This is a genomic window from Shewanella sp. SP1S1-7, from assembly GCF_031932105.1.
Taxonomy (GTDB): Bacteria; Pseudomonadota; Gammaproteobacteria; order Enterobacterales; family Shewanellaceae; genus Shewanella; species Shewanella baltica.
The window spans coordinates 1-115,343 of sequence record NZ_JAUOEU010000003.1 but is presented as its reverse complement, the minus strand read 5'-3'; the positions used below and the strand labels follow the sequence as shown (position 1 = coordinate 115,343).

100 protein-coding genes, 1 other RNA gene, 1 pseudogene and 2 riboswitches (1 of these 104 running past the window's edge) are annotated in these 115,343 nt (G+C 45.4%); of the genes and pseudogenes, 45 read left to right on the top strand and 57 right to left on the bottom strand.

The features are described 5' to 3' along the window. A protein-coding gene (locus Q4Q49_RS03810) for a glutathione S-transferase family protein (protein ID WP_311890976.1) crosses the window boundary here: on the bottom strand, window positions 1-322 show its 5' portion. The gene continues 311 nt to the left of window position 1, outside the view; 322 of the gene's 633 nt are visible here — the first part of the coding sequence; its start codon is at window positions 320-322; the stop codon falls past the left edge of the window. 159 nt (window positions 323-481) lie between these two features. Then, a complete protein-coding gene (locus Q4Q49_RS03805) occupies window positions 482-3,040 on the bottom strand; it encodes a TonB-dependent receptor (protein ID WP_311899689.1) in 2,559 nt (852 codons plus the stop codon). A 243-nt stretch (window positions 3,041-3,283) separates the two neighbouring features. Here Q4Q49_RS03805 and Q4Q49_RS03800 point away from each other — a divergent pair, with 243 nt between their 5' ends. From Q4Q49_RS03800 to Q4Q49_RS03785, 4 genes are all read left to right on the top strand, one after another. Beyond that, window positions 3,284-3,823: a PH domain-containing protein gene (locus tag Q4Q49_RS03800; RefSeq protein ID WP_311899688.1), complete on the top strand. Its 540-nt coding sequence runs from the start codon at window positions 3,284-3,286 to the stop codon at window positions 3,821-3,823. A 151-nt stretch (window positions 3,824-3,974) separates the two neighbouring features. Continuing rightward, the gene (locus tag Q4Q49_RS03795) at window positions 3,975-5,249 is read left to right on the top strand and encodes a divalent metal cation transporter (RefSeq protein WP_311998675.1); all 1,275 of its coding nucleotides are present in this window, start codon (window positions 3,975-3,977) and stop codon (window positions 5,247-5,249) included. Between the two features lie 152 nt (window positions 5,250-5,401). Continuing rightward, the gene (locus Q4Q49_RS03790) at window positions 5,402-5,866 is read left to right on the top strand and encodes a DUF1456 family protein (protein WP_006080239.1); all 465 of its coding nucleotides are present in this window, start codon (window positions 5,402-5,404) and stop codon (window positions 5,864-5,866) included. Window positions 5,867-6,141: 275 nt separating this feature from the next. After that, a complete protein-coding gene (locus tag Q4Q49_RS03785) occupies window positions 6,142-7,830 on the top strand; it encodes an NAD-dependent malic enzyme (protein ID WP_011845811.1) in 1,689 nt (562 codons plus the stop codon). A 128-nt stretch (window positions 7,831-7,958) separates the two neighbouring features. Here Q4Q49_RS03785 and Q4Q49_RS03780 read toward each other — a convergent pair whose 3' ends face one another. After that, a complete protein-coding gene (locus Q4Q49_RS03780) occupies window positions 7,959-8,393 on the bottom strand; it encodes a DUF3069 domain-containing protein (RefSeq protein WP_006084096.1) in 435 nt (144 codons plus the stop codon). 36 nt (window positions 8,394-8,429) lie between these two features. Next, entirely contained in the window at window positions 8,430-8,954 is a 525-nt protein-coding gene (locus Q4Q49_RS03775; protein ID WP_006080236.1) for a phosphatase PAP2 family protein, read from the bottom strand. A gap of 156 nt (window positions 8,955-9,110) precedes the next feature. Between Q4Q49_RS03775 and Q4Q49_RS03770 the strand changes: the two genes are divergently transcribed. After that, entirely contained in the window at window positions 9,111-11,033 is a 1,923-nt protein-coding gene (locus tag Q4Q49_RS03770; protein ID WP_311998674.1) for a diguanylate cyclase, read from the top strand. Here the strand turns inward: Q4Q49_RS03770 and Q4Q49_RS03765 are convergent. Next, window positions 11,030-11,827: a transporter substrate-binding domain-containing protein gene (locus tag Q4Q49_RS03765; RefSeq protein WP_311998673.1), complete on the bottom strand. Its 798-nt coding sequence runs from the start codon at window positions 11,825-11,827 to the stop codon at window positions 11,030-11,032. The genes Q4Q49_RS03770 and Q4Q49_RS03765 overlap by 4 nt on opposite strands. A 176-nt stretch (window positions 11,828-12,003) precedes the next feature. Here Q4Q49_RS03765 and queG point away from each other — a divergent pair, with 176 nt between their 5' ends. Then, a complete protein-coding gene (gene queG / locus Q4Q49_RS03760; RefSeq protein ID WP_311998672.1) occupies window positions 12,004-13,206 on the top strand; it encodes a tRNA epoxyqueuosine(34) reductase QueG in 1,203 nt (400 codons plus the stop codon). 225 nt (window positions 13,207-13,431) lie between these two features. On the opposite strand, the gene metE is transcribed toward queG, so the two are convergent. After that, entirely contained in the window at window positions 13,432-15,699 is a 2,268-nt protein-coding gene (gene metE, locus Q4Q49_RS03755; protein WP_311998671.1) for a 5-methyltetrahydropteroyltriglutamate--homocysteine S-methyltransferase, read from the bottom strand. Between the two features lie 200 nt (window positions 15,700-15,899). On the opposite strand from metE, the gene Q4Q49_RS03750 reads away from it, so the two are divergent. Next, the gene (locus tag Q4Q49_RS03750) at window positions 15,900-16,805 is read left to right on the top strand and encodes a LysR family transcriptional regulator (RefSeq protein WP_106651596.1); all 906 of its coding nucleotides are present in this window, start codon (window positions 15,900-15,902) and stop codon (window positions 16,803-16,805) included. A 94-nt stretch (window positions 16,806-16,899) separates the two neighbouring features. Here Q4Q49_RS03750 and Q4Q49_RS03745 read toward each other — a convergent pair whose 3' ends face one another. Continuing rightward, the gene (locus Q4Q49_RS03745; protein WP_063883536.1) at window positions 16,900-17,628 is read right to left on the bottom strand and encodes an HDOD domain-containing protein; all 729 of its coding nucleotides are present in this window, start codon (window positions 17,626-17,628) and stop codon (window positions 16,900-16,902) included. Window positions 17,629-18,306: 678 nt separating this feature from the next. Here Q4Q49_RS03745 and Q4Q49_RS03740 point away from each other — a divergent pair. Then, complete coding sequence (locus Q4Q49_RS03740) at window positions 18,307-19,521, top strand: hypothetical protein (protein WP_311998670.1); 1,215 nt, start codon at window positions 18,307-18,309, stop codon at window positions 19,519-19,521. A gap of 59 nt (window positions 19,522-19,580) precedes the next feature. On the opposite strand, the gene Q4Q49_RS03735 is transcribed toward Q4Q49_RS03740, so the two are convergent. From Q4Q49_RS03735 to Q4Q49_RS03725, 3 genes are all read right to left on the bottom strand, one after another. After that, complete coding sequence (locus Q4Q49_RS03735; protein WP_311998669.1) at window positions 19,581-21,542, bottom strand: TonB-dependent receptor; 1,962 nt, start codon at window positions 21,540-21,542, stop codon at window positions 19,581-19,583. Between the two features lie 108 nt (window positions 21,543-21,650). Next, a riboswitch (cobalamin riboswitch) is annotated at window positions 21,651-21,884 on the bottom strand. 136 nt (window positions 21,885-22,020) lie between these two features. Then, window positions 22,021-22,689 (bottom strand): hypothetical protein, encoded by a 669-nt coding sequence (locus Q4Q49_RS03730; RefSeq protein ID WP_311998668.1) that lies wholly within the window; start codon window positions 22,687-22,689, stop codon window positions 22,021-22,023. 204 nt (window positions 22,690-22,893) lie between these two features. Further along, window positions 22,894-24,336 carry a hypothetical protein gene (locus tag Q4Q49_RS03725; RefSeq protein ID WP_311998667.1) on the bottom strand — a complete coding sequence of 481 codons (1,443 nt, stop codon included), beginning with the start codon at window positions 24,334-24,336 and terminating at the stop codon, window positions 22,894-22,896. Window positions 24,337-24,570: 234 nt separating this feature from the next. On the opposite strand from Q4Q49_RS03725, the gene rihA reads away from it, so the two are divergent. The 3 genes from rihA to azu all read left to right on the top strand — a co-directional run bounded on the left by rihA (window position 24,571) and on the right by azu (window position 27,261). Next, complete coding sequence (gene rihA / locus Q4Q49_RS03720; RefSeq protein WP_226058184.1) at window positions 24,571-25,527, top strand: pyrimidine-specific ribonucleoside hydrolase RihA; 957 nt, start codon at window positions 24,571-24,573, stop codon at window positions 25,525-25,527. A 19-nt stretch (window positions 25,528-25,546) separates the two neighbouring features. Next, complete coding sequence (gene rbsK, locus Q4Q49_RS03715; protein ID WP_311890202.1) at window positions 25,547-26,458, top strand: ribokinase; 912 nt, start codon at window positions 25,547-25,549, stop codon at window positions 26,456-26,458. A gap of 326 nt (window positions 26,459-26,784) precedes the next feature. Beyond that, on the top strand, window positions 26,785-27,261 hold the full coding sequence (gene azu / locus Q4Q49_RS03710) for an azurin (RefSeq protein WP_106651603.1): 477 nt from the start codon (window positions 26,785-26,787) through the stop codon (window positions 27,259-27,261). 99 nt (window positions 27,262-27,360) lie between these two features. Here azu and Q4Q49_RS03705 read toward each other — a convergent pair whose 3' ends face one another. Next, complete coding sequence (locus Q4Q49_RS03705) at window positions 27,361-28,545, bottom strand: DUF3103 domain-containing protein (RefSeq protein ID WP_311998666.1); 1,185 nt, start codon at window positions 28,543-28,545, stop codon at window positions 27,361-27,363. A 380-nt stretch (window positions 28,546-28,925) separates the two neighbouring features. Further along, complete coding sequence (locus Q4Q49_RS03700; protein WP_105250177.1) at window positions 28,926-29,228, bottom strand: DUF3622 domain-containing protein; 303 nt, start codon at window positions 29,226-29,228, stop codon at window positions 28,926-28,928. A gap of 370 nt (window positions 29,229-29,598) precedes the next feature. On the opposite strand from Q4Q49_RS03700, the gene Q4Q49_RS03695 reads away from it, so the two are divergent. Further along, on the top strand, window positions 29,599-30,876 hold the full coding sequence (locus Q4Q49_RS03695) for a glycerophosphodiester phosphodiesterase family protein (RefSeq protein ID WP_311998665.1): 1,278 nt from the start codon (window positions 29,599-29,601) through the stop codon (window positions 30,874-30,876). A gap of 91 nt (window positions 30,877-30,967) precedes the next feature. On the opposite strand, the gene Q4Q49_RS03690 is transcribed toward Q4Q49_RS03695, so the two are convergent. Beyond that, window positions 30,968-31,534, bottom strand: coding sequence for a phosphoribosyltransferase (locus Q4Q49_RS03690; protein ID WP_006080219.1), 567 nt, complete (start codon window positions 31,532-31,534; stop codon window positions 30,968-30,970). Window positions 31,535-31,819: 285 nt separating this feature from the next. Next, window positions 31,820-33,586, bottom strand: coding sequence for an alkaline phosphatase D family protein (locus Q4Q49_RS03685; RefSeq protein ID WP_311998664.1), 1,767 nt, complete (start codon window positions 33,584-33,586; stop codon window positions 31,820-31,822). A 255-nt stretch (window positions 33,587-33,841) separates the two neighbouring features. On the opposite strand from Q4Q49_RS03685, the gene Q4Q49_RS03680 reads away from it, so the two are divergent. Beyond that, window positions 33,842-34,267 carry an HPP family protein gene (locus Q4Q49_RS03680; RefSeq protein ID WP_259214872.1) on the top strand — a complete coding sequence of 142 codons (426 nt, stop codon included), beginning with the start codon at window positions 33,842-33,844 and terminating at the stop codon, window positions 34,265-34,267. Between the two features lie 59 nt (window positions 34,268-34,326). Here Q4Q49_RS03680 and Q4Q49_RS03675 read toward each other — a convergent pair whose 3' ends face one another. Then, window positions 34,327-35,688: an MATE family efflux transporter gene (locus Q4Q49_RS03675; protein ID WP_311998729.1), complete on the bottom strand. Its 1,362-nt coding sequence runs from the start codon at window positions 35,686-35,688 to the stop codon at window positions 34,327-34,329. A 533-nt stretch (window positions 35,689-36,221) separates the two neighbouring features. Here Q4Q49_RS03675 and Q4Q49_RS03670 point away from each other — a divergent pair. Beyond that, window positions 36,222-37,139 carry an alpha/beta hydrolase gene (locus Q4Q49_RS03670; protein ID WP_311989856.1) on the top strand — a complete coding sequence of 306 codons (918 nt, stop codon included), beginning with the start codon at window positions 36,222-36,224 and terminating at the stop codon, window positions 37,137-37,139. A gap of 83 nt (window positions 37,140-37,222) precedes the next feature. On the opposite strand, the gene lgt is transcribed toward Q4Q49_RS03670, so the two are convergent. The 5 genes from lgt to Q4Q49_RS03645 all read right to left on the bottom strand — a co-directional run bounded on the left by lgt (window position 37,223) and on the right by Q4Q49_RS03645 (window position 44,099). Then, window positions 37,223-38,002, bottom strand: coding sequence for a prolipoprotein diacylglyceryl transferase (gene lgt, locus Q4Q49_RS03665; protein WP_006080213.1), 780 nt, complete (start codon window positions 38,000-38,002; stop codon window positions 37,223-37,225). 212 nt (window positions 38,003-38,214) lie between these two features. Next, window positions 38,215-38,661: a hypothetical protein gene (locus Q4Q49_RS03660; RefSeq protein WP_006084117.1), complete on the bottom strand. Its 447-nt coding sequence runs from the start codon at window positions 38,659-38,661 to the stop codon at window positions 38,215-38,217. 211 nt (window positions 38,662-38,872) lie between these two features. Beyond that, entirely contained in the window at window positions 38,873-42,520 is a 3,648-nt protein-coding gene (locus Q4Q49_RS03655) for an Ig-like domain-containing protein (protein WP_311998663.1), read from the bottom strand. Then, the gene (locus Q4Q49_RS03650) at window positions 42,517-43,236 is read right to left on the bottom strand and encodes a hypothetical protein (RefSeq protein WP_311998662.1); all 720 of its coding nucleotides are present in this window, start codon (window positions 43,234-43,236) and stop codon (window positions 42,517-42,519) included. The genes Q4Q49_RS03655 and Q4Q49_RS03650 overlap by 4 nt, the downstream gene beginning before the upstream one ends. Before the next feature lie 392 nt (window positions 43,237-43,628). Then, window positions 43,629-44,099 (bottom strand): cupin domain-containing protein, encoded by a 471-nt coding sequence (locus Q4Q49_RS03645; RefSeq protein WP_311998661.1) that lies wholly within the window; start codon window positions 44,097-44,099, stop codon window positions 43,629-43,631. Window positions 44,100-44,477: 378 nt separating this feature from the next. Here Q4Q49_RS03645 and Q4Q49_RS03640 point away from each other — a divergent pair, with 378 nt between their 5' ends. Beyond that, the gene (locus Q4Q49_RS03640) at window positions 44,478-45,386 is read left to right on the top strand and encodes a sensor domain-containing diguanylate cyclase (protein ID WP_006080211.1); all 909 of its coding nucleotides are present in this window, start codon (window positions 44,478-44,480) and stop codon (window positions 45,384-45,386) included. Window positions 45,387-45,565: 179 nt separating this feature from the next. Here the strand turns inward: Q4Q49_RS03640 and Q4Q49_RS03635 are convergent, their stop codons facing one another. Continuing rightward, window positions 45,566-47,755, bottom strand: coding sequence for an OsmC domain/YcaO domain-containing protein (locus Q4Q49_RS03635; protein WP_311998660.1), 2,190 nt, complete (start codon window positions 47,753-47,755; stop codon window positions 45,566-45,568). 259 nt (window positions 47,756-48,014) lie between these two features. Then, window positions 48,015-48,245 carry a hypothetical protein gene (locus Q4Q49_RS03630; protein ID WP_259577923.1) on the bottom strand — a complete coding sequence of 77 codons (231 nt, stop codon included), beginning with the start codon at window positions 48,243-48,245 and terminating at the stop codon, window positions 48,015-48,017. Between the two features lie 502 nt (window positions 48,246-48,747). On the opposite strand from Q4Q49_RS03630, the gene Q4Q49_RS03625 reads away from it, so the two are divergent. From Q4Q49_RS03625 to Q4Q49_RS03610, 4 genes are all read left to right on the top strand, one after another. Next, window positions 48,748-49,440: a hypothetical protein gene (locus Q4Q49_RS03625; RefSeq protein WP_310801792.1), complete on the top strand. Its 693-nt coding sequence runs from the start codon at window positions 48,748-48,750 to the stop codon at window positions 49,438-49,440. Between the two features lie 47 nt (window positions 49,441-49,487). Further along, window positions 49,488-50,432, top strand: a complete 945-nt coding sequence (locus Q4Q49_RS03620; RefSeq protein ID WP_311998659.1) for a hypothetical protein — start codon at window positions 49,488-49,490, stop codon at window positions 50,430-50,432. 270 nt (window positions 50,433-50,702) lie between these two features. Beyond that, window positions 50,703-51,182, top strand: a complete 480-nt coding sequence (locus Q4Q49_RS03615; RefSeq protein ID WP_311998658.1) for a hypothetical protein — start codon at window positions 50,703-50,705, stop codon at window positions 51,180-51,182. Between the two features lie 540 nt (window positions 51,183-51,722). Continuing rightward, window positions 51,723-51,902: a DUF6435 family protein gene (locus Q4Q49_RS03610; protein WP_226058193.1), complete on the top strand. Its 180-nt coding sequence runs from the start codon at window positions 51,723-51,725 to the stop codon at window positions 51,900-51,902. Between the two features lie 31 nt (window positions 51,903-51,933). Here the strand turns inward: Q4Q49_RS03610 and Q4Q49_RS03605 are convergent, their stop codons facing one another. Together Q4Q49_RS03605 and Q4Q49_RS03600 are read right to left on the bottom strand one after the other, a co-directional pair. Then, window positions 51,934-52,350, bottom strand: a complete 417-nt coding sequence (locus Q4Q49_RS03605; RefSeq protein ID WP_311998657.1) for a ribosome recycling factor family protein — start codon at window positions 52,348-52,350, stop codon at window positions 51,934-51,936. 164 nt (window positions 52,351-52,514) lie between these two features. Next, window positions 52,515-53,402: a LysR family transcriptional regulator gene (locus Q4Q49_RS03600; protein ID WP_311998656.1), complete on the bottom strand. Its 888-nt coding sequence runs from the start codon at window positions 53,400-53,402 to the stop codon at window positions 52,515-52,517. Between the two features lie 99 nt (window positions 53,403-53,501). Between Q4Q49_RS03600 and Q4Q49_RS03595 the strand changes: the two genes are divergently transcribed. Together Q4Q49_RS03595 and Q4Q49_RS03590 are read left to right on the top strand one after the other, a co-directional pair. Continuing rightward, complete coding sequence (locus Q4Q49_RS03595) at window positions 53,502-54,128, top strand: short chain dehydrogenase (protein WP_311998655.1); 627 nt, start codon at window positions 53,502-53,504, stop codon at window positions 54,126-54,128. 153 nt (window positions 54,129-54,281) lie between these two features. Beyond that, window positions 54,282-54,527, top strand: a complete 246-nt coding sequence (locus Q4Q49_RS03590) for a DUF3297 family protein (protein ID WP_006080205.1) — start codon at window positions 54,282-54,284, stop codon at window positions 54,525-54,527. 92 nt (window positions 54,528-54,619) lie between these two features. Here Q4Q49_RS03590 and thrS read toward each other — a convergent pair whose 3' ends face one another. Further along, window positions 54,620-55,858, bottom strand: coding sequence for a threonine--tRNA ligase (thrS, locus tag Q4Q49_RS03585; protein WP_311998728.1), 1,239 nt, complete (start codon window positions 55,856-55,858; stop codon window positions 54,620-54,622). Between the two features lie 237 nt (window positions 55,859-56,095). On the opposite strand from thrS, the pseudogene Q4Q49_RS03580 reads away from it, so the two are divergent. Continuing rightward, window positions 56,096-56,164, top strand: a pseudogene (locus Q4Q49_RS03580) (DUF3297 domain-containing protein); the annotation flags it as partial. A gap of 57 nt (window positions 56,165-56,221) precedes the next feature. On the opposite strand, the gene Q4Q49_RS03575 reads toward Q4Q49_RS03580, so the two are convergent. Then, window positions 56,222-57,037 (bottom strand): ABC transporter substrate-binding protein, encoded by an 816-nt coding sequence (locus tag Q4Q49_RS03575; protein WP_311890187.1) that lies wholly within the window; start codon window positions 57,035-57,037, stop codon window positions 56,222-56,224. Window positions 57,038-57,389: 352 nt separating this feature from the next. Here Q4Q49_RS03575 and Q4Q49_RS03570 point away from each other — a divergent pair, with 352 nt between their 5' ends. The 4 genes from Q4Q49_RS03570 to Q4Q49_RS03555 all read left to right on the top strand — a co-directional run bounded on the left by Q4Q49_RS03570 (window position 57,390) and on the right by Q4Q49_RS03555 (window position 60,760). Continuing rightward, entirely contained in the window at window positions 57,390-58,304 is a 915-nt protein-coding gene (locus tag Q4Q49_RS03570) for a nuclease-related domain-containing protein (RefSeq protein WP_311890186.1), read from the top strand. A gap of 75 nt (window positions 58,305-58,379) precedes the next feature. Continuing rightward, the gene (locus tag Q4Q49_RS03565; RefSeq protein ID WP_311890185.1) at window positions 58,380-59,450 is read left to right on the top strand and encodes a DUF6765 family protein; all 1,071 of its coding nucleotides are present in this window, start codon (window positions 58,380-58,382) and stop codon (window positions 59,448-59,450) included. A 35-nt stretch (window positions 59,451-59,485) separates the two neighbouring features. After that, complete coding sequence (locus tag Q4Q49_RS03560; RefSeq protein ID WP_311890184.1) at window positions 59,486-60,424, top strand: hypothetical protein; 939 nt, start codon at window positions 59,486-59,488, stop codon at window positions 60,422-60,424. A gap of 3 nt (window positions 60,425-60,427) precedes the next feature. Beyond that, complete coding sequence (locus Q4Q49_RS03555; protein WP_311890183.1) at window positions 60,428-60,760, top strand: hypothetical protein; 333 nt, start codon at window positions 60,428-60,430, stop codon at window positions 60,758-60,760. Window positions 60,761-61,181: 421 nt separating this feature from the next. Here the strand turns inward: Q4Q49_RS03555 and Q4Q49_RS03550 are convergent, their stop codons facing one another. Further along, window positions 61,182-61,847: a hypothetical protein gene (locus Q4Q49_RS03550; protein ID WP_311890182.1), complete on the bottom strand. Its 666-nt coding sequence runs from the start codon at window positions 61,845-61,847 to the stop codon at window positions 61,182-61,184. 738 nt (window positions 61,848-62,585) lie between these two features. On the opposite strand from Q4Q49_RS03550, the gene Q4Q49_RS03545 reads away from it, so the two are divergent. Next, the gene (locus Q4Q49_RS03545) at window positions 62,586-62,903 is read left to right on the top strand and encodes a hypothetical protein (RefSeq protein ID WP_311998654.1); all 318 of its coding nucleotides are present in this window, start codon (window positions 62,586-62,588) and stop codon (window positions 62,901-62,903) included. 258 nt (window positions 62,904-63,161) lie between these two features. Here the strand turns inward: Q4Q49_RS03545 and gcvP are convergent, their stop codons facing one another. The 6 genes from gcvP to Q4Q49_RS03515 all read right to left on the bottom strand — a co-directional run bounded on the left by gcvP (window position 63,162) and on the right by Q4Q49_RS03515 (window position 71,199). Next, window positions 63,162-66,050, bottom strand: a complete 2,889-nt coding sequence (gene gcvP, locus Q4Q49_RS03540; protein WP_311998653.1) for an aminomethyl-transferring glycine dehydrogenase — start codon at window positions 66,048-66,050, stop codon at window positions 63,162-63,164. A gap of 122 nt (window positions 66,051-66,172) precedes the next feature. Beyond that, window positions 66,173-66,562, bottom strand: coding sequence for a glycine cleavage system protein GcvH (gene gcvH / locus Q4Q49_RS03535; RefSeq protein ID WP_006080188.1), 390 nt, complete (start codon window positions 66,560-66,562; stop codon window positions 66,173-66,175). Between the two features lie 25 nt (window positions 66,563-66,587). Continuing rightward, window positions 66,588-67,682, bottom strand: a complete 1,095-nt coding sequence (gcvT, locus tag Q4Q49_RS03530; RefSeq protein ID WP_012090200.1) for a glycine cleavage system aminomethyltransferase GcvT — start codon at window positions 67,680-67,682, stop codon at window positions 66,588-66,590. A gap of 254 nt (window positions 67,683-67,936) precedes the next feature. After that, window positions 67,937-69,160 carry an FAD-dependent monooxygenase gene (locus tag Q4Q49_RS03525; protein WP_311998652.1) on the bottom strand — a complete coding sequence of 408 codons (1,224 nt, stop codon included), beginning with the start codon at window positions 69,158-69,160 and terminating at the stop codon, window positions 67,937-67,939. Window positions 69,161-69,204: 44 nt separating this feature from the next. Further along, a complete protein-coding gene (ubiH, locus tag Q4Q49_RS03520) occupies window positions 69,205-70,431 on the bottom strand; it encodes a 2-octaprenyl-6-methoxyphenyl hydroxylase (protein ID WP_311998651.1) in 1,227 nt (408 codons plus the stop codon). 192 nt (window positions 70,432-70,623) lie between these two features. Further along, entirely contained in the window at window positions 70,624-71,199 is a 576-nt protein-coding gene (locus Q4Q49_RS03515; protein ID WP_006080183.1) for a UPF0149 family protein, read from the bottom strand. 235 nt (window positions 71,200-71,434) lie between these two features. Between Q4Q49_RS03515 and Q4Q49_RS03510 the strand changes: the two genes are divergently transcribed. The 3 genes from Q4Q49_RS03510 (at window position 71,435) to Q4Q49_RS03500 (ending at window position 72,751) form a co-directional block, all read left to right on the top strand. Further along, a complete protein-coding gene (locus tag Q4Q49_RS03510) occupies window positions 71,435-71,737 on the top strand; it encodes a cell division protein ZapA (protein WP_006080182.1) in 303 nt (100 codons plus the stop codon). Window positions 71,738-71,854: 117 nt separating this feature from the next. After that, window positions 71,855-72,035, top strand: a non-coding RNA gene (gene ssrS / locus Q4Q49_RS03505) — 6S RNA. 8 nt (window positions 72,036-72,043) lie between these two features. Further along, window positions 72,044-72,751 (top strand): 5-formyltetrahydrofolate cyclo-ligase, encoded by a 708-nt coding sequence (locus tag Q4Q49_RS03500; protein ID WP_311998650.1) that lies wholly within the window; start codon window positions 72,044-72,046, stop codon window positions 72,749-72,751. Window positions 72,752-72,781: 30 nt separating this feature from the next. Here the strand turns inward: Q4Q49_RS03500 and folM are convergent, their stop codons facing one another. Continuing rightward, entirely contained in the window at window positions 72,782-73,528 is a 747-nt protein-coding gene (gene folM, locus Q4Q49_RS03495; RefSeq protein ID WP_311998649.1) for a dihydromonapterin reductase, read from the bottom strand. A 271-nt stretch (window positions 73,529-73,799) separates the two neighbouring features. On the opposite strand from folM, the gene Q4Q49_RS03490 reads away from it, so the two are divergent. Then, on the top strand, window positions 73,800-74,198 hold the full coding sequence (locus Q4Q49_RS03490) for a DUF393 domain-containing protein (RefSeq protein WP_311998648.1): 399 nt from the start codon (window positions 73,800-73,802) through the stop codon (window positions 74,196-74,198). Between the two features lie 103 nt (window positions 74,199-74,301). Here Q4Q49_RS03490 and mdh read toward each other — a convergent pair whose 3' ends face one another. Then, window positions 74,302-75,237, bottom strand: a complete 936-nt coding sequence (gene mdh / locus Q4Q49_RS03485; protein ID WP_011845758.1) for a malate dehydrogenase — start codon at window positions 75,235-75,237, stop codon at window positions 74,302-74,304. Between the two features lie 294 nt (window positions 75,238-75,531). On the opposite strand from mdh, the gene argR reads away from it, so the two are divergent. Continuing rightward, window positions 75,532-76,002, top strand: a complete 471-nt coding sequence (argR, locus tag Q4Q49_RS03480; protein ID WP_006080175.1) for a transcriptional regulator ArgR — start codon at window positions 75,532-75,534, stop codon at window positions 76,000-76,002. 140 nt (window positions 76,003-76,142) lie between these two features. Here the strand turns inward: argR and Q4Q49_RS03475 are convergent, their stop codons facing one another. Then, window positions 76,143-76,775 carry an NAD(P)-dependent oxidoreductase gene (locus Q4Q49_RS03475; protein WP_259577904.1) on the bottom strand — a complete coding sequence of 211 codons (633 nt, stop codon included), beginning with the start codon at window positions 76,773-76,775 and terminating at the stop codon, window positions 76,143-76,145. Between the two features lie 106 nt (window positions 76,776-76,881). Between Q4Q49_RS03475 and Q4Q49_RS03470 the strand changes: the two genes are divergently transcribed. Further along, complete coding sequence (locus tag Q4Q49_RS03470) at window positions 76,882-77,784, top strand: LysR family transcriptional regulator (RefSeq protein WP_006080171.1); 903 nt, start codon at window positions 76,882-76,884, stop codon at window positions 77,782-77,784. A gap of 72 nt (window positions 77,785-77,856) precedes the next feature. Here the strand turns inward: Q4Q49_RS03470 and Q4Q49_RS03465 are convergent, their stop codons facing one another. The 5 genes from Q4Q49_RS03465 to Q4Q49_RS03445 form a co-directional block, all read right to left on the bottom strand. After that, a complete protein-coding gene (locus Q4Q49_RS03465; protein WP_106651633.1) occupies window positions 77,857-78,792 on the bottom strand; it encodes a Dyp-type peroxidase in 936 nt (311 codons plus the stop codon). A 243-nt stretch (window positions 78,793-79,035) separates the two neighbouring features. Next, on the bottom strand, window positions 79,036-80,760 hold the full coding sequence (gene ggt, locus Q4Q49_RS03460; protein ID WP_311998647.1) for a gamma-glutamyltransferase: 1,725 nt from the start codon (window positions 80,758-80,760) through the stop codon (window positions 79,036-79,038). A 177-nt stretch (window positions 80,761-80,937) separates the two neighbouring features. Next, window positions 80,938-81,987: an ABC transporter ATP-binding protein gene (locus tag Q4Q49_RS03455; protein WP_311998646.1), complete on the bottom strand. Its 1,050-nt coding sequence runs from the start codon at window positions 81,985-81,987 to the stop codon at window positions 80,938-80,940. Beyond that, window positions 81,987-83,618, bottom strand: coding sequence for an iron ABC transporter permease (locus tag Q4Q49_RS03450; protein WP_311998645.1), 1,632 nt, complete (start codon window positions 83,616-83,618; stop codon window positions 81,987-81,989). Before Q4Q49_RS03450 ends, Q4Q49_RS03455 begins: the two co-directional genes overlap by 1 nt. A gap of 84 nt (window positions 83,619-83,702) precedes the next feature. Continuing rightward, a complete protein-coding gene (locus Q4Q49_RS03445; RefSeq protein WP_106651637.1) occupies window positions 83,703-84,710 on the bottom strand; it encodes a Fe(3+) ABC transporter substrate-binding protein in 1,008 nt (335 codons plus the stop codon). Between the two features lie 219 nt (window positions 84,711-84,929). Here Q4Q49_RS03445 and Q4Q49_RS03440 point away from each other — a divergent pair, with 219 nt between their 5' ends. Continuing rightward, on the top strand, window positions 84,930-85,352 hold the full coding sequence (locus Q4Q49_RS03440) for a hypothetical protein (RefSeq protein ID WP_311989835.1): 423 nt from the start codon (window positions 84,930-84,932) through the stop codon (window positions 85,350-85,352). Between the two features lie 14 nt (window positions 85,353-85,366). Here the strand turns inward: Q4Q49_RS03440 and Q4Q49_RS03435 are convergent, their stop codons facing one another. From Q4Q49_RS03435 to Q4Q49_RS03425, 3 genes are all read right to left on the bottom strand, one after another. Then, entirely contained in the window at window positions 85,367-85,963 is a 597-nt protein-coding gene (locus tag Q4Q49_RS03435) for a glutathione S-transferase N-terminal domain-containing protein (RefSeq protein ID WP_107949212.1), read from the bottom strand. A gap of 81 nt (window positions 85,964-86,044) precedes the next feature. Continuing rightward, entirely contained in the window at window positions 86,045-86,794 is a 750-nt protein-coding gene (locus tag Q4Q49_RS03430; protein ID WP_311998644.1) for a ferredoxin--NADP reductase, read from the bottom strand. A gap of 113 nt (window positions 86,795-86,907) precedes the next feature. Continuing rightward, complete coding sequence (locus Q4Q49_RS03425; protein WP_311998643.1) at window positions 86,908-87,534, bottom strand: DUF5610 domain-containing protein; 627 nt, start codon at window positions 87,532-87,534, stop codon at window positions 86,908-86,910. A gap of 225 nt (window positions 87,535-87,759) precedes the next feature. On the opposite strand from Q4Q49_RS03425, the gene Q4Q49_RS03420 reads away from it, so the two are divergent. The 3 genes from Q4Q49_RS03420 (at window position 87,760) to Q4Q49_RS03410 (ending at window position 90,240) form a co-directional block, all read left to right on the top strand. Then, window positions 87,760-88,377 carry a histidine phosphatase family protein gene (locus Q4Q49_RS03420; RefSeq protein WP_311998642.1) on the top strand — a complete coding sequence of 206 codons (618 nt, stop codon included), beginning with the start codon at window positions 87,760-87,762 and terminating at the stop codon, window positions 88,375-88,377. A gap of 11 nt (window positions 88,378-88,388) precedes the next feature. Further along, window positions 88,389-89,879, top strand: coding sequence for an FMN-binding glutamate synthase family protein (locus Q4Q49_RS03415; RefSeq protein WP_311998641.1), 1,491 nt, complete (start codon window positions 88,389-88,391; stop codon window positions 89,877-89,879). A 151-nt stretch (window positions 89,880-90,030) separates the two neighbouring features. Next, window positions 90,031-90,240, top strand: a complete 210-nt coding sequence (locus Q4Q49_RS03410; RefSeq protein ID WP_006084154.1) for a hypothetical protein — start codon at window positions 90,031-90,033, stop codon at window positions 90,238-90,240. 138 nt (window positions 90,241-90,378) lie between these two features. Here Q4Q49_RS03410 and Q4Q49_RS03405 read toward each other — a convergent pair whose 3' ends face one another. Further along, window positions 90,379-90,639 (bottom strand): hypothetical protein, encoded by a 261-nt coding sequence (locus Q4Q49_RS03405; protein WP_106651643.1) that lies wholly within the window; start codon window positions 90,637-90,639, stop codon window positions 90,379-90,381. Window positions 90,640-90,716: 77 nt separating this feature from the next. Further along, entirely contained in the window at window positions 90,717-92,516 is a 1,800-nt protein-coding gene (locus Q4Q49_RS03400) for an ABC transporter ATP-binding protein/permease (protein WP_311998640.1), read from the bottom strand. 483 nt (window positions 92,517-92,999) lie between these two features. Here Q4Q49_RS03400 and Q4Q49_RS03395 point away from each other — a divergent pair, with 483 nt between their 5' ends. Further along, window positions 93,000-93,176, top strand: a complete 177-nt coding sequence (locus tag Q4Q49_RS03395; RefSeq protein WP_006080150.1) for a hypothetical protein — start codon at window positions 93,000-93,002, stop codon at window positions 93,174-93,176. A 103-nt stretch (window positions 93,177-93,279) separates the two neighbouring features. Here Q4Q49_RS03395 and aroG read toward each other — a convergent pair whose 3' ends face one another. The 5 genes from aroG to Q4Q49_RS03370 form a co-directional block, all read right to left on the bottom strand. Further along, window positions 93,280-94,335: a 3-deoxy-7-phosphoheptulonate synthase AroG gene (aroG, locus tag Q4Q49_RS03390; protein ID WP_311998639.1), complete on the bottom strand. Its 1,056-nt coding sequence runs from the start codon at window positions 94,333-94,335 to the stop codon at window positions 93,280-93,282. Between the two features lie 373 nt (window positions 94,336-94,708). Continuing rightward, window positions 94,709-95,902, bottom strand: coding sequence for a hypothetical protein (locus Q4Q49_RS03385; RefSeq protein ID WP_311998638.1), 1,194 nt, complete (start codon window positions 95,900-95,902; stop codon window positions 94,709-94,711). Window positions 95,903-96,029: 127 nt separating this feature from the next. Further along, complete coding sequence (locus Q4Q49_RS03380) at window positions 96,030-96,368, bottom strand: hypothetical protein (protein ID WP_311998637.1); 339 nt, start codon at window positions 96,366-96,368, stop codon at window positions 96,030-96,032. 214 nt (window positions 96,369-96,582) lie between these two features. Next, entirely contained in the window at window positions 96,583-97,833 is a 1,251-nt protein-coding gene (locus Q4Q49_RS03375; protein WP_012197658.1) for an ammonium transporter, read from the bottom strand. Between the two features lie 10 nt (window positions 97,834-97,843). After that, window positions 97,844-98,182 carry a P-II family nitrogen regulator gene (locus tag Q4Q49_RS03370; protein ID WP_028761800.1) on the bottom strand — a complete coding sequence of 113 codons (339 nt, stop codon included), beginning with the start codon at window positions 98,180-98,182 and terminating at the stop codon, window positions 97,844-97,846. A 343-nt stretch (window positions 98,183-98,525) separates the two neighbouring features. Between Q4Q49_RS03370 and Q4Q49_RS03365 the strand changes: the two genes are divergently transcribed. After that, window positions 98,526-99,068, top strand: a complete 543-nt coding sequence (locus Q4Q49_RS03365) for a hydrolase (RefSeq protein ID WP_311998636.1) — start codon at window positions 98,526-98,528, stop codon at window positions 99,066-99,068. Between the two features lie 148 nt (window positions 99,069-99,216). Here the strand turns inward: Q4Q49_RS03365 and nrfA are convergent, their stop codons facing one another. Then, complete coding sequence (gene nrfA, locus Q4Q49_RS03360) at window positions 99,217-100,620, bottom strand: ammonia-forming nitrite reductase cytochrome c552 subunit (RefSeq protein ID WP_311998635.1); 1,404 nt, start codon at window positions 100,618-100,620, stop codon at window positions 99,217-99,219. 225 nt (window positions 100,621-100,845) lie between these two features. On the opposite strand from nrfA, the gene narQ reads away from it, so the two are divergent. Beyond that, window positions 100,846-102,678, top strand: a complete 1,833-nt coding sequence (gene narQ, locus Q4Q49_RS03355) for a nitrate/nitrite two-component system sensor histidine kinase NarQ (protein WP_311998634.1) — start codon at window positions 100,846-100,848, stop codon at window positions 102,676-102,678. Next, the gene (locus tag Q4Q49_RS03350; RefSeq protein ID WP_006084162.1) at window positions 102,671-103,300 is read left to right on the top strand and encodes a response regulator; all 630 of its coding nucleotides are present in this window, start codon (window positions 102,671-102,673) and stop codon (window positions 103,298-103,300) included. Before narQ ends, Q4Q49_RS03350 begins: the two co-directional genes overlap by 8 nt. A 90-nt stretch (window positions 103,301-103,390) precedes the next feature. On the opposite strand, the gene Q4Q49_RS03345 is transcribed toward Q4Q49_RS03350, so the two are convergent. Continuing rightward, window positions 103,391-103,765: a YacL family protein gene (locus Q4Q49_RS03345; RefSeq protein ID WP_006084163.1), complete on the bottom strand. Its 375-nt coding sequence runs from the start codon at window positions 103,763-103,765 to the stop codon at window positions 103,391-103,393. Between the two features lie 299 nt (window positions 103,766-104,064). Here Q4Q49_RS03345 and Q4Q49_RS03340 point away from each other — a divergent pair, with 299 nt between their 5' ends. Continuing rightward, window positions 104,065-105,030: a zinc transporter ZntB gene (locus tag Q4Q49_RS03340; RefSeq protein WP_012588585.1), complete on the top strand. Its 966-nt coding sequence runs from the start codon at window positions 104,065-104,067 to the stop codon at window positions 105,028-105,030. Window positions 105,031-105,132: 102 nt separating this feature from the next. Here the strand turns inward: Q4Q49_RS03340 and Q4Q49_RS03335 are convergent, their stop codons facing one another. The 3 genes from Q4Q49_RS03335 to Q4Q49_RS03325 form a co-directional block, all read right to left on the bottom strand. Beyond that, on the bottom strand, window positions 105,133-106,254 hold the full coding sequence (locus tag Q4Q49_RS03335) for a M14 family metallopeptidase (protein WP_311998633.1): 1,122 nt from the start codon (window positions 106,252-106,254) through the stop codon (window positions 105,133-105,135). Between the two features lies 1 nt (window position 106,255). Then, window positions 106,256-107,611: a lysine-sensitive aspartokinase 3 gene (lysC, locus tag Q4Q49_RS03330; protein ID WP_311998632.1), complete on the bottom strand. Its 1,356-nt coding sequence runs from the start codon at window positions 107,609-107,611 to the stop codon at window positions 106,256-106,258. A gap of 150 nt (window positions 107,612-107,761) precedes the next feature. Further along, window positions 107,762-107,936, bottom strand: a riboswitch (Lysine riboswitch). A 101-nt stretch (window positions 107,937-108,037) separates the two neighbouring features. Continuing rightward, a complete protein-coding gene (locus Q4Q49_RS03325) occupies window positions 108,038-108,472 on the bottom strand; it encodes a DUF3293 domain-containing protein (RefSeq protein WP_012090229.1) in 435 nt (144 codons plus the stop codon). Window positions 108,473-109,060: 588 nt separating this feature from the next. Here Q4Q49_RS03325 and arcA point away from each other — a divergent pair. Next, window positions 109,061-109,777: a two-component system response regulator ArcA gene (gene arcA, locus Q4Q49_RS03320; RefSeq protein WP_006080127.1), complete on the top strand. Its 717-nt coding sequence runs from the start codon at window positions 109,061-109,063 to the stop codon at window positions 109,775-109,777. A 98-nt stretch (window positions 109,778-109,875) separates the two neighbouring features. Here the strand turns inward: arcA and Q4Q49_RS03315 are convergent, their stop codons facing one another. Further along, complete coding sequence (locus Q4Q49_RS03315; RefSeq protein WP_311998631.1) at window positions 109,876-112,191, bottom strand: S9 family peptidase; 2,316 nt, start codon at window positions 112,189-112,191, stop codon at window positions 109,876-109,878. A gap of 266 nt (window positions 112,192-112,457) precedes the next feature. Here Q4Q49_RS03315 and Q4Q49_RS03310 point away from each other — a divergent pair, with 266 nt between their 5' ends. Together Q4Q49_RS03310 and Q4Q49_RS03305 are read left to right on the top strand one after the other, a co-directional pair. After that, window positions 112,458-113,465: a class 1 fructose-bisphosphatase gene (locus tag Q4Q49_RS03310; RefSeq protein ID WP_311998630.1), complete on the top strand. Its 1,008-nt coding sequence runs from the start codon at window positions 112,458-112,460 to the stop codon at window positions 113,463-113,465. A 662-nt stretch (window positions 113,466-114,127) separates the two neighbouring features. After that, window positions 114,128-115,117, top strand: a complete 990-nt coding sequence (locus Q4Q49_RS03305; RefSeq protein WP_311998629.1) for an NERD domain-containing protein — start codon at window positions 114,128-114,130, stop codon at window positions 115,115-115,117. The last annotated feature ends 226 nt before the right edge of the window (window positions 115,118-115,343 follow it).

Here is a 115,343-nt window from a genome sequence, read left to right as displayed (position 1 = left end):
GCGGCTGCTCAAGCTCAGTAATGATGAAGCTCACCCATTGATGGTGCAAACCCGATGCGTTACTCCCCGCGGCTGGCAACAACTGACCCTCGCCATACTTTTCTGCTAGATAAAGGCAAATCGCCGCTGATTCAGATAACACTAACTCAGCATCCGTTAGCACAGGCACTTTACCGCAGGGGTTTATCGCTAAAAATGCCGCGCTGCGATGCGCACCCTTAGTCATATCCACAAAGGAAAAATCCCAATCAACGCCCAACTCTTCCAACACCCAAGCAACTCGTAATGCGCGACTGCGCGGTGTGCCATATAAAGTGATCATTGCAACGTCCTTTTAGTCCGGTTAATTCGTGTCCTAACGAAGATACACTGAGTTTGAGTTAGTGCAAATCTGCCCATAAAAAACGGCGCTTAATGCGCCGTTTCGATTTCACTACACTTTGATATAAAGTACTTAGCTATAAAGCACGTAGGCTTAATATTAGAAGTTCATAGTGAGTTTAGTGTAGATGTAGCGACCCATAGGGTTATGTACTGAGGTCACGTAACCGTAGAGGTCGGTATCGCTATCACCGATAGCAAATGATGGCTCTTCGTCAAATACGTTGTTCACGCCTAGTGTCAGCTTGAACATCTCATTGAAGCGATAAGTACCTGACATGTCGACTAATATTTGAGCATCAATTGTACGAGTTTTGTCAAAATCCTCAAATTCACCGATATAACTCAAGTTTATATTGGCGGCAAAGTTATCCATAGTCCAGTTGGTTGTCGCTAACCAACGGTTCTTCGGATACTTATACTCTCCGGTATAATCGACCACTTGATGAGTATCATCTTTTTCAAAGTTATGCAGATAACTCCATTCAAGACCGAACTTAAGGTCGCCATAACTATCGAGTTCGAGGCCATAATGGGTCGATACATCCATACCCTGAACTTCTTGCGAACCTAAGTTAACAAAGCTTGAATGGAGCACATCAATAGTACCGAATGTTTGACCGGGTTGGGGGGCTAAGCGCACACACACTGTACTGTTCTGATCGTTACAATGAGCATCATAAATATCCTGCAGTAACAACTTATCGATTTTATTATCTTGAGTGATGCTGTAGATATCGAAACCAATATCGAACTTCTGGCTTGGTGCCCAGATCATGCCGACGTTCCAAGTCTCAGACTCTTCCGCTTTTAGATTAGGATTACCTGCAAATTCAGTAGTAAAATCTGATTTAACACAATCAAGGCCATCCGCATCACAACGATACTTATCTTTTAAAAAACTACTCTCATCTGATGGGCCTAAACCAATTTGTGCCAATGAAGGCGCACGGAACCCTGTTGACCATGAAGCACGCGCCGTTATCTCATCACTAATACCCCATTGGAAAGCAATCTTAGGATTAGTGGTTGAACCAAAATCACTGTAATGATCATATCGACCCGCAAGTTGCAGCTCGAAGTTATCCGTTACTGGGATAGAAAATTCAGTATACGCCGCCCATTGATCGCGATCGCCCTTCGCAGACACAGCTTCGGTACCAAAAATCAATCCACGTTGAAATTGCTCATCAGGCTCGTCGCTAATAGCTTCTTCACGGTATTCAACTCCAGCCGCCATCATGATATCGCGATCAGCAAGGGTAAATGCTTGACCTGAGATATTCGCGGCATAGGCGGTCATTGTGGACAGACCTTGGCGCACTAGACTGGTGGTAATATCATCAATGACATCTTGGGAGTTCATGGTGCCACCGAAAGGATTGTAGCGACCTGCATCGATTTCACGTTGCAAGTAATCGGTTCTGACCCAACCTTGGCTGCGATCACCCGTTTGAGTGGACTCACTGCGACCTTTTTGCACCGAAGCTTCCCAATCCCAATCTTTAACTACGCCACGCAAACCTGCGACTAAACGTAAAGTATCGGATTCAATATCCCAACGACGCGCACCCGCATCAACGGTGCGGAAACGACCGATTTCAATATCTTTCCCCCACGGGTTATTTGGATGACTACCTGGTACAGTTAAGCCTGCTTTCTCATCAAGTGGCGTCGGCGCACCGCCCGCTTCCGATGTGTTGTGCTGGGCAGCTAACTCTAGGAAGGCGGTTAAATCATCATTAAAGTGATATTCGAATTGACCAATAGCCCCCACACGTTCAGCGGCAGGCACAACAAGGTTATACGGTCCATAATCAAAGACACAAACTTCACCGTCTATATTGCGATCTGCAGGGCAAGCTGGGTCAACTGTCTGCACCCCATCAACATAAAAATACCCCGGAAAACCTCGGGAAGAACGCAAATCCTGGCCACCATAAGGTGTCTGATCTGCAGTTCCAAAACGGCCTAAATCCGTTGCAGCTAAAGTATCATTTTTAAAATAGTCGAGAATGATAGAGGCACTGCCCTTATCTGATTTCATCCCCCAAACCATGTTCGCCGTAGTTTCATTGTAACCCGTACCTGAAGCATCACCGTAGCCTAGGTTGACTTCAATGCCCTCAATGTCTTTCTTCAGGACAATGTTGACCACACCCGCTATCGCATCAGAGCCATAAATAGCCGATGCACCGTCCTTGAGTATGTCGATACGTTCGATCGCTGAAACAGGGATATTATTGATATCAACAAAAGAATTAGTAATACCTTCAGCAAAAGCACTCGCAGCAACCCGGCGGCCATTAATTAACACTAAGGTCGCATCAGGACCTAAGCCACGCAAACTGATAGACGCGCCACCGTTAGCGGTTGAATCTTGGCTATTACCACGGGTAGAAAATGCACCAGCACCGTTCGCAGGCATACGTTCGAGCAATTGCTGTAGGTTATCGAACCCCATATTAGCAATGTCGTCTTTGCTGATCGATTGGATCGGGGAAGGGCCTTCGATATCAGTACGTTTAATACGAGAACCCGTTACTTCAATACGTTCAACTTTTTCTGCGCCTTTATCGGCAGCATGGGCTACTGTTGGCGCAAATGCTAAAGCAATCGCGATGGCACAAGCACTGGGTAGAATCTGAGGTCTGTTCATACATATCCCTTGTTTTATCTATTTTATTAAAATTATATTAACCATTAGAAAACCATAAATTAACAGTACACAAGGTAATGAGTTACAAACCAAAGTCAATGGGATCATAATGAAAGTTAAACTTTTGTTACATGTTGCGACAATATGCTTTCCTTCTGCGGGAATCAAAAAGGTCTAGGCACTAGAAAATTCAACTAACGAGACAAATCGTGATGCTTGAATATCAGAATTTAAGGAAGAAACATGGAAGACAAGATCATTCATCAACCAGAGTTTGAGTCCAATCTAGGTTTGTATTGGTTGCTTTCAGGGGCCGCCTATTTCAGCCTCAGCATAGTCGGCATTCCCTTGTTATTGCTTTGGTTTCCAATCGGGCTGTGGGGAACTCGCCGCTATATTCGCAATATGAGTGCCGAGCTCACCAGTAATAAGTTGATTGTGCGCCGCGGAATATTAACTCGTACCGAAAACTCTGTACCTTTGGACAAAATTACCGATATGGCATTAATCCAAGGCCCAATTATGCGCCTATTTGGTCTGCATAAACTCACGGTAGAAACCGCAGGGCAATCGGGCGCAGGCGCCTTGATAAGCTTAGTCGGCATAGTTGATGCGCCTCAATTTAGAACCCGCGTATTAGAACAAAAAGAGCGTCTTACTCAGCGCCCACATCCAGCGAGTCCATCTGTACAACCTGATGATGCGTTATTACAAAACGTAGTCGAGATGGCAGCAAGCCTAAAACGAATTGAAGCCTTGCTCAGCCAAAAATTAAATAGATAAATTGAACAAAACGACTTTCAGTTCAATCACTTTCCCTTTAATGTTGAGCCACTCACTTAGCGTTAGCACAGCTTTAGCATGAGCGCAGCCTTAACATAAGGGCTTGTTCGATTTCCCAGATTAATTTTCAACAGGTACTTTTAATAACGACATGACAGAATCCTCGACAACCTCTTCTTCATCCTCTTGGATAACACACCTGACGCTTGGCATTAAAGCTATGGGGCCCGGTGTGCTTATGGCCGCAGCGGCGATTGGCGCATCGCATTTAGTCGCCTCGACTCGAGCGGGCGCCGAATTTGGCTGGCAATTGGCTTGGGTCATTTTAGGGGTGAATTTACTTAAGTATCCCTTCTTTGCCGCTGGTGCACACTACACCGCCGCCACAGGGGAGAGTTTACTGCACGGTTACCTCAAACAGGGCCGAGGTTATTTGCTGCTATTTACTGGACTGAATGTGATCGCCGCCGTCGCTAGCACTGCGGGTGTTTGCATGCTCACCGCCGCTATGTTGACCCAATTTATTCCGCTTCCCATCGATTGGTTAGCCCTATTGGTATTGCTAAGTTCTTTGGCTTTGCTGATCTTAGGCCATTATCAACTACTTGATAGACTCACTAAGATCATCATGTTCGCCTTAACGCTAACGACCTTAATTGCCGTGGCCTTAGCTTGGGATCACGCTCAACCATTAGCGAGCAATTTTGTTTCTCCCTCACCTTGGCAATGGGCCCATGTGGGATTCCTAGTCGCCATGATGGGCTGGATGCCAGCACCGATTGAAGTCAGCGCTTGGAATTCCCTCTGGTTGCTCGAAAAACAAAAAAGCCAGACGGTCACGAAAGCGCAGGCACTGCTCGACTTTAACTTAGGCTACATCATCACTGCGATCCTCGCGATCGTGTTTCTGTCCTTGGGCGCCTTAGTGATGCACGGCAGTGGTGAGCACTTTTCCGATTCCGGCGCGCAATTTGCTAATCAATTGATCAACCTTTACAGCCAAGTGATGGGCGGTGAAAGTCGTTATCTTATAGGTGTTGTGGCTTTTCTCTGTATTTTTAGCACCACAGTAACCGTTATCGATGGCTACAGCCGCACCTTAGATATGGGCTGGCAATTACTCACCTCAAAGGCCAGTTCAGACAAACGCCTCACTGGGATCATGCTCGCCATCAGTACCTTTGGCTTATTGCTGATCCTCTTCTTTAAAGGCGCACTGTTGCCGCTACTTGAGTTTGTGATGATTTTGGCCTTTATGACCACAGTCATTTTTGCTTGGTTAAACTACCGCTTAATGACCAGCAAACAGCTCCCCGAAGCCGATAGATATGGCAGTAAGATGAAGCTACTCTCTTGGTTTGGCCTGAGTTATCTGCTGATTTTCGCGGCGCTGTTTATCTATTGGTACAACGTCATTAAAAGCTAATTGCCAGAATGGTATCAATGCTATTTATGTCAGAGTCATAAATAGCATTCGCTACGCAGCGTTAAATTCCGGCTAAATTCTGCTTTTGAGGCGGTTTGGGTATATAATACCGCCTCTTAAACCAGACAGCGCAGCCGCGCCAAGAGATGACCATGATTAATAATGATATTTTGCGCCGTTTGCGCTTCGTGTTTGATTTCAACAATGCCAAAATGATTAAAATTTTTGCCAAAGCTGGAAGAGAAGTGCCAACAGAAGAGATCATTGCTCTGCTGCACAAAGAAGAGGAAGAAGGTTACAAAGCCTGTAATGACACCACTTTATGTCAGTTCCTAGACGGCCTTATCATCGAAAAGCGTGGCCTACGTGAAGGTGCAGAAATCCCAGCGCCAGTATCGCGTTTAAACAATAACTTAATCTTCAAAAAGCTCAGAGTGGCACTCGAAATGCGTGAAGAAGACATAGTTGCAGCCTTAGCTCTAGCCGAAGTTCAAATGTCAAAATCAGAACTGAGCGCGCTGTTCCGCAATCCGGATCATAAGAATTTTAAAGAGTGTGGCGATCAAATCCTGCGTAACTTTATTCGCGGCTTATCACTTAAGTATCGTGGTGAATAACGCAACACATCAGTTTTTCATATCAAACGCAGCTTAGGCTGCGTTTTTTTATATCCAATTTAAGCTATACCTAAAGTTGCTTAGGCATAAACAACAGCATAACAATTCCATCTGAAGTACCTCATAAATCCTGTTTAAAACAGCTGACTTTTTTACTGCTGCAAAAAAAACCACAAATACCTCGTTCCACGGACAACAAAGATCACATTTCATGATAACCTTACGTGACTTACAGCACGTATTGACCACTTAAACAATAACTCAAAAGGTTACCCATGGACGATAATAAACGCCCCCTCTATCTTCCGTTTGCAGGACCTGCCATTCTTGAAGCCCCACTGATTAACAAGGGCAGTGCATTTTCTGAAGAAGAGCGTATTTTCTTTAACCTCGAAGGCTTAGTTCCATATGCCATTGAAACAATTGAGGAGCAGGCTTCCCGCGCCTACGATCAATTTAGAAGTTTCAACAACGACTTAGACAAGCATATTTACCTACGTAATATCCAAGACACTAACGAGACCTTATTTTATCGTTTAGTGCAAAATAATATCAGCGAGATGATGCCCATCATCTATACGCCGACGGTAGGTTTAGCTTGTGAACGTTTCTCGAAAAACTACCGCCGCAACCGTGGTTTGTTTATCTCCTATCCGAACAAAGATAGGATCGATGACATTCTCAATAACTCGACTCGCCAAAAAGTTAAAATCATCGTTGTTACCGACGGTGAACGTATTTTAGGTCTTGGCGATCAAGGTATTGGCGGCATGGGGATACCTATTGGTAAGCTGTCACTCTACACTAGCTGTGGTGGCATCAGTCCGGCTTATACTCTGCCTATTACATTAGACGTAGGCACAGATAATCCGCAGTTATTAGAAGATCCTATGTATATGGGCTGGCGCCATCCGCGCATCGGTGGCGAAGAATACGCCGAGTTTATCGAAGCCTTTATGCAAGCTGTACATGTACGTTGGCCAGACACTTTGATCCAATTCGAAGACTTCGCCCAAAAGAACGCCATGCCGATCTTAGAGCGTTATAAAGATCGCTATTGCTGCTTTAATGATGATATTCAAGGTACCGCTGCCGTTGCTGTCGGTTCATTGCTGGCCGCTTGTAAAGCTGCAGGTACTGAATTAAATCAACAACGTATTGCCTTCCTTGGTGCGGGTAGCGCGGGTTGCGGTATCGCCGAAGCTATCGTGGCGCAAATGGTGTCCGAAGGGATCAGCGACGAGCAAGCTCGCACGCAAGTATGTATGGTTGACCGTTGGGGCTTATTGCTAGACAACATGCCTAACCTGTTGCCATTCCAGCAAAAATTGGCGCAGAAATGCACCAATATCCAAAACTGGAGTAATTTCAGCGACAATATTTCGCTATTGGATGTGGTTAACAACACTAAGCCGACCGTGCTGATTGGCGTGTCTGGCGTACCGGGTCTATTCACCGAAGAAATTATTCGCGCTATGCACAGCCATTGTGCCCGCCCGATTATTTTCCCACTGTCTAACCCAACCAGCCGTGTTGAAGCGACACCAAAGGACATTTTGCATTGGACTTCAGGTCAAGCATTAGTCGCCACGGGTAGCCCGTTCGAGCCCGTTGTGGTCGATGGTGAAACCTATGAGATTGCCCAGTGTAACAACAGCTTTATCTTCCCAGGTATTGGCTTAGGTGTTTTAGCCTCAGGTGCCCGACACGTTTCCGATGCCATGTTAATGGCATCAAGCCGCGCACTCGCGGAATGCTCACCACTGGCGATCGACGGTAGCGGCCCATTATTACCGAAACTTGAAGATATCCACGCTGTCAGTAAACACATCGCTTTCGCTGTGGGTAAAGTTGCAGTTGAACAAGGGTTAACGCTACCAATGAGCGATGAAATCTTACAACAGTCAATTGAAGGCAATTTCTGGAGTCCAGAATATCGCCGCTACAAACGCACTTCGTTCTAAGCATAGCGTTGCCGCGACTTGAGTCGTGGCAAAGCAGCTTTAGCTAAGCGTTTGTGCCAACAAAAAGCCCGTCACTGCAAAGTGACGGGCTTTTTGATTTTCAGACTCAGCGCTTATTTCAATAAAAACTAAGGCGCCATCACCTGTTTAAAGCTATTGAGCATAGAGCGATCGGTACGTGCCTTTTTCAATTTACGTAGACTTTCTTTGAGCGACTCATCGGCTAAACGGGTAAAGATACCGTTATATTCTTGCTCTTGGATCTCACCATCGGTATCGGCCTGCTCAGAAATCTCTTGGGCAACACGGCTCAACTGCAACCAAGCATTCGCAATATAAAAACCATGGAATGCAGCTTGTTCCATGAGATTACGCGCGCTAGCTGGCAAGGATGCCCAAGCTTGGCTAAATTTGCCCTCTCTGTCTTCCAACAGTTCGGCGCACAGGCTTTGATATGCGGCTAATAATCCGTCAGGTAGTTTTGCCATTGGCAGCACTTTATTCGCGACATTGTAAGAAATCTGCTCGGCAGTTTCACGGTAAACAGCTGATAATTCACTCATAAAAAATCTCGATTAACATTCATTCAAAAAATAAACTTAAAACTGACCACTCACATATAAACCATAAACGCCGTTACCCGCTATCGGTGTGACAGTAATTCCTTCATAGGGCTGAGTAAAATACCAACCCGCTAGTGCGCCAATTGCAGCACCCGCTAACACGTCTTCTAGGTAATGTTGATCGCTCGCCACTCGGGTATAGCCAACATACGATGCCGCGACATAGGCGGGTAAACCATACTGCCAGCCATAACGTTGCTGAATAAACGTCGCCGCCATAAAGCTGTCAGAGGTATGACCCGATGGGAACGAATCATCGCCACTACCGTCGGGTCTGTCTTTACTCACGCCATATTTTAGGCCTTCAACGATTAATCGACTCGATACTGCCGCCTGAATTAACTGCCAACTACCGTCGTAACCGTCTTCATAAAATAACGTCGCGCCCATTGCCGTTGCGGGGAGCAATAAGTGCAATACATCGCCCGAGGTTTCTAAATCTGAGCCCGCCCAGCTAGTGCCGCTCATCATGAGTAGGGCAGCACAAAGTAATTTTTTCAAGGGTGATTCCTTCCTTAGGATGATTTCCAAGGCGAAGTTTATACCTTGATAGCTAGCCGAATGCAAAATTGCAATACATCTATATTCAAAATGAACAAACAAGTTATGCTAAGCTCACTATTAGCTATTGATTTTAATGTGAACAGGAAACCTTTTTTGCTACGTCCATTCCGATACTTATCATTTACCTTGTTGCTGCTCTTACTGCTGCTCAGCCTCGCTATGGCAGAAGAAAAGACTCAGGTTGATAAAATATTTGAAAGACTTGAAAGCGGTGAGCCCATGACCCGCGAAGCAATTGACAGCGATCTTGCGTTATTGAGCAAACTGATTGCAACCGACGATGTACTCCGCAATGAAAAGCTACAGCTACTAAAATGCTGGGATCAAAGTGCCGAAACGGATACAGACATAGCACAGGCAGTTAAGAATACGAGTCAAACACTCACCCTTATTCCACCAACGGCTTCCGCGCATTTCATCACCGACCTCATGCTTTGTCATTCTTGGTTTTTGCAGTTAAATGGTGATGTAGATAGCGCAATGGAAGGCTATAACCTCAGCGTTAAGCGTGCCTATGAGCATGAGGATCTTAAACTGATCGCCGACTCACGCAGCCTTCGCGGCGCCCTGTATTCCTACATTGGTGATTTTTCTGCGGCATTAGACGATCTGATAACTGCACAAGATCTCTACGAGTCACTGAATTTAACCGGCTGGGCTAACATCAATCTTGCCGATATGGCCACCAGCTTTAGACGTTATGGCGATCCCCAAAGTGCAATCCGTTACTACAATAAACTCAAAGCACTCTATTTAAAGAACAATAACCAAGAGCAGGCAATGTATGTCACCTCAGAAATAGGTCTGGCTTTAGATGAACTGGGTGAACATCAACAAGCTATTGATCACTTCTTGCTAAGCTACCAATACTTTAAGGAACATCAGCTAGAAAAAGTGGCCGCCACCATGGCGACGGACATTGCCTTTAGCTTAATCAAACTCCATCGTCTTAATGAAGCGGAAAAATATTTAACTGAAGCCGCTGCTGTGATTAGCGAAAAAGATTATGCCGCTTATAGCTTTATGAAACTCTTTACGGCCAATATCAAGTTTCAACAAGCACGTTATAAAGAAGCGCTTACCGAACTCGAACAAGGGGAAAAAGCCTTTCGAACTCTGCAAAATGATCGGGGACTCACCCAACTATTACAGCTGAAAAGTGATGTCTATGCGGCGATGAATAATTTACCTGCGGCCTATGGCGCACTGCAGGAATTTGTCGCCCTCACCAAAAAAGTCGATGACAACTCCTTCTCTCATCAAACCACAGAATTAAAAATGAAGTTTGATACCACTAGGATTGAATCTGAAAATCAGCGCTTGATTGAAAACCAAAACCTTAAAGAACAAGAACTTGCGCTACTCGAAAAAAACAAATCATTACAACACATTATTTTATTATTGACGGGCTTTATCCTGACAATAGTATCGATATTTGCGTATAAACAAGTACAGAGAAATCGCCAACTGCAGGTCATCGCCCTCACAGATTACCTCACCAAGCTCCCTAATCGTCGGCATATTTATGCCCAAGCCGCGCAGTATTTTCAGCAAGCCTTAAAACAACAAAGCCCTTTTTCGGTGATTATCTTTGATGCGGACCACTTCAAGAAAATTAACGATAACTTCGGCCATGAACTGGGCGATCGCGCCTTACTGACGATCGCAAGCGCAGGTAAAGCCCTAACGGGTAATAAAGATCTTATTGGCCGTATCGGTGGTGAAGAGTTTTTAATTCTCTTACCCAACACAGATGCTGAACGTGCTTGTGAACTTGCCCATCAGTTGCAAGCTCATATTAGCCGCCTAGGCGCAGAGGATTTACCCACTGAACTCAAATTGACCGTTAGTGCAGGTGTCGCAACCTTAGCGCCACAAACAAATATTGAAAATACCTATCAAGACAAAGACTTTGCCAGCCTACTGAAACGTGCCGACGATGCCCTTTATGAGGCTAAAAATGCGGGAAGAAATTGTGTTAAAGCCGCCAAAAATGAGGCTGCGAGAGAGAGTTAAACACTTTTATGCCAAAACACTTGATGCTGTAAGGGCGGTGGCAGAGCACCAAACCATGTCTGATATAAACGACTAAATTCCCCTGAGTCTTTCATTTTCTCAAGCTCTGTTTGCCAACTCGTGACCGTGACCGCTGAGGTCCCTTTAGAAAAAGCTAAGTACAGATTAATCTCAGATACGACATACACTTGGCGTATATCGGCCTCACTTGCGCCAACCTCTTCTAATATCTGCTTAACCGCAAGATCCGCTTGGCACCATAAACGAATTCGAGAAAACAGTAACTGCTTTGCCGATTGCTGTGGAAAACTCGCCACCAGTAAATTATCCACGCCGGCTTGTTGTAACAACTGTGCTCCAGCGGATTCTCGATAAACCCCGACAATATCTTTAGATTGCAGTTCAGCAAGTTGCTCGAGCACTATGGGATCTGCCGCCCTCGCATACAAAGCAATTTTGCTGGTTGCAATCGGGCCAATGAAATCGAAATGATCTTCACGCTCGTCATTAATAGACGTCGCAAAAAGTAAGACATTCGCCGAAGTATTGGCAATCGAATACGCCCGTGCCCAAGGTAACACCTCGATTTTCTCGCTCTGTCCCAGCCTCGATTGCAGGGTATTCACTAAGTCCACAGCAAAACCATGGGGAACGCCATCTTGCTCGTAACTCATGGGAGGCCAAGCTTCGGTCACCAATTTCAACTTATCAGGCGCAGCAAAAACAAGATTAGGCATTAGGCCTAACAGACTCATCGCAAGAAAAAATGCCCTAGGAGAAAACGCACTCAGCATACTGATACCAAAAGCGAAACATTAAACCTAATCATAGACTCAATCTCAGCTGCAAATAAACATATTGCCTAAAGAAAATCGCGCCTCATTCATGCTCACTGAGTAAACTCGTCCGTAACAAGTGAAAACTTGCTATCATATTGCCACCTAGCCAAGAGCCTCACTGCAATGAATCCATGTCGACTTTAGCCAATCAAATCCCCAACCAATCCTATGCCAGCACTCTGTCGCGGCTTGCACTACAAATAAAAACGTGGGGAAAAGCACTCGGATTTGCACAAGTTGGCATTTGCGATACAGATTTAACGGCCGAAGAAGCCAAACTCCAAGCATGGCTAGACAAAGGGTTTCATGGCGAAATGGCGTATATGGCAACCCACGGGATGATGCGCGCTCGCCCGCAAGAATTGCATCCGGGCACAGTGCGGGTAATATCCGTACGGATGGATTATTTACCACCCGAAGCTGGCTTTGCCACAAATCTCACCGATCCCAACTTAGGTTATATTTCCCGTTATGCGGGAGGTCGCGACTACCACAAGTTGATCCGCGCTCGGCTTAAAAAACTGGGGGATCAAATCAGTGCAGAGCTAGTGTCTCTCGGTTTCGATGCCGCTGACTTTCGCCCCTTTGTTGACTCAGCACCCGTACTCGAGCGCCCATTAGCCGAAAAAGCCGGTATCGGCTGGACAGGGAAACACTCACTCATACTCAACCATGAGGCGGGTAGTTGGTTCTTTTTAGGTGAGCTGTTGATCAATTTGCCTCTGCCTGTGGATATTCCCATTCAAGAAGGCTGTAACACTTGTGTCGCCTGCATCACCTCCTGCCCAACAGGGGCAATCGTAGAACCCTATGTGGTTGATGGTAGACGCTGTATTTCCTATCTCACCATAGAGCTGCAAGGCGCCATTCCTGAAGAATTTAGGCCACTTATGGGCAACCGCATCTATGGCTGCGATGATTGTCAGCTCGTGTGTCCCATCAATCGCCAAGCGCCGCTCACCGCCGAAACCGACTTCCATATTCGCCCGCAGTTAAAACAGCCCGATCTTCTCAGCCTTTTTGCTTGGAGCGAGGCAGAGTTTCTTAAACAAACTGAAGGCAGCGCCATTCGCCGCATTGGCCATAAACGCTGGTTACGTAATATCGCAGTCGCACTGGGTAACGCCCCCGCAAGCCCAAGTATTATTGCCGCACTTAACGCCCGCAATAACAGTGACGATATCGATGAGATAGTGCGTGAACATATCGAGTGGGCGCTCAATGCGCAACAATCGCGCCTTGCCGATATCGCAGCAATTGAACAACAAAAAGCACGCCGCAAGACTGAACGCATGGTGCGTATTATCAAAAAAGGCTTACCACGAGATGCTTAACATCTAACAATGTTATCAATAGCTTACTACTGATTAATTAGCCTAAACTAAGAATCGTTATTCGCTCCGTACGTCTATTGAACCTTGATATTAAACATGGCCAATAGACAGTGGCGTTTCCCTTATTCGCAGCGAATAAAAGACACCGGAGGCATAAACATCCGGTGTCTTTTTACTGAGTAAGCTCAATAAGTTCAGTTAAAAACTCTCACTCGAGCAGTGATATTAGCCAAGACGACGCAGTACGCGGGTTGCATCAACCATGTTTTTCAATGCAGGTTCGACTTCATCCCAAGTTCGGGTTTTTAGGCCACAATCTGGGTTGACCCATAATTGACGCACGGGGACTTTCTGCGCGGCTTTCTCGATTAACTGCACCATGGCCTCCACACTTGGGATGTTTGGTGAGTGGATGTCATACACACCGGGGCCGATTTCATTTGGATATTCAAAATCTTCAAAGGCGTTGAGTAACTCCATCCGCGAACGCGACGTCTCGATTGTGATCACATCTGCATCCATGGCTGCAATCGCGGCAATCGTGTCGTTAAACTCGCTGTAACACATGTGAGTGTGGATTTGAGTCTCATCAGTCACGCCAGCAGCGCTGAGTTTAAAGGCATTCACCGCCCAATCTAAATAGGTTTGCCACTCACTTTGCTTCAATGGCAGACCTTCACGGAAGGCGGGCTCATCGATTTGAATAATGCCAATCCCCGCATTTTGTAAATCGACCACTTCATCACGAATCGCCAGCGCCAGTTGTGTTGCAATCGCATCGCGGCTGATATCTTCACGGGCGAATGACCAATGCAGAATTGTCACAGGCCCCGTCAACATGCCTTTTACGGGCTTGTCGGTAAGACTCTGGGCAAACTCAGCCCACTCGACTGTCATAGCTTTTGGACGACTCACATCGCCGTAAATCAAGGGTGGCTTAACACAACGTGAGCCATAACTTTGTACCCAGCCATTTTTACTAAAACCAACGCCAGCTAACTGCTCGCCAAAGTATTCCACCATGTCGTTACGTTCGGCTTCACCGTGCACGAGTACGTCGATACCCAGTTTTAGTTGGCGTTCGATAGTATCGCGGGTCACTTGCTGTAACTGCTCAGTATACTGAGCATCACTTATCTCGCCCTTACGCCAGCGGCTGCGTAATCCTCGAATAGCGGGTGTTTGCGGGAACGAACCTATGGTCGTAGTGGGTAACAGGGGTAAACGGTATTTTTGCTGCTGCACGCTTTGGCGTACGCTGAAATCACTGACACGCTCGTAATCCGCAGTGGTTAATGCCGCAACACGCTCAATCACTTGCTTATCCGCAGCCTGTGCTTTGGCTTGACGACGAGCGATACAAAAAGCACTGATTTTTTGTGCTTCATCCGAATTAGGCGCCAACAATAATTGGCGAATTTTGCTCAATTCCAACAGTTTCTGCTTAGCAAAGGCTAACTGCTTACGCAGCACAGGTAATAGTTTGACTTCAACATCTAAATCGACTGGGCTGTGCAGCAATGAACATGATGTGCCAATCCACAGACGATCGCCTAAATCACGCGCCACTGCGCCAATACGCTCAGCAATCAAATCGATTTCTGCCGCCCACACGTTACGGCCATTAACTACGCCCACCGACAAAATTTGCTCACTGCGCAACGCATTTGCAAACACAGCCAGTTGTTCTGGGGCTGTGACTAAATCCAAGTGCAAACCAGCCACTGGCAAGGCAGATACTAGGGCTTGATGATGCACAATACCGCCATAATAACTCGCCAAAAGAACCTTGACGTTTACAGTGCTTAGCGCTTGATAAGTCTCTGCTATCGCTGCTTGCCACTGCGTGTCTAACTCTAATGCCAACACAGGCTCATCTAACTGTACCCATTCCACACCTTGGGCGACGAAACGCGCCAAGATGTCAGCATAAGCAGTTAATAAATTAGGCAATAAACTTAACTTATTGAACTCTTGACCCACTGTTTTAGCAAGGTGCAAGTAACTAACAGGGCCGAGTAGCACAGGTTTTGCTTTATAGCCTAGCGCTTGCGCTTCGCTGACTTCATCAAAAAACTGCTCGTAAGCAATCGAAAACTCTTGGTTTTGCGTCAGCTCTGGCACCAAATAATGATAATTAGTATTGAAATATTTGGTCATTTCAGAGGCTGGCGCATCTTGCCCTGTCGGCGCTCTGCCGCGGGCAACACGGAATAAGGTATCGAGATCGATAGCGCCTTCGCCGCGGTGTCGATCAGGGATGGCATTCAAGGTCGCACTCAGGGTTAATACTTGATCGTAAAAGGCAAAATCCCCCACGGGCACTTGCTCGACGCCCGCTGCGGTTTGCCACTGCCAATGGGTACGGCGCAGTTCACTCGCTACTTCACATAATTCGGCTTGAGTACTCTCACCACGCCAGTATTTTTCTAAGGCAAATTTCAATTCACGTCGACGCCCGATACGGGGAAACCCAAGACTATTTAATTGCATACCCTATCTTCCTTTATTTGAGATAAGCCAAATTCGGCACTTGCACCCACCAGATTGTGTTCTCTTGGCACTTTTCAGTATTTCCGCCTTGATAAATAACAATGGGCGTCTGGACGTCTAGAAGTTTATTGTGTTAGTCTCTATTCCAGCAACCGAATTGATTTCAAGCACAACATGAGCGAATTTCACCTGGAGTGAACATGATCGAACTAAGACATCTGCGAACCTTAATGGCCCTGAAGGAAAGTGGCAGTTTGGCGGGCGCAGCCAAAAAACGTTTTGTCACTCAATCCGCACTCTCCCACCAAATTAAGGAGTTGGAGCAAAGGATTAACTCGCCTATTTTTGTGCGTAAAAGCAAACCGCTGTCATTCACCCAAGAAGGTGCGCGTCTGCTTCATCTCGCGGAAGAAATTTTGCCTAAGGTGCTAGAAACCGAGACAGATCTTAAGAATGGCCTGGAAACCGAAACCAATCAGTTACGTGTCGGCATTGAGTGTCACAGCTGTTTTCGCTGGTTAATGCCTGTGATGGAGCAATTTAGACAAGAACATCCCCAAGCCGAGTTAGACTTGTCGAGCCGTCACTTGTTTGACTCGCTCAATGCCCTAGAAATGGGCGAACTGGATATAGTGCTGACCTCAGATCCTGTGCCTGGGCATTCACTCGCTTATCAGCATTTGTTTGATTTTGAAGTAAAGTTAGTGGTTGCTAAAGATCATCCGCTAGCGAAAGAGCCCTATGTCACCCCTAAGCAATTAGCGCGTTTACCGATAATTAGCTATCCCGTACCGCTGACGCGTTTAGACATTTATCGCCACTTTTTAGAACCTGCGGGCATAGAAGCGGGTGAGCAAAAAACCTGTGATTTGACCATGATGTTATTGCAACGCATCGCCTGCAAAGATGGTATCGCTGCCCTGCCGAACTGGTCGATAAATGAAGGTCACGGCTTAAGCCTTACTACGGTAAAGCTAGGACAGGAAGGCTTAAAACGGCCTCTATTTGGCGCCTATCGCCGCCATAGTGGTAACTCAACATTGATCCAAAATTGGTTACAACTGGTGGCGAGTGAAGGTTTATCTCGCCAGCAGAAGACTAATTAATGCGGGTGAAATCTAATAAAAAAGCCTGCGAATGCAGGCTTTTTTTATTGAATTAAATGGTTATTTTATTCGTTCAAACCGTCGCATCTAAATATTACAGCGGATTCATCAATAGACCACGCATAGACAATACGCGGCGCAGGATTAAACCAGGGGAATTCGAATTACGGGTCTGACGCAAATTATGGGCAATCATAAACTCTTGACGCAAGTCCTGATCGAGATCTAACGCTTCGAATGATTCTATCGTCAATGTCTGCTGTTGATTATCAATCAATGACTTAATCACACTTAAAGGGAATGATTGTTCGGCATTAGCATTTAAATACGCAAAGGCCGTGAGCGCGATAATTTGGCCGAACACACTGAACAGGGCCAAGGTTTGCACTTCGTCAGCATCAACCTCGACGCCTTCCATATCCGCTAAACTGTCCACCGCATCCGTTGCAATATCTTCAGTCAACTTCCAATAACCTTGGACTAACTTTTTATAGGGCTGCGGCAGCTCATCGAGACGCTCTTGCAGATAAAACGTAAAGGCATAGCGATAGATATTCACTTGACCTAAGCGGACTAAAGCTTCTTTCAAGGAGCGCGTCTTAGGATTAATCACCCCTGATGCCTGTGCGGAATTGCTGCGCATTAGCATGTGCGCCGCCAATGCGGGGTCACTCGAGATGATGTCGATCACGTTACGAATGTCGCCTTCAGCAAGGATCGCTTTTTTGAGTGGAATTAAAATCCCTCGGCGGCCAATCACTTGCTCTTCATTCGCTATAATAGCTCTAACTTGAGTAAAAACCTGTTGCTCAAGATCAGTCATAAGACACTTTGCACCTGTTTATTAACAATAAGATGATTCGGTTACTCTTCACATCATACCCAAAATTTAAAGAATTTCAGTACTAAGTCGCACAATAGCCTAACGAAAAGAATAAAAAATGACTACCTTATATGTAACATCAAATGGTGAAGCAAATAAGGTGCTGGAGGTGGAGATATAATCCCATGTTTTAAAACAATTTTAACATTTCCATTCTTCAAGTCGTCACGAGCCAGTCCGTCTAATGATTTATCTCTATTTCTACAACGAGGGTAAGCGACATCCATTCGCATTTCATTGCAATATGCCTCTCACTTACAATGACCAATTCAACATCAGTGTTGAAGCATAGCATTCCCGCTACATAGTCGACTTTTAGCTCATTACTACTCATCACTCTAGTGCCACAGTTTTCAGCAACAATTGTTCTGTAATGAGCATCATTTAGTATCATGGTCATGAGAATCTTGCCAATATAAGATGACTCAATAAAAGGATACAATTGAGCCTCAAACTGATATCAAAGTGGAAATGTCTTTATTTGGAATTGGCAAACAAACAATCCATTTGAAAAGAAAAATCAACTTAAGTATCATGGCTCAAACGTAGAGTTTTTTGCTCAAAGCACTGAAATAGTAAGCTGTTTTGACTGTTTCAGATAAAATATCGGAGAGAAACGTGAGATACAGTAAATTTACCATTGCTTTGTTGTGCTTGTGTGCAAGTAACTCGTACGCCTTAGAGTTGATAACTGCAACTGAAAACCAATCAGTAAACCAAATCGAACAAAAGTTTGATATTGATAACTTGTTAATATCTATTAATGACCGCTTATCTAATCATAAGAAAAGTGAATATGATTATGAATCACTATTAACAAACATCAAAAACGAGAAAGAGCATTATAACAAGGCAATATTGGCATTACCCAATGCCATTTTAACAGAAAGTGACCCGAGTAATTACTTCAAAGAAATCGAAACCTTAGTAAAGAACATTGATTCACTTGAAAAGAAATCGGTCGAAGACGAAGTTAAAAACAAAGAAAACTATCAAGATATATTAAAACAGTACGAAATTGTTAATAGTCAACGAACTCAAAGAAGCGCACAACTTTTTGCATTAAAAAAAGAAATTGTTAATCGTATTATTGCTGAGTTATCTAGTTCTGATAGTGTTAAGTCAGTTGACCTAGAAAGCTCTATGACTTGTTCTAAATTTCAATCTATAAATGATTGTTTAAAAGATACCGAAAAATATACAGTTAAGAACACGATTAATTCAGATCCATTCCTTAGTGATAAAAGTGTGCTGCTATCATACAAGGTTATTGATGCAAGTATGAATATGAATGGTGAACTGCATTATAGAGTTAATATGACGTTTAAACCGTCATATAACAACAAAATAGAATCATTACTCAATGAAAAACTGGGCCTTAAGTCCACTGTGATTACCCTTACGAGTAACGTTGATGCAGACTGGTATGTCGATGGTGCTAAGGTTGGTACAGGTAAGAAAATTTACCCCGAAGTGACCTTAGGTAAGCATGGCATTGTCGCATCATACAAAACCATGAAAAAATCAACCATTGAAACAGTAGAAACCAATGCTATTTTTAACTATAAATTTGGCAAGATAGAAGACAAACCCGCTACTGACAATGAAGAGATTAAAAGTATAGCGAATAAGTCAGCTGCAGAGGAGACCAAGTCTAAACAGACTAAGCCTAAATTAACTATGTATGCAAAAAAAGAAGACAACACATCGAAAGAAGTTAATAATAAAAATGAGATGTCTGCCGATAATAATGATAAAAATAGCTATGAATATTATCTTGGTATTAAACCGCTAAATAAAGAAGAACAAGATAAACAATTTAAGAATAGATAATAGCAAAAGCAGCCTTTATATTCATTTAAAGGCTGCAAAATAGCTTATGTAGTCAGATATTAAAAACGATAACCAAGGGTTAAACGAATATCACGGCCTCGACCAGAGTAATAACTATCACCCCAAAGGCCACCGTAATAACCTGCACTGACATAATCTTTATCGAATAGGTTATCGATACGCAGACTGGCAAGCCAAGCATCACGATTGTAGTTCAAGGCTAAATTACCAAGCACGTAACTAGATAACTTATCGCCTTCGTTACCGTTATTGCCTTCAATAAAACGATCACCCGTGTAGATAGCTTCGGCAAACACCTGGAAATGCTCAGCAAAATCCATGCTGACATAACCGCGCCCTGTGTGTTTTGCCACCCAAGACAGCTCTTTGCCATCATTGATACCGTCAGTAAATTCAGCATCGATATAGTTATACTCTAGCCCGAGCTGCAGCGCTTTAGTCACTTGCCAATCCCAATCGGCACTGGCGCCATAACGACGAGAAGCGTCAGCATTGACGTTCGCACCTTGGAAATCTCCTTTTGGAGGTGTCTCTGCGCTAGGATCGAACACGATTTCATCCTCTAAATCGAGGCGATACAGGTTCACTCGCAGGGTTTGGCTGGCAAGCGTCCAATCCCAACCCGCCTCATAGGAGCGGCCCGTCTGTGGCTTTAAGCCAAACACATCTTTAGGGGTATAAGCTTGCTCATCCACTTTCGCAAAACGGAAGTTTTCATCGCCACGTAGATAGAATCTGTGCTCCGTACTAGGACGGTAGTTTAGGCCAAACTCAAATGCTGTCGCATCTTCATCTAAATCGATACCATTAGGATAAACTTTGCGATCGACTAACTCGTCGGTCACCCGCGCATATCGCCCCCCCACAACATAACTTAGGGTATGACTTAATGGCACAGTGGCTTGTAAGTAAGCACTTTGTGTTTGCTGCACATTACTGCGCGCCATAGTGTCAAAATCAGCCTTACCACGGCTAATGTCTAAACCTGTGACTAGGTTTAGCTCACCTTGACGGGTACTGTAGTTCGCTAACGCTTTAGGACTAAACATCAACAGTGAGCGCGTGTTATGGCTGTTCGCCCCCCAATTAAAAGAAGACACTAAGGTATCGCTATAATCTAAATCCGCTGCTAAAGCCCAATTTTGATTAAGCTGATGCTGGTAACCCGTGCGCGCTGCAGTGGTCATCTCATGGACATATTCGCTGCTCTTGAAAGATTGGCGTGGGTCTTTATTGAACTGTTCTTCTGTCAATGAGCCAGGATTTTCACGGTCATCGTCGTAATAGCTGGTTTCAATAAAGAACGAATCTGTGGCCGTTTTATATTGAATGCGACCTAAAATCGACCCTGTTTCATTGGCATTATGCTTGCGGTAGTTGTCACCTTGGTTATAGCTACCAGTGAAAAAGTAACGCCAATCCTTGTTGATCGCGCCAGACACATCACCGCGACCTTCATAGGTATCAAAGCTGCCGCCGGATAACTGCACGCTACCACCAGTATTTTCAGGGGATTTAGTGACAATATTGATCACGCCGCCTACCGCTTGGTCGCCATAAAGCACACCCGCACTACCCGATAAAATTTCGATGCGCTCGACTTGGTTAAGCGGAATGGCATTAAGACTAGGAGCAGCGATATCGATATTATTGAGGCGACGACCATCAAGTAAAATCAGCGTGTTATTAACGGCAGTGCTGGCGCTAAAGCCACGCATCGCAAAACTAGTACCGATGTTATTATCCGAAATTTGAATACCGCTTTGACCGCGTAAAACCTCAGTCACGCTAGTGGCACCGCTCATTTCAATCGCCGCAGCGTCAATCACATTCACATTCGCGGCAATATTTAACGGGGTATTGTCAGAGCGGCCGATCACGACAAGATGCTCGTCGACTTTCGCTGTGCTGGTATCGTCTGCCGCCATAGCGGGCGCGATAACGGAAAAACTGCAAAGGCTACCGATCAGCAGCGCGATTTTTGTTGGATTTGTTCCCATTTTACCTTTAACTCCTGCAAGGAAAACGGGGCATTAGCGCCACGATACTGTTCATTCAGTAAAAGATACTGACAGTGACTATCGCATTTTGAGATCTGCCCACCGAAATCTCAAAAACACCTTTAGGGCCGGTCTCCGGACTTAGGCTATGTTAATCCGTAAAAATAGAATTAACGCGAGACTGACCTTTAACATTCTGACTATCGGGTTCTGTCTTGAACACACCAATCAAACGCGGTCTTCTCTCACCTTTTACCGTTGCGGGGGCAGTGCCAGAATTTCACTGGCTTCCCGATTATCTCGCGGCTTTCGCACGCAAGCACCTCAGAAGGTTGACTAAAAATTTGATTCATAGGGCACAGCCATCAATAAAACAGCGATACTCCCTTAAGGCTCAGCACATTATAGAGCCTGAGCGCGCGCATTATAGACGTCTATACGGATGAAAGTCCATCAAACTCAAGCGAGCGTCTACGGTCTACTTCAAGGAGAATGGGACTAAAGCGGAGATAAAATCTTGGCTATTATCTGCCTGCAATGGTGGTTTATCGGCAGAAAAAACGGCACCTCGCATCGACTTATGCAGTAGATACAAATCTTTATTGCCACTGACAACCGTATAATAGCCAATTTCCCCTTGAGGAGTTGAAGCATAGGCTTTGGGATTCAGTGGCGTCACACCGTGTAAATTGGGCATGGCTGTACAGCCTAGAATCGCATGAAATCCAGCGTGCCCATCGACTTCAGTGTCACCTAACTTCTGGTACACCACCTCGCCATCACAGGTCGATTTATAGGTCTGGGCCATCGCATCTAAAAAACGCTCAGGGCTAATACTCTCGGCCATATCCTTAAAACCCTGCACGCAAAATAGGGCACTCCACTGGGCTAATGCTTCCTGCTCAGGCACATATTCTGCCATAAACATGCCTGCTTGCTCCTCATGATAAGCCTGCTTCCAGCCCGCAGGCAGATTGAACCCTAATTGCTGACCAAATACCGGCAATACATGGGTATGAGCTGCGCCGCTTTCGCTCCGAGCTATATCTAATGTGGCTTGAACTGGCTCTGAGCCAATTAAGCTGCAGAGTAATAACACACTGGCACCTTGAAACAATCCAATAGGTGAACACAATGCTAATTTCATACTTATCATCCTTGTATCGCACTTATAATTAATACGACATCATGAAATTGAACAGAAAACACCCAGCATTCTAACGAAGAACCTTCGCTGAAAACAGTCAAAAAGTTATATTAACTGCCACTTTAAAAGAAATAATCACTATCACGACTTGAATAACAGGGAAATATCCCGTTTATCAGCACAATAGCGGCAAAGAGGTTAGTGCTATTCACTAAACAACCACATTTTCACTTCAGGTTTAGGCCTTTCCTGACTCAGAATCACCTGCCGTTGCTCTGGCGTTTCGCATTGGGCAACAGGGGTAAAATCCAGCGGCTTTATCACCAACGAATCGGCAGGCGGTACCGGAGATTTAGCGAACATCTCGTTATTCATCGACCAAGAGACCCATTCCCCCTTTTCACTGATCCCGACATACCCCTCACCCGCCCTCGCTAACCAAGTTAATCGTGGAATACGCGCTATGAGCTTCTCGACATTTTCTAGGTTAGCCCTATAGCCTACTGGCACGACTTTGCCGTCAGGACGGGTGAATACAAATGATGCTGAACCTATGGTGATCTTGCTTCCCTCCTGCCAATACCGATTGAGGATATCTTGAGCATAGTGAAAACCATATAGATAGGCGTAGTCACTATCATCGACAAGGATTTGCGGTACGGCATTGTCACGCAGCAACAAAAATCCCGTGCCAACACTGACAATACTGTTCACGCCTTTAATATCCGTTTGTTTGAGCCAATCGATACCACAGTTCGTTTCATTGCCCCAAAAGTGCGCCTCACCCGTTGGACTTAAGATTGCAAAAGCACAGCTATTTGACGTAATACTCGCGACATCCTGTAGCGCACTGCGAATAGGGTAAATATCGCTACTCTGCCCCCAAGTCACGACACTGCCATCCTTTTTCAAAGCGGCATAGGTCCCTTGGGTATACTCAACACGCACAACATCCATTAACTGTGGCAGCAGCTTTTTCATATTGGTTGACCGTTCAACTTGCCCCCAAATCACAGTGCTTCCGTCTTTTTTAAGAGCAGTAAAACCTCGTCCTTCAGCAAAAATATCCACGACATCAAACAGTTTATCCTGCACATGTTGGCTATTGCCGCCTTCGGGCCCATAACCCCAAGTGTGCACTTTTCCACTAGCATCGAGTGCGGCTACCGCCTCACGATTAGCATAGAGTTTAGTGATGTTTGTCATACGGCTTTGCAGGGCTTTGTCGAGGCTCAGTTTCCCTGCACGTCCCCAGTACACCACAGTGCCATCTTCACGTAGTGCGGCAAAACCTTCCTTTATAGGCACGACTTGTTTGACGTGTTTAAGCTCCGCAGCAACTTCACGACTATCGCCTCCACTAAAACTATTACCCCAAGTGACCACATCACCATTGGGGGTGATAGCAGCCACTGCCATATCATTTGTTACAACGGTATTTACTGCGGGTAAATCACAGGGAATATGACGATACTGCGGACTCGGTTTTTCCTTAAATTGGATGAGTTTACCGTTATCAAACTGCAGCAATGACTCGTTATTACTTTCCACTATGGCCATAGGTTGAGGCTCGCTACAGCCAGAGATCTGCATGGCAACCATGCCCGCGAGTAAAGCCTTAGGCCAAGTGATTCGATGAGTGAGCATTACTTATTTCCTTGTATTTGCTTGGAGATGTCATTCAATGTTGTGCAGCAGACAGAGCGAAGATGAAATAACCTAACATCGCCTAATGTCAAAAATGGGCAGAATTCTAGCAGCTTGTTGATAAAAAGACGAAAATGCTCACAGTTTACTCTGCAAGTGCCCTCCACAGGCTAGCGCCTAACTTATGGCATGCTATTCTAAGCATCCAGTACCGCTGTTTAAAGGAGTAACAGTATGACTCGTCACATCATTCTTGATTGCGATCCCGGCCATGACGATGCTATCGCGCTGATCTTAGCCTTAGCTCACCCAGACCTCGTTCCCCTTGCCGTCACGACTAGCGCTGGCAATCAAACCCCAGATAAAACCCTCAACAACGCCCTGCGGATCTTAACCCTGTTAAACCGAGGTGATATCCCAGTCGCAGGCGGTGCCACTAAACCGCTAACACGTGAACTGATTATCGCCGACAATGTTCACGGCGAGACTGGCCTCGATGGCCCAGCATTACCCGAACCGAGCTTCAGTCCACAAGCCATAACAGCCGTTGAACTGATGGCGCAGCAAATCCGCCAAAGCACTCAGCCAGTGACTTTAGTGCCTACTGGGCCGCTGACTAACATCGCCCTTTTACTGGCGAGTCACAGCGAGCTACACCCTAAAATCGAGCGTATTGTGCTAATGGGCGGCGCAGCCGGTGTCGGCAATTGGACGCCTGCCGCCGAGTTTAATATTTTTGTCGATCCCGAAGCCGCCGATATTGTCTTTAAGTCAGGCATTCCCATCACTATGTGCGGGCTCGATGTGACTCATCAAGCGCAAATCATGGATGCAGACATAGAACGGATTCGCGCCATCCCAAATCCAATTGCTCAGTGCGTCGCCGAGTTATTGGATTTCTTTATGATTTACCACAGAGATCCTAAATGGGGCTTTATTGGTGCACCTCTGCACGACCCCTGCACTATCGCTTGGTTGCTCAAACCTGAACTGTTTGAAGCACAAGATTGTTGGGTCGGGATTGAAACCCAAAGCGAGCTGACCTTAGGCATGACAGTGGTTGATCGCTATCAACTCACTGGCAAACCCGCCAATGCGACTGTGCTGTTTGGGCTCGACAGACTCGGTTTTGTCGATTTACTGGTAGACAGTTTACGTGTCTATGATCCAACTTATCTCAATCGCAGATGAAAATAACAGTGAGTTTTCTATGAGCCAGATACTCGTTATCGGCAGTGCGAATGCCGACCATGTGATGAAATTTGAGTACCTGCCCGCAGCAGGGCAAACCTTGATGAGCCGAGACTATCGACTCGAACAGGGAGGTAAAGGAGCCAACCAAGCGGTCGCCTGCGCGCGTTTAGCTAAATCAGGCACCCGCACTGACTTTATCTGCCACCTCGGCCAAGACAGTATCGGCGATGATATGCGTCAAAGCTGGATCAAAGATGGCATCAGTACAGAAGGTATTAGCCAGATAGCGGAGCAGAGTACAGGCACAGCGATGATTTTTATCGGTGACAACGGTGAAAACACCATAGGTGTTGCTGCGGGAGCCAACGCCACTCTTTCACCCGATGACTTAGAAAATCACTATGCTCTGTTTTCCCGTGCTCAATTCCTTTTAATTCAACTAGAAACGCCTGCTGCCACAGTGGCAAAGGCATTACAAATGGCAAAAACCTTTGGCGTGACTACGGTATTAAATCCCGCCCCAGCGACCGCCCTTGGCCACGATGTACTCAAATGGGTTGATGTGATTACGCCTAATGAGACTGAAGCAGAAGCTTTAACTGGCGTTGAAATTAACCATCTCGATGATGCTCAAATGGCTGCGCAGCTTCTGCACCAGCAAGGTGTAGGAATTGTAGTGATTACTTTAGGCAGTCGCGGCGCATATATCAGCAGCCCAGGTTTTACCGGGCTAGTGCCCGCACTTGAAGTGCAAGCCATAGACACAGTCGCTGCAGGGGATACCTTCAACGGCGCCTTAGTCGTCGGCTTGAGTGAAGGCATGTCAATTGCTGCCGCCGTGGGATTTGCCAATGCGGCCAGTGCCATTACAGTGACTCGCCAAGGCGCACAACGTGCTATTCCCTATCGACAGGAGCTTTCGTACTAAAAAAGCAAGCGACTTTGAGTTAGACGCCCTGAGTCCGCCTATCTAAATTATCACTTATAAATCATAGCTATAAATCAAATTCATTAATGATAATCCGCGAGTATTTAGTTGGTTCCAGCTCAGTACTCGCTCGTCTATGTTTACCGCTAGCGATTTTGCCGTTACAGAATTTTGCAGTCACAGAGAATGCAGTACTCAAACGAAAGTTGCATATACATAATTTACACGCTGATTTCATTCCCATTTAATGAAGATTGCTTATTCTGGTAGGCGCATGTCCGAGTCAAAAGGACTCGGCTACCCTTGTTCAACTAAGGAAGTACCAGATGAAAGCAAAAAGCACAGCTTTACGTAACGTGACCAGCACTAGCCTAATCGGCCTAGGATTATTATTCGCTAGCCAAGCGAGTGCCAACGAATGTGAACTGAAAATTGCCGCCACTGATGCAATGCAATTTGACACTAAAGAGCTGTCAGTACCTGCAAGCTGTAAAGAAGTGACCTTAACCTTAACCCACACAGGCACTTTGCCAAAAGCAGCTATGGGCCATAACTGGGTACTAACTAAGGCAGCCGATATGTCAGCCGTCGCAACTGAAGGTATGAGTGCCGGTCCTGATGCAGCCTATGTTAAAGCGGGTGATACTCGCGTTATCGCTCACACGCCATTAGTGGGCGGCGGCGAATCAACATCTATTACTTTTAGCACTGCTGGCATGAGCGCTACCGAAGCTTACCAATTCTTCTGCAGCTTCCCAGGTCACTGGGCGATTATGCAAGGTAGTTTCAAGCTAAAAGCTTAAGGTGAATGGCTTAGCCTAAAGTTAAGTGATAAAAACACAAAAGCGGATCTTAGGATCCGCTTTTACATTCCAGCCATTGCATTTAGCCGCAATAATTCATCAGGGCCTTGGTTGGATAACTAATGGCGCAAAGCTCGTCATCGCATTACCGTTAGCCCCGTTCAAGTTAGGATATTCAACCCCTTCCTGTAAAGTGTAATACACGTCGACAAAGTCATCGTCATTGGTGAACCAAGCATCCGGCATCACACTTAAAATACCATTGGTGATTTGCGGGATCAGCGCATAACCCTGAGCTTCAGGATCGGGGATCGACTTTAAGATCTGCTCCGCCGCTTCCAACAACTTAGTGGCCAACACTTTATAGTTAGTACCATCGTCATGCTCCATTAGGATCATGTCCGCAGCCGCCCAACGATAACGCTCCCAATGGATGATGATTTGATTCGGATAATAGGTCGTATCCGCATAATCTAAATAGGGCATTTCGACGATATCGAGCACAGGCTCTTCACGGCTCGGGTCAATCCCTGTCACTATGCCGTAAATCTCGGCACGACCAGAAATCCACGGCTCATGGTCATCCTTCAAGGATATTTGTTTGATCACTGTGGTTGAAATAGGCTTGTCTGCCACCGCCTGTGTTTGCGCACGGCTCAGTAGCACGCCATCTTTTTTCGCCGATTGTGCTTCGGCAAATGTCGCCCGCATCACCTCTAAGCCAGCCACAAAGGCTTTTTTACTATCGATGCCGACCACAAACACCGGCTGCTGCGGTAGGTTATACACGTCTAATTGATGAACTTGTCCATGAATATCAAAGGCTTCAATATAATCCCACTGACGCTCGTCACCATCGGGCTCATAGGCAAATAAAGGCGACTCACCTTGCTGCCATGGGGTTAACATGGTTTCATCTGCTAGACGCACTTGCACCAGAGAATCTGCTTTGGCACTTAAGCCCTTCACTCGGCGAATCGACGCATCGGCTTGGGTAATCACATTATCATTGAGCCTATGTTGAGACAGAATCTCATCGGCATTCACTGCCAACTGATACTGGTTTATTTCAGTCTGTAAGATAGGCGCAAGCTGCGCATATTGATGACTTAAATCTAACGCTAATGCCCGCTTAGTATTAGTTAACTGAGCTTGTGCACCCAAAGTCGAATCCTTTAACGACGCTTGTAGTAAGCGTAACGCCTCTCCATCTAAGGCTTGGCCATAACTCAGGGTTGCCGAAGCCGACAAACACAGCAATAAACTGGATTGAAGTAGTTTCATAGGAGTTCCCTTACCTTAATAAAGTTAAACGTGCGTTCGAATTACTTACATATGAGCACAGAGCAGCATCTAAGTAAATCAAATGATAATAGTTATCGTTAATTATTAATGGTATAGAGTACGTAATCTCGGCTAAATACGATAAAAACATGCTAATGACAGCATCAACAGATCAGTCCAGCCGAACAGTGTGTATGAAGATAAACGAGGAAATAGGATGAAATGAATTGATATGCACAGTTTCGCGAGCGACAAAAACACAAAAGGCAGATCTTAAGATCTGCCTTTTGCTGTTCATCGCCAGAGTGACGTTTCAGAACGCTTTGAACGCTCCCTTACGATCACACTGGCTTGATAAGACAAGGTTAAACGAATGAGTGTTACTCTTCGTCGAAATCATCTTCATCAAGATCTTCGGCATCAGTAGCCGCTTCAGCCGCTAATGCTGCGGCTAATTTTGCTTTAGCTTGTTTCTCTGAGCGACGTTTATTGCGCTCAGTTAACGTGCCTAAAAACACTTGTAATTCAGTTAAGCCCCAAGCTTGCGCTTCGGCTTCAGTCGCAAAGCCATCGTGGCTCTTAGACACAACTGTTTTAGTTGATGTCATGCGACGAGTGATTTCAGTTTTCCAACCGTTGTCGCCCTGTGTCACGCGAAAATCGTATTTTTTGCCCTTGCTCATTCTGCTCTATTTCCTAAATGATGCTTGTCACGTTTGTCTTATCAAGCGAACCAAACGCTCATCATAAAACAAAAGGAGCGCAGTGTACTTGATTTCGGCCCAGAAAGATCGCCCAGATGAAAATATTCATGCCAGTTTCATCGACTCGCCCAGTGGAGTCAATTCTCAAGTCTAAAACAACACTGCGCATATATCCCGCTCATCCTCTGTCTATGGCTGTTCATCGCAAGCTAGCGTGCTTTAGATAATCGTCGTGCAAACGGTATATATTCTTGTTTATGTCATAAAAATAGGCTTTTTTAGTCACATTAACACTTTAGAGTTTCTGATTAATATTAATAATTTACATCATTACTCATAGGTAAATCTGATGAAACTACGCCCTATTTCGTCGCTCTCACTCGGCCTGTTAATTGCCACCAGCGCTTTATTAGCTGGTTGCAATAGTGACGATAACAACACAGAAGTCACGCCACCTGCCAGCAAACCTGTTCCGGCTCAAGTGGGAGAAAGACCTTTATTCCTCGTGCGTCAAATGCAAGACAGCACACTTAAAACCCGCTTAGAACAATGCACCACTGACAATTTTTATCGCAGCGAGTTTTCCATCGGCCACCGTGGCGCACCAATGCAATTCCCTGAGCATACAAAGGAATCCTACCAAGCGGCTATCGATTCGGGCGCTGGCATAGTTGAATGTGATGTCACCTTCACCGCCGATAAAGCCTTAGTGTGCCGCCACTCACAGTGCGATCTTGCCAGCACGACCAACATTTTAGCCGTGCCTGAACTGGCCAATAAATGTTCGAGCCCATTCACTCCGGCTGATGCCGCCAATGGCGTCAGCGCATCGGCGACCTGTTGCACCAGCGATATCACCCTCGCCGAATTTAAAACCCTCAAGGGTAAGATGGAAGGCAGCAATCCTAAAGCGACCATTGCGGCCGAATTCATCAATGGCACTCCAAGCTGGCGCACCGATCTCTACGCTGGCAATGGCACCTTGATGACCCACGCCGAAAGTATTGAAATGTTTAAAAAAGCTGGTGTGAAGATGACGCCAGAGCTCAAAGCCGCCAGCGTATCTATGCCATTCGATGGTTTTACTCAGCAGGATTACGCGCAAAAAATGTTAGATGAATACACGGCGGCAGGCGTCGATGCTTCGCAAGTATTCCCTCAATCATTTATCTTAGATGACATCAAATATTGGGTCGCCAACGCACCTGAGTTTGCGAAACAAGCCGTATTTCTCGATGACAGATACGATTATAACAGCGCTTTCGATCCGCAAAACTCTGCCACTTGGTCACCATCAATGGCAGATTTGAAAACCCAAGGCGTCGAAATTATTGCGCCGCCACTCTGGGTTTTAGTCGCCTTAGATGCGGATAAGAAAATAATTCCTTCGGAATACGCTAAGGCCGCCAAAGGCGCTGGGCTTAAGATCATCACTTGGTCGCTGGAACGTTCTGGATTATTAAAAAATGGTGGCGGCTTTTATTATCAAAGCATTACCGAAGCCATAGATAACGAAGGCGATACCTTTGAATTACTCGATGTGTTAGCTAAAGATGTCGGTGTGATTGGAGTATTCTCCGACTGGCCCGCCACTGTGACTTACTATGCGAACTGTATGGATTTATAAGTCGTCGATATAGAAAACAAAAAATGCGTTAACGATTAATCGTTAACGCATTTTTTATTGCGAAAATAGTCTATATCTCGCCGCGAGCAAGCTATTTAAACAGGTGCTGGATATTCTTTAAATCGCCCTTACCTTCGGCAATTTCTTCCGGCGTTAAACCTGTGACTTCATGCGGGAACACTAACCAGTCTTCAGAGGCATGGATGTAATAGTCAGGCTTTAAAGGCACGGCGGTATTTTTTGGCTTGTAATAAGGGCAAGCGATACGGATATCAGTTGGCATATTCAGGCGCATCAACTGACCGAGTTTTTCTTTTAATGCATGGATACTGCGACCAGAGTCAAACACGTCATCCACAATCAATAAACCGTCGCTAGCGTTCGCATTTTCAACGATGTAATGCAGGCCGTGAACTTTGATTTCTTTGCTTTGCTTATCAGTGCCAATCCCATAATAGGAAGAAGTACGCACGGCAATGTGATCGGTTTCTACTTGTTTAAAGTCGAAAAATTCCTGTACCGCGATCCCGATTGGAGCGCCGCCACGCCAAATACCCACGATAAACTGCGGACGAAAGCCACTCTCATACACTTGCGAAGCTAATAAAAATGAATCTTCCAGCAATTGCTGCGCGGTAACAAAATACTTTTCTGACATGACACAGTCCCCATCACATTGATTTTATTCTTAGGTCGTTAAAGCTTATGACCCCTGTAAGGTCTGTTCGGCGGGTAAAGGTTCCCAAAACACTAAAACAGCTTTGCCTTAGCAAGTGTAGGCAGCCGCCGAATTTTGGGAGCGAATTTTATACCAAAAAAATGCGATGTGCTGCAGTAATAGTAAGAACTTGCGTGACAACAGACATTTATTTTGTCTTTTTAGGCAAAAAGCAACAAAAAGGCCACCCTAAGGTGGCCTAAAAACAGCGAATAAATACCTGCGTTAAACGATAGGCGTAATCACATGCTCGCCCACTTTTGCCTTGGCGCTATAACCACGTGCCGTTGCCGCTTGGAAATCCTTCGACAGAATGGTATCCACATAATGCCAGTCGCTGCGCACCTCATCAGCGGTGAAAGTGAGCGTCATAAAGCCGCGATCTCTTAAGTTAGCGTACTTAAGATCTGGCACTAACTCGACGATCGCCGCCTCAGTCGCAGGGATCTGCTCAGCGGGCAGATTCAAATAGTACTCAAGACCTGGTGAAGACACTGAGCTGGTCGCAAACTCCACCCCAACGGTATCGCCATTCACATCTTTAAGCTCGTTAGCCCAGGCATTATGGGTATCGCCCGCGATCACGACTAGGTTGAGGTTTTTCGATTTAGCCGTACCTAAAATCACCTCACGCTCATAGGCGTAACCGTCCCAAGCATCTAAGTTGTATGGAATGGCAGGTAATTGCAGCAGTGCGATAACTTCTGGGGTTAATAAGGCTTGATTAGCCTGAAGATATTGTAACTCTTGGGCGGTCAGCGTGGGATCATTTGCCGCCGCACGCGCTGCTAACTTAGCTAACGCACCTAACATGGCATATTGGGGAATGCTCATCTGCTGAGTCGCAATCGCCGCCGGCAATGACATCTTGCCCATCAAAATCTGTTGCCCTAACACCTGCCACTTGCCCGTTGCTTGCAGCAGAGTGCCCTGCAGCCATAACAATTGCGTCAAACCCAGCATAGTGCGAGTGGTCGAAGTCACATCGGCAAGGAAACGCTCGCCCGCAAACGAACCCGTAGTCGGATCCATATAATCGGCATAATCGAGCTGTTTATCACGGGCCAATACACGGGTATCGAGCATGTGCAGATCGACGAGATTGCCGTAACTGAAGCTGCGGTAAATCTCTTCATGGTTCCCTTCGCGCCATGGACGAATAGGCAACCATTCGAAATAAGCTTGCAGTGCCGCTTCTTTGCGGACGGCAAAATCGCCTTCGCCTTCGTTATGATTCTCGGCGCCATCACGCCAAGTATCGTTGGCTACTTCGTGGTCATCCCAAACTGTGATAAAAGGCACTTTCGCGTGTAACTTTTGCAGACTCGCATCGGTATGATACTGGCCATAACGGGTGCGATAATCGCCCAATGTCAGCAACTCAGTGGCCGGTAAGACTTCACGGCCAAGCTCTACAGCATGCTCACTGGCATAACCGCCACGGGCATATTCATAGATGTAATCGCCTAAATGCACCACGGCATCTAAGTCATCCTGCGCCGCCGCTAATTCATAGACGTTAAAGTATCCGGCTGGAAAGTTCGCACAGGACATCACCGCCAGTTTGACAGAACTCACATCGCCCTCAGGCAGCGTGCGGGTTTTACCCACGGCTGAGGTTTTGTCACCAGTCATAAAGCGGTAAAAGTAGTTTTGGCCAGCACGTAAACCGCGGGCATCAATCTTAACCGTGTAGTCACGGCTTGCATTAGTGACCATCTCACCCGTGGTCACTAATTGACTAAAGGCCGCATCGCTTGCCACTTGCCAGCTCACTTTTACATCACCCTCAGATTCAGGCGTGACACGGGTCCAAAGGATCACAGCGTCAATCGCCGGATCGCCACTGGCAATTCCATGTAAAAATTGTGCAGGTACAGAATTATCATCATTACTATCACTACAGCCCATCAAGCCGTAAGAGATCACAGCAACGCCAACACCTTTGGCCGACATAGCCAAAAAGTCACGACGAGTTACGGTACGATTCATTATTATTATTCCTTGTTAGAAAAGGCTTCACTGGTATGAGGTCTAATGAGACCCCGATTGTGAGACATCACTGTTACACATTTGTGACATCTTTGTCAGCCTTTTATGATTTCTATCAATTCAAATACTTATACTGAATGGCGTACTTTATTTAAGCAGGGCTGGCGCAGCGAACAAGGAAGCTGCTAACATCGGTGCAGGCTAACGCAGCGTGTTAAATGCACGCCTAAGAATGGCAAGAAAAGGAATTTAACAATGAAAGTCAGCGATATTATGAGTGATCAAGTCATCTGCATCAGTGATGGCGCCAGTTTGAAAGATGCCCACCATCTGATGCAAACCCGTGGCGTACGCCACTTACCTGTGATTTCTGAAATTGATGGCACCCTCGTTGGCGTACTCACCCATAAAAAGATGATCGCCAGCGTGATGACAATGTTGAACAAATACGGCCAAGGCGCGCTCGAGCGCAAAGAACGATACACGCCGATCACAACTGTGATGGACCAAGACTTTCAGCATCTTACCGCCGACGAGCCTTTAACTGTAGTGGTGGAATATTTTATCGAAAACAAACTCGGCTGCTTGCCCGTCGTCGATGTCGATAAAAAGGTACTCGGTATCGTCACGTCATCGGACTTTATCAAGCTGTGTCGTACCCTGCTGCAACAGCAAAGTTAAGCTTATCAAACAAAAAGCGCAGCCAATGTTTGCTGCGCTTCCAATTCACCTCACCAAAACTACACTGCAGTCACAGCGGGTATTCGAGTAAAACGTTGCCAACGGCACGAGCGCCAGCGGTATACCATAATCAGGCCGCGTATCCACTCATCGGCGGCAACGGCAAGCCAAGCGGCGAGTACGCCATAGCCTAAGTGAAGGCCAAAGAACCAAGCCAATAATACCCCTATGCCCCACATGCTAAAGAGGCCAACCCGCACGGGGAACGCCACATCACCCGCCCCTTTTAATGCCGAAATAATCACCAGATTAAACACCCGCCCTGTTTCAAGCGCGATAGAACCTGCCAGTAATAACGCCGTCAGTTGGATGACTTCCTCGTTCTCACTTAACCAGCCAACAATAGTGAATCGCTGCCAGTAGAAGACTAAGACTATCGCCAGCGAAGCGATAAAACCCACCAGACAGTAACGTTGCACTCTCACAGTGATTTCATCGAACCATTGTTTGCCGACATAGTATCCGGTCTGAATTTGCGTCGCCTGCCCGAGCGCCACCGCAAAACAATAAATAAACCGGCTGATGTTTAATCCATAGGTATAAGCCGTGAGCGATAAAGTCCCCATCTGACTGATAAAATAGATGATTGTCATCTGCGCCACATTGTAAGACAGCATCTCACCGGCATTGAGTAGGCCGATACGCATCACGCTCCAATAGGTGCTGCGCGGTAATAATTTAAGCCGTTGCAGTGGCAGCGGGATCTTTTTATAGCGGATCACCATCAGCATGATCACAGCGCCGATGATCTGGCTGGTGACGGTGGAAATTGCCACCCCTGTTACCCCATAAACAGGCAAGTCAAAGGGAGAATACAGGGCAATATAGTTACCGATGACGTTCATCAAGCCTGTGCTTGAAGTGACTAACATGGCCGAGCGGGTAAAGCCGTAACTCCTTAAAATCGCGGCAAAAGCAATGTTCATGACCAAGCCTATGCTCAAGCTGCCGCAAATCACTAAGTAGTCATATCCAAAGCCTGCCACATCGTGTTCAAGCGCAAATAGGCCGATAATCCCCTTAGCGCCGAAGAACATAGAGGCGCCCATGATCAAGGCGAGTCCTAAACTCAATGCGACACTTGCCACCCCGATATCGACAGCCTGCTGCGACTGGCCTGCGCCATTGTTCTGGCTAATCAAAATGCTCGCACCTGTGCTCACCATCATCGACATAACCATCATGAAGAACATCAGCTGAGTCGTGAGTCCCACCGCCGCTACCGCGTTATCGGAATAATGGCTGAGCATAAAAATGTCGCTGATCCCAAGCAGTGATTGCAGCAAGGTCTCGACAAAAATCGGCCAAGTGAGGGCGACTATGCTCATGCGTTGTTGCAATGTTTTGGGTGCTTTAGCCACGGAGAATTCCTGCAAATAGAGTACGGATAACGATGTGAGCGCTGGCTCAATGTGTCGCTCAAACGGCATCTTGGCAACCTATATTTTAGCCAAGATACTGAAAGCAACTTTCACAAATAGACATCAAAGTGCTATCGAACGCACAATCAGGCGGAAATCTAAGCGCATCCAGCCTAAGGGTCAATTGAATTGGTAATTTTCTTACAAGTCGCCATACAACTCAATCTGTATTAATGAAAATATGCCGACTGCAACCGTATTCATTACTACGTTAATGGCAGAGCTAAAAACAGGACTCATCACAGTGTGTGAATTTAGGCTAACAAGCATCTAATTAATGAGTACAGAGCCAGAGTGCGCACAACAATCTGAGCAAAAACAAATTGAGCAAAAATAGTTACTGGCAGAAATCATGTCAATGCTGCTAATCCGCTATTGCTTCTCATCACTGCGGCTACCAATTCCGTTAAGCTGCCGATAAACTCAGCCCATTGCAGAACTGCTAAGCACACTGAACATCGAGGAAAGATTAAATGAGCCAACTCTATTTAGAAGATGGAATTAAACAATTGGTTAGCGAGTTTATCGCAGCGGGTTGCCCATCGGTGCGAGAGCAAACCATTGAGCAACGTAGGCAAGGTTATATCGCCAGCACGGTACTCGCAGGTGAAGCGGAAGACGTGTTCGAGGTGCGCGCAGTTTCCATCGATGGCGCAGAATTAACCCTGTTCAAACCCTCGGCGGCAAACGATTTACCCGTTGTCATTTACTACCATGGCGGCTGTTTTGTCAGTGGCGGCGTTGAAACCCACAATCAACAACTGCGTAAACTTGCTAATGATGCTGGCGCACTGGTGATTGCGGTGAGCTATCGTCTCGCCCCTGAACATGTTTACCCCGCTGCCCACGACGATGCCTGCCATGCCGCCGAGGTCATATATGCGCATTGCCAACAATGGGGTGGCGATAAGGACAAGATTACCCTGATGGGCGACAGCGCCGGCGGCCATTTAGCCCTAGTCACTTGCCTACGTTTAAAAGCCAAAGGGCAATGGTTGCCACAAAAACAAGTGCTTATCTATCCAATGCTCGATGCCACTGCTAAAAGCCAAAGCTATAGCGACAATGGCGAGAAATATATTATTACCCGCGATACCTTACTCACTGGATTTGATCTGTATTTAGATTGGCACCCCAGAACCGATGCCGAAGCCAGTCCGCTGCGAAGCACTGACCTAGCGGGACTGCCCGAAACCCATATCATCACAGCTGAATTTGATCCGCTCGTCGATGAAGGAGAACAGCTATTTAGGCATCTATTAGAGGCTGGCGTGAATGCCCACTGCCGCCGCTATCTTGGGGTGATCCATGGATTCTTCCAACTCTCGGGAGTGAGCCGCTCCGCAAGGGATGCCATGGTGCAAGTGAGCAATATAGTGAAGACAGCCTAACGTCATCCTTGATGATTAATTCCTTCATAAAAAAGGCTTTCTATCTAGATAGAAAGCCTTTTTAAACCGTTTGATATTCTGACTTAAACGGCTTTTTTTCGATACGCCAAAAACAACAAGACTATACCTACGGCTAAAAACGGTAAGCTGAGCAGTTGCCCCGCACTTAGCACTGATTCAGAGTAAGCCGCTTGGCTGACTTTAATCGATTCAATCGCAATTCGCGCACTAAATACCGACACCAGAAACAGGCCAAAAATCGCGCCATGCCGTTGTTTAATCTGCGTAAATTGATACAGAGCATAAAGCGCGACAAAGATGGCCAAATAGGCAAAAGCCTCATAAAGCTGCGCCGGATGCCTTGGCAACATATCAACACGGGCAAATATAATGCCCCAAGGTTGAGTCGTTGGATCGCCTAAAATCTCTGAGTTGGCAAAGTTAGCCATACGCACAAAAAAGCCAAAAATGGCGGTGGCGATCGCAAGTCTATCCAACAAAAACAGGAAGGGCAGCTTCACTTTGCGTTGGTAATAATACAGCGCCAGAATCGCCCCTAACCCCCCACCGTGGCTGGCGAGCCCACCTTCCCAAATCGCCAAAATCTTCAGCGGATGGGCAAAGTAATAAGCCGGATCATAAAAAATACAATGGGCCAAACGCGCGCCCACTATGATGCCAACCACACAATAAATCAGCAGATTATCAAGGGACTCGACATCGAGATTTTCCTTGATATAAATCCGCTTCATCACCTGAAAACCAGCAGTGATGGCAACAGCAAACAAAACTCCATACCAATGTATTTTTAGTCCCATAAACGAGATTAATACAGGATCGAGCTCCCACACTAAGTGTTCCAAATTCAATTACTCCTAACACTTGGTACATAGAGGTACGCCAAAAAGCCTGTTTTACGTGGTTAAACGCCAATAGACAAGCCTTGTCGCGGGGATATCTTACTATTGAGCCAAATTTAACGACACTGAGTAGCGTTTTACGGCTGAAAGGTATAATTGTGGTCAGCTCGGCTGACCACGCCAAACAGACCACAGGCGTTAACTTTGAGTACTCGCTACAACTGACCTATTTCCTTACGCCAGATCCCCTTCTCCTGTGCTTCAGTCAATTTCAGTTTGGCGAAATACCGAGTCACAAAAAAGCTAATGGGAATAGATGATAAGGCAAGAGCTTCAAAGTTATACAGGGTCATGACGGCAATGCCATTGGTTAGTAGCCCAATCACACCCACCATGTTTGCATACTTACTCTCATAGATTTTCCCAAATTTGCAGGCCAAGTAACCAATAACGGCCGCAGGAACAAAGAGCATCCAATAAAACACTAACCCATTCCAAACAAAGAGAATAAGTAAGGCTAAACCTAAGAAAACACCAAGTAATGCCCCTAGAAATGCCTTTTTAGGTGATTGGTTTTTAACAAGATCTTCATAAGCTTGCTTTGCCTGTTCATCTATAAACTTGCGATACGACTCGCTTTCACCCTTTCCCTTACGCGCCATTTAACTCACCAAATTGCTGTATTTAAGACAAAAAATTGGCCTATTTTGCTAGAAAATAACATCTTTGTCGCGCTGTTTTGAATAGCAAACACGCGGAGCTGGAAGGTAAAGCTTTCACTTTAAATACTGAACCTCAAACCGAGTTGACTGAATTTAAGAAAATAAAAAAGCAAGCGGTTAAGCTTGCTTTTTTATTGCGCACTATGCCGTCTTATTTAACTCGACGGCGGCTAAACGCTAATGGTGCAAGTAGCAATGATAGCCATGACAAGCTACCACCTGAAGAACCTTCTTTTTCAGGTTCTACCGGCGCTTGACCTTCACCATTGATCGTCACTGTAACAGATGCCTTCATTTCAGCATCACCATCTGAGATGGTATAACTAAAAGTCTCAGTTGCAGATTGACCTTGATATAGATGACCAAATTGTCCATTAGGACTATAAGTCACAGTACCATCATTGTTATTGGTGACCTTGCCCTTCAAAGAGCCAACATCAATAGCTGTGATAGTAAGCGTGTCTCCATCAACATCGGTATCATTTGCAAGTAAGGCAATTTGTATGTTGCCCGACTTAGTCGTTACCGCTGTGTCAGCGACAGCAACAGGAGCCGCATTAAGACCAACAACGCTAATAGTCACTTCAGTTGTGCTTGTCGCGCCAATTTCATCTGTGATGGTGTAACTAAATACTTCATTGGCCGTTTCACCTTTGGCCAAATCATTAAACTGACCGTTAGGATCGTAGATAAACGTACCATCGCCATTATCTGTCAGCTTACCTTTCAGGCTAGCTTGTTTAGCCGTGAGGGTAAAAGTATGACCATCGGCATCAGTGTCATTCGTTAACGGCGATATTGTAACAGTCGCATTCTCATTGACACTGATAGCATCAGGCGTTGCTGTTGGCGGTGTATTAATTTTTACACTGACACCAACTGTAGCTTCAGCAAAGCCACCTTTGTTATCGGTAATGATGTAAGCAAAGCTATCTAATACGGTTGAGCCTGGTGTTTCATTTGCAAAGGCACTACCTGAGTCATAACTGATAACATTGCCCGAAACCGCAACAGTCCCCTTAGTAGATCCAGTAGTAACGCTATCGATCACTAAAGTATCACCATCTGCATCCGTATCATTTGCCAAAGGTGAAATTGTCACTTTTTGGCCAGCCCAAATTGTCATAGCATCCGAGTTGGCTACTGGCACATTGTTCGGCGGGACGTCAGTGTTTAAAGGCTCACCCGCACTCACTTGGTATCCTCCCGTAACAGCTGTGTCATCTTCGTGGCTAACGACAACATATAAAGTCGATTCCAATTCAGACTTAGCTAGCTTTGAAAATACATAGTTTGTCGCTGATGGATTTGTTGCTAGGGTAACATTATCAACAATTGTCGTAGACGCGTCTGATTTGTAAACGGTTAACTTTGGCTTCATACCTAAGCTAGAGTCTGTCACACGTACCACGAGGTCTTTGCTCATATCTATGTTTTCTAAGACATAGAAATCAAGATCGCCAGCACTGTCAATCACTCCATTGATACCAGCATTGGTCGTATCGAGTTTAATTGCGGTGATATAGCTACCATCACTGTCAAAATAAGGCACATTGCTCACAACCAATGAGGTTTTCGCAATACGTACAAAATTCTCCGTTATGGCAGGTAAAGCTTCTTGTACTGGCTCAGAGCCGTCTAATGTGGGTGTAAATAGGCCTGTGGCAGTATATTTAGCCTTGCTTTCTTTGTTATCAACATTCACTTCGACTTGATAAATACCATTCTGATTGTATGGTGCAACGGCGGAGTAAATACCATCACCTGCAACCGCATCACCGCCTTGGCCATTATCAAACATTTCCAAGTTGGTCGTGTTGTCCATTGGGTCCTTGATCGTAGCGATGACATTAGCACCAGTGATAAGTTTATCTTTGGTTAACGCAGTCGTTAAAATCATCGGGCTTGGGTAACTTACAGCATTACCAGCAAATCCCTCAACAGAGACAGTATAACTTCCCGCTAGACTTGGCTCTGCACTGACATTGACCGTCGCATCTAGCGCACGATTTGCATTTGTGTTTATTAACTCAAGTTGCCACTCACCATGACCAAGTGAGGCAACAAGACTATTAGGGACATTGACGCTACAAGATTGCCCTCCAGACACAGGTAAACAATCGAAAGTTACGCCATTGACATTATGACCTGAAGCATCTTTTAGCGTGAGTTGCAGGTCAGAAGCGCCGCCTTTATGGTTTACGAAAATATTGACATTATCTAAACCAGAATCGATATAAATACTCTGGGTTGCACCCGTGCCACTTGCAATATTAAGCGTTGATGACACTAAGTTTTGGTTATCAGTGGCAATGGCATTTGCTTGTAAAAAAGCATCGATAATTTCGGCTAACGTTGTTGGTGAAGAAAAGTATTTTCCGCCTGTTGCATTGGCCATTGTCACTAAAGGACCCGTTGGCGAAGCTGAGCCATAACCGAAACTAAAAATTGGTACATTGGCATTTTGATAGGCAGTGATGACCGAGGATTCTGATTTTATAGAATTATTATCGTCACCATCAGCAAGCACAAAAACGACACCTGGTGCGCCACTTGCCGCCGAAGCCTGATAAGCAGATAAATTATCAAGTGCTAACTGACTGCCATCGAACAATGCCGTTGAACCATAGGCATAAATATTATCAATTGCACCTTTCAAAGCTTGTTTAACACCGTTATCTGGCTTAGGCAATTTTTGCATCGCAAAATCTTGCTCAACACTCGAACGGCCTGAGAATGAAACTAATCCCATCGCAGTACTGCCTTCCGCAGTCGCATCAACAAGTATTTTAGCGGCTTGCTTGGCGTTATCGATAGGTGAACCAGACATGCTACCCGAACGGTCCATGACAATCTGCATATCGATATCGCCTTCAACCCAAACAAAATCAAGCTGATCACGACAACTAAACTGCGCTGCGGGTAACTCTTTCTTTACCGGATTATTAGCATCTGGCGCATTATTCGCCAAAGTAGTATATCGAGTACGAGTTGGCTGAGCCGTTTTCCGCCCAGATTTAGGGTCGTCTTTAACGTCTTGAGTAAGCACTTCCCAAGCACTCTTACCATACACTCGTCCCTGTGCGGTACGGTTTACATCACCAATATTGCTCGCAGTTGAATGATTCAACCATTTCATATCACCGTTTCTTGCTTGCCATTGATTACTCATAATGGAATCAGTAGCCACGTCAGTGGTGAGCGTTGCATTAGCTGCACCGGAAACCGCGTTACCTTTATACTCGTCATACACACCATAGGCATAGTGTCCCCACTCGTGGGCTAAGGTGTAGCCAGAGCCTAGGGTATCGGTGAGCATATTGTGATCTTTGCCTTGCCCTGCACCATTTGGAAAAACATCTCCAAACCAAATATGCATACCATTGGCACCAAAGCCCGCGGTATTTGCTCGCGGCCATTCACGCTCGCCCCAAATAATGTCCGATTTAGATCTATGCTTATTTTCTCTGAAAATACTTATCTTTCCGAGCTTATGTTCACCGTTCGATTGCTCACATACCCCATCGGCAAAATAACCCAATATATCCTCGTAGGCTTTCTGATCACTCCCTTCAGGATTATTGTGCAAAGACACAGTAATATCGAATACAGCGTTAGACGAATCAGAAGTCATCACTGAAACTGATTGCATATGGTTTGCTGATACAATGGATTTGTCTTGCTGTTCAGTGACAGTATTGACCCGTGATAACCAACTGTTTGCAGCTATAGCTGAGCTAGATGTTAAAGCGAGTCCCACACAAATGGCGACCTTGCTCAAGTTATTTTTTTGTATCACTTCATATCTCCTTTAGAAAGTAATAATAGTTGGAAGGTGTATTTACCTTCTTTCACAACGAGTGTTCCGTTCTGCGTTAATCGTTTTGAAATCACAGGGTATAAGGACGAGAAATCGGCTATAGGTATCAACTCAAATACATGCTGAATGAGTGTTCCATTAGGTAATTCGAGTTCAGGCGGGATATCGTTCGGAATGTTTAAGATAATAGTGCTAGGCTCAACTATTAACTCAGAAACGATGAAATCATATATATAAGGAAAAGACCTTGAGTCGATTTCACAGTAATCCAACTGATTACTAAACCAATACTTATAGGCATGACCAAGGCTTGCGGCTTGCTCACCTATAATGCGATCTGTGCATTGATATTCTAGACTTTTCCCGGTAACAATCTTGTGCGACAAAAGCTGCATGTTTGAATCAAAATCAATGATTCTGATTTGACTATCAGTTAGTTCACTAATAATTTGAGTAGTGTAATCACGTTGAAAATCTAGAGGTGAGTTATATCTATAGACAGTTTTGGCATACACTGGACAACATAATACAAACAGCACAATACCAAAAAGAGTTGTAATCTCTCTTATCATCCGTGAAAATTTATTTATCCTAAAAAACTTGAAACCAATGTTAACAAAAACAACTTTGTATACATTTGTTGCAAGCTTCACGAAAAAGTTAAAAAAATTATCCACTGCTAGATTAATTTTCATGAAAATATGCAGCGTTATTGGTTAATAGCATGATTTAAATAGTAGTAATTTAATTACTACTTTTGACCTATTAGCCGCAGATATTCCTCCATCAATGATTCATAATTGGAAACAGCCTGTTAATTTATTATCTATTTTAGCCCATTCATACAAATCATTATCACGCAAAGAATTACCCTAATAAAAAATAAACTACACTAGATTCATATAAACAGAAATACAGGTTATATATGAGCAAGCCGAACACTATTTAATCAATTTAAACTTCTGGCACTCTAATTATTCTGTAAGCATAATAACCTACAATTAATCATAAGCGGACCAAGGTTTGAAGAGATAGAGACGAACATACAATCCAGAAAATTAGTCCTTAAAATGAGCGCTCACTCTACCTAGCGGCTCAGACGTTTGATGATTTCGCTGTGCTGTGGATATTGAGCTAGTAACGTTTTTTGGCTAAATAACTCGAAATCATCGAAGGTAAAACCGGGGGACACCATGCAGCCCACGAGCGAAAAGCCGGGTTGATTCATCGCCGAGCCAAAAATACAGCCCTTAGGCACCAAAAATTGTGGTCGCTCGCCCGCCGCTAAATCGAGGCCCAATTGCGCCGTGGTTAACACGCCATCAGGGGCAATCATATAAATGGTGAGCGATTGTCCTGCATGGAAGTACCACATTTCATCGGCGGTTAGGCGGTGAAAGTGGGAAACTTCACCCATGCGCAGTAAAAAATAGATGCTGCTCCATAATGCCCGAGTCTGTTCAAACGGCGTTTCAGAACGATAGGATGAGCGGTAATAGCCGCCTTCAACGTGCTGTTCTAGTGCTAAATGTTCAATAAAATCATCGGCTGTATGCATTATAAATCCCTGGATAAAATTAAAACCGCAATTCAGGTTCTAGAGTCTACTCGAAAATCATCTGCCCACTAAGCGCCATAATTGAGCTTTTTGAACATAAGCACACACGCCAAAGCAAAACATCACTTAAGAGTCATTATGATAGACAAAGAACGAGTAATGGCTTTGTGGCATCAATCGCGCTGGCGACTTGGCAAAATAACAACGACAAATAAATTGTACGGCGTGTCGTTATGGTTTGTTGTTCGCACCAAAAGCGGCTAGATTATTATGAGTTAACGGGATTAATTGGCGGCTAAAGCTCCAAAGAGCGGCTCGTAATGATGACTTGGACACGCAGACATAAAGTTAAGTGATTTTCCACAGGGATCTTAATTGATGATCAATATTGAACAGATGGCGTTAATCCTCGATGCACTGCCAGATCCTGCCTTAATATTGTCAAAAAGTGGTCGGTACGTGGCAGTTTTCGGCGGTAAAGATGGGCGCTATTATCACGATGGCAGTGGCTTAGTCGGTTTGTACATTGCTGATGTATTAAACCCCGATAAAACAAATTACTTCTTAGGCATTATCGAACAAGCCTTAGCTAGCCGAGCATTACTGATTGAAGAATATGAACTCAGTAATAAAGATGTCAAAGGCTTACCCGATGCGGGCCCAGATCAACCCATTTGGTTTGAGGGACGAATTCAAGCGCTAGACTTTCTCGTCAATGATGAGCCTGTGGTGCTCTGGGTCGCCAGTAATATCTCACAGCGACATGAGCTTGAACTGCAGCTGCGTCAGCTCAGCGATACCGATCAGCTCACAGGATTATATAATCGCCGCCGATTAGAACGCGACTTAACCGTTCAATTCGACACTTTTCAGCGCCACCGTACGCCCACCTCAATCTTGATCCTCGATTTAGACCACTTAAAGTCCATCAATGACCAGTTAGGCCACCATGCTGGCGATAAAATTATCATCGCCGTTGCTGAAACCTGTCGCACTCAATTTAGAAAAACCGATAGCGCGTATCGTTTTGGTGGGGATGAATTTGTGATTGCCCTGCCCGGTGTCGAACAATCTCAGGCAGTTAAATTTGCTGAATACCTCTGCGATTGTTTTTACTCTGCGCTGCAACAACATGCAGTTAATGGTTTGTTTGCCACCGTAAGTATCGGGGTCGCTAGCATAGAAGCATTAGATACTTCCTATGAAGACACGCTTAAACGAGCCGATGCGGCCCTGTATCAAGCGAAACGTAACGGTAAAAATCGAGTGATATCAAATACAGCCTGAGCGGACTTAAGTCGTTCTAACTACCAATGACAATAACGAATGCTCACCCCATAGAAAGTGCCCTTAACAAGTTATAGTTAGAAATACTCATGACAAGGTTGAATCACAACGGCTGCCAACAAAAAAGCGAACCCTAAGGTTCGCTTTTAAACACATTAAGCTAATGCCAAATAACAGAATTAATTCGCGTCTTTCGCAGCTTTACGGGCTTGATGCAGCTTTTTATAGCTTTCAATCAATCTTAGATGTGGCTCAATGCCTTCGAGCTGCATGCTGGTCTTAGTCAGTCCATAAAAACGCACTTTACCTGTGACTGAGCCAACGACATTGTCCATCACTTCTTTACCGAACATGCGGTTGAAGTTGTGGATAAAATCATCAAGTTCTAGCTCGTTATCTAAAGTCACTTCCAATACAGCATTCATAGCTTGGTAGAACAGGCCGCGTTTAACGGTATTGTCGTTAAACTGCAGGAACTCACCGACTAGCTCAATCGCGTCTTCGTGCGCACCGAGCGCCAAATAAATCAGGATCTTAAGCTCGATAATCGTGAGCTGACCCCAAACGGTATTTTCATCGAATACAATGCCGATTAAGGTGCGGATATCCGTGTAGTTATCGAGTTGGCTTTCTTCTAAACGATTAACCAAATTGACCAGCTGTTTAGTGCTTAACGAATGCAGATTTAGGATATCTTCACGGTATGCCAGCGCCTTGTTGGTGTTATCCCAAATCAAGTCATCAACTGGATAAATTTCAGAATAATCAGGTACTAAAATACGGCATGCCGATGCACCTAAATCGGTAAATTCAGCGATATACACCTCTTTACCTAACTCTTCTAAGATACCAAACAGACTGCTGGCTTCTTCTTCGCTGGTGCCAGAGAAATCCCATTCGCAAAATTCATAATCAAATTTACTGCTAAAGAAGCGCCATGAAATCACTCCTGTTGAATCAATAAAGTGCTCAACAAAGTTTTCTGGCTCGCTGACCGCCATGCTGTTAAAGGTCGGTTTTGGCACGTCGTTTAAGCCTTCGAAACTGCGGCCTTGCAGTAATTCAGTTAGGCTGCGCTCTAATGCCACTTCAAAGCTTGGGTGAGCGCCAAATGAGGCAAACACGCCGCCAGTTTTCGGGTTCATTAGGGTCACGCACATCACAGGGAATTGACCGCCGAGTGAAGCGTCTTTGATCACAACTGGGAAACCTTGCTCTTCTAAGCCGTTAATGCCCGCGAGGATACTGGGATATTTTTCAAGTACCTGCATTGGCACATCTGGCAGAACAATTTCTTGCTCAATAATTTGGCGTTTAACGGCACGCTCAAAAATCTCTGACAAACACTGCACATGCGCTTCTTGCAGGTTATTGCCCGCGCTCATGCCGTTACTTAAAAATAGGTTTTCAATCAGGTTCGATGGGAAGTAAACCGTTTCACCGTCAGATTTACGCGCATAAGGGATAGCACAAATGCCGCGCTTAAGATTACCTGAGTTGGTATCAATCAAGTGCGAACCGCACAGCTCGTCGTCTGGGTTGTAAATCTCTAAACAATAGTCATCCAGAATACCCGCTGGCAGCGCATCGTCTTCTTCTAACGCAAACCACTTTTCATTGGGGTAATGCACAAATTCGCTATTAGCGATTTCAGTCCCAAAAAATTGATCATTATAGAAAAAGTTATTATTCAAACGCTCAATAAACTCGCCGAGCGCTGAACACAGCGCACTTTCCTTGGTCGCGCCTTTACCATTGGTAAAACACATTGGTGAAGCGGCGTCACGAATATGCAGTGACCACACGTTCGGCACGATATTGCGCCATGATGAGATCTCTATCTTCATTCCAAGATCGGCAAGCATGCCCGTCATATTGGCAATGGTCTGCTCCAGTGGCAGATCTTTACCCAGAATAAAGGTGCTCGATGCGCCATTAGGCTGGCCCATCAGCATGGCATTGGCGTCTGCGTCTAGGTTTTCAACGGTTTCAATCTTAAATTCTGGCCCCGTTTGCACCACTTTTTTAACAGTACAACGGTCAATTGAACGCAAAATACCTTCGCGATCTTTATCGGAAATATCTTCTGGCAATTCAACCTGAATTTGGAAAATCTGGTTGTAGCGATCTTCAGGATCGACAATATTGTTCTGCGACAGTCTGATGTTATCCGTTGGAATATCGCGGGCTTTGCAATACACCTTCACGAAATAGGCCGCACACAGGGCTGACGACGCTAAGAAATAATCAAACGGACTTGGAGCAGAACCATCACCTTTGTAGCGGATCGGCTGATCGGCGGTAACGGTAAAATCATCAAACTTGGCTTCAAGTCTAAGATTGTCGAGAAAATTAACTTTGATTTCCATTGAATATGATTTCCACTAAATATGCGAGTCTGTAGCAGCCCATCGACCAAGTCGCGTCATTGGTAATGAGTCATTAAGGGGGAATTATCGGTGTTTTTAGCCCATTAGTCTTGGGTTAATTATGTTAAAAACCACAATCGGGGCATTTGCGGCTTAGCTTAGTGGGTTGAATAGCAGGTTTGACTTTGAACTGAGGTTGAATAACAGGAAGACCAAGTAAGCCAATTGATCGCAGAGTAAAACCAAGTACAAGAATAAATTATTGATGTTTTTCAGTCTCTCGCTTAACCAACATAAAGGTTAAATACATCTTAGTCGGTAATGACAACGCCATGCCAAAGGCGACACACATAGCACTGAGAATAATCCCCTGCACGCCCATCGCCTCAACGGTTTCATTAAAGTTATGCAGATAAATACCCAGCGCAATAAGACAAATACCCACACTAATGCAGATTTTCAGCGTTAAAATCAGCTTTTCATTCGTCACTGTTCCGCCCTTCCCCTTCGCCGCTATGTCGCTTTGCTGCCGACCCGCTGCAAGTTTAGATAACTGCTCAAGGTTCGCGAAAGTCTAGCCGCCATTTACATCAAGTTTAACTAATATAGTGAACGCATTATCCACATAGGGCCTTGATTAAGATCAACGAAAAACTTGCTTGCGATAAAAGAAACTCGCTACAGCATTGATTACATCTGATTGCTGCTAAGAATTACGGCTAAGAACTGCTAGAAAATAATGCAGCTGACTTAAAACTGATAAATAGTCATATTTACTTACCTGAAGTAAGCATTCTAGCCATCAAATACCATCCAGTAAGATCCAATCCACTAACAGCTATATAAAAGATGAATCGACCAGCATTACATTCAAAAACAGATAATTAGAAAAATGTAATTAAACCTCAGAATGATTACACTAACTTTACAACATACACTTGTTTGAATTACCATGCTGATGTCAAAAATGCATGTTCAAATATAGGAATAACATGAACCATAAATCGATTCTTCTCGCCCTTACTTTCGCAACAATGTTGCTGGGCGGTTGCGCTACAAAAATGCAAGCAGTTGTCCCACTAGACTCCAATATGCTTAAGAATAAGGATGTTAAAGTTGGCGTCATTATGTCTGATGTTGCCGTTCCTGAAACATATATTACAGGAGCAGATTGCCTACTTTGCTACGCGGCGGCATCTGCGGCAAATTCTTCTTTAGATAGCCATCTCAAAACAATTCCTGTCGACGATATTAAAAACTTAAAATCAGAAATTACTCAATTAATGCTCGAAAAAGGGATATCAGCTGTCGCCCTAGAAGGTGAAATTGAAGTTGGCGAATTAAAGAAGACTAAGTCACAAGAACTTAATACAGCTCCAAGAGACTACTCAATCTACAAAACAAAAGACATAAATTACTTATTGGTTATAGAAGTCTATCAAGTTGGAGCATATAGAACTTACTCATCTTACATTCCAACGATGGACCCTGTGGCATCCTTCTCAGGAGTCGCATACATTGTCGATTTATCGAACAATAAATATATTTTGTACAAACCTTTTAGTAATAGAAAAGCCTCAGATCTTGAGTGGGATGAGCCACCAACTTTCCCAGGCCTAACTAATTCACTCTATGAAGTCATTGCGACAGGTAAAGATGCTATCAAGGCGAACCTAACGCTCTAGTCTATAAAGGGAGGCTTGCCTCCCTTTCTCTTAACAGTGGTCATCCTATGATTAGAATTCTATTAACATCTTGTATTTTATTAATTCTATGTGCTTGTAGCACACATACATCTAAAGGTTATGTAAAGCTGATAGATAATCGAATCGCAATAAAAGAAAACAGTCAGCTCTATGTCAAAGTACCAGAAGGCACTGCAATCATAATAGGTAAAGCTGAACCCAATGCAGGTAATGTTGATCACACTAGTATTCTTTATCCCGCAATTACCCCTGTAGACTTCTTTGCAGCAGTGATCACTCACGCAGCCATTACCGAATCTGTAAAAAATAATAAGAAAAATAAGGTACAAGATGAAGCTGACATGATAGTTATCCCCTATCGTCCTTTTATTAAAGATGTCGCAAATCAAGCATTAATCACACAACTATCAGACATTGCATTATCTCGTGGATTTCATCTAAAACCCTATAGTGAAATCCAGTCCGATGATGACATAGTGCTTGACATAACCCCTATCTATCTGCTCAATCAAAAACAAAATACGCTGACGCTAAGAACTCAATTTCTGGTTTATTATAAGAAAAATGAAAGTATCGCGACACAGAAACGAGTCATGTTATATCAAAACCAAATCGAGATTTTGTCCCCTATCATACAGAGTGAAAGTCCTGCCGATTATTGGCTAAATAATAATGGGGAGAAACTAATCGAAACAATGCGCAATTTACTATCAGATACCCTAGCATTAGGCGCATTGCAAATAAGTTCTAACGAAAAAGCGATTAAAAAGAGTACTGAAAAAAACTTTCGCTATGATGATGGTGATGTGTTAGCTTTTGAACGTGCAAGCGTAATTACTGAAGATTGTGAACGTATAGTTATTCACACCCTTAGAGGATGGTTAAAGTCAATTCCAACAGGACGTCTTCAAGACAGACATCCTTGCAAAATAGACCAAGAAGCCAAAATAGATACACCCATGCTTAATTAATGACTGTTAAATGCGAAATACTAAATCTGTGAAATTACTATCGATGAATTATGATAGTCTCACATCAGATATTTTATTTCGCATTACATTTTTACAGCTGTGAAATTAAATCGTTAGAATAATAAATCACATTTTTATTTTAAAAAAACAATTCAACACATTCATTACACCAGCGGTCTCCGGCAGGTCATATTTACAATATTGCTTGCAGTAAAAAATTCTAAAATGGATTTTACAACATATAAAATTTACTCTTAAAGGATTGGAGCAGTGGATAAACGCCAAATATTTTTCATGCTAATGACAATATTAATGATTTCAGGCTGCCAAGTAAATAAACGCGTAAGTGGTAAGATGTCACTTAACGAAGCTGAACTCGCCTTTAGTTTAATCACTCCGATATCTATCGACAATGCTACATTATTAGAGACAGCTATAAATTATGACAGAACTGTCAATAAAAATATCCAGTTGTATCCGAACACAACCAGCATTGTAAATTTTGGATCTTATATCTCGTTAGCTAAAGTAATAACGGCTCCCATAAAAAGTAATAAATTAGTCATTGAAAGTTATGTAACATCGACGTCAACTGATGAACGTTATCTGTTCTATCCCGTGATCACTGTCTTTGATAATCAAAAAAATCGCATTGATCTCATAAAACCCAGATACGAATTTGAGTTTAATGATAATGTCCTAACTAATCATTTTCTGTTACCGCCAGAAACTGCATATCCTTATCCATAGCACCCCAGAATTCACTGGCATGAGCTTCACTGAATCAAATGCCGTGTATAAGACATCGTTAATAGACCCTACGGCTGTAGCCATTGCGACGTCAGTTGTCACTAGTGTATTTGTTCCTGCGACTGGAAACTCAGAAAAATTAACTCCCATCTACACAGACTTCATTCTTTCGAACATAGGAAATATAAAAATAATCTCCCCATAAACATGAAATATGCTTCAAGCAGATTGCAGCATTTAATTGAGAATCCCCTGCAACCATAATCTAACCCTTAAGTACTTGATACCAACAAAATCAGCCGCCAATACAGCTTTATCTATATGTTTAACAAGTTATTTTTGATGCTGCTAACAATCTGATTCATATGCTTATGTCAAGACAGGGATTACGTCCCAGCCTTGCTGAGCCCGATGGCTGTGGATTGTGGATTGTGGATTGTGGATTAAGAGTTGGAGGCGCTGCTTTTAATTTAAAAAAGTAAAACTTAAATCCCGTTACCTACGTATATAACCCAAATACTAAACTCAGTAGAAGTGGCCATGTTTTCAATCTTTAAGAAAAACCCTTTAAAAAAATTAACTCAGCAGTACAACGCTAAGCTTGAAGAAGCGATGCATGCACAGAGAAAAGGCGATATTCGATCCTACTCAATGCTGACCGCTGAAGCCGAGCAAATTGAAAATCAAATAAAAGTGTTAGAAAAAGCAACCCAGCAATAGAGGCACATAGCGAGAACGCAAAGCAAGCAAACTACCAAGAGTCTGCTTGAAAACGTGCCAATCTTGCTTCTGTGATAGTGCATTGGGTCAGTTGCATCAACTCACCTAAGGTAATCGCAGGATTGTCTGTGATAAGCCGAATCAACTTAGCGTCTAAGGGCTCTAGCTTGTCCGCATGTTGCAGCAAGGCTGACTCCAACTTTTTAATAAGATAGCCAAACTGGCCATCTTTAGCCGTTAACTGCTGCGTCAGCAATGGCTCACTTTGTAAATGCGCACTGCAGGATTGGAGCTTGATCGCCGCGCCAACTATGCACCAATTCCTTGAACGCCGCACACGCTTAAGTTCACAATCATACTGAGTTGCAATCGCTTGAGCTTGTTTAACCGCCTCCCGCCCAATTCGATGGATCAGCGAGGGCAGCGAGATACTAATGTCGTCGTTCATACCGCTTGGTTCATCGCCGCTCTATTATGCCTGCATGGGTAAAAGCCTGCTCAACTTTAGATTCAAATACAAAATTCAATGCGCGGCAGTGTACTCTGCCTCACTTTATTCTAAAAGCTCTGCCCTCTGCCGGATAAGATTTGCTGTGATGACGCTTTAACTCATTAACCCACATATTTTGAGTGAGTTTCGCACCAAGTTTGTAGCTTATGTTGTAAATCACGCAGCTTCTTTGGGTAATGGCTCTGCTTGGCATAAACCATATACAACTCATGTGGATAGCATTGCCATTGGGGAACGAGCAAAGTGAGTTTATGCTGAGCGATATCCTCCTCTACCAAATAATAAGGCAGGCTAGCGATACCTGTACCACTCAAAGTAAGCAAATGTGTAGTGGCATAGTTTGAACTACACAGTGCAGGCTCAAAAGTGAGCGTGAGACTGTCCCCCGCGAGCGGTTCAAACATCCACTGTGTTTCGCCCGAAGACAATAGACGATAATGGCGTAAATCATCAGGGTGACGAACTTCTGCGGCTGCGGAATGTGCGGGCGAAACCACTAAGACATGACGAATTCTGCCAAGATATCTGGCGATCAGATTATCGCTGTGCGCAATGCTTGTTCTTAAGGCGAGATCAAACTTGCCGAACTCAACATCTTGAATATTCTGCTCAAAACACAGTTCGAGTTTCACTTGAGGATACTCAGCAATAAACTGAAGCAGCATAGGACTCAGCAATTTTTTGCCCAGTTCCGTTGGAGCGGTGAATTTTAAAGTGCCACAGGAGTCCTGCGTTAAATCCTGCACTAAACGTCCAGCTTCATTGGCCAGCCTCTCGATTTCGCAGGCTTTACCATATAACGCATGCCCTGCTTCGGTCATTGATACTCGCCGAGTGGTTCGGTGGAGTAATTGACAACCCATTTCATCTTCAAGGGATTTAACATGGCGCGACACTAAGCCTTTAGAAGCGCCGAGTTGTTCAGACGCAGCGCTAAAACTGTGCATTTTGGCAACCAGCATAAATGACTGCAGATGAGTGAGATTCATCAATTAAACCTATTAGCGAAACAATGTGGTGATTATATGCGCTTTTTCTATTTAATTAAGCAGACTATCCTTAATTCGTATTCAATTTAGGAGCATGTCATGAAAATAGTCGTAGTGGGTGCATCAGGCACAATCGGACAAGCCATAGTCCGCTTATTTCATTCAACTCAGCATGAAGTTATTCAGGTAGGGCGAACAACGGGGGATGTCCTGATAGACATTCGGGATGAACATTCACTCCATCAAGGGCTAGAAAAAATCGGTAAAGTCGATGCAATGATTTCGGCCATGGGTGATGTCGTGTTTAAACCCTTCAACGCTATGACCCAAGCAGACTGGTATACAGGGCTCCAAAGTAAGTTATTGGGGCAAATACAGTTAGTGCAAATTGGCAGTCAGTTTTTAAATGCGGGCGGCAGTTTTACCTTAACCAGTGGCATTATCGCCGATGTCCCAGTAAAAGATGGCGTTAGCGCCGCCACCATAAACGGCGCACTTGAGCATTTTGTTACCGCCGTCGCGGGCGAATTACCTGCGCAGCAGCGAATAAACATTGTCAGCCCAACGGTATTAAGCGAGTCGTTAGCGAGCTATCAGGACTATTTTCCCGGTTTTAGTGCAATCAATGCCGACACATTAGCCAAGGTTTATTTGCGCTCAGTCATGGGCAGAGAAAACGGCCGAGTGCTGAAAGCCTTTTCCAGCTGTGGCGCAGTCTTGCCCTAACAGCAGTGTCCTAACGGCAGTGTCCTAACAGGACAACTTAACCTTGGCTAACGCAAGGCGCGCAATCAGTCACAGTTAAAGTCTTGAGCGTTGCGCTGGGATTGCCTACAATAGCGCACGCTTTTTCACTATAGACAACGACAGATCACGACCATGACCGACACAACATCATTACCTGCTTTACCGGATCGCCTTTCCGTTAACCCACGCAGCCCACACCATGTGGCAGAAATTTTCGAGCACGATATCGGTATTAAGCTCAACGGCAAAGAGCGTTTTGATGTCGAAGAATATTGCATCAGTGAAGGTTGGGTAAAAGTACCAAGCAAATCCTTAGACCGTCGCGGCCAACCTCTTTTGCTCACAGTAAAAGGCACAGTTGAAGCCTTTTATCGTTAAGCCTTAGCGCAAAGAGCGGGATCATAGAATGAGTAAAGGCTAGCCGTGGGAACCCTAGCTAGCCTTAAATAGCAAACACCATCCCCCTTATATTATTGTTTTCGAACTAGTTTATCCGCAAGATAGTCAGCTAATTCAGCAAGAGGGATATGAGTCATCACACCATCTTTGCGGCACTTAACTGACACACACTTCTCGGCTTCTTCCTTATCCCCAACCGTTAAGATGTAAGGCACTTTTTGCTTGTGAAAGCGTTTCATTTTGCGGGCAACTGAGTTTTGACTGATATCAATCAACACTCGCATGTCTCGTGCTAAACATAGTGCGGCTAACTGACGGACAAATTGGCTGTTTGACTCATTCACTGAAGCGATAGCAACAGGCACGGGATGCAACCAATCCGGCAGGTTACCCTGTGAGACTTCCAAGAGAATCCCCAACCAACGCTCGATAGAGCCATACATAGCTTGGTGCATAATCACTGGCCGTTCGAATTCACCTTGCTCATTTGTGTACTGAACATCGAATCTTTCAGGCAAATTGAAATCAAACTGGATAGTGCCACACTGCCAGCGTCTTCCCATAGAATCTGTCAGTGACAATTCAATTTTGGGACCATAAAAAGCCCCTTCGCCAGCTTGATACTCGGCATCAAAGCCCTCAATCTGGCAGGCTGAATCCAATAGCTTTTGTGCTCGGCACCATTGCTCATCGCTGCCTAATGCCTTCTCAGGTTTAGTCGATATTTTTACGTCTAAATTATGGTAGCCGTAATCACCATAAACCTGCTTTGCACGCTGGAGAAAACCACATATCTCCTCCTCTGCCTGAGACCAACAGCAAAAAACATGGGCATCATCCTGAGTGAACTGGCGTGCGCGCAGGCAACCATTTAACGAGCCTGAGGATTCATTACGGTGCACCAAGCCAAACTCAAATAGTCGCAGTGGCAAATCTCTATGGCTATGTACCCCGCGCTTAAACAGCAAAATATGGGCAGGACAAGACATAGGTTTTAAAACATATTCACCCATGTTTTCTTTTCCGCCACCGAAAAACATGTTCTCTGCAAACATGTCCATATGCCCAGACGTTTGCCATAACTCCTTCTTCATAAAAACAGGCGTGTTCACTTCCTCAAAACCATTTCGGCGATACACGCGCCTCATGTGCTCTTGAATATCTCGGAATAACGCCCAGCCATTCGGGTGCCAAAAAATCATACCCGGCGCCTGTGGTTCAGAGTGAAATAGGTCAAGTTGTTCTGCAATTTCGCGATGTGTTTTCATCATTCTCTCCTGAGTAAAATCTGAGTAAAATCTGAGCGAAATACAAAACCAAGGTATAAAAAAACCCTCTGGCGATGTCGCTCAGAGGGTTTTTTTAAAGACGCAAAAAACTACCCCCCGAGAATTCTCGTGGTGGTAGTGGTGGTGTTAATTGCGCTTACGTATATTTTTTTCATGCGCCAGTAATAACAAATCATCCCTATCGCAGCAAGCATTTTGTTTATAAAAAAATAAATGGCAGACAAAATAAAGACAAAATAAATGGCCATCCATAATGAATTATTAGACCGTCGCGGCCAACCTCTTTTGCTCACAGTAAAAGACACAGTTGAAGCCTTTTATCGTTAAGCTTGCAAAGAGCTAGATCATAAAAACGGCCAATTAATATTGGCCATTTTTGTTTGCCTATTCTACTTCTGCGGCTAAACCATAAGCCTGGTAAATCTGTTTTACACGGCCCGATGCAGCCATATCAAGCAGCGCCCGATTAAGTTCATCGAAAATAGCAGCATGGGTAGAGTTACGGGACATACCAAAATAATGTTCGATCCGATTCGACTGACGGTAATCGGCATAGCTAAAACGATCGTAACCGAGCTGCTTGAAGGCATTCTCAATGGCGGCACGATCGAGCACCACCATAGTGTCAAAACGCCCCATGATAAACATGCGAGCCATGTTTTCATCATCGGTAGACTCAATTTTACGTAGCGCGGGATCTGTATTAAAACGCTCAAAATAAACTGTGCCCCGTTTAACCCCTACAGTAACCTGATACAAATCCTCATAGGACTTAATCCGTCCTTCCTCGCCGGCTTTTACGAGAAACAAAATATCACGAGTTTGCGTGGCGATAGGACCAAGAAACCGTACAAATGCCTCTCGTTCATCGTCTCGTATGGTGCGCGGCACAATATCGACCGTTCCGACCCGCAACTCATGAATGCTGCGTGCAAAAGGACGCGCGCTCCATTCGACGCGATAACCGACCTTAGCCGCCGCTTCCTCAAGAATATCCTTTAATGGACTCGTCATAGTATTAGTCTGCTCATCAAGCACCATCTCAGGAGGACGATGCCGAAAATCGGCACGCAGCACTTTAGAAAAAGGAGCCGATTGCAGCTCAGCGGCGACAATGATGTCCGCGAAAAAACCACAACCAAGCACACACAAAATTGCGTAAACAGAAGGCAACGAAACAAGGATACTTTTAAAATACATAGAGATGCCCGCGAATTTATATGTTGCATTTAGCATAACTCAAAAAATCGAAAACTAAAGTGCATAAAACATAGGCCCAGCCTGTAATTGTGATAAAGCGCATTGATTAAACTGCACAGAGCGGGTTAAAGTGTGACCACAAAGTAAAAAGTGTGACCACTTAAGGAAAATGCAGGGCAAACTCGAACTCAATCATCGAGCACGCCATTTAGGGAAGAAGAAGCAAATCAGCAATGTGCGCCCAAACTCTAAGCAGACAAGTCTGCCACCACTTTCCAAAATAATAAGTACATTTTATTAGCGGGTTATGTCATCGGGTTAACTATTGACTCGCATTACTTCAGGGACGTAAATGACCGATTTCAGCAGCATTCTTTTATCCTACGGGATACTTCTGTCTGGCCTTCTTGTCACAGTGGGTGTGATGTATGTATTGCTCAAACATCGCGATGCAACCGTCAAGCTGCCCGTTGATCGTGAGCAACTGACCCGTATCCCCGCCTATGGCTTACAAGAGCAAATCCATGATCTGCAATTAGATTTAATCGGCTGCATGATGATGGGACTATTGATTGTTTGCCTTCCATTTGCCGCCAGCAGCATCCAAGCGGATATCACAGTCGGAAAATTCCCTTGGTTGTTCGCCTTAACAGGTTTAATAGGAGTAATTTACTTCGGTATTAAAACCTGGAAACTCTTTTCAAAGCTCACCAAATTACGCCTAGGTCATACAGCAGAAATTGCCACAGCCAATGAGCTTATCGGCTTACAAGCATTGGGTTATCAAGTGTTTCACGATGTCCAAGCCGACGGCTTTAACATCGACCACCTCGTAATCGGCAAAAATGGCGTATTCGCAATTGAAACCAAAGGCCGCCATAAGCGCAATAAAGACCTACGCCAAACCAATGGCAATGGCGGAGGCTCTAGCAAAAAAGGCTATGAAGTATTTTACAAAGACGGGCGCTTAAATTTCCCCTCGTGGACAGAAACCAAACCCATAGAACAAGCCGAGCGTCAGGCCAAGTGGGTCAGCCAATGGTTAACCAAGGCAACAGGGGCACCAGTATCATCAACCCCAGTCCTAGTATTCCCCGGCTGGTATGTCACCAGTCAGTCAAAACCGCCGCTGCCGATCCTCAACCACAAACAATTAGTCGGCACGATCCCAAAACTGAAAACCCAAGATCTTACCCAACAACAAGTCGACTCCATCATCTACCAAGTCGCCCAAAGATGCCTAAGTAAAAGCGAGGCGGGAAAATGAGAAAGCCAAAAGGTCATTTTTAATCAACCCTAAACTATGTGTTAAATATTTCCCGAAATCCTACAGGAGGCACTAATGCAAATCGATGGACACCACACTTTAACTTATATAGTTGCTCGCTACGCAGGTATTGCTCATGATCTAGCTGAGAAAGTCGCTTATTCTGCGCAATATGTTGATGAGGCAACAAATGATGAACCAATCCACTTTGATAATGGTGCAATGTATGATCGCATAGTATCCGCCCACAAAATGCTGGATTATAGAAACACTCAAGAACTTGCAAATCACCTAGTTTGGATACCATTCCATTTTCTACCTGGCAACCAAGGGAATCCTTCAGATGTGACACCTGAGGGCCGGTTTATATATCGATTAATCTGCAAACCCGATAGCCCTGTAGCAAGAGATATGCTGAGAATGGTAGCGACACATTGGAACAAGCCATATGCAGCACAACTGATGGGAGTAGCAATGCACGTTTATGCGGACACTTTTGCCCACCAAGGTTTTGCAGGAGTTATCCACGACTATAACAAAGTGAATAACCTAAAATCTCCTATTAGTTCGTTATTACAACGAATCAAAGATGATTTGTTAAGTGATGGAATTTCAGCCTCTTCTCCTCTTGGACATGGTGCAGCACTATCTTTTCCAGATCGACCTTATGCTTCTTGGACATACTCAAATGGCGATGGGGAAACGGTAGAAAGAGACAATACTAAAATATTCCTACAAGCTGCTAACGCGATGTGTAAAGCACTACAGTGTTGGAAAAGTAACGACCTAAATATGAATATCGAAAACCAACCAGGATTGTCACTTGAACAGCTTGAAAATATAGAAAAAGCCCTTTCAGCAATTGACAATGAAGATGGCGAGATTCGCCATCAAGAATGGATTAAATGTTTACGAGAAGGAAAGTTTGGATTTGCACCAGTTGACTTACCTTTTGATAAAAACGGGAAGAATAGCTGGAAAGAACTGGCAAGGGGACCAGGTTTCATGCAGGGTGATAAATTGGTATATCAATACTCTGAATCATTCCTTAATTCAGATTGGAAGCTCTTTCACGACGCCCTAAAAACATATCGCTTAGAAGTCATCAGAGATGTGCTACCAAAATATGGCATCTGTATCGCTTAGTGCAAAATCTCACAGAAAATCAGAAGGTTTAAAATATGGATACATGGTTTGATATTTTAAAAGTTTCAAAATTACGAATTGATATATTAGTTTCACTTGCTGTAATTTGCTTAGCTGGCTGTACCTCGAACGAATCAATTACCATGATCAGCGAATATGCCAAGCAATCAACTCAGGTTCAAGAAGCTCTGATGGGTGTATATGAATCTGCCGATGAAGCGCGAATAAATGCTGAGCTGGCAAAAGCTACAAGGGATGGAATAACAGAAACAGGGTTAAACATCTCTACAATTGAAAATACAGGTCAAGAAGCTCTACTTCAAAATTTACAGATTTTTTCTCAGAGTATTTACCTGCTAGCGACGGAAGATCGAAATGAGGAGTTGGACAAATACTCGGAAAAATTAAACTCATCGTTGATTTCTTTATCAAAAATACCTCAATCCAATAATATTGATTCCAAAGATATTGAATTACTATCAACAAGTGCGAATGCTCTCGCTCGAGCTTACACAGAGAAAATACGGTATGACTTACTCAAGAAAGTTATAATTGATTCAGAAACTATTATTCAAATTTCATTCAAATCATTAAGGGATGAGTTAGGGTCTTGGAAAGAAGCAACTAAAGTTTCATTGGAAAAAGAGTTAAGGATCCGCTTGTATCTACTAAATAATCCTAACCGTTGTGATGAAAGTGAAGATAAGCGATGTGTTACCTTCTATCATTCTTTAGAAGAAAGGATAAATGCCTACAAAAAAGCCTATGAAATCAAAGCTAAATTAAATGGCCTAAATGCAAAATTTTTAAAGCTCGAATCTGCATTGAATGCTATTCAAACTTTAAACCAATCCATAGTCATATCTTTAAAAAGCGATGACGATCTAACTAAAGATGCGTTCAAGAAAGCTCTCAAATCAACTAAGACCCAGATCGATGATATCAAAGAATTTCGCGATAGAATTAAGGATTAATAAATGGACAACAACCACGATACCGCATACTTAGAGTTGAAAAGCATGTACGAGGAGCTTCAAAGCTATCTCAGTTCAGTTATAGTCGATCCAGAGGAAGAAGTGCTATTATTGAAATGTGAACAACTGGGGGATAAAATCTATGCCTATCATGCTGCAATAATTAAACAAAACTCACACCTTCATGCTATTGGTCAAGAAAGTATCAAAAAACTTATTAATCAAGCAAAAGATGCAAGAGAATCTTTAAAAAATGCTGAAAATAAAGTCAAATGTTTTGCTCAAGTTGCTAATGCAATTGACAAAATATTTGAATTATTGGGTAAGTTTTTATAAGCTATTTTACTGTCACTCAATTATTTGAGTTTAAAGTAAAAGTCAATATAGAATAGCTTATCACGCAACAGTTGCACCAGACACAGCATTTTTGCAGCAGTGTCCTACTAAAACATGGATGTTTTAGTAGAGCCTACAAGGATAGGCTTCATAGCATGTCACAGGTGTAACATTGTAAAATATCTGCAAAATATACTGTAGTTATATGTGGTAAAAACCTGATTTTACCACATATATTTATACATAAATTTCATAAAACTTTTAAAGAAATTTATATTTAACTCAATACTTATACTCTCTTGCAAATATATACAACAATCACCTTAACAAAACCAATCTAAAAATCACTCCACATAAGTCTTGAAAATTATTTAACCTACAGAAGATCAAACAATAGAAAAAGCCATAAAATTTTGAAATTTTATGAAGGATTAGAACGATAATCAAAACTCCACAATATCTTTTCATCAGGATTAATAAGCATATCCAACTCTGTCAATCTTTCACTTACACGCTTTAAAATACGATATGTCCTGAAGTCTCTACCTACTATCGCTGCGACCATCACAAAAATTACCATGATAAATAGACCTGTAGTGGACTCTGCCCCTCCACCTATAACAAAGTAAGGAAAACCAATCAACATGCCTGCTATCATTAAAAAAATTGCTGCAATGAACGAATAAGTGAATAGCAATTTATCTATCCAGTTAACATCAACCAAAATCTTCGTATTTTCAGGTTTAAGGAAAGGCGATACTCTTTTAAGTTCAAAATTACTTGCAACTCCCAGAATATAAATATCCATTAAAACTTTGGCTTTCTCTGGAGCCACTCTAATACCTGATGCTAATCTAAAAACTTCATATTCTCTTAATGAGTTTAAATACTTACTAATCGTAGAATCAACTTCAACATGCTCCTTTAGAGAATTTAGTCTTTTAAAATATCTTTTAATGAGCACATCTTCATAAAAATCAATTAGACCTCTCACTATCTTGATTGCGACACCTATCAGTGCAGCAGTTAAGAAAATACCAAAAGTAATTGCATTTTCTTTCGCGATCTCAGGGATTACAATATCCATATATCCTCTAAACATTTAATATTGACACTTGATAAATACCATAAATCCAATCACAAAAACAGATACATTACATTTATCATTCAACTGATAAAAACTGGACAGGCATAACTCTTCACTCAATGGTTACACCAAATACAGCATTGTTGCACCAGTGACCTTCTAAAACATGGATGTTTCAGTATAGCCTTCAGAGCGATTTTATTTAAACATAAGCACGGCGTGTCACTGGTGTAACTTATATAAAAGAATGCAAAAGCCTGCGGCAGGCAATTGGGAAGTACAGTTGCCAGAAGCTACAAAATAGGCCATTCGCACGACTAAACTCGTCAGAGATAATACACATAAAACATAAATGCGGACTTTTACTTGCTTTAAAATTGAGCAAAAATAATCTTCGTCTAATAATAATATATTTAGAATATCCGACATATTTGTCGATCTATTGAGATCTGGCGAATTAAAACTCAAACCCACCCAATAAGCCATTTTCTTTGTTTTAAATCAAATAGCTACATTTAAACTGACGATAGAATCCCGTACCGTTTATTATGGAGTCTTTTGTTTTGTATCGAATTAGGATCTTAGTTGTTGGGATTGCTCTCGCACTTGCTGTTTCAGGATGTACTACCAGTCGCAACTTTTATACTGGCGAGGAGGACCTTGCTTACAACGAAGAATTCAGTATCTTCAATACGATTATGCTCCCGGTAGTTGTATTAGGAGTAGTTGCAATCGCTTATGATGCATCGCAAGGTGGTTCAAACTACTCTGTCGCTTCTCAAAGCAGGTCAAATTACTCGGACGTTTCATGCAAGGGGTATTATTGCGACTATGATACTGCGTGGGATTTTCTCCCTGGCAGTGGAGAGTATCGCTGCAGAGACACAAGGAATGGGCAATTCGTTCAAAGCAATTTTTGTTCTAACCAAGCACAACAAGACAATTGGTATTAATTCGCTTCTTCTAAATAGCTCAATAAGCGAAAAACAGGGCAGATATAACTCTTCACTCAATGGTTACACCAAATACAGCATTGTTGCACCAGTGACCTTCTAAAACATGGATGTTTTAGTAGAGCTTACAGGGATGTATTTACAGCGAGTCACTGGTGTAACAGTGCGAGAGCCTGCGGCAAGCAATTAGCAGCACAGTGCTATCAGCAACTTAAAAGTTAATTAGCACCTTATGACAATTCGCAACAAGATTTTAGGTAATAAAAAAGCGACCGAAAGGTCGCTTTTTAACGTTCATAATTGCGTCGTAGCCGAAGCTAACTCTTAGCAAGGGCTTGCTGTCGCAAGCCCAAACCAGCAATTACTCGTAGTCTGATAATGGTGCACACGAACACATTAGGTTACGGTCGCCGTAAACGTCATCAATACGATTCACAGTTGGCCAGAACTTGTTAGTACGTACTGCTGCACTTGGGAACACGGCCACTTCGCGGCTGTATGGACGCGTATCAAACTCTGGGTCCATGATATCAGCCATAGTGTGCGGTGCGTTGTGCAGCGGGTTGTTGTCCACTGGCCATTCACCTGATTCCACTTTGGCGATTTCAGCGCGGATTGACACCATAGCGTCGATGAAACGATCGAGTTCCACCTTAGACTCAGATTCCGTCGGCTCAATCATCAGGGTTCCCGCAACAGGGAAGCTCATGGTTGGCGCGTGGAAACCATAGTCATTCAAACGCTTAGCGATATCCATTTCGGTCACGCCAGAGGCTTCTTTCAGTGGGCGTAGGTCGATAATACATTCGTGCGCCACGCGATCGTTACGGCCACGGAACAATACTGGGTAGTGTTCAGACAGCTTCTTCATCACGTAGTTAGCGTTTAACAGCGCAGTTTGGGTCGACTTTTTCAGGCCCTTTGAACCAAGCAGCTTAATGTACATCCAGCTGATCGGCAGAATGCCCGCGCTACCATAAGGTGCAGCAGATACAGCGCCGTTGTGATCACTTTCACGGCCCGGTTTAACCACAACGTGACCCGCAACAAATGGGGCTAAGTGCGATTTCACGCCGATTGGGCCCATACCTGGGCCACCGCCGCCGTGTGGAATAGCGAAGGTTTTGTGTAGGTTAAGGTGTGATACGTCGGCACCAATAAAACCAGGAGACGTTAAGCCGACCTGCGCGTTCATGTTGGCGCCGTCTAAGTACACTTGACCGCCGTGCTGATGCACTATGTCGCAGATTTCACGGATAGATTCTTCATACACACCGTGGGTCGATGGGTAAGTGATCATGATGCAAGACAGGTTTTCAGCCACTTCGGCGGCTTTGGTCTTCAGATCATCTAAATCGACGTTACCTTGCTTGTCACACGCCGTCACCACCACTTGCATACCGGCTAATTGCGCCGATGCAGGGTTAGTACCGTGGGCAGATTGCGGGATCAAACAGATGTTTCTGTGCGCATCGCCACGTGACTCATGGTATTTCTTGATGGCTAACAAGCCAGCGTATTCACCTTGAGCGCCAGAGTTAGGTTGGATACACACAGCGTCGTAGCCTGTGATGTTCACTAACCAAGTCGACAACTCTTCAATTAACTGGGTGTAGCCTTTGGCTTGATCCAGTGGGCTGAATGGGTGCATGTTGGCAAATTCAGGCCAGCTCACAGGGAGCATTTCAACCGCTGCGTTTAACTTCATGGTGCATGAGCCCAGTGAAATCATCGAGTAGTTAAGTGCTAAGTCTTTGCTTTCGAGACGTTTGATATAACGCATCATCTCGGTTTCGCTTTGATAGCGATTGAAGGTTGGGTGGCTTAAAATCGCATCTTGACGCACGAGTGCAGCAGGAATCGATTGGCTACCTTGGCTCACGATTTGCGCGTCTAACGCGGCAACATCTAAACCATGGCCAGCGCCTAAGATCACATCAAACAGCGCGTCGATATCTGTGCGCAATGTGGTTTCGTCTAAGCTCACGCCCACAGTGCCGTCGGCATCGAAACGTAGGTTCATTTCAGCAGCCAGTGCACGTGCATTAACAGCAGCAACATCTAAGCCTTTGATGCTGATGGTATCAAACCAAGTGCTGTTGACTAAGCTCACGCCCTTCGCTTGCAAACCTGCCGCTAAAATATCGGCAAAACGGTTAATGCGTGATGCGATAGTTTTCAGGCCATCTGGGCCGTGGAATACGGCGTAGAAAGACGCCATGTTCGCTAATAAAATTTGTGCAGTACAAATGTTTGAGTTGGCTTTTTCGCGGCGAATATGTTGCTCGCGAGTTTGCATCGCCATACGCAGAGCGCGGTTACCACGGGCGTCTTTTGACACACCAATGATACGGCCAGGCATAGAACGTTTGTGCTCGTCACGGGCAACGAAGAAAGCCGCGTGTGGACCACCAAAGCCCATTGGTACGCCGAAACGCTGTGCACTACCAAATACCACATCGGCGCCCATAGAGCCCGGTGATTTCAGTAATACCAAAGACATAATGTCGGCTGCCACAGTCACAATCACATTCTTCGCACGCAGGGTTGCGAATAATTCGGTGAAGTCAGTGATTTGACCGAAACGGTTAGTATATTGGAACAAAGCACCAAACAGCTCGTAGTTAACGGCTTCGCTTGCAGGACCAACCACCACTTCAAAACCAAAACACTCAGCGCGGGTTTTCACTACGTCTAAGGTTTGCGGGAACACATCATCGGCAACGAAGAAGATATTGGCTTTTTTCGCTTTAGAAACACGCTTTGCCAGCGCCATCGCTTCGGCAGCAGCGGTTGCTTCATCTAGTAAAGAAGCAGAAGCCAAATCTAAACCCGTTAAGTCCATCGACACTTGTTGGAAGTTTAGAATGGCTTCTAAACGGCCTTGGGCGATTTCTGGCTGATATGGCGTGTAAGCCGTGTACCAACCTGGGTTTTCAAATACGTTACGCAGGATCACGTTTGGCACTTGTGTGCCGTAGTAACCCATACCTATGTAGCTCTTAAATACTTGGTTTTGGTCCGCTAAACCACGAATGTAGGCAATGCCTTCGGCTTCGCCGCAGGAATCACCAATGCTCAGGTCTTGGCTTAAACGGATCGACTCAGGCACAATTTGCGCGGTCAGATCGTCCAGTGACTCAGCACCAACAAAATTCAGCATAGCTTGCTGTTGGTTGCTATCTGGGCCGATATGACGACGTAAGAATAAATCGTGCTGTTCTAACTGAGTAAGGGTTTGCTTGGTCATGATAAACCTTGTTCCAGATTTGCCGAAATTCAGAACTGTAGGGTACTGATTAACGGGCTGTTGTTATGTCAATCTTGCGCTAAAACAAACGAAGCCCCTTAGGGCTTCGTTAGCGTCGACGATTAATCTTCGTCGATTACAGCTTGGTAGCCTTCGGCATCCAGCAGGGCGTCGACTTCTGATTCGTCAGAAGGCATTACGCGGAAGAACCAGCCTTCGCCGTAAGCGCTGCTGTTAACGAGTTCTGGAGAATCTTCCAGCGCTTCGTTCACGGCAATCACTTCGCCAGAAATAGGGGCATAAATATCAGACGCCGCTTTTACTGATTCAGCTACAGCACAGTCTTCACCCGCAGTTACAGTGTCGCCAACTTCTGGGAGTTCAACGAAAACCATGTCACCCAACAGCTCTTGGGCGTGCTCAGTGATACCTACTGTGTAGCTGCCGTCTTCTTCCTTGCGGATCCATTCGTGTGAAGAGGCGTATTTCAGTTCTGTCGGAATATTGCTCATTGTTCTTGTTCCTTGTTCCGTTTTTTTAAAATGCTTGTTTACCGTTGCGCACAAAGTTTGGCGCTACTACTCTAACAGCCACACGTTTTTTACGCATTTCGACTTCCGCCGTATCCCCAATCGAGTTAGGAACACGCGCCATCGCAATAGAATAGCCCAATGTTGGCGAGAAAGTACCGCTGGTAATCACGCCTTGGTGCTCAACACCGGCTGAGTCGGTGAAAAATACTGGCATATCATGGCGTAACACGCCCTTTTCTTCCATCACTAGACCAACAAGTTTGTCGGTTCCGGCATCGCGAAGTGTTTCGAGGGCTTTACGGCCGATAAAGTCACGGTCGCTTGGTTCCCATGCGATGGTCCAGCCCATGTTGGCGGCCAATGGGTTGATGGTTTCGTCCATGTCTAAGCCGTAGAGATTCATACCGGCTTCGAGGCGCAGTGTGTCACGGGCACCGAGACCACAAGGTTTAACACCTTGATCTAACAATGCTTGCCACATAGCTTGGGCTTCGTCTTCTGGGACGATAATTTCGTAGCCCGCTTCGCCAGTGTAACCCGTAGTCGCAATAAACAGAGAACCGGCTTGCTTACCGAAGAAAGGTTTCATGCCTTCGATGGCGGCGTTTTGATCGCTACTGAACACGGCAGCGGCTTTCGCTTTTGCGTTAGGACCTTGAACGGCGATCATCGCCAGCTCAGGACGTTCAGTCACAGTGACATCAAAACCTTGGGATTGCTTGGCGATCCAAGCGAGATCTTTTTCGCGGGTCGCTGAGTTCACTACCACGCGGTAGTTAGTGTCAGTGAGGTAGTAAGTGATGAGGTCGTCGATGACGCCAGCATTTTCGTCTAACATGCCGCCGTATAAGGCTTTACCTGGAACTTTAAGCTTAGCCACATCGTTTGCCAGCAACTTACGCAGAAATGCACAAGCGTCGTTACCAATCACATCAACCACAGTCATGTGGGAAACGTCGAACATACCCGCGTCTTGACGCACGGCATTGTGTTCTTCGATTTGTGAACCATAGTTGAGAGGCATGTCCCAACCGTGGAAGTCGACCATCTTAGCGTTTGATTCTAAGTGCTTGTTAAACAGAATAGTTTTGTTAGCCATTGTTATCCCTTTTTTGCGGCCTTTTTCAGGTCTCTGCCTAGTGTAGGGTGTAGATACTAGGGTCTAAAATGCGGCGAAATTATACCTTGCGTCACAAATTTGTATACAGGAGATTTTTCTAATCCGAAGTCAGTGTCATTAGATTTTCTCATCTTTAACATGTAATTTTTTTACATGCGAAGACCAGATTTGCGCAGCTTGCAGTCAATATGCTGATATTAGCGGCAATTCTGATCACATTAGCGCAACCTAGGCTAACGACATAACTTAGGCAGCGCCGACTTATTGCCCATGGCCTGTTGTATGAACACTGTTTTCAGCCCAGCGACATTATCAACCAGATTTAAGCCCAGATCGCGGATCGCTTTTTTCAGCGGATTCGTCCCTTCGAATAAGCGCTTAAAGCCTTCCATCGCCGCAATCATCTCCATCGCATCGGCTTTACGCCAACGTTCCAGTGCGCGCAGCTGAGCATAATCGCCGATATCTTTACCCGCTTGCTGTAATTCGCTGATGACTTCGATGATGCTGGCCGCATCTAAAAAGCCGAGGTTCACCCCTTGGCCCGCCAGCGGATGGATAGTGTGGGCGGCGTCGCCTGCCAACACTAAACGGTGGCGGGCAAAATGGCGGGCGTAGCGCATCCGTAATGGGAAAGCTTGGCGCTCGCTTTCCAGCTGGCAAATCCCCAAACGACCGTCGAAAGCCGCGGTTAAGTTGCGCTCGAATTGCACTTTGTCCATCGCTAATAATTCATTGGCGCGCTCAGGCGGCACCGACCAAACGATGGAGCAGAGATTGTCTTCATACAAAGGTAAAAATGCTAACGGGCCGTCCTTTAAAAACACTTGGCGGGCGGTGGCAAGGTGCGGCATTTCGGTGCGGATCGTCGCGACGATTGCGTGGTGGCCGTAATCCCAAAAGGTCAGCGGGATCTTGCACTGCTCGCGCACCCAAGAGTTAGCGCCATCGGCGGCTATCACAAGTGCGGCACTGACACTTTCTATTTCAGAATCGACGCCATTGGCGAGGGTCAGCCAAGCTTCGCGCTCGCCAAAGGCAATGCGTTCTAAGCGTTGGTTTTCAATATGAGTGATATTGTCAAACTCAGCGACGCGTTTCGCCAGCGCAAAGCTAATGGCATCGTTTTCGATAATCGCGCCGAGACTGGTTTCGCTGATGCTGTTGGCGTCAAAGGCAATTTTGCCGAAACCGTCTTTATCCCACACCGCCATTTTTTGATAAGGCGTGGCGCGGGAAGTGTCTAAATAAGTCCATGCACCTAAGTTTTCTAACAAGCGCTGACTCGCCTTATTGATGGCGCTCACCCGTAAACGCGGCTCGCCGACAACGGCATCCGTGTGGCCCGCATCGATAACGACGACATTAAGATTGGCCTGTGCCAATCCAATCGCGGTGGCGAGTCCCACCATGCCGCCACCCACAATGGCGATGTCATAGGCTTGTGAACTTAACATGGGTACATCCTTTTCGCGTTGCGATACCAGTAATGAAAAGCGGGTTATTTCCAGCCCATCGCCTTTTGAGCAACGGGGGTTTTAAGTGGCGGAAACCAAGATAATAAGCGCAAGCCTAAGTTACGACCCAGCGCCATCGGCCAGTATTGGTTTGAAAAGCCACGGACTAAAAATTCGATGTTGCGGATAGTGCTGTTTCTGTCGTGCTCGCGGGCATTAAGATAAGCATGGGTCACGGCGGCGGAGCCGATATCATCACCCTGATCTAGCGCCGTTTTGAGCACATCAAGCAAGCTCACTACATCCCGCAGGCCTAAGTTAAATCCTTGCCCCGCAATTGGATGCAGCGTCTGCGCGGCATTACCGATAAACACACATCTGTGATGGATTGGCCTTGGCATATACGACAAATTAAGCGGATACGCATGACGCGCGCTGACATCGATAAACGTGCCTGCTCGATAACCAAAGGCCTGCTGCAGCGCCGCTAAAAATTCCGCTTTAGGCGCGGTTTGCATCTGTTTAGCCCGTGCATCATCGAGCGCCCACACCAGTGATAAGCGAGGTTGACCTTGGCTATCGGCCATAGGCAATAACGCTAAGGGACCCGTTTGGGTAAAACGCTCATAGGCCAAATGTTGATGCGGCTTGTCGGTTTGAATATTGGCAATAATCGCAGTTTGCTCAAAAGCCACTTGGGTCACGGGCAAAGCAAAACTGCTGCGCACTTTGGATTGCAGACCATCGGCGGCGACCACGAGTTTGGCTTTAAGGCGCTCGCCCGTGTCGAGCACTAAGGTGTGGCCTTCAACGGCGGGTTCCACTTGGGCAAGCTTGGCGGGGCAAAAGAGTTTGACCTCGCTCTTATTCAACTCGTTAAACAACACTTGGCCGACACGCTCAAGCTCGACCACTTGGCCTAAGGCATCTAAATGAAACTGCGCGGCATTGAGCTCTGTCATGCCAAAGTGGCCGCGATCCGATACATGGATATTTTCAATCGCCGTGCCTAAATGGGCGAGCTTTGGCCAGAGGCCTAAACGGGATAATTCGAAAATTGAGCCGTGGGCGATAGCGATGGAGCGAGCATCGAATCCGGGGTGTTGTTTATCGGGAAGGTGCGCCTCGATTAAGGCAATGGAAAGCGGCCGAGCTGCAGATAAAGAAAGACGCGCGAGAGCCAACGCGAGAGTCGCCCCCGCCATCGCACCGCCTACAATCGCGATGTCGACGTATTGAACTGAAGTATCCATGTGATTTGTGGCCGTCATGGGGATCTCATTCAAGCTTTGGCATGGCACTAAAGCATGTAAACATAAGAGATGTAAACATCAGTGCTATGCACTCAAAAACACCAGTGCTATGGATTCAAAGGCAGGTTTGCCCGCCTTTGATATCAAATGAAGCCACTACTGCGTTAAATTATTAAGCATTAAATCTAAGCGCTAAACAATCGCGGTAAATTAATGCACCACCGCAGTATCGTCAGTCTCGCCAAGCGGGATCTCAGGGCCAAACTCCGAGTAACACATAATGGCGGCAATGCGCACAAACTCGAGTAGTTCAGTGTAAGCAGCTTCGGATTCTTCATCGTCGGCAACATCAAATTCCACTTGAGCAATTTCTGCCAAGTCTTTGATCACTTCACGCACTTCTGCCGAGGCTTGATTCAATTTCGGCTGAATAATTGCCATGCCAGTCAAAAAGCTTTGGGTCCAAAGGGACAAGGCTTCAACACGTTGGCTGAGCGGCTCTTCTTCTTCGGGCAACAGCGGCATGAAACCAAATTCAAAATCCACTAAACGCGCGACAGAATCATTAAACAAATCACACACTAATTGGTGCAACTGCGCTGGCAAAGGTTGACCATCGTTCATCAAGTCAAATAAAGGCTTGATCCAAGTGTCGCCAGTTTGCGCTACACCACCGCAAATTAAACCGACTAAAGCACCGTGAACTTCTACCGGATGTTGGCCGATTTCAGCCGCATCTAAGGCGAGTTTTAAGCTGTCGATACGTAACGAAGGAGGGGTTGCCATGTCAGATCCCAATAAGATTTTTCCAGCAGCAATGCTAGCAGAGATAAAGACTTGAACCAATACTGAATCCCAATAATGGCGAAATCGGCCACACCCTGATAAAAAATTATCCAACTGCTCACACAAACAGCAAACAAAACCGCCAAAGACCAATCCATTTGCGGCTTACCTTGCACTTTTAATATCAGCCCTATATAGTCCGCCCTAAGAGGCTAACGAAAGGATCACCCGCGACATGAGTAACAGTGCTGTTGAAATTACCCTACTTGGGCGCACCTACTCTATCGCTTGCCCGAAAGGTCAAGAGGATGCCTTACGTACGGTAGCGTTGGGAGTTGAACAACAACTCACAGCGTTAAAAACCCGAACCAATAGCCTAAGCCGCGAAGAAATTGCCATTATGGCGGCGCTGAATATTGGACACGAGTTGTTCCAAGAAAAGCAAAAAAATAAGCATTACATGCAACAGATGGACGACAGGATCAGCTTGCTGCAGTCGACCCTCGAAAATGCCTTAGTTGAGCGTTCAACTAAATAGATTTAAACTGTGCGCCTTGGTGATTTAACACCATTTGAGTTAAACCGACTGACGCACAGTGAATGGCTAAACTGGATTATCTACATAAACCAATGTTTTAGCGATTCAATACCGTTTTGCTCCCTGGGATGCATGCCAACTGGTAATGTCCCTGTGCCGATAATTTTTATCTCAGGGTGAATGCTTTACTGACATTGTGCATGCTCGGCTTGTACCGAGAAGCCTTAGGAGGTAATCATTTACCCGCCTTGAACCTACGGTTCAAGGGCTACACCGGTAGCGGCATTCTGGGGAGCATCTTAATTTATGTCTACATCCTCCAAACTTTCTCATTTGAATACCCAAAGCGACACGGCGCACCTTGCCTTAGAGGTTGCTACTGTTGGTGAAATGACTGATGTCACAAGCCATGCGGCAGATATCGCCATTCATACGCAAGAAAACCGCAATCAGTTACGCAAAACCATTCGCACCGCACGCAAATCCCTTTCAGAAACCGAGCAAACCCAAGCAAGCTTAAGCGCCAGCCAACGCATGCTGGATAAACTGCAAGCCAACAAAGCGCAACATGTGGCGCTTTATCTCACCCACGATGGCGAACTCGCCACGCCGCCGCTGATCGCTGCGCTGTGGCAATTGGGCATTCATACCTATCTGCCAAGGTTGCATCCCTTCAATGCTGGGCAACTGTTATTCCTGCATTACAGTGCTGACACGCCGATGCAGGCGAATCAATTCGACATCTTAGAACCTAAGTTAGATGTGCGCGCCATTATCCCAGTAACTGAGCTAGATGTGGTTATCACACCCTTAGTGGCGTTTGATTTAATGGGGAATCGCATGGGCATGGGCGGCGGCTATTACGATAGGACGCTGGCGAACTGGCAGCTCAAAGGTAAACCTTTGCCTATGGGTTATGCCCACGACTGCCAGCAAGTAACGAGTTTACCTTGCGAACATTGGGATGTGCCTTTGCCATTCATCATCACCCCAAGTCGCGTACTGACGTTCTAAGCCACTGGCTGTTTTCGAAAAATCAAATGACTATTTTAACTGCCGGCCGCCGTCGACATTATGGCAACGACCTGTGACGTAACGGCTATTAAGCAGGTAGTCCACGAGTTCGATAATCTCCGCATTCCCCGCCTCTTTCGGCAACAGCGCTTTGGCTAAGGTTTTTTGCTGATAGGCGGCGTCATCACCCGTATTAAAGAGGATCATCGCCGGTGCAATCGAATTCACTTTCACCTCGGGCGCAAATTTGGCGGCAAAGGATAGCGTCATATTGTGCAGCGCGGCTTTACTGGCGGCATAGGCTATGTGCTTCTGACTGCCCTTCTCTGCCACGTAATCGGTAATATGAATCACATCACTGCCGCCGATTTCATCGCCAGCAGCGGCACGTAGCTGCGCCTCTAAGGCTAAGTTCAACTGATAGGGCACGCTCACATGCACTTGCATCATCCGCTGCAGCACTTGGCTCGGTGTAAAAGTGGTACTCTTTAAAGGCTCATTCTTTGTAAGAACAGGATCAGGTAGCCAGTCCGAAGCATTGTGAATAATGGAGCGAATTTGAGGCAGTTGAGTTAACTCATCAATTAAGGCTTGCACTTGGGCATCGTCATAAAAATCGCAGGGATACAGAGTCGCACCTAAAGCGTTCAGCTCATCAATGCTATCGTAATGACTGCGATAAGTACCAATCACCTGCTGACCTTGGGCGATAAAGTGTTTGGCTAAGGCGTAACCTATGCGTTTACCCACGCCTGTGATTATGATGGGAGATGTCATACCTATCCTTTTGAGTCCGTTATTTGTCAGGCTTTACCTTGTTCACTTAAAGTTAAGCTGATGAATAACCTAGATGTTACTGTACTCATTTGAATTTAACCTAACAAAAAGCCAAATGAGGCGCGGATCCAATTTAAAATCAGCGTTGATTTAAAATCAGCTGCGATCTAAAACCCTTTAATCTGCGTATAGGTTATAAGAAACCAAGCTTAAGTGCACAAGCCAAGAGCTTAGAGCAAGTATTGTGATCAAGTCATCAGAGGTGGACCCGATGGAACTGCGGATTTTTTATGATGGTAACTGCCCATTATGTAGCGCCGAAATGCGTCAACTGAAAGCGCGCGATCCAAACAACTTGATTGCGCTTGAAGATTTAAATGCATCCGACTTTAGTGAACGTTTCAGCCATATCGATAAAGACTACGCCAATACTATTCTTCACGGTGAAACCGCAAAGGGCGAAGTGTTACTCGGGTTAGATGTCACCTGTAAAGCGTGGGCACTGACAGGGACGCGCGCTTGGATCCAACTGTTACGCCTGCCCGTGATTAAAACTGTGGCCGATTGGTGCTATCTCAGATTCGCAAAACACAGATATCGCATCTCCTATCTACTAACGGGCAAAGCCTGCTGCGACAATAACTGCCAAATTCCCACCAGGCGCCGCTGATCGATTAAGTTAAATTGAGCAAGTGTAAAACTGAGGCATAAAAAAACGGAGCTCAATGGCTCCGTTTTTAATTCGTCATAATCTAAATAGATTATCTGAAAGATTATTTAACGAAATCAACGCCTAGTTTGATATCGCCTTTCAGCGTATCTAACATAGAATCACGAGCGTTAGCTTCGAATGCACTCACTTCACCGTAAGGCAGTACTTTTTCAATACCGTTTTTGCCTAACAGCACAGGTTGTGCGAAGAATTCTGCATGCTCGCTGCCGCCGTCAACATAGGCGCATTCAACGATGTTAGCTTCGCCTTGCAGACCACGAACCAAAGACAGACCGAAACGGCAAGCCGCTTGACCCATAGACAGAGTCGCGCTTCCGCCACCGGCTTTAGCTTCAACCACTTCTGTACCCGCGTTTTGGATGCGAGTAGTCAGACTTGCCACTTCTTCGTCAGTGAAAGTCACGCCTTCAACTTGAGACAGTAATGGCAGAATGGTCACGCCGCTGTGGCCGCCGATCACATTGACTTTAACGTCAGCAACGTTCAGGCCTTTTAATTCGGCGATGAAAGTTTCAGAACGGATCACGTCTAATGTCGTGATACCGAACAGACGGTTCTTATCGTAAACACCCGCTTTTTTCATCACTTCTGCAGCGATAGCGACAGTAGTGTTGACTGGGTTAGTGATAATGCCAACCAAAGCCGTAGGGCAAGTTGCCGCTACTTTTTCGATCAGGTTGCGAACGATACCGGCATTGATATTGAACAGATCTGAACGATCCATACCAGGCTTACGCGCAACACCAGCAGAAATTAGAACAACGTCAGCACCCACTAGGGCAGGCGTTGGATCTTCACCAGCAAAACCTTTGATTTCAACAGCAGTAGGGATGTGGCTCAAGTCAACCGCAACACCCGGAGTAACCGGTGCGATATCATATAGAGACAAATGTGAACCCGCAGGCAGTTGAGTTTTTAACAGTAGGGCAAGAGCCTGGCCGATACCACCAGCAGCACCAAGTACAGCAACTTTCATAGTTATCTCCGTTATTTCTCGGATATGTGTGACATGGATCTAATTTACGTTGGCGTCACATTACTGGAATGTCACAACAATTTCAATTATCCCTTAGTCGTGGGACAAAAGAATTCCGGAATAAGTTAGAAGCAATGTAGAACAATTACTCAAATTGTTATTTTTACGCCCCCAGCAAACGCTTAACCACAGGGAGTTAGTGAATTTTTATTCAACCAATCTGGTTATTTGTTGACAATTTTTCTAAAAATATTCAAAATGGGCCTGTTTTTTTGAATAACGAATAATAATATTATGCAAACGACCAAGAATCAGGATGACCTTGTTAGAATTTTTAAGTCGATTTTAAAAGAAGAGCGCTTTGGCTCTCAAAGTGAAATCGTCACCGCCTTGCAAGCTGAAGGCTTTGGTAATATTAACCAATCAAAAGTATCACGCATGCTCAGCAAGTTCGGCGCAGTGCGGACTCGCAACGCTAAGCAAGAGATGGTGTATTGCTTGCCGGCCGAATTAGGCGTACCAACCGCGGGTAGCCCGCTGAAGAATTTGGTACTCGATGTCGATCATAACCAAGCGATGATCGTCGTGCGAACTAGTCCTGGTGCCGCGCAGCTGATTGCCCGTTTATTGGATTCTATCGGTAAACCAGAAGGCATTTTGGGCACAATTGCTGGTGATGACACTATCTTTATTTGTCCATCGAGCATCCAAGATATCGCCGATACCTTAGAAACCATCAAATCTTTATTCAATTACGCAGAATAAAAAAACAGGTCAGCTTGCTGACCTGTTCTATTTCATCTGTACGCATTTCTGTCCAATCTTGCGCTGATTATTTGGCCATTGTCCCGATTACGTTACACATTTAAGCCAATCTCTCGCTCACCGATGTTTATACGCTAAGGTCAGTAAGCCACACTGATGCGCTGATTTACGTGAGTGCCCTGTTCAGCTTCATCTAACATGGCTTTAGCGTAATCAGTAACAGAAATACGACTGCGACCATTAGCATCGGTAAAGAAGCTGTCGCCACCAAGGCGATATGGACCTTCACTCTCGCCAGGATAAATCTCAGCGGCTGGGCTCACAAAGGTCCAATTGATTGCAGTTTGCGCCGCACGAAATACCTGCAAAGCTTCACCCTGAGCTAACGCCTCATCTTTATATGCAGCGGGGAAATCTGGGCTAGAAACCAGAGTCACACCCGGTGCCACTTCTAAGCTCCCTGCGCCACCAACCCACAATAAACGTGGCACCTTAGCGTTAGGCAGCACATCCAGTAAATGCTGAACCGTACTCGCCACTAGGCCATGATTTTGTTGTGCGCGGCCACCAACAGAGGCAATGACAACATCTACGCCAGCAAAGGTTTGCGCAACTAATGGCTGCTCTAAATCCACAGCATGCACAGCCACATCAGTAGCGGATAACTTACTCGGATCACGCACTAGCGCTGTTACTTGGTGCCCACGGCTCAATGCTTCTTTTAAAATTGCACCACCAATCCAACCTGTTGCACCTAAAATTGCGATTTTCATTTCGTTAACTCTCTCTGATGATTTACATTGAAGCCAGTTTACTTGCAGTGTTTCCCGTGATAAACATCAATAAATGAGCATGATTGTTTCAGTTTGAGGTACTAATATGGATAAAATTGCCGCAATACGCAGTTTCGTCGAAGTGGCAAACTGTGGCAGCTTTACCAAAGCTGCCGAGCATTTAGACCTCAGCCGCCTGCAGGTGTCCCGCCATATTCAAGAAGTGGAGCAGTGGTTGAGTTTGCGCTTACTACACCGTACCACCCGCAGCGTCAGCCTGACCTTGCAAGGCGAAGAAGCGCTGCAATTTTGCCAGCGGATCTTAAGTGAAGTCGCCGCCATGGAAAGCCGCGCCCACAGCCATAACAGTGAACTGGTGGGCAGTATTCGTATCGCCACACCGATTGGCCTTGGACAGCACAGCCTGTTTGATGTTGTCGACCGCTTTATTAAAATTCACCCTAAGGTCAGCATTCAGCTGGTAATGTCGGACAGTTTTGCCCAATTGGTGGATGAGCGAGTCGATGTGGCACTGCGCTATACCGAGCAGCCCGATGAGAATTTGATTGCCCGCCGCTTAATGACCATAGATGCCGTGATCTGCGCTGCGCCGAGCTACCTTGATAGCAACACACCACTTGTCGAGCCCATAGATCTACTGGCTCACAACTGCCTGATACACTCGGCGCAACAAAATTGGCCTTTCCTGAAAGAGCTGCAAGCCGAGCACGTAAAAGTCACCGGCAATCTTAAAGCTAACGACATGGGCGTATTGGTGAGTGCGGCGCTGCGGGGACATGGCATAGTGCGTTTGCCCTGCGACTTAGCAAATCAATACCTTGCCAGCGGCCAGCTTAAAGAAGTGTTACCCGACTTTACGACGCCAGGCCAAACCCTGTGGGCTGTGTACTTGTCCCGCAGTTATCAGCAAAATCTGGTGCGCGCCTTTATCGATTTCACTGCCCAGCAATGGCAACTCGATATCAAAAAATGGCTCCCAGCGCATTAGCATAAAAAACGCACTTAGGCGTTAGCGTAAGTGCGTGTTAATTGATGCTGAATCTGCGCAGATCTCGAAAGCTTATTCGTCGAATTGCAGCATAAAATCCAATGCGGGGGCAAAGAAGGATGAGCCTGTCATCGCCTTGGTAAAATGCATCAAATGATCATGGTTACCTTCGCCATCACCAAACATCATGCTGTGCAGCATCTTTTCAAAATGCTCCGGCGTGCGGCAGTTAGAAATAAACATCAATCCTTGCTCTTTTAGTGAACCATAGGGCATGCTCTGGCGCAGGATTTCCATCGACTGACCATTCGCATCTTTAAGATTCACCCGCTTGATATGGCTGGTCAGAGGCTTGTCTTCTGACTCATACTCGATATTATCTTGCTTAGTGCGACCGATAATATCTTCTTGTTTTTTAACCGGTAATCGATGCCACTTACTCAAGTTATGGGCATACTTTTGCACGTGAATATAACTGCCGCCCTTAAACTCTGGATCTTCATCGCCAACCAGAGCGACTTCCTGACGGTGACGCCCCTTAGGGTTTTCGGTGCCATCGACAAAGCCGGTTAAATCGCGGCTATCCATAAATCGAAAGCCACGTTCTTCATCGACTAGTTCCACTAAGTCTTCAAACATTTGGCTGATTTCATTAGCGACTAAATGCAGAATATCGTAACGGTCGCAGCGGATATGCACGAACAAATCATATTCAATTGCCGGCGCTTCGCGGCTGCCGACTTGCATAGCAGGAAAAGGCTTGAGCATTTCAGGGCGAGCATTGGGGTAGAGGCTATCCCAATAATTAGCGCCAATCCCCACAAAACCATTGAATGCACTGTCAGAGTATTGATCTGTCAGCTCATAAATATACTGCGCAACGTTGGCAAGACAGGGACGTAATTGCGACTCGACATTGTCATTGGCATTAAACATCAAATAGACACTGTGTAAGTTCCCCTCGGCACACACACCCAACTGTTCACGCGGCATATTTTGAATATCCATTTGGTTATCACCCTTTTTCTAAATTCATTTTCGGCAATATTATCCGCAACTTTACCTGAAAATGACATTAACTAACGCACAGTTTGTTCTGGTTTATCATGATAATGCTCATTAGGTAGCAATATCACGCCCAAGATCCCTAATGTAAAAATGACGAGACTGGAAAGTCTCGTCATTCAGTTTAATCGAATTAGAGCAGCAAAGCTTACTCTACCTCAAGCTTACCTTAGCGTGACGCTGAAGTTAATAACCGGCGGCATGACCATCTTTACGGCTCTCAGAAGCGCCACGATACACGCCCGTTTCAGCATTAAATCCAATAGCTTGATAGCCGCCAAAATCCCCAAGTCCATCACGCAGCACATGACCTTTCTTGATAAGCTCACGGCGTGTTTCCACAGGGAAGCCCGATTCCAGACTGACATAGCCGCCATCATTCATCACTTCGCCGGTGGGCTCGGTTGAACCCATATGCAAAATTCTGGGGGCATCGCCCGCTTCTTGCAAGTTCATTTTAAAATCAATCAGGTTCATTAGAATCTGTGCATGCATTTGTGGTTGAGTCGCGCCGCCCATCACCCCAAAGCTGAGCCAAGGTTTACCGTCTTTGGTCACAAAAGCGGGAATGATGGTATGAAATGGACGCTTGCCCGGTGCGTAGGTATTAAAACGCCCTTCCGTTAAATCAAACATTTGCCCACGGTCTTGCAGCACAAAACCGAGATCCGGCGGCGTCATCCCCGAACCCATACCACGGTAGTTACTTTGAATGAGTGACACCATGTTGCCGTCTTTATCGGCTGTGGTCAGGTACACAGTATCGCCATGTTGCAACGCAGGATTACCCGCATCGACACTCTTGGCCGCTTTATTGGGATCGATTAACTTAGCGCGATCATAATTGTATTGCTGCGAAATCAACTCGTTAACCGGCACTTTATTAAAGGCCATGTCGGCATAAAACTTAGCCCTGTCGGCAAAGGCGAGTTTTTTCGCTTCGACAAATAAATGCACATATTCAGGGCTATTAAAGCCCATGGCGGCAATATTAAAGGGCTCGATGGTTTTTAGGATTTGCAGCGCCGCAATACCTTGACCATTGGGCGGCAGTTCCCATACATCGTAACCACGGTAGTTCACCGAAACCGGCTCTATCCAGTCGCTAGTATGGCTGGCTAAGTCATCATAACTTAAATAACCACCTTGGGATTTCATGTACTTATCGATACTTTTGGCGATATCGCCTTTATAGAAAGCATCGCGGCCACCTTTGGCAACTTTCTCATAGGTATTAGCAAGCGCTGGGTTTTTAAAGATTTCGCCCACCGCTGGCATCTTGCCATTAGGCATATAAGTTTCTTTAAAACCGGGGAATTTTGCGAGTTTTTTACCGCTACCCTCAAGATAATAAGCAATCAATTCGGAGACAGGAAAACCATCACGGGCATAGTGGATTGCGGGCGCGAGATTATCGGCCATAGCTAATTTGCCGAACTTATTATGCAGTTCATACCAACCATCCACCGCGCCGGGCACAGAAACAGGCAAAGGCCCAAGCGGTGGCAAATAGTCTAAGCCGAGGGATTTAAGCTTTTCTAAACTTAAGGATTTTGGACTGCGACCCGAAGCGTTAAGGCCATAGAGGCGTTGATCTTTCGCGCTCCAGACGATGGCAAACAAGTCACCACCGACACCCGAACCCGTTGGTTCGACTAACCCTAGCATGGCATTGGCGGCAATGGCCGCATCAACCGCGCTGCCGCCCTGCTTGAGTATATCAATAGCGACTTGGGTGGCGAGTGGTTGACTGGTCGCCGCCATTCCATGGGTGGCATACACTTCAGAGCGCGTTGCAAAGGCTTTACCCGTGATCCTATCCATAGCCATCACTCCTGAAGACGACATCGCCGTCGCCACTGTCACTGTCACTGTCACTAAGGTACAAATTGATTTTATTGTTTTTATCATAATTTCTCCCACTCTGGAGAAATTAAGGTAACAAGGATGGTCTAAAATATCACCAACCAATACCGCATAGACCCAAGTTAAACGTAAGCAAAAATGTCATACTTTAGTTGGTGATAGCTTATCGCCATGGCATTAATGCCTGACAGCTTAGATTGGCTCTGCACAATATCAATATGCCTAAGATTCAAATAGTACCAGCGAGTGCGGCTCTGTCGTAACCCCGACTTTTTGGCCGATAGTGAGCTGCATCATTTGGCTTCGCACTTCGACATAATATGCATGGGAGGCGGCTTCAATCTTGACCCAGTAATGACAAAAAGCGCCTAAAAAACGCCGCTCTGTGATCGTGCCCACACCTTGCTCATCGGCACTGAGCGTCAATTGCTGCGGGCGCAAAAATACCGTACCGCTGAACTCGCTCGGCAACCCTAATGGCGTGAGGCTGGTTAAATGGCCGATAGGAGTGGCAACTCTGTGTCCATCGAGCACTGCGGCGGGTAAGTAATTACCGCTACCTAAAAAGTCCGCCACATAACGACTATTGGGCGCGGCGTATAAGGCTTCAGCACTACCATGCTGCACTATAATGCCTTGATTAAAAATCGCCAAAGTATCTGCAAATACAAAGGCTTCATCCTTACTGTGGGTGACAAACACCGCGCTCACATTACGCTGTTTCAAAATGCTGCGAATTTCCGCCATCATCTCGTAACGCACTTGGGCATCGATATTAGAAAAAGGCTCATCGAGCAGTAATAACTGCGGCTCATAGGCAAGTGCCCGCGCAATCGAGACGCGCTGCTGCTGACCGCCAGATAACTCATGGGGATAACGCTGAGCTAAGCCTTCGAGTTTGACTAAGGTTAGCATGTCATCCAAACGTGCCTGGCGCTCGGCGGCCGACAATTTAGCCACGCCAAAGAGGATATTCTCCGCCACAGTTAAATGAGGAAAAAGCGCATAGTCTTGGAAAATCATGCCGATACCACGCTGTTCGCTGGGCACAAACTGACTGTTGCCACTTACAACGCGGCCATTGATCTGGATTTCACCTTGGCTAATCGCCTGCAATCCCGCCACGGCTCGTAATAAGGTCGTCTTGCCACAACCGCTGGGGCCTAACAGAGCAAGAATCTCTCCTTGTTCTAGGGTCAAACTCAACCCCTTTAAAACTTGCTGGCCCTGATAATCGCTATGAACTTGCATGAGTTTGAGCGTGTTTGTCATCAGCTGTGTAGCTCCAATGAACGGTTTAAATAAATCAGCGGTACTAAGCCCACCAGCACAATCACAATCGCGGCTAAGGCGCCGTGCTCGAGTTTTTCATCGGACACAAACTGGAAAACATAGGTTGCAAGGTTTTCAAAGCCGATAGGTCGCAGTAATAATGCTGCGGGCAGTTCCTTCATGCTTTCGATAAACACCAATAACGCGCCCGCAAACAATCCCTTACCAAGTAGAGGTAAATGCACTCTTTGCAGCAACTGCCGTGGACCTTGGCCCATAGTCAGGCTCACCATGTCCAGCGATGGCGAAATGCGTTTATAGCTGCTTTCAACGCTGCCGATAGCAATTGCCACAAAACGTACGCAAAAGGCAAAAATCAACGCTACTACGCTGCCCGTCAAAATAAGTCCTGGACCGTCTAAACCAAGTAGATCCGCCAGATCGTTAATCGCAAAATCGAGCATAGTGAGCGGCACTAATACGCCGATAGCGAGCACAGTGCCGGGCAAGGCATAACCCGTCGAGGCTAAACGTGAGGGCAAGGCATCACTGGATCTTGGGCTTATGCGACGCACAAACATGAGTAGCAAAGCGATTAAGCAACAGATGAAGCTAGTGATTAGCGCAAGGCTGAGACTGTTAAGGCTTAACTGCCAAAAGCTCTCATCCCAGCTTTGTTCAAAGTAACCAATGGCATAGGACAATAGAATCCCAAAGGGCAACAAAAAGGCTAATAGCAGCAGAGTGGCACAAAAGCTCAGTGCAACTGCGGTTTGCGCTGCCGAGAGTCGATACAAATCACTGGCTTGAATGCGCGATTGTTTTTGGAATAACTGCTGTTTACGGCGGGCGAAACGCTCAAATCCAATCAAGCTAAACACCACCAGCAAAATAATCGCTGACAACTTAGCGGCGGCAGTCAGATTGCCATAGCCCAACCAAGTGTCGTACACGGCAGTGGTTAAGGTTGGCACGGCAAAATAGTTAACCGTCGCAAAATCGGCGGCCGTTTCCATCGCCACCAAAGCCACCCCAACCGCGAGAGCCGGCCTTGCCATAGGCAAAGATAAACGCCAAAAACTCTGCCACGGCGAACAGCCCATAATGCGTGAAGCATGGGCCAAACTTAAGGATTGCTCCATAAACGCGGTACGCGCCAAGAGATAAATATAGGGGAATAACACCAGCGACAACATGCACGCCGCGCCGCCTAAGGTGCGAATATCGGGGAAGAAATAATCCTGCGGTGAGCTCCAGCCAAATATCGATCTCAAACTGCGCTGCACTGGCCCCGCATAATCAAGCAAATCGGTATACACGTAGGCAACAATGTACCCCGGCATAGCGAGGGGCAATAACAGCGCCCATTGCAAATAACGCCTGCCGACAAATTCACAGCGAGCCATCAACCAAGCACAGGGTAACGCGAGTAATAACGCGCCCAAACTCACCCAAAAGATCAACAATAAACTGTTGATGATATAAGTCGGCAGGACAGTTGCCATCAAGTGGCCAAACACGGCTTCGTCAGGCTGCAAAGCCTGCAATATCAGCGCAACCAGTGGCAGCACCAGCAGGGTGGCCACCGCATAACCAGCAAGCGACCAGCTTCTGGCTAATCCTAAAATCATGTCAATCCTTAAAAAGTTACAGCGCCAATCAATGGCGCTGATAACCTAATTCTGCAATTTGTCACTCGTACTTAAAGCAAAATGCTAGAGATCAAACTGCACTTCATCTAATAACTTAACTGCCGCTTGGTGATATTCAGCCAATTTAAAAATCGGCAATTGATCCGACTTAAACTCCCCCCATGAAGCCACTAAGGTTGAAGGTGCCACATCGGCTTTTACTGGGTATTCCATATTCACATCGGCATAGGCCTTTTGAGCCACATCGGCGGATAGAAATTCCATCAATTTGATCGCATTGGCTTTATTAGGCGCATGACGAGTTAACACCATGCCAGAAACGTTCACATGAGCACCGCGATCGGCTTGGTTCGGGAAGTTAATCGTGACGGCCTCGGCCCAGCTTTTTTGCTCAGGGTCTTGCATCATGTTGCCGTAGTAATAGCTGTTACCTATGGCGATATCACATAAACCTTCTTTTACCGCTTTAACTTGGGCTCTGTCGTTACCCTGTGGCTTGCGTGCTAAGTTACTCTTCACGCCGGTCAGCCACGTTTTAGCCTCAGCTTCACCATGGTGAGCAATCATAGACGCCACTAATGCTATGTTGTATGGATGCTTACCGCTGCGGGTACAGATTTTGCCTTTGTATTTAGGATCGGCGAGTTCTTCATAGGTGATTTGCTGCGGCCCTAAACGGTCTTTCGCCGTATAGAGATTTCGTACTCGCATGGTCAGGGCATACCACTGGCCATCGGGGTCACGATACTGAGCAGGAATGTTGCTTTCGAGTTGGGTATTTTTAACTGGTGAAGTCAGATCTTTATCGACTAATTCAACTAGACGCGAGAAATCAGAGGTCAGCACCAAATCTGCTGGGGATAAACGACCTTCACGGGCGAGACGCTCGGCAATACCATCTTTTGCAAAGACCAAATTAACACCTATGCCGGTTTCTTCGGTGAAACGCGTCAAGATAGGCTCCACCAAGAAGGCTTGACGATAAGAATAAACGGTTAATTTATCATCTGCATTAGCTGAATGCCCAACCGACATTAACCCAACAATAGCCGCGCAAGTTACCCATTTCATTACCCATTTCTCCCCAAAGTGATGATATGTTCAGCGAGTGTGAACATGGCCGCATTAATGATAATGCTTATCAGTAGCGCAAGAGTAATAGATGGATATACAGAGAGCAATAGTCCATTTAACTTTTTGTTTTTAATGAATTTAAATTCAAAACTGGTGATTATCTCAAATCAAACTAAACTGAACCTTAATTTGCTTAAAATGCTTTCAGGAGGCGTTATGTTAACTGTTTTGCTACTAGGTATAGTCGCAGTAGCGCTATTTGGCCTATTTAAACTCAATACTGGTCACAAGCGGCATAGACACTATGCTAAAGCGGTAAATCAACACGCCGACGGGACTAAGCCGCATGCATCACAAGCCCATCATTTTCACAGTGTAAGCATAGTGAATGACGGCAGTTGCTGTAACCAGGTTGAAACATTCTCTGGAAAACGTTTTTTATCGAAGGATGCACCGGAAATCCCGATGGAAGAATGCACTATGACCCAGTGCCAATGTCGCTATCAACACCATGAAGATAGGCGTCAAATAGGGAATGACCGTAGAGTCGAATATGGGGTTACACGGGAATTATTCGGCGCTTTTGGAGAACAAAACCGCCGTGATAGACCAAAGGGAAGACGCGCAACCGATGGCTGAGCATCTCCATCCAGTTATTGGGGACGGGTTTGGATAAACGCGGGGAGATTACGCATATCACTAAACCAAAGTGCCGTCGCAGGGGCAACCTTGCGCCAATCTAACTCTGGATGTCTAAAGTCCACATAATCAAGCAAGCAAATCAAGGCTAATTGCGGTGCCTGAATCGTGGTTTGGGTGATGACGGTTTGCAGCTCAACCTGCATAAGACCACGCAGCAATGCTTGTTCAAAGCGAGCCGTCCAAAAAGCCGATCTCACGCCTTCATCTTCACGCATCTGCTCTTGGCGTAATTTCACCGCGCTATCGATTAAGCCTTTTATCAAAGAATATTGACACTCCAACACCCAGTTATGACTTGAGATGCCAAACATCTTACGATCGCCAAGCTCAGCATCTAGGTAGCGCATAATCACTTCGCTATCGAATAACGCCACGCCATCGTTAGTGATGAGACACGGGATCTGTCCTAGCGGGTTAGCATCGAGTAATTCGGCACTGTTTTCAAAGGGATTGACTAGCTGCTCTTCAATATTGTTAATTCCTAAATACTGGATTAAGGCTCTAACACAACGGGCGTAGGGTGAAGCTTGAGAACTTAACAACTTCATCAAAAATTTCCTTATATTTGCATTAAACGCTATGGCTATTTAGGAGCGAAAACGGCTTGCTCCCACCCATATAAAATGGGATCACCAATATTTCTCTACGGTAATTTGTCCGGGAGCACGACGTAAATTCTTCACTAATCCCTTATCGAGTAAGGCGCTTTGCGCGCCATTGATCATTCCGGGATTGCCACAAATCATAACTTGGGAATCAGCAGCACTTAAGGTTACTCCTGCCTTTTTTTCAATCTCACCCGAGACCAGGCCCTCGGGTATACGACACTGCAACGCATCGGCAAAGGGTTCACGGGTCACACTCAAGACTAATGTAAACTGTGCTGGGTATGTGCGTTCTAACTCACGCAGCTTATCAAGATACGCCAAATCCTGCGCCTCGCGCACGCCATACACAAGTACGACTTTTTCGAAACGCTCCCAAGGTTCATGGGTGTCGAGCATAGACAAAAATGGCCCTACCGCTGTACCTGTAGCCAAAAACCATAAGTGCTTGCCTTGGAGTTTACCCTTAGGAATTTCCGCTAAGGTCATAAAACCAGTCGCGGTTGAGGTAATTTCAATTTCATCGCCTATGCCAAGGTTTTGCAATTGCGGCGATAACAGGCCGTCCTCTACCGCGACTGCGAGCACTTCGGCATAGGGTTTATCGGGAGAATTGACTAAGGAGTATGCTCTGGCAACACGCTTATCATCTTGCATTTGACTTAACTTGATAAACTGGCCAGGAATAAATGGGGCTAACTCGGCGGCGATGCGCAATGAAAATAACTTATCGCTCCAATCAATACGTTCTATAACTTGTCCCCTAGTCCACATAGCGTACCCTCAAGCGAAACGTTAAATAGGCTTCCAGCATAGACTTTTTTCCGCATAACAAAAACCCCTTATGATAAGGGGCTTATGGCGATAGAACCGAAAACAACAGAGCGTTAACTGGCACTCGATTGTGTCTCATCTGTCTTCTTATTAAAACTATCTCTAAAGGCCTGTAGTCCCTCTTGCACTAAACCATAGGTTTTATCGACACCATCGGCAATATCCCCCTGCAAGACTCTAAGGCCAGACAGAATGTCTTTCGCTTCTTTAAAACCGTTGTCAATGGCACCACCAATAATCCCCATAAAACTATCGAGTTGCTCATTTAAGCTCATACCCGAGTTTTGTTGCTGGTGAATGCTAAAAAACTGCGTCGCAAAACTCACGATACGATCTGCAGTCGCTTCTGGCGATGTATCTACGCCATTATCGTAAGCAGTTTGAATCGCGTTCTCGCCCATAGTAGGCGCTAACTCTTTATTAATCGACTCTATCGCAGCGCGATAAAGCAAGATCATAGACTGATCGCCTGACTTGATATTCACATCTTGCTGTGCCGATAAAATCGCTTGATTCATCAGCTGCTTACTCGTTTGCTGCGCGGTTTGTTTCGAGGTCACTTCGGTGGTTTTCGCGTCCTTCGAATCACTCACTTCGGTACCCTTAGGCGCCGTATTTTCAGCATATTTTTTCTGCGGCAAAGGGGTACTTTGCACTTGAGAGGGTTTATTGATTTCCATGATGACTATCCATTCAATTCGGGTCGACTTTATTATCGACCAAAATTTAACCAGCTTTAGTAATTTTTAGAATTGAAGTACCATCGTGACCACAAGGTCATGATAAGGCCCGCATAAATTGAGTGGGTTTATTCTGTATAAAGTGCATAAAGCGCCATCCACCCGCATGCAGATCATTACTATCGTCGAGCTTAGAGATAAGCCAATAGAAAAGGATGTTACACCATGGCAGCAGGCCGCAATTTGAGTCATTTCCGCTTTCACGTGTTTACACAAATGCTTAAGTGCACTATTGAGCACTATACGAGCATCAATATCAAACGCCTTAGTTTGCTCACCGGTCTTATTATCTTAACTTGCCTCAGCCTCGCCCCGATTAGCCAAGCCCATGCTGAAAACAGGCTGATTATTTTAGTCAGACATGCCGAAAAAGCCGACACGCCAGCCAATGACCCACAGTTATCGCCCAAGGGGGAAATGCGCGCAACGTCACTGATCACCGCCTTGAACCGCACGCCATTGTCGCAACTCATCGCGACTCAATACCAGCGAACCCAGCAAACACTCGCGCCTATCGCCGAGGCTCGCCATTTGCCCGTGACGATAGTCGAGGCAGCCAAACCTATCGAAGAACATATTCAGCTGATTGTCGAACAAGTGCATGCGGTACGAGGTAATACGCTCATCGCTGGTCATTCAAACACAGTGCCATTAATCATCAAAGCCCTGGGTGGACCTGAGATCCAAGCGATCGGCGAAGAGGACTACAGTCAGCTGTTTTTACTCTCTCTTAATGATGGCCAACCCGCAAGCTTGATCGCCACCCGTTACGGACAAGAATAAGGATAAATAACATGAGTGAACTCAATTGGTTTATGTGGGGACTCGATCTGTTTTCAGGACTGTTTTTGATCGTTATAGGACTCGCAGTACTCGCGGTTATTTACATGTATATCGCAGATAAAATGCAGACCAAACAAGCGGTAAGGCATAACTATCCCGTGATTGGTCGTTTTCGATATCTGTTCGAAAAACAAGGTGAGTTTTTCAGACAATACTTTTTCGCCCAAGACAGGGAAGAACTGCCCTTCAACCGTGCTGAACGCAGCTGGGTGTACCGCGCCGCCAAAAATGTCGATAGAACCATAGCCTTTGGTTCGACTCGCCCTTTGGATACAGCTGGTACTATCATGTTTATGAATACCGCCTTTCCGACCCAAGATGAAGATATCACTCCTATTCATCCGCTGACGATTGGCACTCACTGTCGCCAGCCCTATACGACTCAAGCCATTTGCCATATTTCAGCCATGAGTTTTGGCGCCCTATCGCGCCCAGCCATCACCGCCCTTTCCCATGGCGCCGCGCAAGCGGGTTGCTGGCTTAACACGGGTGAAGGCGGCTTGAGCCCATATCATCTCAAAGGTGGCTGCGATCTCGTCTTTCAAATTGGAACAGCAAAATACGGTGTGCGAAATGAACAAGGACATTTAGACGATGAAAAACTGAAAGCGATAGCGATTCATCCAGAAGTCAAAATGTTCGAAATCAAAATGAGCCAAGGGGCAAAACCAGGCAAAGGTGGCATTTTACCCGGTATTAAAGTGAATGCTGAAATTGCCCATATTCGCGGCATTCCTGAGGGACACGACTCAATCAGCCCCAATGGCCATATCGAATTTAAGTCAGTGAACGACATTTTGGATATGGTCGAGCGAGTTCGTGAAGTCACAGGTAAACCTACTGGCATTAAAGCCGTACTCGGTGAAGTACAATGGCTGGAAGATTTATGTGATGAAATTGAACGCCGCGGCGAAGACTCAGCCCCCGACTTTTTCACCTTAGACAGCGCCGATGGCGGCACGGGCGCAGCGCCGCAACCGTTAATGGATTATGTCGGATTACCGCTGAAAGAAAGCTTACCTATCCTAGTCAATATCTTGATCCAACGAGGCTTGCGTAAACGTATCAAAGTCATCGCCTCGGGCAAACTTATCGCCCCATCTAGAGTCGCTTGGGCTTTGGCATTAGGTGCTGACTTTATCGCATCGGCCCGTGGCAACATGTTCGCCCTCGGCTGTATTCAAGCCTTGCAATGTAATAAAGATACCTGTCCAACGGGTATCACTACGCACAATCCAAAACTTCAACAAGGGCTAAATCCTAGGGATAAATCGACGCGGGTCGCTAACTATAATCATAATTTACACCATGACTTAGGGCTAATCGCGCACTCTTGCGGTGTGACAGAGCCAAGACAACTTAAGCCTTCACATGTACGAATTGTGCTCGATAGCGGTTTATCTATCTCACTCGACAAATTCTATTCGCACATGGATAAATAGCCGCAAACCCTTGCGGTGATTAGCCAGTACAACTTTTGTCTATATGAGTTTTACATAAGGTATATTTGAATGCGTATCACAAAAGAGGTAAGATCCGTGAGGTGAGGCGTTATTCAAATACCTTACCCACAATTGAACTTAAGGAAACACTTTGAAATCTAGCTTCGTAAGCCAACTGCCCGCCAGTAAAACTGTAAGCACGAGCTGTAAGAGCTGTAATCGCCTGACTGAGATCGAAGGCGAGCTTGTGTGTTTTCGTGAAGGACAGATCATTCGACTCACCTTGATCGATGAGTCAGCGCCTAAATTGAATCTTTTATGCGAAGGTTGGAAAGCTGGCAAGCTGAATGGCGTAGCTTAATTCGGCACTATTGGTCTTAAACAAGATATAAAGCGTTAAAGCAAAATGACTCTTCCTTGAGCATCGAGAATAGTTGCTCACCACTACCCTCCCACATTCTCATCAAACGCTGACTTTCTAACGCATTTTCTATGATGTTTAGCGCATGCTCATCATATAGTCACTTGTCGGCACATGCATATCGCGGATCACGCCCGCAAGTACCATCTCTGGATTGACCTTAGCCAAAGTAAGACACCGAGTCGTCACCAGTAGACCCGCATTCAATTCAGCATGAATACGTTGCAGCGAATCATAATCAACACCACGTTTTTTCAATGTCGCCATGATGGCAAACCAATCAGTGGCGACTTTTTCTTCTTTGCCTTCAATGTTCACTCTCAGTGCAATATTTTCCATGCCAGATCTCTTCCGATTGATGTGTTGGCATTTGAGTATAGAGAGCCGAAGCTGAATAAAGACTGAACTGTATTGCGCTATTCACTGCTCAGATGAGTATGTTGCTGCTCATTTTGTATCCGCCATAATTTGGCATATAGACCATTTGCCACTAACAAAGTCTGGTGATTACCCTGCTCAACAATTTCACCTTGGCTCAAGACGACGATTTGGTCAGCATCGACAATAGTAGATAATCTATGAGCCACCACAAGGCTAGTGTGCCCTTTAGCAACTTCCCGCAGTGCCGACAAAATCGCTTGCTCGGAGCGACTATCGAGCGAGGATGTCGCCTCATCAAATACCAGCACGGGTGAGCCCTTCAAAATGGCCCTCGCTATTGCGACCCGCTGTTTTTCTCCACCAGAGAGTTTTAAGCCGCGCTCACCCACCTTTGTATCCCAACCAAGGGCAAGCGATGCAATAAATTGCTCTAAGTGCGCCAGTTTAATCGCGTTGCGCACCTCTTCATCCGTCGCGCCCGGGCGACCATAACGTATGTTCTCAACTAATGAATCGTTAAACAGCACTGTATCTTGCGGCACGATAGCTATGGCCCGTCGCAACGCATCTTGCGTAAGATGACGGATATCTTGTCCATCGATTTTAATCGCGCCTTGGTCCACATCGTAAAATCGAAACAGCAATTTAATCAGTGTCGATTTACCTGCGCCGCTATCGCCCACTACAGCAACCTTTTTACCGGCAGCGACCTTAAAACTCACGTCCCGCAGAATTTGCCGCTCGTCGTAGCTGAAATTCACATTTTCAAATACCAGCTCACCCTTAGTAGGCTGAAAATCGAGCGCTTGGGGTGAGTCGACTATCATGGGATGTTTATCGAGCAGGCTAAACATACGCTCAATATTGGCTAAGGCGCCGCGAATTTCGCGATACACGAAACCTAAAAAGTTAAGGGGTAAAAAGAGCTGCATCATAAACGCATTAATCAACACAAAATCACCTAAGGTCATATCGCCATAGGTGACTCGGTAAGCCGCCAGCGCCATCATAGCTGTCATCGCCAGAGCGATAATCACAGCTTGTCCGCCATTAAGCGCAAACAAAGATAAGCGGTTTTTACGTTTAGCGACTTCCCACTGTTCAAGCGCTTGGTCATAGCGCTGCGACTCATACTTTTCATTATTAAAATACTTTACCGTTTCATAGTTCAGCAAGCTGTCGATGGCGCGGGTATTCGATAACGAGTCAGCCTTGGCCGCATCACGAACATACTCAGTACGCCATTCGGTCGCGACCACAGAAAAAATAATATAAGCCAGCACAGCAACAAAAGTGATTGCCGCAAACGCAATGCCGTAGTTATAGAAGAAAATGCCAATCACCATGACAATTTCGAGCAAGGTCGGCACTATGTTGAACACCATAAACCGCATGAGGAAACTCACGCCACTGGTGCCGCGCTCAATATCACGGGATAGACCGCCAGTTTTGCGCTCTAGATGAAAATCGAGATCAAGTCGGTGTAAATGGTCGAATACCGCTAAGCCTAAACGGCGGATCGCCCGCTCAGTCACCCGACCAAACAAGGTATCGCGGATCTCCCCCGTAATCGCCGTCAGTAAACGAATCGCACCATAGGCCAACACTAATCCCACGGGCACACTGAGGGCTTGCGCGGTTTTATCGGCATCTAAGGTGTCGACCAAATGCTTCAGAATAAAAGGCAAAGCCACGCTGGTCAGCTTAGCGATGATGAGGCATGACATCGCCAGCGCAATACGGCCTTTGTATTCCAATAAGTAAGGCCAAAGCAGCTTCATGACGTGCCAGTTTAATTTATCAACTGGACCTTCAAAATATAACGTTGGGCGCATAGGAGATAACCTTGAATGAGTTATGTCAATTGTAACAGTACAAACCAGACATAAGCTAAACGAAACGAGCAAAGCTTGAATAAAATCAATCAGATTTTCCTGACAGACAAATAGACTTATTCACGACACAATCCGTTGCTATTCTGATCTTGTCAAAAGCTAAAACGTCATACTTACGCATTACACTGGCACATTCACAAGAAATGAATTTATACTGATTTCTGTGCTGACATAAATACCCATAGCTTGCATTTGACTTGACCTTTGCGCCGTATAACAGAAGACAAGTTTGCTGTGGGGGAAGGCTTAGCTCAACCTTACTGCTGTTGATTATTTTTGCAGTTTTGCCCAAAATGCCATGGAGGCGGTTATACAAATCGATAGAATTTGTTAACCTCTACGCGCTAGATTTTGCGATTCATACGCCCAAGCTCTAGCGAGAACATTAAGACAAACAAATTAAATAAGATCAAAGGAAGCTTTATGTTGGATTCCGCTAAAGTTCAATACCCGCCATTACCACTGATCCAAACTTGGGTGTGGATGATGATCGAATCAGGCAATCCAGAGATACAAGATAAAGGTAGAGACAACCTTATTGCCGCCTTTGGTAGCTTAGCCAAAGCAAATGAATACATTGTTGAAATAAGCAATAAATAGATAAAACAAAGGCGCCGGGATAGCGCCTTTGTTTTTACTTTACCCGCAATCGTTAACGACTAACTCAGGTATCGTTGCGGTTTATGTTCGCACGAGCAGACAATTAAACCTGACGGCGTTCGATAATACTCTGATTCAGAATGGCCAACAGGCTCTCGGTATCATCCCAACCGATACACGCATCGGTAATACTCTGGCCATAACACAGCTCTTGGCCTTCAATTAAATCCTGACGACCTTCCACTAAATGGCTTTCGACCATAACGCCAAAAATAGCAGTATTCCCCGTCGCCACTTGACCTGCCACATCTTCAGCCACCACTAACTGACGTTGATACTCTTTACTGCTATTGGCGTGGCTAAAGTCGATCATGATGTTGTCGGCAAGCTTTGCTTTTAACAATTGCTGACTAATCTCAGTGACATGCGGCGCACTGTAATTAGGCTCGCGGCCGCCACGTAAAATAATGTGGCAATCAGGATTCCCTTTGGTCGAAACGATCGCCGAATGGCCTAACTTAGTCACAGATAAAAAATGGTGCGGTGCATTGGCAGCACCTATCGCATCGATAGCGACTTTAATGGTGCCATCGGTCCCATTTTTAAAACCGACCGGACAAGAAAGACCCGAGGCTAGCTCTCTGTGCACTTGTGACTCAGTTGTTCGGGCGCCAATGGCTCCCCAGCACATTAAATCTGCCATATATTGCGGGGTGATCATGTCAAGAAACTCACCCGCGGTTGGCATACCGCTGTCGTTCAAGTCCACTAACAACTTACGCGCAGTACGTAAACCATCATTGAGTTTAAAGCTGTTATCCATGTAAGGATCGTTAATCAGCCCCTTCCAACCTACTGTGGTTCTTGGCTTTTCAAAATACACTCGCATCACGATTTCGAGTTGATCTTTATACTGCTCACGCAGCGTAACCAGACGCTGACCATATTCCAACGCCGCTTTGGGATCGTGGATAGAACAAGGTCCAATTACCACTAACAGGCGATCATCAGACTTAGCCAGAATATTGTGGATACTATTTCGCGCATTAAACACAGTCGCAGAGGCTTTTTCGGAAGCAGGAAATCGTTCTAGAATCGCGATAGGAGGAAGTAACTCTTTTACTTCTTTAATGCGAACGTCATCATTTTGGTAATACATAATTTTACTGCTCCAACTCTGGTGTTTTAGGCTATTTCTATCGCTGCGATAAGGGATCTCAACTGCAATACTGAGTTCAATTTATCGAGTCTCAAGCGCCAATGCAACCAAGTTGTCTCCATTTAAAAAAATCAAATATAACTTATTGTTTTAATATATTTTAAAAAAATCAAAATTCAAATATGCCAGCTAACTCACAGCCTTAATGAACAAAATCGAATATGGCGGATAAAAAGCAAGCGGGGAATGATTGCGGCAAGTACGAGTGAGCTATCCATGCCTGTCAGCTAAGATATTAACGACTAAACGCTTGAATGAGTGCAATTGATCCAGCTCTCTATGCAAGAGAACTGGATGCTAGAGCAGGCCAATACTAATGGTGCATCATGACTTGTAACTTGTTTTGATAGCGATGACGCTCTGAATCATCACGGCTCAAAGCCAGCGCTTTTTCCATATTCAGTTTGGCACGCTTTTCATCCCCCAGCGCCCAATAGGTTTTTGATAAACCGAAGAAGAATTCATGCCGATAATCAGCTTTGGCCAACGCCCTTTGATACCATGCTAAAGCCTCGTCGTATTGATGTTCATCGAAGGCTTGCTGCGCCATATCATAGTAATAATAAGGATTACGTATCCTTGCTAATTCAAGCACTTTATTGATTTCAGCCCATTCATCAAGCCGGCCCTGATCCCCTAAAATCAAAGCTAAGTTATAAAGCGTGGTTAAATTTTTCGCCTCAAACTTAAGCGCATAGCGATACACTTGTTCGGCTCGTTTCTCATCCCCTTTATGCCGATAAATAATGGCGAGCGTATTGAGTGAGGGGACAAACTGGCCGACATTTAAACCCGCTTTGATGAGGGCATAGGCCCTATCTAAATCGCCATTCACTAAAGACTCTGCCGCCATGTTATTGTAAAACATGCTGATCAAGGTTTGCTTATTCACTCGGGTCTTACCATACCCTCTTAGGGCGCGCTCGGGCATGAAGTCCACTAAGATTGCTGCGGATGACACATAGACTGAATGTAAATTCTCGGGCGGAAGTAAGCGTAAGTTCACATGACCATTGATTAAATAGAAATCCCCTTGCTTGTCCCATATGGGTTCAATAGCGATATCTTGATACTCAGCGCCCACATTCAATATATCCGCCAGCGCAGAAGTCATGACCACTAAGGACATGCAATTCCCTGCCCTTTGGGCGTAGGTTTCACGGGCAATTTGGGTCAGGTTATCTTGGTAGCGAAAATCAATTTTAGCGCTATTGGTTTGGCTGGCATTGATATAACTGGCTAACCATTCGTTGGCTAACATGGCGTTATTATGGGAAAAAGTATATTTGTCATAGCTACGCTTTACATCTGTTACCACCTCAGGCGGCAGATAAAAAATATCCGCAACGGAAGGAATATCGGCGACAGGGGTAAACAGTGAATCGGCAAGTAGCGACTCAAGATCAGACGGATCAGGCGCGATGGTCGTCGAGCTACAGGCAACCAACTGACTGAGTACAGTGCCCATGATGGCACTCAGGTATACGGCTCGGAATAGTTTTGACATATGTCCTCCCACACCATTAGCTCCTATTTGAGCTTATTACAAATGGCGAAAAAGACGACATAAAATGGTTACAAAAAATGACAATCGCTATCGTTAAAAAATAACTATAAGTGATTTAACACGTTAGTTACTGCGAAGGTTGAACAACCTCTATGTATAGCTCACGCTGCTGGTAATGGTATGGCCGATAGTTATGCTCCCCACAGGTAAAATAGCGATAGGGCTTCATCACAGTAATACAACCTAAGGGTAAAGCCTGCAGAATTTGGATCTGCTGTTGACGACGAAGCGACTCCTGCCACTCAAAATCCTTGAGCACTTGATCGCGCACAGCAAAGGCATCAACTGGCTCACTCGATCGATTAACGATGACTTCTCCTGCTAAGGCAGAGACTGATATCAAGCCAGCAATGACGATAAGACTGAGTCGCGTAAATTGACCGACTGCTGTGGCATTTAAGCTCATAGTTCACTCCTTTATTCGTGCAGTAAATGGTGCAGGTAAATAATGCTGCAAGGAAGCAGTAATGCGCGGCAACCGACTTATGCCTTCCCCATTAAACTACTTGAGCTTCAACCATTGCGATGATCCATAAAAAAAGCAGAGCCTAAGCTCTGCTTTACTATCCCTCGTTCCACACTAGGCATCAAGTTGAATCACAATTAATTCGCCAGTTTACTTAACCAGCATTTTTAACCGTAACAAACTCTGGGTAAGCATCGATACCACAATCAGACGCATCCATACCATTGTATTCTTCTTCCTCAGTCACACGGATCCCCATGGTTTTCTTAATCGCATACCAAACCACAAAGGATGAACAGAATACCCAAGTAAAGATGAAGGCTGCACCGGTCAACTGCCCAGTAATGGTCGCATCAGCGTTGGATAATGGCACACACATTAACCCAAGGAAACCCGCCACGCCGTGTACTGAAATCGCGCCCACTGGATCATCGATCTTAATGCGATCTAAGCCCACAATAGAGAACACCACTAAACCACCAGCAACCACACCAATCACGCCCGCCATTAACAGTGAAGGTGATAGCGGATCTGCCGTAATCGCCACTAAACCCGCCAGAATACCGTTGAGTATCATGGTTAAATCCGCTTTACCCCAAATCATCTTACATACGATAAGCGCAGAGATAGCACCAAATGCAGCCGCAGTATTAGTATTAACGAACACTTTTGCCACTGAGCTCGCATTCGCCGCATCCGACACCATTAATTGCGAGCCACCGTTGAAGCCAAACCAGCCCATCCACAGAATAAACATACCTAAGGTTGCCATTGGCAAGTTAGATCCTGGGATAGGATTCACTTGACCGTTAGGGCCATATTTTCCCTTACGTGCACCGAGCAATAATACCCCCGCAATCGCTGCAGTCGCACCAGTCATGTGCACAATACCGCTACCCGCAAAGTCCACAAAGCCCAGTTTTGCGATAAAACCTTGGCCCCAAGTCCAATACCCTTCCACTGGATAGATAACCGCAGTCATTACCACAGAGAAGAACAGGAAAGCCCATAACTTCATCCGTTCCGCCACGGCGCCAGAGACAATTGACATCGCAGTTGCCACAAACACCACTTGGAAGAAGAAGTCAGATTCTAATGCATGGCTCGCATCCGATGATTGAGAACCGATTAAGGTACCAATCGATGGCAACCAGCCTCCTTCAGTGTTATCGACATACATAATGTTGTAGCCAACCAATAGGTACATCACACAGGCAATCGCGTACAACACCACGTTCTTAGTTAAAATTTCAGTGGTGTTTTTAGAGCGAACTAAGCCCGCTTCTAACATGGCAAATCCCGCTGCCATCCACATTACCAAAGCACCTGAGATCAAAAAGTAAAAGGTATCGAGTGCAAAGCGTAGTTCAGTGACTGTGCCACCTAGTTTTGTTAATTCTTCCATTATCAGCCCCTTATAGCGCTTCTGTATCGAGTTCACCCGTACGGATACGGATAGCATGTTCTAAGTCGACGACGAAGATCTTACCGTCGCCAATTTTCCCCGTATGAGCCGCAGTGGTGATGGCCTCAATTAACATGTCAAGATTTTCAGCCTTAGTGGCAATTTCTAGTTTTACTTTTGGCAAAAAATCCACCTGATACTCGGCGCCACGATACAACTCTGTGTGCCCTTTTTGACGGCCAAAACCTTTAACTTCGGTCACCGTCATGCCTTCAATACCTATTCCGGCGATAGCTTCACGGACATCATCCAACTTAAACGGCTTGATGATAGCGCTGACTAGTTTCATCCTGACCTCCAAAAAAACGCGATTGTTATTAACTTGTATCAAAGGTAATTCAATCATTAGGCCAAAACTTTAACTCGCTGATTAATATAGGATTTAAATAAATTAAATTATTTTTAAAGGTTAAAAATGCACCATAATCGAGCACAAACAAGTGCAACGCACTCTTTTAGTGAGCAGCTTAAGTGCAGTCGCTATTCGACCTTAGGCCTATTGGTAACAAGGTTAAATTGAGGTTTACTGGAAAAGCGTAAATCGAGATGAAATCTGAGCATCACAGTACAAGCTCTTAAACAAAAGCGAAGATCATCACTAAGACAATCATCAAGCGCAGAAGGAAGGCCCGATGTTAAAACCTGAAGAATGTGTTCTCGTTATCGTCGATGTGCAGGGAAAACTTGCACAAATCATGGATAACAGTGACAAGCTGCACCAACAACTACAGACCTTAATTCAAGGTGCACAATTATTTGAAATACCCATACTCTGGTTAGAACAGCTACCCGATAAGCTCGGAGCAACCAGTCCTGAGCTTCAAACCTTGCTAGAGAAAAGCGGCTCCCCCATTGCCAAGCAACATTTTAGCGGTTGGCACTGTGAAGAGTTTGCGCAGGCACTCACTAAGACAAATCGTAAACACGTCATACTGGCGGGCATTGAAACCCATGTGTGTGTTTATCAAACCTGTTGTGACCTTATAGGACAGCAATATTCGGTGCATCTCGTCGCAGATGGCGTCTCATCACGCAGTGCCGATAATAAACAACTGGGTATTCAGATGATGACGGCCAGAGGCGCCTTATTAACTAACGTGGAATCGCTATTATTTGAATTACAACATCAAGCCCAAGGCGAGCGCTTTAGGGCATTATTAAAACTGATCAAATAGCAATTCATTCCTTGGCTCTAATGAAGTAAACAGCCCTTGGTTCAGGCATGACGTTGACATTCACTCCCATAAAAAAGCCCTCGCTGAGTCAGCGAGGGCTTTTGCTTACATGAGGGGTTAGCTCAGGTTAAAAACGATTTGTTAAACACTATTTATAAGTGGCTTCGCGTTTTTTCGCTTCTTCATCCCACTTAGGTAACATGTCCTTCTTAAATGCTTCTTTCTCAGCATTCATTTTTTCCATGTCCATACCTAAAGCGGCTTGTGCCTTAGCTTTAGTCGAAATATCAGGGATAGCGACAGGATCTGTGATGCCTTTTTTCGCCAACAGTTGCGCTAATTTAACCCGCGCATCAGCCGCTTTATCTACTGCGGTACCTAAAATACGTAAGACTTCTTCAGGAGCGTGAGCAGCAGCGCCGTGTGAAGCAATCGCATAGTCCCAACGCCATTGTGAATGACGAATATCGGTTTGAATAGGCTTCATTTCCGCTTCAGTTGCACCCGCTTTCCAAGCGGCTGCGGCTTCAAAGTGCGCTTTCACCAGTTGTGCTTCGGCGCGGCCTTTAAGCTCTTTTACTTTCGCTTTACGTTCGTTGGTCAAGCCGACTAAGAACTCTTTACTTTGGCTGTGGCACGTCGCGCAGGTTTCTTCAAAACGATCAAATGGGTTACCCACTTTATGATCTGTGTACTTACGGCCTTTGTCGTTAGTCACTTTTGGCATGTGACAATCAACACAGCTCACATCGTTCTTACCATGAACACCGAGTTTCCAAGTTTCATAACCAGGGTGCTGCGCTTTTAACATAGGGGTTTTAGACAGCGCATGCGTCCAGTCGGAGAACTCAATACCGTCGTAATAGGTTTCCATTTGCTCAACGGTTGTGCCCATATCCCAAGGGAATTTAACGAAACCTTTTCTGCCTTCTTTTTTCTCGAAATAGTATTCAACGTGACACTGACCACAGACCATTGATTGCTTGTCTTTTTTAGACGCTTTGGCAAAAGGTGTGCCTAATGCTTCCATACCACGTTCAGCAAAGGGGCGAGAGATACGCAGTTTTGGCGTGCCTTTTTCATGGCAGTCACCGCAGCCTATGGTGTTCACCACTTCTGGGCCGCCTTTTGCCCATTTGCCTTTGAAGTAACCATCTTCGCCTTGTTCTTCAATCAAACGCGGCACATCTGGGCTCTTACAACTCCAACAAGCCATAGGCATTGGGCCATCTTCCGCGTTGGTAGGTGCGCCAGTACGCAGAGTGTTACGCACATCCGTAATGGCATACATGTGGCCACGTGGTGCGTTGTAATCTTTCGCAAAACCATAACCTGCCCACAGCACGACTAAGCTCGGGTCCGAGGCTAACACATCGGTATTCTCAGTGCTTTTATCTGTGTCATGCCAGCTAGCGTATTGATTAGCAAATTTGTCTTTATAAACTTCGTTGCGAGGCTCAGTTTTATCACTCGCCATTGCGCCCGCCGCCATGAAGCTGGCGGCAACCAGTGCACTTAGTGCAAAGGACTTACCTGTCATCTTCTTCATCATCTCATCTCCGTGTTGCATTATTGTTGTAAATCACGACATCTCCATGGTCAAACTTAGTGAGTTAATCCCGCTAAACATATACCTCTTAGGGGGTATCTAGGTCGAAGTTTGCGCTAGATCAAAATGTAAAGGTGTTGTTGTTCACACTTCTATACTTTTGTTAATGTATTACATTATTTTCTAATGTAAAAACCACTGCAAAGTGCCATAACAGCGGCCATTAAAATGAATAGCGGATTAATGAAACGAGGCAGTCTAACCTCAAAAATCTTAGGATTAATGTTAGTACTCATTCTGCTTTCTAGCAGTTTATCAACCTTTGCTATCATCAATTTGTCTTACAGCTTGGGCGACGCTAAGGCGATTAACGCCTCGGGTTCTTTGCGGATGCAAAGCTATCGATTGATGTTTTACGCCAACTCTGGCAGTGATGCTGCGCTCGATAAAATAATCGAATTCGAAAACACCCTCTATTCCGATACCTTAAAGCCTTCAGATAGTTGGTTTAGTCCACGTAAGATTGCCGATCAATATCAGCTCGTGATCGATAAATGGCTGGTGATGAAATACTACATAGAGCAGGAAAACTCCCGCGACTATGTGGCGTCACTTAAGGACTTTGTCGACACCATAGATTTACTGGTATTGGAGATGGAGCACCACGCCGCCTTTAAACTCAGGCTCCTCGCCGCCAGCCAAATATTAGGCTTAAGCGTCATGCTCATTATCGCCTTTGTGGCGGTGCGTTTTACTAAGAAGAAAGTGGTAATCCCACTGCAAAAGCTTATGGAATCGGCGAATACTATTTCTAAAGGCAATTTTGAAATCGAAATGCCCGAAACCGAATATATCGAACTTACAGCGCTCACCCATGCCCTGCAAAAAACCGCCAAGGAACTCGCCATGCTTTATGGCGATTTAGAGTCGCAGGTGGCAGAGAAAACCTTAGCACTCACTCGGGCCAACAATGAGCTGGCATTTTTATACGATAACCTACTGACATTAAACGCAAATAAGCTCGATTACAAAGCGCTCAAAGCGGCACTAAATCAGTTAAAAGGCTATGAGTCACTCGACTACCTTAGGCTCATTATCCAGTATCCAGAGCAAGAACTTGAAGTGATTGAGGCCGATGGCGGCTGGCCAGATATGACTCAAGAGAGTACCCGTTTCCCACTGCAATTTGAGCAGGCTAATTTAGGCTATTTAGAGTTAATTGCCGACCAAACACCGAATATCGCGCTATTTAATAATTTCGCGATTATGTTGACCCGCTCAATCGTAATCCATAATGCCACGGAGCAAAGACAACAACTGGCGCTAATGGAGGAACGCGGCGTGATCGCGCGGGAGCTACACGACTCTTTAGGGCAAGTGCTGTCCTTCCTCAAAATCCAAATTAGCTTATTACGCAAAAACTTAGATTGCAGTTGCCGCAGCCCGATCGTTGAGGCGCAATTAACCGAAATCAACGAAGGCGTGAGCACAGCCTATGTGCAACTCAGGGAATTGCTGTCTACCTTTAGACTCACAATTAAAGAACCTGATCTAAAAAGTGCCCTAGAGGCTATGCTCGAGCAGCTCAGAGCCAAGACGAATATCAAGATCACCTTAAACTATAAACTTGCACCACAATGGTTAGAGGCAAAGCAGCATATTCACATACTGCAGATCACGCGAGAAGCGACTCTAAACGCCATCAAACACGCCGAGGCCAGCCTCATCAATATCCATTGCTATAAAGATGATAAAGGCATGGTCAATATTGATGTTTGTGATAACGGCATAGGTATTGGACACTTAAAAGAACGAGATCAACACTTTGGCATAGGGATTATGCATGAGCGAGCCAGCAAACTTTCAGGTAAAGTCGTATTTAGCAATAATGAAATAAGCCGATTTAACGCAGCGACCACCACGATTGAGCAAGGATGCAATAAACAAGACGATGCACTCAAGCCTAACCATTCATTCGACCTTGCACAGCAAAGCAAAGGTTCAAGTGGCACTCGAGTAACACTTATTTTCCCCTCTCAACAGGAGCCTTCAAATGGGTAAACCTTATTCCGTACTTGTGGTCGATGACCATCCCCTGTTACGCAAAGGCATCTGCCAGCTCATTGCCTCAGATCCTGATTTCAGCCTTTTTGGTGAAGCTGGTGGCGGTTTAGACGCATTAACCGCCGTCGCCACCGATGAACCCGACATTATTTTGCTCGATCTGAATATGAAAGGCATGACAGGCCTAGATACCCTCAATGCCATGCGCCAAGAGGGCGTCACCTCGCGCATAGTGATACTCACAGTTTCCGATGCCAAACAGGATGTGATCCGTTTATTACGCGCAGGAGCCGACGGCTATTTACTCAAAGATACTGAGCCCGATTTACTGCTCGAAAAACTCAAAAATGCCATGCTTGGCCACAGAGTTATCAGCGATGAAGTGGAGGAATACCTCTACGAGCTAAAAGATGCGACCGATGAGCAAGAATGGATTTCGAGCTTGACGCCAAGGGAGCTACAAATTCTTGAGCAACTGGCGGAAGGCTTAAGTAATCGGATGATTTCAGAGCATTTACACATTAGTGAAGGCACAGTCAAAGTGCATGTGAAAAACCTACTGCGTAAAGCTAATGCCAAGTCGAGAACCGAAATGGCGGTACGCTACCTTAATCAGTAATCCCTGAGTTTAGCGAGGTATCGCGCAAACAATAAAGGCAATCCCATGATTGCCTTTATGTTTTTAATCGAACTGGACTTAAATGGATAATTACAGACCTTTCTCGACAAACTGCTGCCAACTCAGTAGCGCCTGCTCAAAGTCCTCTAAGCCACAATAGGCCTCAGACTCAGCATCATAGAGTGACATAGCCTCTTCTAACTCATACTCTTGCTCAAAACCTAACGAATTCGCAAACACCCGCGCCTGTTCACGCTCTAACTCTAAGGTAAAATCATTACCAACGAGGCGCCATGCACCGCGTTTATCGGTTTGAATGTCTTTAATCATGCCCAACACTTGCTGAATTTTGGCTAAGTCTGGCCCTAATTCTTCTGTAAACCACTGCCCCAGCACTTCATGATCCATGCTAAAGCTGGCCAGAAAAGTGCCGGTTAAACTGTTACGCCGAAATTCGTATTCCATTTTATTGTCTCTTTGCTCTAAGCCTACTAATGCTAATTTTAACCTATCCTTGGCGAAGTTGCTCGCCTCCCGCAGCACAGCTGATTTAATACCAATCGTACAAAATATCTGTTCATTCAGCGGGAGTTCAACGCGCTTTAGGCAAGGCGAAGGCTTGAAGGCATAATGGTGCTCTGTCGAAAGCCTTAAACGCAGTATAAAGCGCGTTGCCACGCCGTTAAGCACGAGTACTCACTTCATTTTCGCGGCAAAATCAGTTAGCTTGTTTGTATGATTTTGAAAGTTATATGGAATGCGATATGCACGAAGGATTTATCTACAGTTTAGTGCTAAGCGGCGCCCAAGCGGGTTCCACCTTAAGCTTAGAACAGATCGAAAAATGGGATCCGCAGGATGGTCTACTCTGGTTGCACCTTCGCTATCGCAATAAAAAGGCGCGCCACTGGATACTCAATAGCGGCCTGCCGAAGGTCGAGAGTGATGCCCTACTCGCCCAAGATACTCGCCCCCGCGCCGTTATCGCCGGCGAAGGCATATTGCTCGCGTTACGCGGCGTCAACCTCAACCCTAATTCAGCTCCCGAAGACATGGTGGCCGTGCGTATTTATGCCGATAAACAGCGGATCATATCCACCTGCGATCGCGAGTTACAGTCGGTCAAAGATGTCGCCGAGCTGATCCTTGAGGGAAATGGGCCTGCAACTACGGGCGACTTTATCGTCGCTGTCTGCGAGCGACTCACTAACCGTAAAGTCGAGTTCATCGATAAGTTAGAAGAACAACTCTCTGATTTAGAAGAGCTCGTCGTCTCAGGCAATGTTAAAGATTTACGCACCGATATCGCCGAACTGCGCCGCCAAACCGTCGCCATTCGCCGCTATTTAGCGCCCCAGCGTGAAGCCTTTTCAAAAATGATTTCCGAGCAAGTTAGTCTGTTTAACGATTCAGAGCGACTTAAACTCAGGGAAACAAACGATAAGCTTATCCGCACCATTGAAGATCTTGATGCCCTGCGCGATAGGGCGAATGTGACTCAGGAAGAATTACTCAGCCAACAATCGGAACAGCTCAATAAGCGCTTATATTTCTTATCTTTAGTGTCGGCCATCTTCTTACCATTGGGGTTTTTAACGGGCTTACTCGGGGTCAATATTGGCGGCATACCGGGCGCCGACAACACTTGGGCCTTCGCCACCTTCTGCGGCATATTAATCTCACTCGTCGCCCTACAAATGGCGCTGTTTTATCGATTTAAGTGGTTATAGCCACCTTAAAAACAACAACGCCAATCGATTAGGATTGGCGTTGTTTTCGTTCATTCTTATAAGCTGAATGTTATGAGCTAATGCTTATGCTCTAATCGGCGATTATGTCGTCGGCAACTCAAACACATGAGTCATGACTTTATAAAGCTCTGTCCCTTGGTGCACAGACGCCGAAGCAAAATGCAAAATCGGCACGCAGTCCTGCGGCAAACTGACCGTCTTCAGCTCATCTGCCGTACCGTATAAATCCATACGCAGTAAATTAACTAAGGGCTGTCCCGCAGTCAGTGGCTCACCCACAGGCGCGAGGTATTCCACTAACCCTGAACTTGGCGCGTGATACTTTTTATAGTCCTTAAGGTAACAACCAAAGCGCTGCATTTTAGCGGGCGCAACGGTTTCAGCGATCACGCCGCGGTGGCTTAAATACGCCAAAATCCCTTGGGCATCAACCAACGCATCCTCAAGACAGACGCGCTCTTGGCTCGCCAACTCCAAGGTTAACGCTGACACAGCAACGGCTAAATCTCGCCCCTGCGCTTTTGCAAAATCACTTAATTGCCACCAAGGACAAAACGCCGCCTCATCCATGGCACCACCAAAGGTGTTGGGGATAACAAGCGTATAAGGGATCGACAAAAACTGCGCGGCAGCTAAGTCATATTCAGGACAATACAAATGCTTACAGGATTTAGGACCCGTATGTAGATCGAGCACTATATCCGCGCCGTGGGCCATAATCTGCAGATTAACCGCAAGCCTATGGCCAGTAGTAATGCCCCATTCGTGACGCAACTTTTGCTGACAAGCTTCAACCAAAGTACTGCGATAAGCTTGGATCAGCTCGCTATCACTGAGCTTGGCATGTTCGCTATACCAAGTCGGCAAATCGATAGCATGATTCAAATACTCACGATTCCAGTTCGACCCCGTAATAGGGTCAAATCGGCCGAGGGTAAACTCACCACTTTTTTGGTTGATCCCAAGGGGATTGGCAAGCGGCACTAAGGTGATTTCACCGCGGATGTCACAGAGTTCAAGCTGCTTCATCAACTGATAAATCACCGCATTACCTTGCACTTCAGCGCCGTGGACATTGGCCTGAATATACACTTTGGGGCCAGTCGCCTTATCGTCGCTCGGCTTAAAATGGTAAATAGGCAAGGTGAGGGCTTGCCCTGCGGCAAGCTCCCCGATTTGCAGAGACGATGTAGTCGGCAACATATTAAGCGCCTTCGAACAGATTTTGATGCAGCGATTTAACTACTTGCGCCGCTTCCGATTCTGCTACTAACACACACAGATTATGTGGGCTGGCGCCTTGGCAAATCATCCGCACATTATGTGGCTCAAGCACTTCAAACACACGGCGACAGATACCCGGCGTGGTCGCAATACGGTTACCGATAATCGCCACTAAGGCCAAACCGTCTTCAACGCGCACCCGACAATGCTGTGATAATTCTTGCAACAATGCCTCACTCAACAAACCTTGGCCGCTAGAGTCTGAACCAGTTTTATCTAGGGTTAGAGACACGTTCACTTCTGAGGTGGTAATTAAATCCACACTGATCTTATGTCGCGCCAATGTCGCAAAGGTTTCCGCTAAAAAGCCCTGCGCATGCAACATTTGCAAGCTGTGAAGATTTAACAGCGTTTGATCGCGGCGCAAAGCCACAGCGCGGAATACGGGCGCATCTTCCACTTGATGACGGATCCAAGTCCCGCCCTTTTCAGGCTCTTTACTTGAACCAACAAACACTTGAATTTGTTGACGGACAGCAGGAAGAATGGTCGCAGGATGCAATACCTTGGCACCAAAGGTCGCCATCTCGGCGGCTTCATTAAAGCTGATCTCGGCAATCGGAAAAGCATTGGGCGCAAGACGCGGATCGGTTGTATAAATCCCCGCTACATCGGTCCAAATCTCGACCGCTGAGGCGCGTAACGCTTCGGCTAACAACGCAGCAGAATAATCACTACCGCCGCGACCTAACGTGGTCGTTTGACCCGCGTCATCAGCACCGATAAAGCCTTGTGTGACAATCACTTGTTCCGCTAACAGTGGCTGTAGATAATCACGCGCTAAAATCGCAATCTGGTCAACCTGGGGTTCCGCGCGGCCAAAATGGCTGTCGGTACGTAATACTCGACGCACATCGAAGGCACTAGAGTTAACACCTTTCTCGCGGATCACCGCCGAAAACAACGCCGAAGAACATTGCTCACCGAGGGACAACAACTCATCCATGGTCGCTTTGCTGCGTTGTGATGCGAGCGCGTCACTCAATACTGACATGCGACTCAATAATTTATCTAATGCGGCGGCCACATCGTTAGGGCGACCGAGCTTATCTAAAATCGCATATTGAATTTGGGCAATTTGTTTTAATCGCTGTAATCGACCATCGTCGTTAATCGATTCTTGGGTCAATTCCACTAACAGATTGGTTACGCCACTCGATGCGCTGACCACGACTAAACGACAATGAGGATTAGCTAACACTATGTCGGCACAGCGATTCATAGCGTTATAGTCGGCGACTGAGGTGCCACCAAATTTTGCGACAACGAGGGACATTAGCGCACCTCCGTGAAACACGTAGGGCAAGAAATAAACGCAGATTGAATAAAATATTGATTAACTAACATGATCACACTCCGAACTAACTTCGTTCGAAGAGCCTGGTGCTCAATGATAACGCACCCCAAAAGAAGGGAAACAGCAATCGTCACCAGAAGCTCTCCACCAATTACAGGTGACAATCGTCAGGATTCAGCCTGATCGACCGACATAAACATGCAGCAACCATATCTATGCCTCGGCGTTAATCTCCCTCATCAGTCATCGCTGGAGTTTGTGCTCCTCTGACCGACTACCTAGTTAACGCTCCTCTTCTGTTCCTTTCCTAGGGAAAGGGACGAAAAAAGTAGCAATAAACCCCTAATGAAGTCAATGCTAATTTCATAACAAATGAATAATTTAAATAAAATCTTTTGAAAACAACTAAGTGCTTAAATCGGGTAACTCGTATACCAGCTGCACATAATCACTAAATTTGCCTAAACACACTTCATCATGTCCGGCCAAGGTGCATGGCACTAAGCTCACCTCCCCTTGTTCGACCACATAAATCGCGTATTGATTAAATTTCTTCCCCAATTGCAGCGCCATCGTTCTATCGATAAACACGGCCCAGCTTTTTTCCATGTGGGATAAATCCGGCGCCGCGCCCACTAAAGCACGATAGGGACTGCCGAGTAATTCAATTTCACGGAGAAGTTGGCGATCGAGTAAACGGTTTTGACTGGGAGAAAGCAGCTTTGAAGCGGGATTATGAGCGGTAATAACAGCAAAGGAAAAATCATAGGATAATGCTTGAGTCAGCAAAAATAACGGCGCTTGGTAACATTGCCACAAATCTTGAGTCGTATTGTCCATTGGTAGTCTAATCGAAAAATGAACCCAGGCTAGTGTAGCAGAGTGATAGTAAAATCCAAAGAGGCGTGAACTGGCTCACAGGAATCGCAAATACATTAGTTATACTAATCAATAGCTAAAGTAAATATCATGGTAAAAAACCCGACTCACCTAAAATTTGTTAACATTTCATTTGTTAACAAATGACTAAAACGAGTACAATGTACGTACTGGTGAGTTGAAACAGATTGAGCAAGATGCTTATCGTTCAATACAGTTTGTTACATATATCGCTTTAAGTAACGTGAACTGACCGGGCATCTGTTTAAAATGTGTTCTACATTTGATTTGTCTTTTAAACATTTAAAAAAAACAATAGTTAAGGAACTTATTCTAACTATTGCTTATCGAAGTTGGTACTGATTACGTTTTCTCGTATTACACTTAAACGTGCACTTAATCTACATCCAGATATAGATGTCACCGTAAAGATTTTCCTTTTGAGCACAAAGCAGTTCAAGGAAGTATCAACGCTTTTATGAATATAAGAGCCCGAAGTAAGTTGCTCTTATTGGTTAGTATAAACTGATTAAAATTTAGGTAAATAATATGCAAAATCCGCACATTCTGATCGTTGAAGATGAAGCCGTTACCCGTAACACGCTGAGAAGTATTTTCGAGGCAGAAGGGTATGTGGTAACTGAGGCCAATGATGGCGCAGAAATGCATAAGGCTATGCAGGAAAACAAAATTAACTTGGTCGTTATGGACATTAACTTGCCAGGCAAGAATGGCCTGTTGTTGGCGCGTGAACTACGTGAAATCAACAACATCGGTCTAATCTTCCTGACAGGTCGTGACAACGAAGTCGACAAAATCCTTGGACTTGAAATTGGCGCGGACGATTATATTACCAAGCCGTTCAATCCACGTGAATTGACGATTCGTGCTCGTAACCTTCTGACTCGCGTCAACAGCGCTGGTGCCGAAGTCGAAGAAAAGAGCTCAGTAGAATACTATCGCTTCAACGATTGGAGCTTAGAGATCAACAGCCGTTCATTAGTGAGCCCACAGGGTGAATCTTACAAACTGCCACGTAGCGAATTCCGCGCTATGCTGCACTTTGTTGAAAATCCAGGCAAAATTTTGACTCGTGCCGATCTACTGATGAAAATGACTGGCCGTGAACTTAAGCCACACGATCGTACTGTAGACGTGACTATCCGTCGTATCCGTAAGCATTTCGAAAGCTTGCCAGATACGCCAGAAATCATCGCGACTATCCACGGTGAAGGCTATCGCTTTTGCGGTAACTTAGAAGGCTAATTGCCAGCTAAGCAACACCCGCATGAGAAGCTGGATTGATTTGATAAACATCAATCCACAAAAAAACCAGATCTTAGGATCTGGTTTTTTTATGCCTGTTACTTATCGCTTTTCAGCTGTCTATGGAGGAAATCCGCTAATGAGCGGTATAAGTGATTACGCACTTTCTCGCCGCGCATCGAATGTTTAGATCCCGGATAGTCGATCATCTGGAATAACTTGCCTTCATCCTGCAACGCCTTATACACCCGAGTACTGTTTTCAAACAAGACGTTATCGTCGGCCATACCGTGATACATCAACAAACCTGCGTGATAGTTTTTCACGTAAGGGAACACGCTGCTGGCTTCATAACCCTTTTCATTTGCTTCAGGATGACCTAAGTAACGCTCAGTATAATGCGTGTCATACAAGCGCCAGTCGGTCACAGGTGCGCCCGAAATCGCGGCTTTAAAGTAATCCGGCGCCTTAAATAAACTCATCAAGGCCATATAACCACCGTAACTGTGGCCGTAAATCGCCACATTATCGGCATCGACAAAGGGCAGACTCCGTAAATAATCCACCCCCACTTTTTGATCATTCACTTCAGCTTCGCCCAAATGACGGTAAATCACCTGCTCGAACTGAGTGCCTCTGTGCGCACTGCCGCGGTTATCTAATTGGAATACCACATACCCTTGTTGCACCAGATACTGGGTAAAGTAGTCCTGCTCGCTCCAACTATTAGTCACTAACTGGGCGTGCGGCCCACCATAAACCCTCACTACGACAGGGTATTTCTTGCTTGCATCGAAGGGAACAGGTTTGAATAAACGAGTTTGTAGCACTTGGGCATCTTCGGCTTTCAGTTCACCAAATTCAGGGATTTGCCACAGCCCTGCATAATCATATAAAGGATGACCTTGCTTAACCTCATTTTGCTCGACCCAAGCCAGTTGCTGGCCCTCGTCACCGTGTAAACTGATTTGCGGTGGCTGAGATAAGCTGTTGAAATAATCCAGATATACGCTCTGATTATCGGCGAAAACAGGATTGTGCATCCCCGCTTGCTTGCTCACGCGCTCAACCTTGCCGCCCGCTAACGGCACGCGATAAAGCTGTTTCTCGATTGGCGTGTCTTTACGGCCGGTGAAATACACCCAGCCTGCGGTTTCATCTATGTATTCCAACTCATCGACAGCCCACTCGCCCTTAGTCAATTGCGTTTTGAGTTTGCCTTTTAAGTCAAAAAGATACAGATGATTAAAGCCGTCACGCTCAGACGCCCAAATAAAGGCAGACTGCTGTTTTAAGAAATGCAGATCGTTATTGAGGTTTACCCAAGCATCACTGCGTTCTTTCACTAAGGTTTTTGGCTTAGTCAGTGCATCTAACGCCACTAACTGCAAATCGAGCTGATGTTGATCGCGGCTCTGCCACTGGAAAGACAAGTGTTTGCTATCGGGCAACCAATCGACACGCGGCAGATAAATGTCTTTGCTCTTGTCTTTGCTATTATCTTCGCGCAGGGTCACCCAATTGATGGCCTTATCTTTTAGCGTGACCACACCTAATGCGATGTCGACGTTGTTTTTACCTGCGGCAGGATAACGCTGCTCGGTGAGTTTAATACCATCGGCATAGATCTCATTGCGCGTCACTTGCTCGACCGCAGATTCGTCGATACGGGTGAAGGCGATAGCCGATTCATCGGGCGCCCACCAGTAACCGGTCATGCGATCCATTTCTTCTTGAGCGACAAACTCAGCCATGGCATTTTTAATTGCCCCGCCGCCATCGGTCGTCATAGCTTGGAGTTTTTTCGTCGCCAGATCTAACACATACAAATTTTGATCCCGCACGAAAGACACAAAATGCCCCTTGGGCGATAAGCGTGCATCTGTAGCAAACCCTTCGCCAATCGGCAATTGAGTCACGCTATTGTCGACGAGGGAAAAGTAATACAGATTGCCAGAAGCCGGAATTAATAGCGCTTGGCTATCATCGGCCCAGAAGTACTCCATAATGCCTTCGCCATAAATACGTTGGCGCTCGCGGCGGGCTTTTTCTTCATCGGATAATTCATTTGTCGCGAGTTTATCGGCGTTTAATAGCAGGCTCGACTCAGCGGTTTTGACATCCATCTGCCAGAGATCATAAAAACTTTGATTGTCTTTACGGCCAGCAAGATAGGTGACGCGCTGCCCATCGGGTGACAATTTTAAGCCACGGGGACTGGTGCCCGCTAAGGCAGGTGAGGCATTCATTCGCTCAATCGTCAGTGGCAGTTTGCCACCTTCCATTGCCAAAGCTGGGGTCGTTGCTGAAATCATAGCTGTCGAAATCATGGCCATTTGGCTCGCTATCAGTAGGGGAACGGCGCGCACCTTAAGTGAGCACGCAGGGAACCAAGTTAACCTATTTTTAATCATTATTATTCCTTGGAAGCATAATCGCCTAAGATGTCAGCGATTAAAAACAAGCCGACATTGTGCCAGAGGCAAACCCCAAATAGAAATAGCATGCAATATACAGATACAAATTAGGAGCATCTCGTAGGCTCAGTCCAAATAATCCCTAAAAGCGCCAATATTCGCTAAAAGCATCAGCAACATCGCTGAAATTGTCGACTAACTGAGTTATCATTCGCGGCAAATAACGAAATTGACCTCATTGTTGAACCTCTAAAGGACATAACATGCAGACTCTGGCCCAGCACCTGACCTCACAGGCAGTGAACGACTCCCTCTCCCAGCTAATTTTAACCTTAGCCGACACCTCAAAAGCCATTAGCCATGCCGTTCGCCACGGTGCGCTAGCAGGCTTGTTAGGCGCGACTGAGCAAGAAAACGTCCAAGGTGAAACCCAGAAAAAACTGGATATCATCACCAACGACATGCTCAAAGATGCATTAAAAGCTGACGGTACAGTGCGCGGTTTGGCGTCGGAAGAAGAAGATCATGTAGTTGAAGTCAGCCAAAATGGTCAATATCTAGTGTGTTTCGATCCGCTAGATGGCTCATCTAACATTGATATCAACTCGTTAGTCGGCACCATTTTCTCCATATTACCAGCAACAAAGGGGCCCGCCCCTGCTGGCGAGTTAACTGAAACAAGCTTTTTGCAATCGGGCCGCAATCAGTTAGCCGCAGGTTATGTACTTTATGGTCCATCGACCATGCTGGCATTAACCACAGGTCAAGGCGTACAAATGTTTACGTTGGATCCAGAAACCAATGAGTTTTTACTGACTAATGCCGCAGTAAGCATTACCCCAGAAACTCAAGAGTTTGCCATTAACATGTCGAACCAACGTTTTTGGGAAGCACCAATGCAGACCTATATTGCCGATTTACTGCTCGGTAAAATTGGCCCACGCGAAAAATCATTCAACATGCGCTGGATTGCGGCTATGGTCGGCGACGTACACCGCGTGCTATCACGTGGCGGTATTTTCACCTACCCAAGCGACAATAAAGATCCTAAAAAACCGTACAAACTGCGCTTGATGTACGAAGCCAACCCAATGGCCTTCTTAGTCGAACAAGCTGGCGGTAAGGCTTCTACCGGTTATGAAACCATTTTGGATATTCAACCAACACAAATTCACCAACGTGTTGCCGTCATCCTAGGCAGCAGTAACGAAGTCGACGCTTGCCTGAGCTACCACGGTATTGATTACAGCGAAGAACCAAGTCTGGACTAAGTAGAATCGCTTAGATTCTGATTTTTAGGATAAAAGCCACTGACCACAGTGGCTTTTTTGTTGTCGCTTAATGCGACACTTGAGTTTTGATTGCGAAATCAGGGATCAGTAAAGTTTTAGCGATTGGTTTCACATTTGGAGTTTATGCGGCCTAACGGCCGAGGTTAATCAAAGTCGTGGGTCTTCAACCCACACCCGACCAAGAGGGGATCAACAGCAATTCCCTCTTGGATCTCCCTTGCCGCCCCTTGCGAAGTTACATGCATTAGAGACTGGCTTAGTGCTTATTCGAAAATCGCTAACGCTTCCGATGGCTCCGCTTTACATCCATGTAAAGCCCCCCAGTTCGGCAGTCCCTGCCTCTCGCTCATAAGCGCGAAAATCACCGATTTTCATTCGCCCCTTCCCCCCGAAAGCTACGCAGACGTCCTGTCTGCGTCACGCGCCATTCTTTCAATAAAGAGTCTTCAACACCCTTCAGCAACTTCGCAGGGGAAGGTGAACTTCTGTAACTTCTGTGTTGGATGTAACTCCCCAAAGATTTGTACTTTCCCATCTTTGAGCTACGTTAACGTTTAGCGATTTTTGTCTTTATCTTTCAATGGCAAAGTGGGTATTATGAGGCTGATTATTATCAAGTTATGAATGGACGCTGTTGATAAATGATTCTAAAAACCAAAACACTTCAAAATACCCAAACACCACAAACGATGGCGGGTCAAAAACAAGAACAGGATGTTGCCTTCTATTTACGCCGCGCCTTCAAAGATCATCCAGAAGTGTTGGTCATCAATGATTTTCGATTCACCTTTAATGACGAAACCGCGCAAATTGATCACTTAATTATCTACACCTACGGTTTTGTGCTAATTGAATCCAAAAGCATAAAAGGCCATGTGGAAGTCAACCAACAGGGTGAGTGGACGCGCAGTCACGGAAGTAAATGGTTTGGTATGCCGTCTCCTATCAAGCAAGTTGAACTACAACAAGCACTGCTTAAAGAAATGCTAAAGCAGCATAGAAGAGAAATTCTAGGAAAATTACTTGGTATAAGACAACAAAGTTTTGGCATGCGTTGCTGGGGCCATGTGTGCGCAGTATCAAGCGATGCGGTAATCAACAGAGATATTATGCCAACGGCCATTTCTGAGTTGTTAGTTAAAACAGAGTTTTTAGTCGATAAACTTGATAAGATCATGAATCTAAAAAGTAAGTTCATGCGCATTATAAATGTAAGCGACACCCGCCCCGACTTTAATCAACAAGAACTCAATTCCATTGCCAATTTCTTAATCGATCAACATATAGACCCACATAAATCAACGAGTGAAATAACGCTCGCGCAAACACAACAAATCAATGAGCCTGTTGCACACTTTGAAGTTAACAAAGCAGTTGAAGTCATAACCCAACCAATAACTCAATCTGCCACACACAGCATTCTTAGCTGTAAACATTGTGGAGAATCAACAAACTACACCCCAATGTACGGTAAGTTTGGTTACTACATCAAATGCAACCAATGCACTAAAAACACGCCAATGAAACAAGCCTGCCCACAGTGCCAAAGCAAAAATATCAAAATACAAAAACGCAGCCAGAGCTATACCCTCACCTGCCAAGATTGCAGTCATAGCTCACAGGTGATTTAAGCGCAGGCTAATATTTGTTTAAATTACATTATTTAGAATAAAGGTAGGTCTATGATAAATATAATAAGCAGAGATTCATGCCTGCCCGCCATTATATTTATCTTATTGTTTTTTTAATGATTTATAGTGCTAACTTTGATTATTCGAATGAAACTAATACATATAGAGCCATAAATGTTAAGTGCTAGCTAAAAAACTAACATATCCTTATTGAATTTATGGTTTT

Excerpts from the sequence above, each read along its gene's own strand:
- Q4Q49_RS03805 (WP_311899689.1), bottom strand. The coding sequence starts at position 3,040 with ATGAACAGACCTCAGATTCTACCCAGTGCTTGTGCCATCGCGATTGCT.
- Q4Q49_RS03800 (WP_311899688.1), top strand. The coding sequence starts at position 3,284 with ATGGAAGACAAGATCATTCATCAACCAGAGTTTGAGTCCAATCTAGGT.
- Q4Q49_RS03795 (WP_311998675.1), top strand. The coding sequence starts at position 3,975 with ATGACAGAATCCTCGACAACCTCTTCTTCATCCTCTTGGATAACACAC.
- Q4Q49_RS03790 (WP_006080239.1), top strand. The coding sequence starts at position 5,402 with ATGATTAATAATGATATTTTGCGCCGTTTGCGCTTCGTGTTTGATTTC.
- Q4Q49_RS03785 (WP_011845811.1), top strand. The coding sequence starts at position 6,142 with ATGGACGATAATAAACGCCCCCTCTATCTTCCGTTTGCAGGACCTGCC.
- Q4Q49_RS03780 (WP_006084096.1), bottom strand. The coding sequence starts at position 8,393 with ATGAGTGAATTATCAGCTGTTTACCGTGAAACTGCCGAGCAGATTTCT.
- Q4Q49_RS03765 (WP_311998673.1), bottom strand. The coding sequence starts at position 11,827 with ATGCTGAGTGCGTTTTCTCCTAGGGCATTTTTTCTTGCGATGAGTCTG.
- queG (WP_311998672.1), top strand. The coding sequence starts at position 12,004 with ATGTCGACTTTAGCCAATCAAATCCCCAACCAATCCTATGCCAGCACT.
- metE (WP_311998671.1), bottom strand. The coding sequence starts at position 15,699 with ATGCAATTAAATAGTCTTGGGTTTCCCCGTATCGGGCGTCGACGTGAA.
- Q4Q49_RS03750 (WP_106651596.1), top strand. The coding sequence starts at position 15,900 with ATGATCGAACTAAGACATCTGCGAACCTTAATGGCCCTGAAGGAAAGT.
- Q4Q49_RS03745 (WP_063883536.1), bottom strand. The coding sequence starts at position 17,628 with ATGACTGATCTTGAGCAACAGGTTTTTACTCAAGTTAGAGCTATTATA.
- Q4Q49_RS03735 (WP_311998669.1), bottom strand. The coding sequence starts at position 21,542 with ATGGGAACAAATCCAACAAAAATCGCGCTGCTGATCGGTAGCCTTTGC.
- Q4Q49_RS03730 (WP_311998668.1), bottom strand. The coding sequence starts at position 22,689 with ATGAAATTAGCATTGTGTTCACCTATTGGATTGTTTCAAGGTGCCAGT.
- Q4Q49_RS03725 (WP_311998667.1), bottom strand. The coding sequence starts at position 24,336 with ATGCTCACTCATCGAATCACTTGGCCTAAGGCTTTACTCGCGGGCATG.
- rihA (WP_226058184.1), top strand. The coding sequence starts at position 24,571 with ATGACTCGTCACATCATTCTTGATTGCGATCCCGGCCATGACGATGCT.
- rbsK (WP_311890202.1), top strand. The coding sequence starts at position 25,547 with ATGAGCCAGATACTCGTTATCGGCAGTGCGAATGCCGACCATGTGATG.
- azu (WP_106651603.1), top strand. The coding sequence starts at position 26,785 with ATGAAAGCAAAAAGCACAGCTTTACGTAACGTGACCAGCACTAGCCTA.
- Q4Q49_RS03705 (WP_311998666.1), bottom strand. The coding sequence starts at position 28,545 with ATGAAACTACTTCAATCCAGTTTATTGCTGTGTTTGTCGGCTTCGGCA.
- Q4Q49_RS03700 (WP_105250177.1), bottom strand. The coding sequence starts at position 29,228 with ATGAGCAAGGGCAAAAAATACGATTTTCGCGTGACACAGGGCGACAAC.
- Q4Q49_RS03695 (WP_311998665.1), top strand. The coding sequence starts at position 29,599 with ATGAAACTACGCCCTATTTCGTCGCTCTCACTCGGCCTGTTAATTGCC.
- Q4Q49_RS03690 (WP_006080219.1), bottom strand. The coding sequence starts at position 31,534 with ATGTCAGAAAAGTATTTTGTTACCGCGCAGCAATTGCTGGAAGATTCA.
- Q4Q49_RS03685 (WP_311998664.1), bottom strand. The coding sequence starts at position 33,586 with ATGAATCGTACCGTAACTCGTCGTGACTTTTTGGCTATGTCGGCCAAA.
- Q4Q49_RS03680 (WP_259214872.1), top strand. The coding sequence starts at position 33,842 with ATGAAAGTCAGCGATATTATGAGTGATCAAGTCATCTGCATCAGTGAT.
- Q4Q49_RS03670 (WP_311989856.1), top strand. The coding sequence starts at position 36,222 with ATGAGCCAACTCTATTTAGAAGATGGAATTAAACAATTGGTTAGCGAG.
- Q4Q49_RS03660 (WP_006084117.1), bottom strand. The coding sequence starts at position 38,661 with ATGGCGCGTAAGGGAAAGGGTGAAAGCGAGTCGTATCGCAAGTTTATA.
- Q4Q49_RS03650 (WP_311998662.1), bottom strand. The coding sequence starts at position 43,236 with ATGAAAATTAATCTAGCAGTGGATAATTTTTTTAACTTTTTCGTGAAG.
- Q4Q49_RS03645 (WP_311998661.1), bottom strand. The coding sequence starts at position 44,099 with ATGCATACAGCCGATGATTTTATTGAACATTTAGCACTAGAACAGCAC.
- Q4Q49_RS03640 (WP_006080211.1), top strand. The coding sequence starts at position 44,478 with ATGATCAATATTGAACAGATGGCGTTAATCCTCGATGCACTGCCAGAT.
- Q4Q49_RS03635 (WP_311998660.1), bottom strand. The coding sequence starts at position 47,755 with ATGGAAATCAAAGTTAATTTTCTCGACAATCTTAGACTTGAAGCCAAG.
- Q4Q49_RS03625 (WP_310801792.1), top strand. The coding sequence starts at position 48,748 with ATGAACCATAAATCGATTCTTCTCGCCCTTACTTTCGCAACAATGTTG.
- Q4Q49_RS03620 (WP_311998659.1), top strand. The coding sequence starts at position 49,488 with ATGATTAGAATTCTATTAACATCTTGTATTTTATTAATTCTATGTGCT.
- Q4Q49_RS03610 (WP_226058193.1), top strand. The coding sequence starts at position 51,723 with ATGTTTTCAATCTTTAAGAAAAACCCTTTAAAAAAATTAACTCAGCAG.
- Q4Q49_RS03605 (WP_311998657.1), bottom strand. The coding sequence starts at position 52,350 with ATGAACGACGACATTAGTATCTCGCTGCCCTCGCTGATCCATCGAATT.
- Q4Q49_RS03600 (WP_311998656.1), bottom strand. The coding sequence starts at position 53,402 with ATGAATCTCACTCATCTGCAGTCATTTATGCTGGTTGCCAAAATGCAC.
- Q4Q49_RS03595 (WP_311998655.1), top strand. The coding sequence starts at position 53,502 with ATGAAAATAGTCGTAGTGGGTGCATCAGGCACAATCGGACAAGCCATA.
- Q4Q49_RS03590 (WP_006080205.1), top strand. The coding sequence starts at position 54,282 with ATGACCGACACAACATCATTACCTGCTTTACCGGATCGCCTTTCCGTT.
- Q4Q49_RS03575 (WP_311890187.1), bottom strand. The coding sequence starts at position 57,037 with ATGTATTTTAAAAGTATCCTTGTTTCGTTGCCTTCTGTTTACGCAATT.
- Q4Q49_RS03570 (WP_311890186.1), top strand. The coding sequence starts at position 57,390 with ATGACCGATTTCAGCAGCATTCTTTTATCCTACGGGATACTTCTGTCT.
- Q4Q49_RS03565 (WP_311890185.1), top strand. The coding sequence starts at position 58,380 with ATGCAAATCGATGGACACCACACTTTAACTTATATAGTTGCTCGCTAC.
- Q4Q49_RS03560 (WP_311890184.1), top strand. The coding sequence starts at position 59,486 with ATGGATACATGGTTTGATATTTTAAAAGTTTCAAAATTACGAATTGAT.
- Q4Q49_RS03555 (WP_311890183.1), top strand. The coding sequence starts at position 60,428 with ATGGACAACAACCACGATACCGCATACTTAGAGTTGAAAAGCATGTAC.
- Q4Q49_RS03550 (WP_311890182.1), bottom strand. The coding sequence starts at position 61,847 with ATGGATATTGTAATCCCTGAGATCGCGAAAGAAAATGCAATTACTTTT.
- Q4Q49_RS03545 (WP_311998654.1), top strand. The coding sequence starts at position 62,586 with ATGATGCATCGCAAGGTGGTTCAAACTACTCTGTCGCTTCTCAAAGCA.
- gcvP (WP_311998653.1), bottom strand. The coding sequence starts at position 66,050 with ATGACCAAGCAAACCCTTACTCAGTTAGAACAGCACGATTTATTCTTA.
- gcvH (WP_006080188.1), bottom strand. The coding sequence starts at position 66,562 with ATGAGCAATATTCCGACAGAACTGAAATACGCCTCTTCACACGAATGG.
- gcvT (WP_012090200.1), bottom strand. The coding sequence starts at position 67,682 with ATGGCTAACAAAACTATTCTGTTTAACAAGCACTTAGAATCAAACGCT.
- Q4Q49_RS03525 (WP_311998652.1), bottom strand. The coding sequence starts at position 69,160 with ATGTTAAGTTCACAAGCCTATGACATCGCCATTGTGGGTGGCGGCATG.
- ubiH (WP_311998651.1), bottom strand. The coding sequence starts at position 70,431 with ATGACGGCCACAAATCACATGGATACTTCAGTTCAATACGTCGACATC.
- Q4Q49_RS03515 (WP_006080183.1), bottom strand. The coding sequence starts at position 71,199 with ATGGCAACCCCTCCTTCGTTACGTATCGACAGCTTAAAACTCGCCTTA.
- Q4Q49_RS03510 (WP_006080182.1), top strand. The coding sequence starts at position 71,435 with ATGAGTAACAGTGCTGTTGAAATTACCCTACTTGGGCGCACCTACTCT.
- Q4Q49_RS03500 (WP_311998650.1), top strand. The coding sequence starts at position 72,044 with ATGTCTACATCCTCCAAACTTTCTCATTTGAATACCCAAAGCGACACG.
- folM (WP_311998649.1), bottom strand. The coding sequence starts at position 73,528 with ATGACATCTCCCATCATAATCACAGGCGTGGGTAAACGCATAGGTTAC.
- Q4Q49_RS03490 (WP_311998648.1), top strand. The coding sequence starts at position 73,800 with ATGGAACTGCGGATTTTTTATGATGGTAACTGCCCATTATGTAGCGCC.
- mdh (WP_011845758.1), bottom strand. The coding sequence starts at position 75,237 with ATGAAAGTTGCTGTACTTGGTGCTGCTGGTGGTATCGGCCAGGCTCTT.
- argR (WP_006080175.1), top strand. The coding sequence starts at position 75,532 with ATGCAAACGACCAAGAATCAGGATGACCTTGTTAGAATTTTTAAGTCG.
- Q4Q49_RS03475 (WP_259577904.1), bottom strand. The coding sequence starts at position 76,775 with ATGAAAATCGCAATTTTAGGTGCAACAGGTTGGATTGGTGGTGCAATT.
- Q4Q49_RS03470 (WP_006080171.1), top strand. The coding sequence starts at position 76,882 with ATGGATAAAATTGCCGCAATACGCAGTTTCGTCGAAGTGGCAAACTGT.
- Q4Q49_RS03465 (WP_106651633.1), bottom strand. The coding sequence starts at position 78,792 with ATGGATATTCAAAATATGCCGCGTGAACAGTTGGGTGTGTGTGCCGAG.
- ggt (WP_311998647.1), bottom strand. The coding sequence starts at position 80,760 with ATGATAAAAACAATAAAATCAATTTGTACCTTAGTGACAGTGACAGTG.
- Q4Q49_RS03455 (WP_311998646.1), bottom strand. The coding sequence starts at position 81,987 with ATGACAAACACGCTCAAACTCATGCAAGTTCATAGCGATTATCAGGGC.
- Q4Q49_RS03450 (WP_311998645.1), bottom strand. The coding sequence starts at position 83,618 with ATGATTTTAGGATTAGCCAGAAGCTGGTCGCTTGCTGGTTATGCGGTG.
- Q4Q49_RS03445 (WP_106651637.1), bottom strand. The coding sequence starts at position 84,710 with ATGAAATGGGTAACTTGCGCGGCTATTGTTGGGTTAATGTCGGTTGGG.
- Q4Q49_RS03440 (WP_311989835.1), top strand. The coding sequence starts at position 84,930 with ATGTTAACTGTTTTGCTACTAGGTATAGTCGCAGTAGCGCTATTTGGC.
- Q4Q49_RS03435 (WP_107949212.1), bottom strand. The coding sequence starts at position 85,963 with ATGAAGTTGTTAAGTTCTCAAGCTTCACCCTACGCCCGTTGTGTTAGA.
- Q4Q49_RS03430 (WP_311998644.1), bottom strand. The coding sequence starts at position 86,794 with ATGTGGACTAGGGGACAAGTTATAGAACGTATTGATTGGAGCGATAAG.
- Q4Q49_RS03425 (WP_311998643.1), bottom strand. The coding sequence starts at position 87,534 with ATGGAAATCAATAAACCCTCTCAAGTGCAAAGTACCCCTTTGCCGCAG.
- Q4Q49_RS03420 (WP_311998642.1), top strand. The coding sequence starts at position 87,760 with ATGGCAGCAGGCCGCAATTTGAGTCATTTCCGCTTTCACGTGTTTACA.
- Q4Q49_RS03415 (WP_311998641.1), top strand. The coding sequence starts at position 88,389 with ATGAGTGAACTCAATTGGTTTATGTGGGGACTCGATCTGTTTTCAGGA.
- Q4Q49_RS03405 (WP_106651643.1), bottom strand. The coding sequence starts at position 90,639 with ATGGAAAATATTGCACTGAGAGTGAACATTGAAGGCAAAGAAGAAAAA.
- Q4Q49_RS03400 (WP_311998640.1), bottom strand. The coding sequence starts at position 92,516 with ATGCGCCCAACGTTATATTTTGAAGGTCCAGTTGATAAATTAAACTGG.
- Q4Q49_RS03395 (WP_006080150.1), top strand. The coding sequence starts at position 93,000 with ATGTTGGATTCCGCTAAAGTTCAATACCCGCCATTACCACTGATCCAA.
- aroG (WP_311998639.1), bottom strand. The coding sequence starts at position 94,335 with ATGTATTACCAAAATGATGACGTTCGCATTAAAGAAGTAAAAGAGTTA.
- Q4Q49_RS03385 (WP_311998638.1), bottom strand. The coding sequence starts at position 95,902 with ATGTCAAAACTATTCCGAGCCGTATACCTGAGTGCCATCATGGGCACT.
- Q4Q49_RS03380 (WP_311998637.1), bottom strand. The coding sequence starts at position 96,368 with ATGAGCTTAAATGCCACAGCAGTCGGTCAATTTACGCGACTCAGTCTT.
- Q4Q49_RS03375 (WP_012197658.1), bottom strand. The coding sequence starts at position 97,833 with ATGGAAGAATTAACAAAACTAGGTGGCACAGTCACTGAACTACGCTTT.
- Q4Q49_RS03370 (WP_028761800.1), bottom strand. The coding sequence starts at position 98,182 with ATGAAACTAGTCAGCGCTATCATCAAGCCGTTTAAGTTGGATGATGTC.
- Q4Q49_RS03365 (WP_311998636.1), top strand. The coding sequence starts at position 98,526 with ATGTTAAAACCTGAAGAATGTGTTCTCGTTATCGTCGATGTGCAGGGA.
- nrfA (WP_311998635.1), bottom strand. The coding sequence starts at position 100,620 with ATGATGAAGAAGATGACAGGTAAGTCCTTTGCACTAAGTGCACTGGTT.
- narQ (WP_311998634.1), top strand. The coding sequence starts at position 100,846 with ATGAATAGCGGATTAATGAAACGAGGCAGTCTAACCTCAAAAATCTTA.
- Q4Q49_RS03350 (WP_006084162.1), top strand. The coding sequence starts at position 102,671 with ATGGGTAAACCTTATTCCGTACTTGTGGTCGATGACCATCCCCTGTTA.
- Q4Q49_RS03345 (WP_006084163.1), bottom strand. The coding sequence starts at position 103,765 with ATGGAATACGAATTTCGGCGTAACAGTTTAACCGGCACTTTTCTGGCC.
- Q4Q49_RS03340 (WP_012588585.1), top strand. The coding sequence starts at position 104,065 with ATGCACGAAGGATTTATCTACAGTTTAGTGCTAAGCGGCGCCCAAGCG.
- Q4Q49_RS03335 (WP_311998633.1), bottom strand. The coding sequence starts at position 106,254 with ATGTTGCCGACTACATCGTCTCTGCAAATCGGGGAGCTTGCCGCAGGG.
- lysC (WP_311998632.1), bottom strand. The coding sequence starts at position 107,611 with ATGTCCCTCGTTGTCGCAAAATTTGGTGGCACCTCAGTCGCCGACTAT.
- Q4Q49_RS03325 (WP_012090229.1), bottom strand. The coding sequence starts at position 108,472 with ATGGACAATACGACTCAAGATTTGTGGCAATGTTACCAAGCGCCGTTA.
- arcA (WP_006080127.1), top strand. The coding sequence starts at position 109,061 with ATGCAAAATCCGCACATTCTGATCGTTGAAGATGAAGCCGTTACCCGT.
- Q4Q49_RS03315 (WP_311998631.1), bottom strand. The coding sequence starts at position 112,191 with ATGATTAAAAATAGGTTAACTTGGTTCCCTGCGTGCTCACTTAAGGTG.
- Q4Q49_RS03310 (WP_311998630.1), top strand. The coding sequence starts at position 112,458 with ATGCAGACTCTGGCCCAGCACCTGACCTCACAGGCAGTGAACGACTCC.
- Q4Q49_RS03305 (WP_311998629.1), top strand. The coding sequence starts at position 114,128 with ATGATTCTAAAAACCAAAACACTTCAAAATACCCAAACACCACAAACG.